The 81,056-nt window shown below is 47.3% G+C and carries 77 protein-coding genes; 21 read left to right on the forward strand and 56 right to left on the reverse strand.

All coding sequences use genetic code 11. The features are described 5' to 3' along the window. Window positions 1-249 precede the first annotated feature (249 nt). From dinB to bolA, 11 genes are all read right to left on the reverse strand, one after another. Window positions 250-1,326, reverse strand: a complete 1,077-nt coding sequence (gene dinB, locus C9I89_RS19055; RefSeq protein WP_281258268.1) for a DNA polymerase IV — start codon at window positions 1,324-1,326, stop codon at window positions 250-252. A 272-nt stretch (window positions 1,327-1,598) separates the two neighbouring features. Beyond that, window positions 1,599-1,820 (reverse strand): (Na+)-NQR maturation NqrM, encoded by a 222-nt coding sequence (nqrM, locus tag C9I89_RS19060; RefSeq protein WP_107284906.1) that lies wholly within the window; start codon window positions 1,818-1,820, stop codon window positions 1,599-1,601. A 9-nt stretch (window positions 1,821-1,829) separates the two neighbouring features. Continuing rightward, complete coding sequence (locus C9I89_RS19065; protein ID WP_107284907.1) at window positions 1,830-2,852, reverse strand: FAD:protein FMN transferase; 1,023 nt, start codon at window positions 2,850-2,852, stop codon at window positions 1,830-1,832. Between the two features lie 146 nt (window positions 2,853-2,998). Continuing rightward, on the reverse strand, window positions 2,999-4,222 hold the full coding sequence (gene nqrF, locus C9I89_RS19070) for an NADH:ubiquinone reductase (Na(+)-transporting) subunit F (RefSeq protein ID WP_107284908.1): 1,224 nt from the start codon (window positions 4,220-4,222) through the stop codon (window positions 2,999-3,001). Between the two features lie 22 nt (window positions 4,223-4,244). After that, window positions 4,245-4,841 (reverse strand): NADH:ubiquinone reductase (Na(+)-transporting) subunit E, encoded by a 597-nt coding sequence (gene nqrE, locus C9I89_RS19075; RefSeq protein ID WP_107284909.1) that lies wholly within the window; start codon window positions 4,839-4,841, stop codon window positions 4,245-4,247. A gap of 7 nt (window positions 4,842-4,848) precedes the next feature. Then, window positions 4,849-5,481, reverse strand: coding sequence for an NADH:ubiquinone reductase (Na(+)-transporting) subunit D (locus C9I89_RS19080; protein ID WP_107284910.1), 633 nt, complete (start codon window positions 5,479-5,481; stop codon window positions 4,849-4,851). Continuing rightward, entirely contained in the window at window positions 5,474-6,268 is a 795-nt protein-coding gene (locus C9I89_RS19085) for a Na(+)-translocating NADH-quinone reductase subunit C (RefSeq protein ID WP_107284911.1), read from the reverse strand. Before C9I89_RS19085 ends, C9I89_RS19080 begins: the two co-directional genes overlap by 8 nt. Beyond that, window positions 6,258-7,502: an NADH:ubiquinone reductase (Na(+)-transporting) subunit B gene (locus C9I89_RS22690; RefSeq protein WP_107284912.1), complete on the reverse strand. Its 1,245-nt coding sequence runs from the start codon at window positions 7,500-7,502 to the stop codon at window positions 6,258-6,260. The genes C9I89_RS19085 and C9I89_RS22690 overlap by 11 nt, the downstream gene beginning before the upstream one ends. A 3-nt stretch (window positions 7,503-7,505) precedes the next feature. After that, the gene (locus C9I89_RS22695; protein WP_107284976.1) at window positions 7,506-8,846 is read right to left on the reverse strand and encodes a Na(+)-translocating NADH-quinone reductase subunit A; all 1,341 of its coding nucleotides are present in this window, start codon (window positions 8,844-8,846) and stop codon (window positions 7,506-7,508) included. A gap of 410 nt (window positions 8,847-9,256) precedes the next feature. Next, complete coding sequence (locus tag C9I89_RS19100) at window positions 9,257-10,342, reverse strand: TRAP transporter substrate-binding protein (protein ID WP_107284913.1); 1,086 nt, start codon at window positions 10,340-10,342, stop codon at window positions 9,257-9,259. Between the two features lie 249 nt (window positions 10,343-10,591). Then, the gene (gene bolA / locus C9I89_RS19105) at window positions 10,592-10,906 is read right to left on the reverse strand and encodes a transcriptional regulator BolA (RefSeq protein ID WP_107284914.1); all 315 of its coding nucleotides are present in this window, start codon (window positions 10,904-10,906) and stop codon (window positions 10,592-10,594) included. A 180-nt stretch (window positions 10,907-11,086) separates the two neighbouring features. Here bolA and C9I89_RS19110 point away from each other — a divergent pair, with 180 nt between their 5' ends. From C9I89_RS19110 to yajL, 9 genes are all read left to right on the forward strand, one after another. Beyond that, on the forward strand, window positions 11,087-12,211 hold the full coding sequence (locus tag C9I89_RS19110) for a methyltransferase (protein WP_107284915.1): 1,125 nt from the start codon (window positions 11,087-11,089) through the stop codon (window positions 12,209-12,211). 26 nt (window positions 12,212-12,237) lie between these two features. Continuing rightward, a complete protein-coding gene (locus C9I89_RS19115; protein ID WP_107284916.1) occupies window positions 12,238-12,807 on the forward strand; it encodes a YajG family lipoprotein in 570 nt (189 codons plus the stop codon). After that, window positions 12,807-13,361 carry a peptidylprolyl isomerase gene (locus tag C9I89_RS19120; RefSeq protein WP_107284917.1) on the forward strand — a complete coding sequence of 185 codons (555 nt, stop codon included), beginning with the start codon at window positions 12,807-12,809 and terminating at the stop codon, window positions 13,359-13,361. The genes C9I89_RS19115 and C9I89_RS19120 overlap by 1 nt, the downstream gene beginning before the upstream one ends. Before the next feature lie 42 nt (window positions 13,362-13,403). Beyond that, on the forward strand, window positions 13,404-13,766 hold the full coding sequence (locus C9I89_RS19125) for a hypothetical protein (protein WP_107284918.1): 363 nt from the start codon (window positions 13,404-13,406) through the stop codon (window positions 13,764-13,766). 571 nt (window positions 13,767-14,337) lie between these two features. Then, window positions 14,338-15,726: an AmpG family muropeptide MFS transporter gene (locus C9I89_RS19130; RefSeq protein ID WP_107284919.1), complete on the forward strand. Its 1,389-nt coding sequence runs from the start codon at window positions 14,338-14,340 to the stop codon at window positions 15,724-15,726. 361 nt (window positions 15,727-16,087) lie between these two features. Then, entirely contained in the window at window positions 16,088-16,903 is an 816-nt protein-coding gene (locus tag C9I89_RS19135) for a nucleoside-specific channel-forming Tsx family protein (protein WP_107284920.1), read from the forward strand. Window positions 16,904-17,267: 364 nt separating this feature from the next. Beyond that, window positions 17,268-18,086 carry a nucleoside-specific channel-forming Tsx family protein gene (locus tag C9I89_RS19140; RefSeq protein WP_107284921.1) on the forward strand — a complete coding sequence of 273 codons (819 nt, stop codon included), beginning with the start codon at window positions 17,268-17,270 and terminating at the stop codon, window positions 18,084-18,086. Between the two features lie 119 nt (window positions 18,087-18,205). Then, on the forward strand, window positions 18,206-19,111 hold the full coding sequence (gene panE, locus C9I89_RS19145; RefSeq protein WP_107284922.1) for a 2-dehydropantoate 2-reductase: 906 nt from the start codon (window positions 18,206-18,208) through the stop codon (window positions 19,109-19,111). Continuing rightward, window positions 19,101-19,712: a protein deglycase YajL gene (gene yajL / locus C9I89_RS19150; protein WP_107284923.1), complete on the forward strand. Its 612-nt coding sequence runs from the start codon at window positions 19,101-19,103 to the stop codon at window positions 19,710-19,712. Before panE ends, yajL begins: the two co-directional genes overlap by 11 nt. 91 nt (window positions 19,713-19,803) lie before the next feature. Here yajL and thiI read toward each other — a convergent pair whose 3' ends face one another. The 3 genes from thiI to pomA all read right to left on the reverse strand — a co-directional run bounded on the left by thiI (window position 19,804) and on the right by pomA (window position 23,133). After that, on the reverse strand, window positions 19,804-21,252 hold the full coding sequence (gene thiI / locus C9I89_RS19155; RefSeq protein ID WP_107284924.1) for a tRNA uracil 4-sulfurtransferase ThiI: 1,449 nt from the start codon (window positions 21,250-21,252) through the stop codon (window positions 19,804-19,806). Window positions 21,253-21,419: 167 nt separating this feature from the next. Further along, window positions 21,420-22,358 (reverse strand): flagellar motor protein MotB, encoded by a 939-nt coding sequence (locus C9I89_RS19160; RefSeq protein WP_425440423.1) that lies wholly within the window; start codon window positions 22,356-22,358, stop codon window positions 21,420-21,422. 10 nt (window positions 22,359-22,368) lie between these two features. Beyond that, the gene (gene pomA / locus C9I89_RS19165; RefSeq protein WP_107284926.1) at window positions 22,369-23,133 is read right to left on the reverse strand and encodes a flagellar motor protein PomA; all 765 of its coding nucleotides are present in this window, start codon (window positions 23,131-23,133) and stop codon (window positions 22,369-22,371) included. A gap of 223 nt (window positions 23,134-23,356) precedes the next feature. Here pomA and xseB point away from each other — a divergent pair, with 223 nt between their 5' ends. Genes xseB through dxs form a run of 3 tightly spaced genes read left to right on the forward strand, consistent with a single transcriptional unit; the run spans window position 23,357 to window position 26,381 of the window. Then, on the forward strand, window positions 23,357-23,599 hold the full coding sequence (gene xseB / locus C9I89_RS19170; protein WP_107284927.1) for an exodeoxyribonuclease VII small subunit: 243 nt from the start codon (window positions 23,357-23,359) through the stop codon (window positions 23,597-23,599). Further along, complete coding sequence (gene ispA / locus C9I89_RS19175) at window positions 23,592-24,494, forward strand: (2E,6E)-farnesyl diphosphate synthase (protein WP_107284928.1); 903 nt, start codon at window positions 23,592-23,594, stop codon at window positions 24,492-24,494. Before xseB ends, ispA begins: the two co-directional genes overlap by 8 nt. Before the next feature lie 24 nt (window positions 24,495-24,518). Next, window positions 24,519-26,381, forward strand: a complete 1,863-nt coding sequence (gene dxs / locus C9I89_RS19180; RefSeq protein ID WP_107284929.1) for a 1-deoxy-D-xylulose-5-phosphate synthase — start codon at window positions 24,519-24,521, stop codon at window positions 26,379-26,381. 73 nt (window positions 26,382-26,454) lie between these two features. Here the strand turns inward: dxs and C9I89_RS19185 are convergent, their stop codons facing one another. From C9I89_RS19185 to glyA, 10 genes are all read right to left on the reverse strand, one after another. Further along, window positions 26,455-28,497, reverse strand: coding sequence for a hypothetical protein (locus C9I89_RS19185; RefSeq protein WP_107284930.1), 2,043 nt, complete (start codon window positions 28,495-28,497; stop codon window positions 26,455-26,457). 161 nt (window positions 28,498-28,658) lie between these two features. Continuing rightward, on the reverse strand, window positions 28,659-29,144 hold the full coding sequence (pgpA, locus tag C9I89_RS19190) for a phosphatidylglycerophosphatase A (RefSeq protein WP_107284931.1): 486 nt from the start codon (window positions 29,142-29,144) through the stop codon (window positions 28,659-28,661). Between the two features lie 3 nt (window positions 29,145-29,147). Next, complete coding sequence (thiL, locus tag C9I89_RS19195; RefSeq protein WP_107284977.1) at window positions 29,148-30,122, reverse strand: thiamine-phosphate kinase; 975 nt, start codon at window positions 30,120-30,122, stop codon at window positions 29,148-29,150. Window positions 30,123-30,205: 83 nt separating this feature from the next. Continuing rightward, window positions 30,206-30,676 carry a transcription antitermination factor NusB gene (gene nusB, locus C9I89_RS19200; protein ID WP_107284932.1) on the reverse strand — a complete coding sequence of 157 codons (471 nt, stop codon included), beginning with the start codon at window positions 30,674-30,676 and terminating at the stop codon, window positions 30,206-30,208. Next, window positions 30,676-31,146: a 6,7-dimethyl-8-ribityllumazine synthase gene (gene ribH / locus C9I89_RS19205; RefSeq protein ID WP_107284933.1), complete on the reverse strand. Its 471-nt coding sequence runs from the start codon at window positions 31,144-31,146 to the stop codon at window positions 30,676-30,678. The genes nusB and ribH overlap by 1 nt, the downstream gene beginning before the upstream one ends. A gap of 196 nt (window positions 31,147-31,342) precedes the next feature. Beyond that, the gene (ribBA, locus tag C9I89_RS19210) at window positions 31,343-32,446 is read right to left on the reverse strand and encodes a bifunctional 3,4-dihydroxy-2-butanone-4-phosphate synthase/GTP cyclohydrolase II (RefSeq protein WP_107284934.1); all 1,104 of its coding nucleotides are present in this window, start codon (window positions 32,444-32,446) and stop codon (window positions 31,343-31,345) included. A gap of 22 nt (window positions 32,447-32,468) precedes the next feature. After that, on the reverse strand, window positions 32,469-33,125 hold the full coding sequence (locus C9I89_RS19215; protein WP_107284935.1) for a riboflavin synthase: 657 nt from the start codon (window positions 33,123-33,125) through the stop codon (window positions 32,469-32,471). Between the two features lie 30 nt (window positions 33,126-33,155). Next, window positions 33,156-34,271: a bifunctional diaminohydroxyphosphoribosylaminopyrimidine deaminase/5-amino-6-(5-phosphoribosylamino)uracil reductase RibD gene (gene ribD, locus C9I89_RS19220; RefSeq protein ID WP_107284978.1), complete on the reverse strand. Its 1,116-nt coding sequence runs from the start codon at window positions 34,269-34,271 to the stop codon at window positions 33,156-33,158. Between the two features lie 81 nt (window positions 34,272-34,352). Then, complete coding sequence (gene nrdR, locus C9I89_RS19225; protein ID WP_107284936.1) at window positions 34,353-34,802, reverse strand: transcriptional regulator NrdR; 450 nt, start codon at window positions 34,800-34,802, stop codon at window positions 34,353-34,355. Window positions 34,803-35,035: 233 nt separating this feature from the next. Further along, entirely contained in the window at window positions 35,036-36,286 is a 1,251-nt protein-coding gene (gene glyA, locus C9I89_RS19230) for a serine hydroxymethyltransferase (protein ID WP_107284937.1), read from the reverse strand. A 388-nt stretch (window positions 36,287-36,674) separates the two neighbouring features. On the opposite strand from glyA, the gene C9I89_RS19235 reads away from it, so the two are divergent. Beyond that, window positions 36,675-37,289: a YitT family protein gene (locus C9I89_RS19235; protein WP_107284938.1), complete on the forward strand. Its 615-nt coding sequence runs from the start codon at window positions 36,675-36,677 to the stop codon at window positions 37,287-37,289. Window positions 37,290-37,376: 87 nt separating this feature from the next. Here C9I89_RS19235 and glnB read toward each other — a convergent pair whose 3' ends face one another. The 4 genes from glnB to purL all read right to left on the reverse strand — a co-directional run bounded on the left by glnB (window position 37,377) and on the right by purL (window position 43,228). After that, complete coding sequence (glnB, locus tag C9I89_RS19240) at window positions 37,377-37,715, reverse strand: nitrogen regulatory protein P-II (RefSeq protein ID WP_107284939.1); 339 nt, start codon at window positions 37,713-37,715, stop codon at window positions 37,377-37,379. A 119-nt stretch (window positions 37,716-37,834) separates the two neighbouring features. Then, window positions 37,835-38,293: a hypothetical protein gene (locus C9I89_RS19245; protein WP_107284940.1), complete on the reverse strand. Its 459-nt coding sequence runs from the start codon at window positions 38,291-38,293 to the stop codon at window positions 37,835-37,837. Window positions 38,294-38,437: 144 nt separating this feature from the next. Next, window positions 38,438-39,127, reverse strand: coding sequence for an HAD family hydrolase (locus C9I89_RS19250; RefSeq protein WP_107284941.1), 690 nt, complete (start codon window positions 39,125-39,127; stop codon window positions 38,438-38,440). 195 nt (window positions 39,128-39,322) lie between these two features. After that, window positions 39,323-43,228, reverse strand: a complete 3,906-nt coding sequence (gene purL, locus C9I89_RS19255; RefSeq protein WP_107284942.1) for a phosphoribosylformylglycinamidine synthase — start codon at window positions 43,226-43,228, stop codon at window positions 39,323-39,325. A gap of 356 nt (window positions 43,229-43,584) precedes the next feature. Here purL and mltF point away from each other — a divergent pair, with 356 nt between their 5' ends. Both mltF and C9I89_RS22590 read left to right on the forward strand, forming a co-directional pair. Then, window positions 43,585-45,099, forward strand: a complete 1,515-nt coding sequence (gene mltF, locus C9I89_RS19260; protein WP_107284943.1) for a membrane-bound lytic murein transglycosylase MltF — start codon at window positions 43,585-43,587, stop codon at window positions 45,097-45,099. A gap of 220 nt (window positions 45,100-45,319) precedes the next feature. Then, on the forward strand, window positions 45,320-45,472 hold the full coding sequence (locus tag C9I89_RS22590; RefSeq protein WP_170107741.1) for a hypothetical protein: 153 nt from the start codon (window positions 45,320-45,322) through the stop codon (window positions 45,470-45,472). A 100-nt stretch (window positions 45,473-45,572) separates the two neighbouring features. Here C9I89_RS22590 and tadA read toward each other — a convergent pair whose 3' ends face one another. Next, on the reverse strand, window positions 45,573-46,094 hold the full coding sequence (gene tadA / locus C9I89_RS19265) for a tRNA adenosine(34) deaminase TadA (RefSeq protein ID WP_107284944.1): 522 nt from the start codon (window positions 46,092-46,094) through the stop codon (window positions 45,573-45,575). A gap of 78 nt (window positions 46,095-46,172) precedes the next feature. Next, entirely contained in the window at window positions 46,173-47,075 is a 903-nt protein-coding gene (locus C9I89_RS19270; RefSeq protein WP_107284945.1) for a LysR family transcriptional regulator, read from the reverse strand. A 213-nt stretch (window positions 47,076-47,288) separates the two neighbouring features. Between C9I89_RS19270 and C9I89_RS19275 the strand changes: the two genes are divergently transcribed. Together C9I89_RS19275 and fghA are read left to right on the forward strand one after the other, a co-directional pair. Beyond that, complete coding sequence (locus tag C9I89_RS19275; RefSeq protein WP_107284946.1) at window positions 47,289-48,419, forward strand: S-(hydroxymethyl)glutathione dehydrogenase/class III alcohol dehydrogenase; 1,131 nt, start codon at window positions 47,289-47,291, stop codon at window positions 48,417-48,419. A gap of 86 nt (window positions 48,420-48,505) precedes the next feature. Then, window positions 48,506-49,351 (forward strand): S-formylglutathione hydrolase, encoded by an 846-nt coding sequence (gene fghA, locus C9I89_RS19280; protein WP_107284947.1) that lies wholly within the window; start codon window positions 48,506-48,508, stop codon window positions 49,349-49,351. Window positions 49,352-49,423: 72 nt separating this feature from the next. Here fghA and C9I89_RS19285 read toward each other — a convergent pair whose 3' ends face one another. The 3 genes from C9I89_RS19285 to guaB all read right to left on the reverse strand — a co-directional run bounded on the left by C9I89_RS19285 (window position 49,424) and on the right by guaB (window position 54,652). Next, entirely contained in the window at window positions 49,424-50,983 is a 1,560-nt protein-coding gene (locus C9I89_RS19285) for an AbgT family transporter (protein WP_107284948.1), read from the reverse strand. A 501-nt stretch (window positions 50,984-51,484) separates the two neighbouring features. Then, entirely contained in the window at window positions 51,485-53,068 is a 1,584-nt protein-coding gene (gene guaA, locus C9I89_RS19290; protein ID WP_107284949.1) for a glutamine-hydrolyzing GMP synthase, read from the reverse strand. Window positions 53,069-53,188: 120 nt separating this feature from the next. Then, window positions 53,189-54,652 carry an IMP dehydrogenase gene (guaB, locus tag C9I89_RS19295; protein WP_107284950.1) on the reverse strand — a complete coding sequence of 488 codons (1,464 nt, stop codon included), beginning with the start codon at window positions 54,650-54,652 and terminating at the stop codon, window positions 53,189-53,191. 265 nt (window positions 54,653-54,917) lie between these two features. Between guaB and xseA the strand changes: the two genes are divergently transcribed. Beyond that, a complete protein-coding gene (xseA, locus tag C9I89_RS19300) occupies window positions 54,918-56,261 on the forward strand; it encodes an exodeoxyribonuclease VII large subunit (protein ID WP_425440424.1) in 1,344 nt (447 codons plus the stop codon). A gap of 85 nt (window positions 56,262-56,346) precedes the next feature. Here the strand turns inward: xseA and C9I89_RS19305 are convergent, their stop codons facing one another. Then, entirely contained in the window at window positions 56,347-56,571 is a 225-nt protein-coding gene (locus tag C9I89_RS19305) for a zinc ribbon domain-containing protein (protein WP_107284952.1), read from the reverse strand. Window positions 56,572-56,707: 136 nt separating this feature from the next. Here C9I89_RS19305 and C9I89_RS19310 point away from each other — a divergent pair, with 136 nt between their 5' ends. Both C9I89_RS19310 and C9I89_RS19315 read left to right on the forward strand, forming a co-directional pair. Beyond that, window positions 56,708-58,225: a GH1 family beta-glucosidase gene (locus tag C9I89_RS19310; protein WP_245905529.1), complete on the forward strand. Its 1,518-nt coding sequence runs from the start codon at window positions 56,708-56,710 to the stop codon at window positions 58,223-58,225. A 79-nt stretch (window positions 58,226-58,304) separates the two neighbouring features. Then, window positions 58,305-59,297, forward strand: a complete 993-nt coding sequence (locus C9I89_RS19315) for a LacI family DNA-binding transcriptional regulator (RefSeq protein ID WP_107284953.1) — start codon at window positions 58,305-58,307, stop codon at window positions 59,295-59,297. Between the two features lie 173 nt (window positions 59,298-59,470). Here C9I89_RS19315 and C9I89_RS22995 read toward each other — a convergent pair whose 3' ends face one another. The 22 genes from C9I89_RS22995 to trmJ form a co-directional block, all read right to left on the reverse strand. After that, a complete protein-coding gene (locus C9I89_RS22995; RefSeq protein WP_281258269.1) occupies window positions 59,471-59,596 on the reverse strand; it encodes a hypothetical protein in 126 nt (41 codons plus the stop codon). Window positions 59,597-59,663: 67 nt separating this feature from the next. Further along, the gene (locus tag C9I89_RS19320) at window positions 59,664-60,539 is read right to left on the reverse strand and encodes an alanyl-tRNA editing protein (protein ID WP_107284954.1); all 876 of its coding nucleotides are present in this window, start codon (window positions 60,537-60,539) and stop codon (window positions 59,664-59,666) included. Between the two features lie 169 nt (window positions 60,540-60,708). Beyond that, a complete protein-coding gene (gene der / locus C9I89_RS19325; protein WP_107284955.1) occupies window positions 60,709-62,193 on the reverse strand; it encodes a ribosome biogenesis GTPase Der in 1,485 nt (494 codons plus the stop codon). A gap of 171 nt (window positions 62,194-62,364) precedes the next feature. Beyond that, window positions 62,365-63,522, reverse strand: a complete 1,158-nt coding sequence (gene bamB / locus C9I89_RS19330; RefSeq protein ID WP_107284956.1) for an outer membrane protein assembly factor BamB — start codon at window positions 63,520-63,522, stop codon at window positions 62,365-62,367. Between the two features lie 12 nt (window positions 63,523-63,534). Further along, window positions 63,535-64,146: a YfgM family protein gene (locus tag C9I89_RS19335; protein ID WP_107284957.1), complete on the reverse strand. Its 612-nt coding sequence runs from the start codon at window positions 64,144-64,146 to the stop codon at window positions 63,535-63,537. 13 nt (window positions 64,147-64,159) lie between these two features. Then, window positions 64,160-65,428, reverse strand: coding sequence for a histidine--tRNA ligase (hisS, locus tag C9I89_RS19340; RefSeq protein ID WP_107284958.1), 1,269 nt, complete (start codon window positions 65,426-65,428; stop codon window positions 64,160-64,162). Between the two features lie 103 nt (window positions 65,429-65,531). Beyond that, window positions 65,532-66,647 (reverse strand): flavodoxin-dependent (E)-4-hydroxy-3-methylbut-2-enyl-diphosphate synthase, encoded by a 1,116-nt coding sequence (gene ispG, locus C9I89_RS19345; protein ID WP_107284959.1) that lies wholly within the window; start codon window positions 66,645-66,647, stop codon window positions 65,532-65,534. Between the two features lie 12 nt (window positions 66,648-66,659). Further along, a complete protein-coding gene (gene rodZ / locus C9I89_RS19350) occupies window positions 66,660-67,640 on the reverse strand; it encodes a cytoskeleton protein RodZ (RefSeq protein ID WP_107284960.1) in 981 nt (326 codons plus the stop codon). Further along, window positions 67,630-68,385 (reverse strand): type IV pilus biogenesis/stability protein PilW, encoded by a 756-nt coding sequence (gene pilW / locus C9I89_RS19355; RefSeq protein ID WP_107284961.1) that lies wholly within the window; start codon window positions 68,383-68,385, stop codon window positions 67,630-67,632. Before pilW ends, rodZ begins: the two co-directional genes overlap by 11 nt. Before the next feature lie 62 nt (window positions 68,386-68,447). Further along, window positions 68,448-69,569: a dual-specificity RNA methyltransferase RlmN gene (rlmN, locus tag C9I89_RS19360; protein ID WP_107284962.1), complete on the reverse strand. Its 1,122-nt coding sequence runs from the start codon at window positions 69,567-69,569 to the stop codon at window positions 68,448-68,450. Between the two features lie 247 nt (window positions 69,570-69,816). Then, window positions 69,817-70,245 carry a nucleoside-diphosphate kinase gene (gene ndk / locus C9I89_RS19365; RefSeq protein WP_107284963.1) on the reverse strand — a complete coding sequence of 143 codons (429 nt, stop codon included), beginning with the start codon at window positions 70,243-70,245 and terminating at the stop codon, window positions 69,817-69,819. 77 nt (window positions 70,246-70,322) lie between these two features. After that, window positions 70,323-71,603: an aminopeptidase PepB gene (gene pepB, locus C9I89_RS19370; RefSeq protein WP_107284964.1), complete on the reverse strand. Its 1,281-nt coding sequence runs from the start codon at window positions 71,601-71,603 to the stop codon at window positions 70,323-70,325. Between the two features lie 13 nt (window positions 71,604-71,616). After that, the gene (gene pepB, locus C9I89_RS19375; protein WP_107284965.1) at window positions 71,617-72,906 is read right to left on the reverse strand and encodes an aminopeptidase PepB; all 1,290 of its coding nucleotides are present in this window, start codon (window positions 72,904-72,906) and stop codon (window positions 71,617-71,619) included. 389 nt (window positions 72,907-73,295) lie between these two features. After that, complete coding sequence (iscX, locus tag C9I89_RS19380) at window positions 73,296-73,496, reverse strand: Fe-S cluster assembly protein IscX (protein ID WP_107284966.1); 201 nt, start codon at window positions 73,494-73,496, stop codon at window positions 73,296-73,298. A 73-nt stretch (window positions 73,497-73,569) separates the two neighbouring features. After that, entirely contained in the window at window positions 73,570-73,908 is a 339-nt protein-coding gene (fdx, locus tag C9I89_RS19385; protein WP_107284967.1) for an ISC system 2Fe-2S type ferredoxin, read from the reverse strand. A gap of 2 nt (window positions 73,909-73,910) precedes the next feature. Continuing rightward, window positions 73,911-75,764 (reverse strand): Fe-S protein assembly chaperone HscA, encoded by a 1,854-nt coding sequence (gene hscA / locus C9I89_RS19390; protein WP_107284968.1) that lies wholly within the window; start codon window positions 75,762-75,764, stop codon window positions 73,911-73,913. Window positions 75,765-75,802: 38 nt separating this feature from the next. Next, entirely contained in the window at window positions 75,803-76,318 is a 516-nt protein-coding gene (gene hscB / locus C9I89_RS19395; RefSeq protein ID WP_107284969.1) for a co-chaperone HscB, read from the reverse strand. Window positions 76,319-76,400: 82 nt separating this feature from the next. After that, window positions 76,401-76,724 (reverse strand): iron-sulfur cluster assembly protein IscA, encoded by a 324-nt coding sequence (gene iscA / locus C9I89_RS19400; protein WP_107284970.1) that lies wholly within the window; start codon window positions 76,722-76,724, stop codon window positions 76,401-76,403. Between the two features lie 152 nt (window positions 76,725-76,876). After that, window positions 76,877-77,260 carry a Fe-S cluster assembly scaffold IscU gene (gene iscU, locus C9I89_RS19405; protein ID WP_107284971.1) on the reverse strand — a complete coding sequence of 128 codons (384 nt, stop codon included), beginning with the start codon at window positions 77,258-77,260 and terminating at the stop codon, window positions 76,877-76,879. 46 nt (window positions 77,261-77,306) lie between these two features. Next, window positions 77,307-78,521 carry an IscS subfamily cysteine desulfurase gene (locus tag C9I89_RS19410; protein WP_107284972.1) on the reverse strand — a complete coding sequence of 405 codons (1,215 nt, stop codon included), beginning with the start codon at window positions 78,519-78,521 and terminating at the stop codon, window positions 77,307-77,309. Window positions 78,522-78,552: 31 nt separating this feature from the next. Then, the gene (gene iscR / locus C9I89_RS19415) at window positions 78,553-79,059 is read right to left on the reverse strand and encodes a Fe-S cluster assembly transcriptional regulator IscR (protein WP_107284973.1); all 507 of its coding nucleotides are present in this window, start codon (window positions 79,057-79,059) and stop codon (window positions 78,553-78,555) included. Window positions 79,060-79,171: 112 nt separating this feature from the next. Continuing rightward, window positions 79,172-79,903 (reverse strand): tRNA (cytosine(32)/uridine(32)-2'-O)-methyltransferase TrmJ, encoded by a 732-nt coding sequence (trmJ, locus tag C9I89_RS19420; protein ID WP_107284974.1) that lies wholly within the window; start codon window positions 79,901-79,903, stop codon window positions 79,172-79,174. 210 nt (window positions 79,904-80,113) lie between these two features. On the opposite strand from trmJ, the gene suhB reads away from it, so the two are divergent. Then, window positions 80,114-80,914 (forward strand): inositol-1-monophosphatase, encoded by an 801-nt coding sequence (suhB, locus tag C9I89_RS19425; RefSeq protein ID WP_107284975.1) that lies wholly within the window; start codon window positions 80,114-80,116, stop codon window positions 80,912-80,914. Window positions 80,915-81,056 lie beyond the last annotated feature (142 nt).

The following is an 81,056-nucleotide window of genomic DNA, read 5'->3' on the forward strand; positions in this document are numbered from 1 at the left end:
TGGTTCTATGGTTCTATGGTTCTATGGTTCTATGGTTCTATGGTTCTATGGTTCTATGGTTCTATGGTTCTATGGTTCTATGGTTCTATGGTTCTATGGTTCTATGGTTCTATGGTTCTATGGTTCTGCAAGCAGACTCTCTGATCCTCAAAAGAAGTCAAGGTTTGGCTCTTTCTCGAAACTCGAACCTAGTTACTCAACACTGCTTCTCCATAGAGCCTCAGGGCCATAGGTCCGCTCTTCCCGCTTTTAAAACCCTTCAAACGACAGCTGTTGCGCTTTGATACCATAATCTAAGCCGACGCCAATACCTATCAATCTGATCTCTCGACCTTTTTGCCGAGTGAGCGCTTCTTTTAATAAACCAACAAACTGAGATTTATCTAATGATGGCAGACTATGCTCAACCGTTGTTTGCTGAAAGTCGGCGAACTTCACTTTGATACTTTGCTTGGCAATATTCATCATCGGACGTACTCGCTTTAGGCGATTTTCAAGTTCCGGGTATAACGCTTCCACGATTTGCCAGCATTGCTCGTAGTCGCTGATATTACGAGAAAAAGTACGCTCGACACCAACCGATTTACGTTGCCGCTCAACCACCACTTCGCGGTCATCAATCCCATGCGACCGCGACCATAGCGACTGACCGAATTTGCCAAACTGCTGCAGCAATAAATGACGATCATAAGCCTGTACATCCTGGCCGACATACAAGCCTTTTTCATGCAGCTTCTGAATCGTTACTTTGCCAACGCCAGGTATTTTTTCTAACTTCAGGTTAGCAACAAATGCCCCCACATCATCAGGCGTCACCACATATTGTCCGTTCGGCTTGTTGAGATCCGAAGCTATTTTGGCGATAAATTTAACCGGGGCGATACCAGCAGAAGCCGTTAGATGAAGCTCTTCTTCTATTGCTCGCCTAATGTCTTGTGCAATCAGAGTCGCCGAGCCATGAAATAATTCACACTCAGTGACATCAAGGTAGGCTTCGTCTAGCGACAGTGGTTCAATCTTATCGGTATAGCGCTGAAAAATGGCGCGGATCTGCTGTGATACTTCTTTATAAACCCCCATACGCCCGGGCACCAAGGTTAAATGCGGACACAATTTCATCGCCTGAGCCGTCGGCATAGCAGAGCGTACCCCATACTTACGGGCAAGATAATTACAAGTACTAATAACCCCTCGCTGCTCGGAGCGACCGCCTATTGCGATGGGGATATTTTGCAACTCCGGGTTGTCACGCATTTCGACCGCGGCGAAAAAACAGTCCATATCAACGTGTACTATTTTCCGTTGCACTGGGTAGGTATCTGGCACAATTCCTCTCAACAAACAGACCCTAACAACTGTCTTTATATACAGTAATCATTATATACCCAAACGACCTTAAGATGCGAGATCCGGAGGGAATGCTAATACCCAATCGATTAATTAACTGATCAATTCTAGCGAGAGTTAAAATGCTTTTAGACACGGAGAGAAGTTAAAGATATAAAAAAGCCTGAGTAAACTCAGGCTATTTGACCAATCGGGGCGATTATTTCGACACTATTAGCTGACGAAATGGCAATACATTAAACGGTCATCGACTAAACGATCTGGTTTTTCTTCCACTCGGCTTGCTTTGCAGCCCGTGCTTCACGCTTTTTACGTGCATCACAAGGTTCGGGACAATTACATTCCTTCGCAATACCGATGCCGTCCAATCCACCACAACTTCCGCTTACTGTTTTACGCTGAAAGATATAACCGACTGCCATCGCGATGATAACCAGCAGAAAGACCGCAAAGGTTGTTAGATATACTGTCATGATAACTCTCTATTTCTTTTGTAGATAAGGAGAAAATGCTTCTGATGCATATTCCTTATAGCCTTGTTCCGTTTTTACCACTAACAGAACAGGTAATTTTTCTGTTTTCGCTAACGCCAGTGCTTTTTCTTCTCCCATCACAGAGAAAGCTGTCGCCAACGCATCGGCCGTCATGCTGGATGGGTGCAGTACAGTCACCGACACGACATGATTGGCAATCGGCTTACACGTTTTTGGATCAATCAGGTGCGAATAGCGAACACCGTCTTCTTCGAAGTAGTTACGATAATCACCCGATGTTGCCACAGCCATGTCACCTGGTTCAATGATTTCCTGCACAGCACGGCTACCATCATCAGTTGGTTTCTCTACCGCAATACGCCACGGTACACCTTCGAGGTTCACGCCTTTCAGACGTAATTCACCACCAATTTCAACCAGGTAATCAACAACATTAAGCTCATTAAAATAGTCAGCAACAACATCAACACCAAAACCTTTCGCAATAGACGACAAGTCTACATAGAGCTCAGGGATATTCTTCGTCAATGTATTACCATCAACCGACAGGTGATCAATGCCGACAATTTTACGGCGAGCAGCTAACTCTTCATCTGTTGGGATCACTTCGGGACGCGCTTCCGGACCAAAGCTCCACAGATTCACCACCGGACCAACAGTGACATCTAAGGCGCCGCCAGTAAGTTTAGATAAACGAATCGCTTCTTTCACCACTTTCGCGGTATCTGCAGAGACAGCGAATGGTTCATTCGTGGTCTGCTGGTTAAATTGACTGAGCTCGGAATGCTTACGATAGGTCGACATCTGATCGTTAACTCGCTCTAAACGACGATCAATCTCGGCCTGAATATCTGTGGCACTCGGTAAACCTTCCTGCTTAATCAACTTCACTGAATAGTAGGTGCCCATTGTAGAGCCGCTTAAATGGATCAACTCACGTTGATCACCGCAGCCTGCCAGTGTTATCGCCATAACAAGCAGCATGGCTGCTCGGGTAAGGAACGTCTTCATTCAACCACTCCAGAGGGACTCTCTTTTACTGGTTAGCAAACAGCTGTCTGTCAATAACCACAATAGAAAGAATATTATTATGATGCCAGTACGAAAAATGGCTGACCCTATCGGATCAGCCATTTTAATTATGTGTGAAAAGCTAATTAGCCACCGAAGTCATCCAACAGGATGTTTTCGTCTTCAACACCAAGATCTTTCAGCATACCGATAACAGCGGCATTCATCATTGGTGGACCACACATGTAGTATTCACAATCTTCAGGTGCTTCGTGATCTTTTAAGTAGTTCTCATAAATCACGTTATGGATGAAGCCTGTATAACCATCCCAGTTATCTTCTGGAGATGGATCAGACAATGCTACATGCCATTCGAAGTTCTCGTTCTCAGCCGCTAGTTTATCGAAATCTTCTACGTAGAACATTTCACGCTTAGAACGGGCACCATACCAGTAAGTCATCTTACGGGTAGACTGCAGACGGTGAAGCTGATCGAAGATATGCGATCGCATTGGTGCCATACCTGCACCACCACCGATAAAGACCATTTCGTTGTCCGTCTCTTTAGCAAAGAACTCACCAAACGGACCAGAAATAGTACACTTATCACCCGGCTTAAGAGACCAGATATACGATGACATCACGCCAGGCGGTACGTCAGGGTTATTTGGCGGCGGTGTCGCAATACGAACATTCAGTTTGATCAGGCCTTTCTCTTCTGGGTATGAAGCCATAGAGTAAGCCCTGATTGAATGCTCTTTCACGATTGACTCGTAACGGAACAAGTTAAACTTATCCCAGTCTTCGCGGTACTCTTCCGGCACATCGAAATCAGCGTATTTAATATGATGAGGTTCAGCTTCAATCTGAATGTAACCACCTGCACGGAAAGGAACTTCCTCGCCTTCAGGGATTTTTAGCACCAACTCTTTAATGAAGGTTGCTTCGTTATCATTCGAAAGAACTTCACATTCCCACTTCTTCACGCCGAAGATTTCTTCCGGAAGTTCGATCTGCATGTCGGATTTAACGCTAACCTGACAAGCCAGACGTTCGCCTTCACGCGCTTCGCCTTTAGTAACGTGGTCAAGTTCGGTCGGCAGAATATCACCACCGCCAGACTTCACTTTTACACGGCACTGACCACAAGAACCACCGCCACCACAAGCCGATGATACGAAGATACCATTAGCAGAAAGGGCATTTAGCAGTTTGCCACCGGCAGCGGTTGTAATCGCTTTTTCCGGATCGTTGTTTACTGAGATAGTAATGTCGCCTGATGGTACCAGCTTAGATTTAGCGAATAGGATCACTAAAACCAAAGCCAGGATAATCAAGGTGAACATAACTACGCCAAGAATAATATCCATTGACTATTCCTTATTATCCTGATTACAGCTGTACACCGGAGAAGGACATGAAGCCCAACGCCATTAGACCAACAGTGATGAACGTAATACCCAGACCACGCAGACCCGGTGGTACATCAGAGTACTTCATCTTCTCGCGGATACCCGCAAGTGCCACGATTGCCAGCATCCAACCCACACCAGAACCGAAGCCATAGACAACAGATTCAGCAAAGTTGTAATCACGCTGTACCATGAAAGATACACCACCGAAGATGGCACAGTTTACTGTGATCAACGGAAGGAAAATACCTAACGCGTTGTATAGCGGCGGGAAGAATCGGTCCAAAACCATTTCCAGGATCTGTACCAGTGCCGCGATAACACCGATGAAAGTGATAAAGTTCAGGAAGCTCAGGTCAACGCCTTGAACGATAGCACCATCTTTCAGGAGCAGATTGTAAACAAGGTTGTTTACCGGAACCGCAATCGTCAGTACGACGATTACCGCAACACCCAGACCGAAAGAGGTTTTTACTTTCTTAGATACGGCAAGGAATGTACACATCCCCAAGAAAAACGAAAGTGCCATGTTCTCGATAAAAATCGAACGAACTAAAAGGCTTAGATAATGTTCCATGTTCCCCTTACTCCTTCGCTTCTACTTGTTCTGGACGGATAATCCGGATAGCCCAGATCATGAAACCAATCAGGAAGAAAGCAGATGGTGCTAATAGCATCAGACCATTCGGCTGATACCAGCCACCGTCAGAAACCAGAGGCAGAACCTCAACACCGAATAGCTTGCCTGAACCCAATAGTTCACGGAAGAAGCCAACAGTAATCAGTACGAAACCGTAACCAAGACCGTTACCAATACCATCGATAAATGACGGTAGTGGCGCCGACTTCATGGCATATGCTTCTGCACGCCCCATTACGATACAGTTAGTAATGATCAGGCCAACGAATACAGAAAGCTGCTTAGAAATATCATAAACATACGCTTTCAGTACCTGGTCTACCACAATTACCAATGATGCAATGATTGCCATCTGCACGATGATACGCACACTGTTAGGAATATGATGACGGATCAGTGATACAAAAAGGTTAGAAAATGCAGTAACAAACATTACTGCCAGCGTCATTACAAACGCCGTTTCTAATTTTGTTGTTACTGCCAATGCAGAACATACACCAAGAACCTGAAGCGCAATCGGGTTGTTATCGATAAACGGCGCAAACAGGATCTTTTTCATTTCTTTAGTATCAGCCATTATTCAGGCCTCCCTCACGAACCTTAGCCAGGAAAGGACCAAAGCCCATGTCACCTAACCAGAAGTCGAAGGTGTGTTGTACACCATTACCCGTTAAGGTTGCACCAGATAGACCATCTACACCGTATAGATCGCCAGCAGGAGCGCCACCTTTAACAATACGAATTGCTGGTTTGTTATTGTCGTCAAACAACTTCTTACCAACAAACTGAGCACGCCAGTTAGGGTTCTCGACTTCACCACCAAGCCCAGGCGTTTCACCCTGATCGTAGTAAGTGATGCCTGAAACCGTGTTACCGTCAGTTTCAACCGCAACGAATGCGTACATCATTGACCACAGACCATTACCATGAATCGGTAAGATTAGCTTCTCAACATTGTCATTCGCGTCTTTCACCAGGTAAACAGTCGCAACATTTGCGCGGCGAATGATTTTACCAAGATCTTTATCAGCCTCTAGCTTAATAGACTGGCTTGGATCTTTCGCTGCAGCACGCTGCTTGTATTGAGCGGCTGTTTGACCTGCTTCGGTCTGTGCAACGAATTCACCAGTGTTTAGATCAACCAGTTTAGGCTCGATGAACTGCTCGTAAGCTTCCGTTACGTTAGTGCCGTCTTGTAACAGACCGGAAACTGAAAGGATATTGCGCTGAACGTCAAGAACCGCATTGGCCTGCTGTAATGGACGCAGAACAACCGCAGCAGTTGATACCACGATAGAGCACACTAAGCTCAATGCGATAACAACAGTCAGCGTTTTCTTAATGCTATCGTTATTACTTGACATGACGTGCTAGTCTCCGCTTGATGTTGCCCTGAACCACTAGGTTGTCAAATAGAGGTGCGAATAGGTTAGCGAATAGAATCGCCAGCATCATACCTTCAGGGTACGCAGGGTTAACCACACGAACCATTACTGCCATTGCACCGATGAGTGCGCCGTACCACCATTTACCTTTGTTAGTAAATGCAGCAGACACCGGATCGGTCGCCATGAACATCATACCGAACGCAAAACCACCCAGAACCAGGTGCCAGTGCCAAGGCATGCTGAACATTGCATTGGTATCAGACCCCATAATGTTAAACAGGGTTGCCGTCACGATCATGCCAAGCATGGTACCCGCGATGATGCGCCATGAAGCAATGCCCATGTACACGATCATTGCACCACCAAGGATGATGAACAGCGTAGAAACTTCACCGATAGAACCAGGAATACGACCAATAAAGGCATCCATCCAGCTGATTGCTTCGCCAGTCACTACGTTGATTAAGTTCGCATCACCACCTTGTGCCCATTGGCTTAGCGCCGTCGCACCAGTAAAGCCGTCTGCTGCTGTCCATACTGCATCACCAGAGATTTGAGCTGGGTATGCGAAGAACAGGAATGCACGGCCTGCTAGTGCAGGGTTAAGGAAGTTACGACCGGTACCGCCGAAGATTTCTTTCGCGACAACAACACCAAAGGTAATACCCAGTGCTGCTTGCCAAAGTGGTAGTGTTGCCGGAACGATAAGCGCGAAAAGAATAGAAGTAACAAAGAAACCTTCGTTAACCTCATGCTTACGCACCATACAGAAAAGGACTTCCCAGAAACCACCAACTGCAAATACAACCGCATAGATAGGCAGGAAGTAAGTCGCACCCAGTAGCATTTTGCTACCCCAGCCGGCATCGGCTGATAAAGTGCCACCTAACATATCTGTTAGCCAGTAATGCCAGTCGCCACCGATAATAGCTGCCAACTGATCACCCACATACATGTGGTTAAGAGCAGAAACCGCCTGGTGACCCGTGTTATACATACCCCAGAACATTGCTGGGAATACTGCAAACCACACCATGATCATAAGGCGCTTTAAATCAACGCTATCACGAACGTGTGAGCCTGTGCGAGTCACTGTTCCGGGTGTATACATAAGAGTTGCAAACGCTTCATACAGCGCAAACCATCTCTCGTGCTTACCACCTGGCTCAAAGTGATGTTCAACCTGCTCGAGTAAATTCTTGAGACCCATGAATTACCCTTCCTTCTCAATTTTGTCCAGGCACTCACGTAGCAGTGGACCAAACTCATACTTACCTGGGCATACAAACGTACATAAAGCCAGATCTTCTTCATCAAGCTCTAACGCACCCAGCAACTGCGCACTATCACTATCACCCGCACACAGATCACGAAGAAGCAGTGTTGGCTCAATATCCAGTGGCATCACTTTTTCATAGCTACCAATTGGCACCATCGCACGCTCACTTCCGTTCATCGTTGTTGTCATGTTGAACAACTGACCTGAGAAGAGGTGACTAAGGAAAGAACGCGTCACTGAGAACTTGTTTTTACCCGGTACAATCCAGCCTAAGAATTCTTTTTCATAGCCTTCACGAAGCGCTGACACTTGCAAGTGGTAACGACCAAGATAAGCGTGCGGGCCGACCGCATGAACACCATTGAGAACAGAACCTGACAACACCCGAATCTCACCAGGCATCATTTCAGAATCGGTTAACTGCTCGATTGAAGCTCCGATCTGAGTGCGAACCAAACGGGGTTTATTCACAACAGGACCGGCAAGTGCTACAACGCGGTCTGTATATAGCTCACCTGTTAGGAAAAGCTGACCGAATGCAATCACATCTTGATAGTTGATGTGCCATGCAACGTTTGCAGCGTTTGCACCGAATAACATGTGAATGTGAGTACCAACGATACCTGCAGGGTGTGGACCGTTAAATACATGTTCTTCAACATTTGCTTCAGAACTACGAGGTAGACTCGCACCAGATTTACAAACCAAAACCTTTCCGCTAGTCAGACGCGATAGTAGCGTCAAACCGGCAACAAAAGCGTCGCTTTGCTCATTAATGATCATTTCTGGATTCGCTGCCAGCGGGTTGCTATCGATAGCTGTTACAAAGATTGCCTTTGTTTCAGAATCGACTGGGGCAACCTTGCTAAATGGACGCGTACGAAGCGCTGTCCACATACCAGATTCAACCAACTGCTCAACAATCGCAGAGCGATCTAGTTGTGCTAATTGATCCGCCTCATAGCGGTTGAACGTGACTTGCTCATTGCCTTCTACATCAATCACAACTGATTGCAGAACACGCTTAGCACCACGGTTGATTTCCGTTACCTTGCCACTGGCTGGAGCAGTAAACTTAACGCCAGGATTCTTCTTATCTTCAAAAAGAACCTGACCTTTTTTTACTACATCCCCAACACGGGTATGCATTGTAGGACGCATACCAACATATTCTTCGCCAAGCAAGGCGACTCGTGTGATGGAATTACCATCATTTATCGCCTGGGTAGGAGTCCCTGAAATTGGGATATCCAGCCCTTTTTTTATTGTAATCATACGCACTTGCACTACATTAACGGGAAAAAGAATTTTCTATTGCGCAATCAAGGCCCGACTTTCCGTTATCCGAAGCCAGCCCACTTTACGCCACCGAAACCGCAACACCCTATTAACTAACTCGCCACAATATTTGATAACGAGTAATTTTAAGGCAAATATTCTAGCATTAATGTACTCGTTGTTACTATGCCAAACCATGCTAATCGGGGCGAAAACCAGCGAACATCTTAAAGACAATAGATCGTTAGCTTAAAATTTTGACTTAACGCACAAATGTGGAAATATCATGAATTATCAAAATATTTTCACTCAAGAAACATTGCTAACAAAAAACAAATACAACCGAAACACCCAAAACAATGGGGCAACAAGCCCCCTATTCTATTTGTTTCAGATTTGTCTCGATGTTAATCGATATTTACATCGGCATTATCCGAAACTCGCCCATACCACCTAACATCGATTAAAAAACGACGGTAAGAGTCATACACTTTTTGTACTGACGGGTCGGCCTTACTCATCTCTTGCATCAAATCTGATGTCTGCTGCTTGAGCTGAGCTAATACGTCCTCAGGAAAAGCTCTGAGCACCACATTATGCTCGTTGACTAAGATATCCAGAGCCTGGACATTTTTCATCGTGTATTCATCAAGCATATCTTGATTTATAGCGCGGGCAGCAACTTCGACAATCTTTTTTAAATCATCAGGTAACGCATGAAATGCATTCTTATTGATCAAAAATTCCAGCGTCGTACTCGGCTCTTGCCACCCCGGATAATAGTAGTATCTGGCTGCATTATGTAAACCAAACGCCAGATCATTATAAGGCCCCACCCACTCTGTCGCGTCAATAGCACCGGTTTCTAATGCCGTAAATAACTCACCGCCAGGCAAGCTTACAGGGATCCCGCCCGCACGCTTCAGCACCTCTGCACCAATGCCTGGCAATCGCATTTTTAACCCTTTCAGGTCGGCAAGAGTTTTAATATCTTTATTAAACCATCCCCCCATCTGCGCGCCAGTATTCCCCCCGGCCATTGGTATAACACCATAAGGTGAATACAATTCCTGCCACAATTCAAGCCCGCCACCGTAATGCAGCCAGGCATTCATTTCCTGTGCTGTCATGCCAAAAGGAATGGAGGTAAAAAACGGGGCGGCCGGGATTTTTTTTTGCCAATAAAAGGCAGCCGAATGCCCCATCTGCGCAGTTCCTTTAGAAACGGCATTAAACACATCAAAGCTTGGTACCAGTTCGCCAGCACCATACACTTCAATTATTAACCGCCCCTGACTCAACAGTTTAATTTTTTCCGCGAAACGTTCAGGCGCAACCCCAAGTCCTGGAAACCCTTTCGGCCATGAAGTAACCAGCTTCCATTCAATCACAGCCGCTTGCTCAGCATTATTCTCTTCATCCTGCCCGCCACAGGCAACCATCAGCAGGGATACCAAAAGTAAAACAACCGCTCGAACACCTGTGTCTATCATTTACCACTCCTTTTACTCTCTGGCATCCTGTCATATCGTTCGGGATAATCATCGAGTCGATTTCAACACGCCAAGCTTTTCACAAGTATAGCCAGCCATTCTGATTCCTACTTGCTCCCCTATTCCCTGAGGAAAGCCGAGTCATAATACGACAACCAAAACATCAATGTTGCTTTGTAATTCAAATATTACGCCGAAAAAAACCGCAACAAGTGCGGTTTTTATAACGAAAGGTAACTGAGGGGGGGCTTAATCGCTTTTTGAACCACCTTGGCAGGGCGGTGATACGGGCGCTCCACCAAATAAATTTTGCCATTCACTTTGTGTGTAGGTATGTACCGCCAGAGCGTGAATGTCATTAGCAAGCTCTTGGGCCAACGCAGCATTCACCGCACGGTGGCGGCCAAGTAAGCGCAGGCCTTCAAACTGCTTACTAACCACAATGACTTTGAAATGGCTTTCAGAGCCTTCAGGCACGTTATGCATATAGCTTTCATTGATCACCTCTAAATGGGTTGGTGATAATGCTTCCTGTAATTTTTCTTTGATGCGTTCCTGAATCATAACTCTTACTCACGGGGCGGCTAAATACGTTCATCGGAATACTTAAGCTGATTATTGAAATCACCTCTGATTCAAATAACAGCAGATAAAAGCCGTAAATTCCGATATTGGGTTTGCAGTACACGGTGGTTCTGCGAAAATGGATCACTAATTTGCAAACATACCTGAAAGTTATCTGTAATGAAACCAGCGCTAACTCTGCACGAGCGTACCTTAAACCTGACACGTTTTCCGGTACGTAAAATTGAAACACTGCAAGCATGGGATGCTGCAGATGAGTATCTTATTAACCATACTCACGACATGGAACTCGATCCTCAGCGCCCTATCCTGATCTTCAACGACAGTTTTGGTGCACTAAGTTGCTGGTTTTCTACTCAAGGTAACGTGACTAGCATTACTGACTCATTTGTTGCAAAGCAGGGTTGTATTACAAACTTAAAAGCTAACCAGCTTCCACAGATCAATATTATCGATTGTCTGGCTGAATTGCCTGAAGACCCACAATTGGTTTTGATTAAACTACCAAAAAACCATCGCCTGCTTTCCTGGCAGTTACAGCAACTGTGTAACCACCTTCCAGAAGATTGCGTCGTGATTGGTGCTGCTAAAGTCAAAGAAATTCACACATCAACGCTGAAGTTATGTGAAAAATATTTGGGCGAAACCAGAACCTCTTTAGCGGTGAAGAAAGCACGTTTGGTATTCATCAAACCGAATCCGGCACTTGCGCAGCCAATGCCGGCACCGAAGAAATGGGATGTACCCGAGCACGGTATAACATTAACCAACCACGCTAATGTTTTTTCTGGCGAAAGCTTAGATATTGGCGCGCGCTTACTGCTTAAGCATATTCCTCAGAAATCAAAATACACTGATATTATCGATTTAGGCTGTGGTAATGGCGTGATCGGAATTAAAGCCGCACAACTTAACCCACAAGCCAACATCACCTGCGTCGACGAAAGCTTCATGGCTGTGGCATCATGTGAAGCTAATGCCAGATTGAACCTGAAAGTACCAGAACAAATTAAAACAGTTGTGACTAACTGTTTAGACAGCATTCAATATAGCAGTGCCGATCTGATCCTATGTAACCCGCCGTTCCACCAGCAAACCACCATTACCGATCATATTGCCTGGCAAATGTTCTGTGACGCAAAGCAAGTTCTGAGACCTAAAGGTCAGTTAATCGTGATTGGCAATCGTCAGCTGGGATACGATGAAAAACTCAAGCGATTATTTGGTAATGTCGATATCATAGCGCAAAATGACAAATTTATTGTTTATCAGTCAGGCAAGTAACGCCTCAGTTAAGGATAGAAATAACCATGAAGAAGTTTCTTTTAGCTGCATCAGTTTTGGCTCTCACCGCTTGTTCGGCACCATCTGATCCGCAGCTGTCTCTGGCCCCAACGCCGGTTATTGCGAGTCAGGCGACAGTCAATGGCCAGTCTATGAGTCTGGAAAGCCGTGACCTGCGTACTGCACAGTTTATCGCGGTAGTAGATAGCGGACGAAAAAATGTACAGCCATTACATGCAAACCAGAACCTACGTGTCACATTAGAAGATGCATTGTCTCGCCAGCTTCGTTCGCAGGGCTACCTCATCACAGAAGAGGCCGAAGGCAAAGTACGCCTGGATATTCTGGAAGCGATGGTCAATGTGAAGCACAGTGTAATGAGCCATGATCTAAGCAGTAAACTACAGCTTCAACTTGTGGTTGAGACACCAAATGGCAAGTTTGTAAAACGTTACTCCGGTAAATCCAACAAAACCGGCACAATGAGTGCGTCTGTTGAAGACATGGAGCTGGGCATAAATAACCTGATGACGGCGGTACTAAAAGATATTTATGCCGATACTGAATTAAACCGTTACTTGCAGGAGAACCTGTAATGCGCCGCTATTTTATCGCTATGTGCTTACTGTTTGCCCTGCCAGTCAGCGCTGCAACTCAGGTATTGGTGACGACCAACCTGGGTGAATTCACCATTCAACTGGATGAAGAAAATGCACCGATTTCCAGTGCCAACTTTCTTCGTTACGTCAACGATGGTAGCTATGTCGACACCATTTTCCACCGTGTGATCCCCGGGTTTATGGCCCAGGGAGGCGGATTTGATCAGGAACTGAAGCGCCGCCCGTCTTATGAGTCGATTAAAAATGAATCTGGCAACGGGCTGGAAAATATGCGCGCAACGGTCGCAATGGCCCGCACACAAGATCCTGATTCCGCAACACGTCAGTTCTACATCAACTATGAAAATAACAGCTTCCTGAATGCGCAAGGCAGTCGTCCGGGTTATGCCGTGTTCGGAAAAGTTGTGAACGGCTTTCCAATTATTGAAAAAATGTCCTCTATTCCGACAACAACTATACGGTCTATGGGTATGAAAGATGTCCCTCAGCAGCCTATAGTTATTAAGGCTATAAACATTATTAACAAGTAAGATAACGTCACCTGGCCGTTTTCTTACGACCAGGTGACTATTATGCTAACTTTAATCTCATCACAGCCAGATATTCCCCCTGAAGTAGTCAGCCAACATATTGCCGACCATGCACCAGCGCTCGCTTTAAGTGCATTAGGTGCAATGAGTGGCGATGTGAGTTGTTCATCTCTTAAACATACCTGTACCGAACACTTCCATGAATGGTGGAAGCTGTCTGTTACGGCAGGTACACCAAACGGTAAATATGAATCGGTATACTGGTATCTATTACAATTATTAGAAACTCTGGAAGACTATCAGCTGCTCGGCAACAGCTTTGTTCAGTTCAAAGTCACCAGCTGCGCGCAGTTTCTTCTTGGGGTTGGCCCTGCCCCGAAAAAAATGCAAGGCATCAGACCTTAAGGTATCTGTATCTAGGAGCGAGTGGCGAGCCCCTAGGATCCAGACTCATTAATTATGATAAGTTCAACAGATCGTTTTTACCGATAAAAGCCAAACAGTCGTCATCCTCGAAATCGCTTAATCTTGATCTTTTCATTATCGATTGAATTTACAGTAGCGATTATTGGGGATCCACAGTCCACTGAACCTTCCGTGCATGATGGATCCCTGATAACCGCCTGGTGAGTTTTGAGAATGCCTGCAGTTCAGTTTTTGGCGGTTTCTGGGATGACGGACTTCGACTGTTTTAATCTATTATCTTCATTGTGTATAGATACTAGTATCCCTTCACATATCATCCAGGAATAGAGCAACGAGATATCCGGGATCCAGTTCTAACCGCCTGCTCCTTAGCTTCCGTATAAGTTCGTTCCTCACTTTACGGAATGACGATGTTTGATGACTGAACTCGCCAAAACTGCCGTGATGTAGTACAAGTTCTAAATACCTGACAAGAAAACTACCTGACTCTGTTACCTACCTTTATAATCGATGGACACCGCGGCGACGCTATCAAGATTTAGAGGTAATAATGGAGCAATCGATAGAGGGTAATAACAAACAGGGGTGGCGGGTGTACTTAGAAAAAAAAGTACTGATCATGCTTGCCCTTGGGTTTTCTTCCGGATTACCTATCTTATTAGTCTTTGGTACCCTGTCATTCTGGCTTAGGGAAGCCGAAGTCAGTCGAACCGATATCGGATTTTTTAGTTGGGTTGCATTAGCTTATGGCTTTAAGTGGATATGGTCACCCCTGATTGATCGTTTTCCCATTCCTATCTTTTCGCATCTATTCGGACGCCGCCGTGGCTGGATGCTTTTCTCGCAAATTCTGATCATCCTCTCTTTATGTGGCATGGCAATCAGTAACCCGCAGGTTGATCTTGTTCAACTGGCTATTTTTGCCGTTATTGTCGCCTTTGCATCTGCGTCCCAGGACATTGTCATTGATGCTTATCGTATTGAACTCGCGACCGAACGCTTACAGGCTGCACTCGCTGCCGCTTACATGACAGGCTATCGCTTAGCGATGATCATGGCAGGCGCTGGCGCACTTGCCTTTGCCGCCTGGTTTGGCTCTGACACCGGTTATGATGTGACTGGCTGGAAAGCCGCTTACTTTATCATGGCGGGTTTTATGCTGGTTGGGATTGTGACTGCGCTCTGTATTAATGAACCCAATATAGATAGCAGTGCAATTGATAATACTGAGCGTGAATACCGCCAGCAACTGCGCAATAAAGGCATGGGTGCACGACAGGCAAGGCTGGCAGCTTGGTTCTATACCGCCGCTCTGATGCCTTTTAAGGATTTTTTCTCTCGTTACGGTCGCAATGCGTTACTCATTTTGGCGCTCATTGGTTGCTACCGCATTTCCGATGTCGTGATGGGCGTCATGGCCAATGCCTTTTATGTCGATATGGGCTTCAGTAAAACGGAAGTCGCCTCGGTCTCGAAGATATACGGTGTCATTATGACATTAGTTGGCGCCGGCTTGGGAGGGGTTCTGGTCAGTAAGTGGGGAACCCTGCGTATTCTGGCATTAGGTGCCATTCTGGCCGCCTGTACTAATTTACTCTTTATGCTGTTTACCTATATCGGCAATAGCCTGCCGATGCTGACTATCGTTATCTCTGCTGACAACTTAAGTGCCGGCATTGCCACCGCGGCATTTATTACCTATATGTCGAGTTTGACCAACGTCGCGTTCTCGGCAACTCAGTACGCCCTGTTCAGCTCGATCATGCTGCTGTTCCCGAAATTTATTGCCGGGTTCTCTGGCGTCTATGTTGATACCTTTGGGTATAATACGTTCTTCTTTACCACCGCGCTGATAGGTCTGCCTGTTCTGCTGCTCATTTACTTAGTCGCAATAAAGTCGGAAAATCGGGGTGACGTCAGCGAATCGCTATCTTCATAGCGATTTTTTGCTCGCTGTTATTTTCCTCCGGCTTAAATCTGAGGGGTATTCTGTTGATGCAGAATACCCCTCTTTTTTTACAACCAACTTTCATTGCTAAATCCCGCTCTAATTGAAGTCATGTAACGTTTCATTTCGCACTTAGTTCAGAAAAAGTTCAATAAAATCGCCAAAAAACCCGGCTCAGATCACGTAAACAAACACTCTGTAATCGATTACATACGATCGTGATCACAGCCTGCAAAGGATTGCGTAATCGTTACATTCACAACCGTGACATAAAGCAATAGAATACTCGCATAAATTCAGGCAGCCCAATAATAAGCCTGGTCTTATCTACACAATTAGCGAGTACTTAACCATGCGCAAAACATTAGTAGCACTAAGCGTTCTAGCAGCAACGGCTCTACCAGCAGTGGTAAATGCAGCCGATTATTCTGACGATATCCACAAGAATGATTACAAGTGGTCACAATTCAACCTGATGTATTCTTTTGATGAGCTACCAGGCGAATCAGATCACGACTACCTGGAAATGGAATTCGGCGGCCGCTCAGGCATCTTCGACCTATACGGCTACGTTGACGTTTTCAACCTGACCAGCGACAAAGACAGCGACAAAGCTGGCAAAGAAAAAATCTTCATGAAGTTTGCACCACGTGTCTCTCTTGATGCGCTAACCGGCAAAGACCTGTCTTTCGGTCCGGTTCAGGAGCTTTACCTTGCGACTCTTATGGAGTGGGGCGGCAACTCTGGTGTGAACAACCAGAAAATCGGTCTGGGTTCTGATGTAATGGTTCCATGGCTAGGCAAAATCGGTCTGAACCTAATGGCTTCATACCGCGGAAACGACCATGAGTGGAACGGTTACCACCTTGCTACCAACTGGTTCAAGCCATTCCACTTCTTCGACAACGGCAGCTTCCTGTCTTACCAGGGTTACATCGATTACGAATTTGGCGTAGATAAGTCATTTGTTCCTGAAGAATTTGGCGGCGCTCAGATAAACACAACAAGTGGCGGCGCGATGTTCAACGGCCTGTACTGGCACTCAGATCGCTACGCAGTGGGTTACGGTCTAAAACTATACAACGAAGTATATGCACTTAAAGATGACGGTGCTGCTGGCAAAACATCTGGTGTTAGCCATTACGTAAGCGTTACTTACAAGTTCTAAGCAATTCCCATTGCTGAACGAATGTTAAAAAGGCGCCTCTGGCGCCTTTTTTATTGCTGAAAATCAGACCGAACGGGCCGCTTCTCAGATATAAGACAGTTATTACTTCCAATACACAGCACCTTTGTGTTTCATTTCCTTAGCGGAATTTTCATCGCAGCCCCTCTCTTTACGGAGAATTACGCCTTATCAGTAAGACAGAAAAACAAAGTTAAGAAATAAAACTAACCTTTGCAGTAGGAGCTCAACATTCATTTCCATCGCGCTCCGACCTAACGCTCTTTAGCCTTCATGCTCACAGACAGAGTGTGATATCACGAAGGGCATATCAATACAGCAATGGTAACGGTTAGCGAGATCCCCCATGAACAAAACACTCACAGCTCTCAGTGTCAGCTCGGCTCTGGCCCTTTCGGGCGCAGTATATGCTGTCGATTATTCCGATGACATCCACAAAAATGACTATAAGTGGATGCAATTCAACCTGATGTACGCATTTGAAGAACTTCCACGCAGCCCAGATGCACATACAGGCCATGACTATCTGGAGATGGAATTCGGTGGCCGTTCCGGTATCTTTGATCTCTATGGCTACGTTGATGTCTTCGACCTGACTGAGCACGATGCGAGTGATAAAAACGGCAGACCAAAAATATTCATGAAATTTGCCCCGCGCGTATCATTAGATGCCGTGACCGGCAAAGATCTGTCATTTGGCCCGGTTCAGGAACTTTACTTCGCCACCCTGTTTAATTGGGGAGGCGGAACGGAAGCCGATTTCGAACCCAATAATTCTTACTGGGGTCTTGGTTCTGATATCAACGTGCCGTGGTTCGGTAAAGTCGGGCTAAATTTCTATGGTTATTATAATATTACAGCCAAAGACTGGAACGGCTACCAGATTTCAACAAACTGGTTTAAGCCTTTTTATACCTTAGAAAACGGCAGCTTTGTGGCCTATCAGGGGTATATTGATTATCAGTTTGGCGCAGACGATACCTTCAAAGGAAGTACTCAGGCTCAACACGGCGGTGTGATGTTTAACGGTCTCTATTGGCACTCTGACCGCTATTCCGTCGGCTATGGCTTTAAACTGTATAATGATGTGTATCTGATAGAGGATACCGATACATTCGAATCTACGGGCATTAGCCACTACGTCGCCATAACCTATAAATTCTAAGCTAAACGCGTCGCTTTTAGATCAACATTATATTCAGAGTACCTTGCAGTGCTCTGAATGTTTCTGTGTACCGCTGACAGTGTTATGCTTTTCCAGAGAGAATGAATTGGAATTTGCACGTGAAAATAACACTTTTGGGCGCAGGGGCTATTGGCGGTCTGTGGAGTTGCCAGCTAGCAAAACAGGGACATCATCTTCACTTATGGACTCGCGATAACGCTAAGAAAATCAACCTGACGTTTAAAGGATTAAACCAAGCAGAAACGGAACGGTTTACCTTTCATTGTAATGATAAAGCCGCTGTCACCGAGAGTGACTGCATATTTATCACAGTTAAAGCATTCCAGGTTGAGCAGGCACTGCGTGATTTACACCCTTATATTGGTTCAACCACCCCCGTTATCATTATGCATAATGGAATGGGAACCCAGCAGATGGTACACCAGCTGCTACCCAACAATCCGATTATTTACGCCACCACCTCACAGGCGGCCTTCAAATCCGGCCCACGGCAAGTGAATCATACCGGTATCGGGCAAACCTGGATGGGCGCTGAAAATAACGCTGGCAATAATTTCGCCTTCCTGGTCGAGGTATTCAACCAGGCTTTAGCGCCTTGTCAGTGGCATCAGGATATTTCGCAGCCCTTATGGCAGAAACTGGCTATCAACTGCGCCATTAATCCGTTAACCGCTAGCCATCAATGCCAGAATGGCAAACTGGCCCGGCCCGAGTTTAACGACTTGCTCACTCAAATCTGTCAAGAAGTGGCCACGGTAATGAGCGCGGAAGGCTATCGGGTGAAAGCCAGTGAATTAAGACAGCAAGTTGATGGGGTGATAAAAGCGACGGCGACCAACTTTTCTTCTATGAATCAGGATATTTGCCAGCAAAGGCCAACCGAGATCGATTATATTACGGGCTACCTGATAGCTCGGGCGAAGGTTCACGATATTCCGGTCCCCGTTAATACCCAGCTATGGCAGCAGATTAAACAACTGGAGCAAGAGTACAATGACGAATGACACTCAAACCAAAGTGGCCGTTTGTATCGCCCCCGGCACTGAAGAAATGGAAGCCATCAATACCATTGATATTTTAATTCGGGCTGGTTTTGATGTTACCACTGCCAGCGTCGCATCTGATGGTGCCTTGATTGTTGAAGGCTCTCGCGGTATTAAGCTGGTTGCAGATGTTGCATTGGTTGAAGTGGCAGACGAACCCTTTGATTGCGTGGTACTTCCTGGTGGTTTAGGGGGGGCAGAGTGTTTCCGTGACAGTCCGCTATTGGTTGAATTTGTTGCCCAGCACAAATATGACGGCAAGCTGATTGCGGCGATCTGCGCCGCCCCCGCGGTGGTTCTGGAACACCACAAGATGTTTCCGACCGCGCTGATGACTTCGCATCCCGCCTTCCAGCACCAAATACCCGACGCTCGTCTCCGCGTAAAACGTGTTGTTTTTGATACTAACAACAACTTGCTAACCAGCCAGGGGCCCGGCACGTCACAAGAGTTCGCTTTAGAAATCATTGTGCATTTAGCAGGCAAAGAAAAAGCCGCGGAAGTGGCTGCGCCGATGGTGGTATGGCCGAATATGCATTACGACGTGTTGCCAAGGCAATAGGGTCGAGGGTCGAGGGTCGAGCAAAAAAACATAAAAAAGCGAGAGCCAAGGCTCTCGCTTTTTACTAGAAACTCGTTTCTCGCCCCAGCGATTAAGGACGGTACACTTTTACGTTACTAAAGCCATTTTCTTTCAGGTATAACGCCTGCAAACGGCTCATTACGCCGCGATCACAGTACAGCAGGTACTCTTTACTCTGATCGAGATCGCCAAACTGAGTGGCCAGCTTATAAAACGGTAAATGCTTAACATCCACACCGTCGATGATAAGCGGGCTTTCATCTTCTTCATCCGGGCTACGGATATCCAGCACGATGGCATTGCTATCAATTTGATCAACCAGCTCAATTTCAGGTGCTTGTTCCTGGCTTTGCTTCTCGATATCACGAATATCCATCACTCGTGCTTCTTCAATCACACGATCAAGGATAGCAAAATCAAACTTGGCTTCTTCTGTCTCAAGTTTCTCTTTCACCGCTTTCACTGTTGGGTTCTTTGAAATCACGCCACAGAATTCAGGCATGGTTTTCGCGAATTCTTCGGTACCAATCTCACGTGCAACGTTGATAATATCTTCTTTGTCCCAATTGATTAAGGGACGAAGAATCAAGCTGTCAGTCACGTTATCGATCATACGTAAATTCGTCAGTGTCTGGCTCGACACCTGACCTAACGCTTCACCTGTCACCAAAGCTTGGATACCAAAACGTTCGGCAATCTGGCCTGCAGCACGCATGAACATGCGTTTAAGCACTACACCCATCTGGCCGTTGTCTACTTTTTCTAAAATTTCGGCAACTACGGGCTCGAAATCAATCGAAATGAATTTCACTTTTGCCGACGAACCGTACTTCTTCCATAAGAAGTGCGAGACTTGCTTCACACCAATCTCATGAGCAGGGCCACCTAAATTAAAGAAGCAGTAATGGACTTTACTGCCGCGCTTAATGTGCAGGTAGCTCGAAACACCTGAATCAAAACCGCCTGAAATCAAGCTAAGTACATCTTCCTGAGTTCCCAGAGGGAAACCGCCCAGGCCCTTATGACGCGCAAGCACTTGGTTAAGAATATTGTTCTCGACTTCAATATTAACCGTAACATCCGGTTTTTTCAGCTTAACCTTGGCTGATTCGACAGCTTGGTTCAAACCACCACCAACATAGCGTTCAAGTTCAATCGAAGTAAAATCATGCTTGCCAACACGCTTCGCACGTACGCAGAATGTTTTACCCTCGATGTCCTTACGCACCAGCTTCAGTGTTTTCTCATAAATATCGTGCATGTCAGTGAAGTAGGTTTGATTAACTTCAAGCACATGATGGATACCCGATGTTTGTGTTAATGCAGCCAGTACCTGGTCGCGAATCGTCTCATCTTTCACCGTTACTTCAATATAAGTACGACGGTTGACGACCGACACAGAATCAGACAAACGCTGAAGAATAATGCGAATATTGCTGTCTAGGATTTTGGTAAAGCGCTTACGAATAGATTCGCTCTTTACAAAAATCTCTGGATGGGGTTTTACGATAAATTTCATAACACGCTTCGCTACACAGGGCCAAACTAAAGGCGCGGATTATACAGCAAGCTTGCTGTTGCTGAAACAAAGATATATGCCCGAAACCATCTCAAGAGACGAACTCTTCATCTTGAGATGGTTTCGGCCGACAAGGCAATGTTAGCGCCTTGTACCACTAATAATAGCTATCCGGGATTATTCTGCGTGTCAGAACTGATGACTTCATCTGAATAATGCGGTTTGCCTTGCATGATAGAAATCTCAACCCGGCGATTTTCGGTACGTTGTTGTTCGGTTTTATTGCCATTTAACGGTGCGGTACCAGCCAGGCCAACAACGCGCAGGCGCTTATTGTCAAAACCCTTAACCTGCTCCATTTCCTGAGCAACCGAAACGGCGCGCTGGGCCGAAAGATCCCAGTTGGAACGGTATAATTCAGAATCAAGTTTTTGATTATCGGTATGGCCGGTAATTCTGATCACTCCCGGAACCTCTTTCACTAAATCGGCTATCTGGCGAACTAAAGGTCGGAATTTGGGCTGTAAAAAAGCAGATCCCGCAGGAAATGCCCCTTTTTCTTTTATCCGAATCACGACCTGCTGCCCGAAGTTTTCGACTTCGAGTGCACCATCTTTAATTTCTCGATCCAATGCTTTTTGCAACATTTCAAGCAATTGCGCTTGTGACTCAGACATTTCAGATTCATTGTTCTGATTGCTTTCGGTGGATACATCCGCGCTTTTCCCCCCGGTCAGTTTGCCAGCTTCACGCTTGGTACCGCCAGCCCGATCTGATTCCCCATCATGGAACTCTAACGTTCGCTGGGTCATATCAATAGTCTGCTGCATGATCACTTCAATCGGCGTCGGTTCAGGCCGTCCCGGGCGAAACTCCTGGGCGATAACACTTGTACCTTTCGGAATATCTTTAACATCCAGCATATTCTGAACGCCAAAAGCAAATTTCATTGAACCCGCAATCTGCTTGAACTTCATCACATCCATTTCAGAAAATGACAGCAACAGAACGAAAAAACACATCAGTAATGACATCAAATCTGCAAAGGTACCCAGCCAGGCTGGTAGCCCCGGCGGTGGACACTTGCAGCGTTCCCCTTCCATCATTCGGCTCCCATTAATTTGAATCTACATCGAAAATTCGTTTCTTCTCATTGAGGTAGTTCCTCAGGTAGCTATCAATCACACGCGGATTCTGACCATCTTGAATGGCCAGTACCCCATCCATGATCAAACGACGGTTAAGCTTCTCTTGTTCGCGACGCAGAGATAGCTTGTCAGCTATGGGGAAAAACACCATGTTCGACAATACTGCGCCGTACAGTGTAGTCAGAAGTGCCACCGCCATAGACGGGCCGATTGACTTCGGGTCATCCATATTTGAAAGCATCGCAACCAAGCCAACCAAAGTACCGATCATACCCATCGCGGGGGCGACGTCACCAAAAGCCCGGAACACCCCAGTTCCCTGCTCATGACGCTCATCGGTCAATGCAATGTCTTTATTCAGTGTCTCCCTTACCACATCCGCATCATGGCCGTCGACCAATAAGTCGATGCCTTTCTGCATAAAAGTATTGGTGATATCCATTTCTTCAAGTGCAAGAAATCCGCCTTTACGTGAAGCATCGGCCATTTCGACTACTTTAGCGATCAAGTCAGCGGGTTCATCACATTTAAAAATGAAAGCCTTACCAGCAACTTTACTGGCACCAAAAAATTGCCCCATGGTGAATTTCATCAATACAACAAAGACTGAACCACCGACTACAATCAGGATGGAAACCATATCAAAGAACATACTAATGCTGCCACCAAGCACCATTGCCATGATCACGAAGGCAAAACCACCAATTAAACCTATTAACGTAGCCAAATCCACGAAGAGTTCCCCTTTTGCGACTCGCAAGATACCGGATAGTACCTATTTTATACGGCTCTATTTTACAGAACTCGAAGTATATCGGCACCTTTCGTTTTTGATTTAGCTTTCTTGCTTCATAAAGACGAAATTTACTGTCTGCAGCACAGAATATTGTGACATAATTTGACCCAGAATAATCTCTACGTTATTTTTCCTGCACATTCAAAATAGTGAGCACTTTATGGCAGCTAAAAAACCAGAAAAGATGGCGTTTGAAGCCGCACTTGATGAGCTCGACACGATCGTCAGTGAGCTTGAATCGGGTGACATTGCGCTGGAAGACGCGCTGAAAAAGTTCGAGCGTGGTATTGCACTGGCACGTAGCAGCCAACAAAAACTCACCCAAGCCGAGCAACGCGTAGAAATTCTGCTACAAGCAGATGATGTAACACCTCTGACTGAATTTGATGCTAATAATGAATAACCCCCCATCTTTATCACAGTCTCTAAAATACTACCAAGAGCGAAGTAACCAGCAGTTAGCACATTGGATTGCGGCTCAACCTTTTGCCGGCCATACGCTGATAGAAGCGATGAAACATGGTACTTTGCTTGGCGGTAAACGCGTTCGCCCATTTCTGACCTATGTCACCGGGCAAATGCTAGGGGCTGAGTGTGCCGATCTGGATACCCCGGCGGCGGCCGTCGAATGCATTCATGCTTATTCGTTAATTCACGATGATCTGCCAGCGATGGATAACGACGAACTTCGTCGCGGTCAGCCAACCTGCCATATTGCCTTTGACGAGGCCACAGCCATTTTAGCCGGCGATGCGCTGCAAACCCTGGCATTTGAAATTCTTGCTGATGGCCCCCTGAGCCCTGAAGGAAATACCAGACGAGTGGCGATGATAAAAGAACTCGCTCAGGCATCCGGCGCGGCAGGTATGTGCATGGGGCAAGTGCTAGATTTAGAAGCAGAAGGTAAACATGTAGATTTACTAAAACTTAAATCGATTCACAAACACAAAACCGGTGCCCTGATCCGCTGCGCTGTTCGTTTAGGTGCATTGGCAGCAGGCCCCAAAAGTGTAGATGTATTACCCCAGCTTGATCAGTATGCTGAAGCAATTGGCCTGGCCTTTCAGGTTCAGGATGATATTCTCGATCTAACCGGTGATACCAAAACACTGGGTAAACCTCAGGGTTCAGATCTAGCTCTGGAAAAAAGCACCTATCCGGCTTTACTCGGATTAGAGGGAGCAAAAGAGAAAGCTCAGCAACTTTATCAAGAAGCGCTACAAGCATTGGATGCAATACCTTACAATACACACCAATTAGAAGTTTTCGCCCGATACATCATCGAGCGCAATAACTAAAATCAGTAAAAGCGCCGAAATGTTATGACTCTGGATATCTCAAAATACCCCCATCTGGCTCTGGTAAACACCCCAGATGAGTTACGATTACTGCCGCTTGAAAGTCTGTCAATGGTATGTGATGAGCTACGTACGTACTTACTCAATTCCGTCAGTCAGTCAAGCGGGCACTTTGCCTCCGGCCTCGGTGCTGTTGAGCTGACTGTTGCCCTGCATTATGTATACAACACCCCATTTGATCATTTGATCTGGGATGTTGGCCACCAGGCATACCCACATAAAATTCTCACCGGTCGCCGGGATCAAATGCCGACCATACGCCAGAAAAACGGTCTTCATCCGTTCCCATGGCGTGAAGAGAGCGAATACGACGTACTTTCTGTTGGTCACTCTTCAACCTCGATCAGCGCAGGTCTGGGCATGGCGATTGCGTCAGAAAAAGAGGGGCTGGGCCGTAAAGTCGTCAGTGTCATCGGCGATGGAGCCATTACGGCGGGCATGGCTTTTGAAGCCATGAACCATGCCGGTGATGTTCACTCCGACATGTTAGTGATTTTAAATGACAATGAGATGTCTATCTCTGAAAATGTCGGAGCCTTGAATAATCACTTGGCGCGTCTGCTATCCGGCAGCCTTTATACCACCATTCGCGAAGGTGGAAAAAAAGTGTTGTCTGGTGCGCCCCCCATCAAAGAGCTGGTTAAACGGGCTGAAGAACATATAAAGGGCATGGTAGTACCTGGCACCATGTTTGAAGAGCTAGGCTTTAACTACATCGGTCCTGTTGATGGCCACGATGTCGCAGAGCTGGTCAAAACACTGAAGAATATGCGCAACTTGAAAGGGCCGCAATTTCTTCATATTATGACCAAAAAAGGAAAAGGTTATGCACCGGCAGAAGCCGATCCGATTAACTACCATGCGGTACCAAAATTCGATCTGAGCCAGAACCCGCTACCGAAAGCGAAAGATGCCAAGCCTACTTTCTCTAAGATCTTCGGTGACTGGCTGTGCGATATGGCCGTTGAAGATGAAAAGCTGATGGCAATCACGCCGGCGATGCGCGAAGGCTCTGGCATGGTACGCTTCTCGAAAGAGCACCCGAGCCAGTACTTTGATGTTGCCATCGCAGAGCAGCATGCCGTCACTCTGGCCTGCGGCATGGCTATTGGTGGTTACCATCCGGTTGTTGCGATCTACTCGACCTTCCTGCAGCGTGGCTACGATCAGTTAATCCATGATATCGCTATTATGGATCTGCCCGTGATGTTTGCTATTGACCGTGGCGGCCTAGTCGGCGCGGATGGTCAAACGCATCAGGGATCATTTGACTTGAGTTTCATGCGCTGTATTCCCAATATGGTGATCATGGCACCCAGTGACGAGAATGAATGTCGTCAGATGCTCTATACCGGCCATAAGCACCAGGGACCAAGTGCGGTTCGTTATCCTCGTGGCTGCGGTATGGGTACTGAAATCCAATACCAAATGACCGAGTTGGAAATCGGCAAAGGCATCGTTCGTCGTCAGGGCGAAAAAGTCGCAATACTAAGCTTTGGAACGATGTTGTCCTACGCACTGGAAGCCGCAGAAAACCTCAATGCAACGGTGGCTGATATGCGGTTTGTTAAACCGCTTGATGAAGCCCTCATCCTGGAATTAGCGGCAGATCATGATGTACTGGTAACGGTAGAAGAAAATGCCATTGCCGGTGGTGCTGGCAGCGGTGTCATTGAGTTTATGATGAAGGCAAAATGCTTGAAACCCGTACTGAATATCGGCCTGCCCGACCGTTTTATTGAACCGGGCACACAAGCAGAATTGCACACATCACTGGGAATTGATGGCCCAGGTATCGAGAAACAAATTCGCGAGTATGTGAAGTAAAGTTTAAGTAACGAGAGGCGAGTTACGAGGACCGAGTTACTCGCCACTCGTCACTCGCTACTGTCCTACCCCCTTATCTGACTTTTTTCAGTACCGCTCCCTCATATCCGCCAATCTCGATATAACGTATCGGCGCACTTAACGTTCCGTCAATATTAACCCGCTGATATACCCCCGGTAAGGAAATCCGCATCGATTTCGCCTGAAAATAGTCTTTTTCGTCAGGTCTTTTGACTGCCCGATAAATAACCAAGCCACCGCTGTACTGCCTTGCCATCACCCCTTCGCTTGGGAAGTTCCCCAACCAGCCAGACCGATACAGCCAGAACCAGTTTGCTGCACGTAATTCGATAGCGGACAACTCGGTTGCGGTGCTTTTCGCTATATTATCCAGACTCTGCCAATACACCGCTTTATAGCCCTTGGGGGCTTTTACCGGACGACCTATATCCACCTCTAGCATTTTGGTCGGCTGATATACCCAGTTCTTCGGCACGCCCTGACGATACCAGTTTGCGGTGGTGGTATTACCGCTGCCGTACACAAAAGTCTGGTTCCAGCTGTGATAATAGGTCATTCCGGGGATATTAAAGAAATAATACAACGCTAATCCGGTTTCGATATCTTTATGCCAGGCAGTCATCGAAGCCGGTTGTAGTTCACTGCGTCCACCACGCGTTGTCGACATAATCAGGCTTTTATCGCCTAGATGAGCTAAGGCAAAACTGTCCCATGAACGCTGCATTTTCTTCAGGCCCATTGCCGGACTTAAGTAATGCTCTCGTAACCAAACATCCACAGCTTCACGTAATTGTTGGGGCCAGGCCGGATACTCCCACAAATTAAGATCTGAAATATTCGCTGCCAACCAATCAGTCTGGGTGCTATTTTTCACCTGCCGTAAAAACTGCGCCATCTGCCCGGCATAGACGCTCTCCGCACCGGCAGTGCCAGCGGTCTGCAAGATTTCCGCTATCCCCCCTCCTGAAAGCACCTTAAATTGGTTTTCTCCCAGCAACTTGGCCATGTCATCATTGTAAGCACCACTGAGCCCTTGCCGCTGCCAGTCATAGTAATACCAGCGGGCATGAAGCTCATTAACCGTCTGATCACTGAAATTAGTTCGATACCAGCAACTGCCGGCCCTCATTTTCCCGGCAGGGATCAGACGCGACTGATGACGGAAACGAGCACTTGCTGTGGTAGACGTTCGTGAACGGTATTCCAAATCACTGATATATCCATCGCCATTTTTATCATTACGCACATCCCAGCCAGGTATGATCAGCTCTTCATTGCGGAACGCCAGCCAAGACTTAAGATTAACAGCCGTTAATTTGCCAGCTATCGGCCAGCTTAGTTTTAAAGCCCATATTTTCAACCCGCTTGCCAGTGCCTTATTGCCTGGAGCTAGTTCGTGCTGCTGATAAGCAGGGAAAGCTGAAACCCAAGGGAATTTGATATCTAAATCGCCTTGCCACTGATCCTTAATCTTTAACCATTCACTATCTGTTGGCTGCCATTGAGCGATATCACCCTGTTCACTCGCAAGGCTACGTGCTACTTTTGGTGCAATATCTGAAGTCACGTTTAGCTGAGTAAATGGGTAGGAAGAGAGAAGGAGCAGCTCATCTGATGGCATTAACGATAGCGGCAACCGCACGGTAGAAAAGTTACCATCCCGAATCAGCAGTAGATGTAACGGCTGCCCTTGCAGCAAATAATCCATAGCCCGGCTAACAGAGGGCACTGACAGGCGGGTATCTTCGGTAAAATGCAGGTAGATATCTTCAATATCAATCTCTTGTTGATGCGCTTGCTTGCTCAACCAGGCCGTCTGTTCTCCGGGCTTACAGTCAAGCTTATGTGCATACATATAGCCCATTGCAATCGTCTGCTGATTAAGTTCTGCATTCTGCAAGCTACCAAACACCACATCGGCATGTCGCATCTCCCACTCTTCAACGTCTAGGGCTGAATCAAAGTTCGATGTGGCTAACGGCTCTTCCCACCCGCCTGGTAATACCCAGCCTGTCGCCGTCGACGGATAGATCTGAGCCATGGCGTGGGTTGTGAGGAATATACCGATAATCCCTGTCAGGCGTAACCAACACATATGTCACCACTGTTATTATTTATCAATCTGGTCTTAGTAAAGACTAGACGAACAAGTCATATAGTGTTGATTCAGAAGCAGGAAATTTTTAGGGATAGGTAAAAAAGCCGCGCAGTTGCACGGCTCGTTAAAACTTCTTTACTCTGCTCAATCCGGAGCGGTTACCAGCCCTGCCAGTACCCTACGCCCCACAGGGTGATCATCGCCATAAAACCAGCGAGAATATCGTCAATCATGATACCAAAGCCTCCATGGACATGCTTATCCAGCCAACTAATTGGCCATGGTTTAACCATGTCAAAGAAACGGAACAAAATAAAACCAGCAAGCACCCATTGCCAGCTCAGTACCGGGGCTATTGCCATGGTGACCCAGAAACCGACAAACTCATCCCACACGATACTGCCGTGATCATGCACCCCCATATCATCAGACGTTTTCTGACAAATCGTGATACCAATAATCGCAGCGATAATCGTGATCAGGAGATAGGCGGCAAAAGGCAGCTGGACCATCAGCAAATAAAATGGGATCGAGGCAACGGTACCCATGGTTCCCGGTACGATTGGCGATAAGCCACTGCCAAATCCTGTTGCTAACAGGTGCCAGGGATTTTTTAGGTTGATTAAATCTTTGGGATTACTCACACATTACTCCGCAAAATGGTCATAACCATGTAATTGCCATTCCAGCAACTCATCACGTCGCATCAGCTTAATACCCGTTCCGGTCCTTAGCTGACCAATACAGGTCGCTTTCACTCCGGTATGAGCCAAAGCGGTATCAAGCGTACCACGGTTCTGTTCGGGAACAGTAAAGCATAACTCGTACTCTTCGCCACTGGCCAGCGCCAATTGCTGGGCTTTTTCCAATTCAGGTTCAAAGGCTAACAGCTCTGCTGACAAGGGTAATTTATCAACATCGACGGTTGCAGCAAGCTGTGAGCGTTTCAGAATATGGCCGAGATCAGAAATCAAACCATCGGAAATATCTAAAGCGGATGATGCGATACCACACAGGGCCTGACCCGCAAGAATACGCGGTTGGGCTTTATAATGGCGTTCTAGCAAGGTCGCTTTCAGGGCTTCATCGGCCACGGTTACTTCGCCCAACAGCACAGCTAAGCCTGCGGCACTATCACCTAACTGACCGGTGACATAAATCCAGTCACCGGAGTTGGCACCACTGCGGGTGAGTGCCTGCCCTTCAGGAACAAACCCATGCACCGTTAAGGTAATGCTGAGTGGTCCTTTTGTGGTATCGCCACCAATCAACTGGACATTGAAATAATCCGCTAATGCAAAGAAACCGTCACAAAAACGGCGGAGCCAAACTTCGTCAGGAGTCGGCATGGTGAGGGCCAGAGATACCCAGGCAGGCGTCGCTCCCATTGCCGCAAGATCACTCAGGTTAGACGCTAACGCTTTGTGCGCGACCAGCGCAGGATCGGCATCGGCAAGAAAATGGGTTCCGGCAACCAGAGAATCGGTACTAACCGCCAGATGGCTGCCAGCAGGGACATTGAGCAACGCACAATCGTCACCAATAGCCAAGGCAACATCACGACGATTGACATTTTGATGCTCAAAATAGCGAGCGATGAGGTCAAATTCGTTACTAGCCATAATTCTTATTTTATTAGGTATTTCTTTGTTTATTGGACACAGAAAAAAGGCCAGCAAAGCTGGCCCCATAACATCGTTTCCGATTATTTCTTCTTGCGAAGTGTTGGTGCGGCTTTATCCAGCACACCATTCACAAATTTGTGGCTATCTTCTGCACCGAATATTTTTGCTAGTTCGATTGCTTCATTGATAACTACTTTATAAGGAACGTCTTCGCGCTTAATCATTTCGTACATCGCTAAGCGAAGTAACGCAAGTTCCATCTGGTCCAAATCTTGTAGCGGACGAGACAGGTATGGACGCATTTTGCTATCCAATTCCTGATGGTTAAGTACGACACCCGTTAACAGATCGCTAAAATAGCTTACATCTGTATGTGGTGCAGCAAGAACAGGAGCATCTGCTTGATGCTCTTCTTCTTCAAATTTATGATCAGTTAAGAAATGTTGTTCAATATCAGCAACATTGCCTTTCGTGATCTGCCAAGAATAAATAGCTTGTACAGCAAACTGACGTGCATTACGACGCGCGGCTGGTTTCACATTAACCCCCATTAGGATTCAATTTGGGACAGAACATTAACCATTTCAAGCGCGCTTAGTGCTGCTTCTGCGCCTTTATTACCAGCCTTGGTACCGGCACGCTCAATGGCTTGTTCGATAGAATCGACAGTCAGAACACCGAACGCGACTGGAGTATTAAACTCGAGTGCGACCTGAGCCAGACCTTTATTACACTCACCGGCAACATAATCGAAGTGTGGGGTTCCACCACGAATCACAGAACCCAGAGCAACGATAGCATCATAGCGATCGCTTTTAGCAATCTGCTGTGCAACTAACGGCAGCTCGTAAGCGCCAGGACAACGAACAACAGTGATATTGTCATCGCTTACCTGACCTTGACGTTTCAGCGCATCTAGTGCACCTGAAAGTAAGCTTTCATTGATAAAGCTGTTGAAGCGTGCGATTACGATAGCAACTTTTGCGTTTGGTGCCGCGATGGCGCCTTCAATTACCTTCATGGGCCTTCCTGTGACTATGTCTTTCCGGTTTGAGAAACCGCGGGAGTCTATCACACTTTATACAAGTGTCGCTACGGACAACCGGCGGTTTCACCCGATTAGTTAAATTTATATCCCTCTGCCGCGATCAACCTGCACAGGGATGGATTGAATTAGCGAAGCCTGCTTCAACAGGCCTTTTGCCCGTTGAAAAGGATTATTCACAAACGTACTCAACAATGTTCAGGCCAAAACCTGACAGTGAGTGGTAACGTTGAGTGCTGGATGATAGCAAGCGCATATCAGACACCCCTAAATCAGCCAGAATTTGCGAGCCGACACCGACCTGACGCGATTGATCCTTCGGATTCAATTTCACTTTCGGTTGACCGTCAGCCTGAGCCGACAAATTTTTCACCTTAGTGATAATTGTGTCATGGCTTTCCTGCTTGCTCAGCACCACCAGCACGCCACCGTCTTCGGCAATGCGCTTCATCGCGGCAGGTAACGTCCATTGAGATGCACCCGAATGCAGAATATCTTTAAACGTATCTTGCAGGTGAACACGCACTAGCGTCGCTTGCCCATCTTTTACTTCACCATTACGCAATGCATAGTGGATCTCGTTATCAATGGTATCACGGTAGGTGATCATATCGAACTCACCATATTCGGTTGGCAAACGACATTCAGCAATGCGTTCAATGGTGGTTTCGTTGTTATTGCGGTACTCGATAAGATCGGCAATCGTACCCAGTTTCAGGTCGTGCTTTTCAGCAAACACTTCCAGCTGCGGACGACGAGCCATGGTGCCATCTTCGTTAAGGATCTCAACGATCACACTGGACGGTTCCAAACCGGCTAAACGTGCAATATCACAGCCCGCCTCGGTGTGGCCTGCGCGGGTTAATACCCCGCCTTCCTGTGCCATCAGCGGAAAAATATGGCCCGGCATCACAATATCTGCAAAGCTTGCATCCGGTGCCACTGCCGCCTGCACGGTACATGCGCGATCGGCTGCAGAAATACCGGTGGTAACACCCTCTGCCGCTTCAATTGATATAGTAAAGTTAGTGCTGAACTGCTCGGTATTATCTTGTACCATCAATGGCAGATTCAGCTGCTTACAACGAGCATGGGTTAGTGTCAGACAAATCAGCCCACGGCCATGCATCGCCATAAAGTTAATAGCTTCAGGGCTGATTTTTTCGGCAGCAATGATCAGATCGCCTTCATTTTCACGATCTTCATCATCCATTAAGATAACCATCTTACCCTGACGAATATCATCGATAATTTCTTTTGCACTGCTTAAAGCCATAACAATACCCTTATTCTAACTTTTATCCTAAAAACCCAGTTTTAGCTAATAAGTCCATGGTCACTTCTGATTTTTTATCAGCTGCTTTTTCACCTAACATCAAACGCTCTAAATAGCGGGCAATAACATCCACCTCTAAATTTACTTTACGGCCCGCCTGGAATGACTCCATTGTCGTCTCTGCTGCAGTATGAGGCACGATAGTCAGTTTAAACTCACTGCCACGAATTGCATTGACCGTCAGGCTGATACCATCAATAGATACCGAACCTTTTTCAGAAATGTACTTAGCCAGATGGTCTGGGGCTTTTACCCAAAACTCAATCGCACGACCGGTATGGTTACGTTCAATAATTTCCCCAACCTCATCAACATGGCCAGAAACCATGTGACCGCCAAAGCGGGTCGTTGGCAGCATGGCTTTTTCCAGATTCACTTTCTGGCCTGATTTATAATCAGTAAACGCTGTACGCTTTAATGTCTCTAGGGATAGGTCAGCCACATACCCTTTCCCGGTTAGTTCAACTACCGTAAGGCAAACGCCATTGGTTGCGATACTGTCACCCAGTTTGACATCTGATAAATCAAGCTTACCTGAATCAACAGTAACAGAAATGTCTGCACCTTTTGGCGTCAACGCAGTAATGGTGCCTACAGCTTCAATAATGCCGGTAAACATATCTAAAAATTCCTTGATTCGCTCTATGCGTTAAACGCGAGCAATAATACGTAAATCAGGGCCCACCATGCGAACGTCGGTTATCTCAAGTTGAGGAACCTGAGACATCGCAGTCAGCCCTTGTAAATCAATTAACCCGCGGCTATCGCTACCCATCAGTTTAGGTGCCTGGTAAATGATCAGCTCATCAACCAATCCAGCAGACAGCAACGCCCCAGCCAATCCGGCCCCCGCTTCTACCCAGATATGGTTAATCTCTTGCTTTGCCAACTCAGCCATCAACAGTGACAAATCCAGCAGGTCAGAGTCTGGCTGACAGGGAATGAGCAGTTGAGTTACTGAATCAGACCAAACTTCCACCCCAGCTTCTGCCCGCGCCAGATAAGACTGCCCCGGCAAACTGAATAACTGATGATCAGGGGTCACACGATTCTGACTATCGATAATCACCCTCGATGGCTGGCGTAACGCCTCTTGTGGGTATTCGGTCTGGATCTGCTCACCCAGCTCATCCCACCGCACATTCAAAGACGGATCATCAGCCAATACCGTCGCACTGGTCGATAAAATCGCCCCGGCACAAGCGCGAAAGCGTTGTACATCAGCGCGAGCCTGCGGACTGGTAATCCACTGGCTTTCGCCATTAGCCAATGCCGTACGGCCATCAAGACTTGATGCTAATTTTAGCTGTACATAAGGCAACCCGGTTTTCATTCGCTTAATAAAACCGGCATTCAGCCCTTGTGCATCGGCTTCCAGCAACCCCGTCTGAACCTCAACGCCTGCGACTTGCAACATTTCAATCCCCCGTCCGCCAACTTGAGGATTGGGATCAACCATCGCGCAAACAACACGAGAAACTTTGGCGTTAATTAGCGCTTGGGCGCAAGGAGGAGTACGACCAAAATGAGAACAAGGCTCTAACGTCACATAAGCGGTAGCACCTTCGGCATGATCGCCAGCAGCACGCAGAGCAAACACTTCTGCATGGGGTTGCCCCGCCTGATAATGGTAACCTTCACCAACAATGGTTGTACCTTGAGCGATGACACAGCCGACATTTGGGTTAGGGGCTGTAGTGAAACGGCCACGTTTTGCCAGTTTTATGGCACGCAGCATCATGGCATGATCAATAGGAGAGAACATCTGACTTTGCATTTATTCAGCTTAGAGGTAGTGGAATAGCTCACCGTGACTAAAAACACACAATGAGCTAAACAATCACTTTTATTTTTCTAATTTGGCAATTTCTTCACCAAATTCACGAATATCTTCAAAACTACGATAGACCGAAGCAAAACGGATATAAGCAACTTTATCCAGCTCTTTTAACGCTTCCATCACTAAGTTACCGATCATATCAGACGGTACTTCGCGTTCACCCGTGGCGCGTAACCGGGATTTAATGGTGTTAATAGCACGTTCAATATCATCTGCGCTCACCGGACGTTTTTCTAACGCGTGTTGAATACCACCACGAAGTTTATCTTCGTTAAACGGTTCACGATTACCATTGGTTTTTATCACCCTTGGCATCACCAGCTCAGCTGTTTCAAACGTTGTATAACGCTCATTACAAGCTAAACATTGACGACGACGGCGGACTTGATGGCCATCGGCAACCAGACGGGAATCGATTACTTTGGTGTCATTTGCACCACAAAAAGGACAATGCATCATGCCTCCTAATTTTCGTCGACTCAGTGTAACCCATTTCAACCACGGATAAAGAATTTAACCTCAGTTTTCTTTGTAATCAGATAACAAAACAAAACACTTAGCATTTAGACTCTGCCAAAAAAACAAAACGGCACTATAAAAGTGCCGTTTTTCCAGATTCAACCTTACGCGATACTAGGTTCTAGATACTCGATACTCGATTCTAGGAGCAAAGCGTCCTCGCCACCCGATTAAGAGTAGACAGGTAGACGCTTACAGATTTCTAGTACTTTCGCTTTCGTCGCTTCAATTACTTCAGGCTTGTCAATGTTATCCAGTACATCACAGATCCAGCCAGCAAGCTGCTTGGTGTCTTCTGCGGTAAAACCACGACGCGTGATTGATGGCGTACCAATACGGATCCCAGAAGTAACAAACGGGCTGCGAGGATCATTCGGTACACTGTTTTTGTTCACTGTGATATTCGCCGCACCTAATGCTGCATCCGCCTCTTTACCTGTTATGCCTTTGTCGATGAGATCAACAAGGAACAGGTGGTTTTCAGTGCCGCCAGAAACGATGTTATAGCCACGCTCAAGGAACTCACCAACCATGACTTTGGCATTCTCAACAACGTGCTGCTGATAAACTTTAAATTCAGGCTCCATTGCTTCTTTGAACGCGACGGCTTTTGCTGCGATAACGTGCATCAGAGGCCCCCCCTGACCACCAGGGAATACTGCTGAGTTCAGCTTCTTATAAAGATCTTCACCTGCATTAGAAAGGATCAGACCGCCACGCGGACCTGCCAGCGTTTTATGCGTCGTCGTTGTTACCACATGCGCATGTGGCACCGGGTTAGGATAAACACCGGCAGCAATAAGACCTGCAACGTGAGCCATATCTACGAAGAAGTACGCGCCAACTTTGTCTGCGATTTCACGCATGCGCTTCCAGTCAACAACTTGAGAATACGCAGAAAAACCGCCAATGATCATCTTCGGTTTGTGCTCAACCGCCAGCGCTTCCATTTCTTCGTAATCAATCTGACCATTCTCATCAATTCCGTAAGGTATGATGTTGTAAAGCTTTCCTGAGAAGTTTACCGGAGAACCGTGAGTTAAGTGACCACCGTGTGCCAGACTCATACCTAGAACAGTATCGCCGGGATTCAGTAATGCCATGTAAACGGCATTGTTCGCCTGAGAGCCAGAGTGAGGCTGAACGTTAGCATACTCAGCACCAAACAGCTGGCAGGCGCGGTCAATGGCCAGTTGCTCGGCTTTATCGACATATTCACAACCGCCGTAGTAGCGCTTGCCTGGGTAGCCTTCAGCATATTTGTTAGTCAACTGAGAGCCTTGTGCTTCCATTACACGCGGGCTCGTGTAGTTTTCAGAAGCAATCAACTCGATGTGCTCTTCCTGACGTGCAGTTTCTTCCTGAATTGCTGCAAAAAGTTCCGCGTCATAGTCGGCAATATTCATATCGCGCTTTAGCATCTGTCTCTCCTGACTAAAATAACCACAAGTTGTTGGTAAAAACGAAATTCGCAAAGCTAGGCCCCATGGGGGCGCAAACGTTTTCGTTCCACCCATAATTAACGCTGTATTTTACAGAAATTGATCTAAATCAGATACCCCTAAAATAACTTTTTATTACAATTTCTTCATGTTTATTTTCGACGCATATATGAATAATTTTCATCTTTATTCAATAGCGGCTTACCTTGAACACTCTATCAGAGCAATATCAAGGAAAATTCAAAAAAACCATTTTACAAACCCGTAAAATTAAATTTACACCTGAATTTTATACCTTTCTCGCCCGATCTTCTTTATCAGCCTGAACGCTATTATCATTGCGTTCATAAATATAAGGAGTTTTCTTTTGAGCGGTAACAAGCATTCTTTGAATGAAAATATCATTGCCATCCTGACCGGCACCTTTATCGTTGCGCAGGGCGTTTTCTTTCTCCAGCAAGCTGACTTGCTGACTGGCGGAACAACGGGACTAGCACTATTACTCAGCCAGGTTGTTGATGTGTCTTTCGGTAAACTGTACTTCCTGATGAATACCCCGTTTTACCTGATGGCCTGGTTCCGCATGGGCCGGCAGTTTGCTATCACCAGCATCATTTCCGGAGGGTTGGTCTCGATCATCACCGACAACCTCCACCATGTACTGGAAATTAGCCGACTTGATCCGATTTACTGTGCAGTCATCGGTGGATTACTGATGGGCCTTGGCATGTTGATCCTCTTTCGTCACCGCACCAGCCTCGGTGGATTCAATGTACTGGTTCTCTACTGCCAGGAGAAATTTGGCATCGCGGCGGGCAAAATGCAGATGTGCATCGACATTTGTATTCTGGTTTGTTCTTTTTTCTTCGTGACACCGGTAATTTTGATCTTATCTGTACTGGGTGCCATCGTACTGAACCTGGTTCTGGCTATGAACCATAAACCAGGCCGCTATAATAATTTAGCCACACAACAGCCATAATACAGAGTAAAGGCTTTAGGAAAAGCGAGATGTCTGACATTTCGCTTCTCCCTAGAACCCTCTTTTCCTAGGGACTAGAGCCAGCTCTTAAATCGCGTCTTCGTCTTCTTCCCCTGTTCGTATGCGAACGACGCGTTCAACATCAAACATGAAGATTTTACCGTCACCAATCTTACCTGTTTGGGCGGTTTCGATAATCGTATCGATACATTGTTCGGCAACTTCATCTGCCACTACAATTTCAATTTTTACTTTCGGCAGAAAGTCGACCATGTATTCGGCTCCACGGTACAATTCAGTGTGGCCTTTTTGGCGACCAAATCCTTTCACTTCAGATACCGTCATACCCGTGATACCGACTTCAGCCAAAGCTTCGCGAACATCATCAAGCTTAAATGGCTTTATAATGGCTTCAATTTTTTTCATTTTTCATCGTCCTTTGCTGAGCAGAGGTTTACCAGTTAGTATCTCGATACTATTCTAGCCACCTGATTTATACCAATTTCATTAATTATCACCGATCTGACCGATTAAATTAAGCGCTATTAAGACTTTTCAATTTTTATGACTGTTGAGTAGCGGTTCAAAGAGAGTTGATCTGCCGAGTATAGAATCACATTAGAGTCCATCATTTTCAGCAATAAAAATACGGCATACAGCAACACCGTACTATTAATGGCTATAACAACTAGACTACGAAATGCAGGTAGGATCAGATCGGGTAAAAACGGGAGCAGGCTCATATCAAAAAACAGGGTTGCTGCCGGAATGAAAAAATAGAGAGGGATAAACCCCCACTTGTAGCCTTGAAGTAACCCGGCAAAGGCGCCAAGCCCAGAAAACAACACCAGCGCGGCAATAAAACCGGGGACGATACTTACCGGATTATCGTCAAATATGACGGTAAAAGTATCGATATATCTGATCAAACAACTCACAGCGAGAACGGCTAATACTTTTGCAGCACAGTCCGTCCCCTTCATTTTGGGAATATTCATTTCCATATTTCATCCTTGATATGGCACTTTGAAAATCGTCGGATCATGCCTTTAATCCGTGATTGTGTCCTTATCTGCTTTCAGTAAGCGTTGGCATCTCTCAAATCAAAATAATACCAATCGGGACAATTATCCCGATTGGTATAACCATTATATTAATGAATTCGCGGTCAACTGGACCAGATCTACGAATCCTTCTAATGAACGAACAACCCGGGTGTTCGGACTAGCCTGTAACGCGTTGCGGTTTAACCATACCGATTTCATGCCTGCTAACTGGCCGGCCTGAGCATCGCGCAGGGGGTGGTTACCGATATACCAGCATTGCTCCGGACTGACCTTACCTCTTTGACATGCCGCCTTAAAAATCCCCAAATCAGGCTTTGCTACGCCCGCCTGCTCCGATGTCATCACAAAACGAAAATAGTGACGAATACCGGTTTGCTCCAATTTGGCTTCTTGCTGATAGGTAAAACCGTTACTAAGCACAGCAAGAGGTGCGGTATCTTTTAACCGTTTCAATGCCGGTTCAACATCCGGAAACAAACGCCAGTGTTGTTGATAGATATTAAAATACTCGGTGAAGAGTTGATCGGCTTGTTTACTGGTTAACGGGCGCTTAAATAATTCACTAATACGAGCCCGGCGCTGCTGTTCAAAATTCAGCTCGCCAGCTCGCCAGCGGGCACGGTGTTTATCTGTGATCTGTCGCCATATCACCTCAGGCGTGTCTGTCAGTGCAATGACATTGTCATGATATCGTGAGACGAAGGTACGGATTGCATCCTGCTCCGCACCATCATGATCGAGTAACGTATTATCAAGATCGAAGAAAATCATACAGCCTCCTCACCATCACCAACCATTCTCCCAAATTAATAACAAATTATCTACAAGGCGAGAAAAATCGAACATCGGTGCTGATAAAGACTAATTCAGCCTATTTTTTGGCCGCTTTCTCTCTGTATTGCGACAAAAAAAGCCGCGACCTAATCTGGTCGCGGCTTTTTGTGTACTTGAACGTTTGGGTCTACATCAACCGATATTAACGCGCGCGTTACGGAACATACGCATCCACGGGCTGTTTTCGCTCCAGTCATCCGGGTGCCATGAGTTGGCCACGGTGCGGAATACACGCTCTGGGTGAGGCATCATAATAGTCACACGACCATCCGTTGTTGTCAGGCCCGTAATTCCGTTTGGCGAACCGTTCGGGTTAGCCGGGTAATTCTGGGTAACATTACCGAAGTTATCTAGGTAACGCAGTGCCACCGTGCCGGATTGTTCAATCGCATTGAGGTGCTCACCGTTACGCACTTCCACACGACCTTCACCGTGGGAAACCGCGATAGGCATACGAGAACCCGCCATCTCATTAAAGAACAAAGAGTCACTCTTCTGTACTTCAACCAGGCTAAAACGCGCTTCAAAACGTTCTGATTCGTTACGAACGAAACGTGGCCACAAATCAGCACCCGGGATCAAATCATGCAAGTTGGACATCATCTGACAACCGTTACAGACACCAAGTGCCAGTGTATCGTTGCGGTGGAAGAAGGCTTCGAATTGATCACGTGCCATGTTGTTGAACAACACTGACTTCGCCCAGCCTTCACCGGCGCCTAATACGTCGCCGTAAGAGAAACCGCCACAAGCGACAAGGCCATTGAAACCATCCAGCTTCACGTTGCCAGAAAGAATATCACTCATATGAACATCTCTCGCATCAAACCCTGCACGATCAAAGGCTGCTGCCATTTCTACGTGGGAGTTAACGCCCTGCTCACGCAGGATCGCCATTTGCGGTTTCGCGCCAGTCGAAATAAAGGGTGCAGCAATATCTTTATTAAGATCAAAGCTCAGTTTGGTATTCAAACCAGGATCGCTGTTGTCTTTCTTGGCTTCAAACTCTTGCAATGCACCTGTCGGGTTATCACGCATCGCCTGCATCTGGTACGTTGTTTCAGCCCAGATAGTGCGAAGCTCTGTACGGCTCTGATCTAAAACGCGGTCGTTGCCATTCCAGATACGAACCACATCTTCATCAACCACAGTACCGATAACATGGCTACAGGCTTCCAGGCCGTTTGTTGCCAGTACCGATTGAACCGTATCGAGATCTTCCGTTCGAACTTGCAATACCGCACCTAGCTCTTCGTTGAATAACGTTGCCAGTACATCTTCACACTCATCAAATTCAGAGGTGTTAATATCCACTTCAACACCGGTATGACCGGCAAATGCCATTTCAGCCAGCGTGACATACAGACCACCATCACCACGGTCATGGTAAGCCAGTACTTTTTCATCACGGACCAGAGCTTGAACTGCGTAGAAGAAGCCTTTTAGTAGCTCAGGGCTATCAACATCAGCAGGCTTATCACCCAGTTGCTTATAAACCTGTGCCAGTGCTGTTGCACCGAGGCGGTTTTGACCACAGCCGAGATCAATCAATACCAGGCTTGATTCGCCTTTATCGGTACGTAGCTGAGGCGTTACTGTTTTACGGACGTCTTCAACACGGCCAAATGCGGTAATAACCAATGATAGCGGAGAGGTAACTTCTTTCTGTTCACCGTCTTGTTCCCACAGGGTCTTCATCGACATCGAGTCTTTACCAACGGGAATGGTCAGGCCAAGCGCCGGACACAGCTCTTCACCAACCGCTTTAACTGCTTCGTACAGACCCGCATCTTCGCCTGGGTGGCCCGCAGAAGACATCCAGTTCGCAGACAGATTGATACGCTTCATGTCGCCAATATCAGCACTTGCGATATTGGTAATGGCTTCACCGACGGCTAAGCGTGCAGACGCACCGAAATCAAGCAATGCAACAGGCGTACGCTCACCCATCGACATTGCTTCACCATGATACGTGTCATAGCTCGCTGCTGTTACGGCGCAGTTAGCAACCGGAACCTGCCACGGACCAACCATCTGATCACGTGCAACCAGACCTGTTACCGTACGGTCACCAATGGTGATCAGGAAGGTTTTCTCTGCTACAGCTGGCAGACGAAGTACACGGTGTGTTGCTTCTTCTAACTTGATAGCGCTGCGATCAATAGCCTGACCTTGCGCTTTTTTCGTCTTAACGTCGCGATGCATCTTCGGCGCTTTACCCAACAAGATGTCCATCGGCATATCAATTGGCGTATTGTCAAAGTGGCTGTCTTCCAGCGTCAGGTGACGCTCTTCGGTTGCTTCACCCACGACGGCGTATGGCGCACGCTCACGTTTACAAATTGCCTCAAATGCCGCCATATTTTCTGGCGCAACCGCCATAACATAACGTTCTTGCGATTCGTTACACCAGATCTCTAACGGGCTCATACCAGGTTCATCGTTAGGTACATCACGCAGCTGGAATTTACCGCCACGCTCGCCGTCATCAACAAGCTCAGGCAGCGCATTAGAAATACCGCCCGCACCCACATCGTGGATAAAGGCGATTGGGTTGCTTTCACCCATCTGCCAGCAACGGTCGATCACTTCCTGGCAACGACGTTCCATCTCTGGGTTTTCACGCTGTACCGACGCAAAATCTAAATCCTCTGCAGACTGACCCGATGCCATGGATGAAGCAGCGCCGCCGCCCAAACCAATGTTCATTGCAGGGCCGCCAAGTACGATAAGTTTGGCACCGACTGGGATTTCTTTTTTCTGTACGTGTTCTGCACGAATATTACCCATACCACCAGCAATCATGATTGGCTTGTGGTAACCGCGGATTTCTTCGCCGTTGTGCGAGGTCACTTTTTCTTCGTAGGTACGGAAGTAACCTAACAGGTTAGGACGTCCGAATTCGTTGTTAAATGCAGCGCCACCTAGCGGGCCTTCGAGCATGATATCTAAGGCGTTAACAATACGACCCGGCTTACCGAAGTCGGTTTCCCATGGCTGTTCAAAACCAGGAACGCGCAGGTTAGACACAGTGAAGCCCACCAGACCAGCCTTGGGCTTTCCGCCGATACCGGTCGCGCCTTCATCACGAATTTCACCACCAGAGCCGGTAGCAGCACCAGGCCAGGGAGAAATGGCGGTTGGGTGGTTATGGGTTTCTACCTTCATCAGGATATGTGCCGCTTCCTGATGGTAGTTATATTGACGAGACTCTGGGTTGGGGAAGAACCGGCCGACTTCAGAACCTTCCATGACTGCGGCATTATCTTTGTACGCCGACAGAACGTGCTCATGGTTCTTTTCGTAGGTGTTCTTGATCATTTTGAACAATGACTTTTCCTGATCGACACCGTCGATAGTCCAGTCAGCGTTAAAGATCTTATGACGACAGTGCTCTGAGTTTGCCTGCGCAAACATCATCAGTTCGATGTCGTTAGGGTTGCGCCCTAACTTAGTAAAGTTGTCGACTAAGTAGTCGATTTCATCTTCAGCCAGTGCCAGACCCAGCCTCAGGTTCGCCTCTTCCAGCGCTTTTCGGCCGCCAGCTAAAATATCAACGCTCTGAACTGGTGCCGGGTCAGCTTGGGTAAAGAGTGCAGTCACCGCATCTAAATCAGTGAAAACAATTTCCATCATGCGGTCGTGGATCAGACCTTTGAGCTCAGTCAGTTGTACATCCGTAAGTTCAGCCGTTGTGTCTACATAGTAAGCCGTACCACGCTCTAGGCGCTTAACGTTATTTAACGCACAGTTATGGGCGATGTCAGTCGATTTAGAAGACCATGGAGAGATAGTTCCCGGACGAGGGGTAACCAGCAGCATCGTGCCTGTAGGCTCATGCTCAGCAATCGTAGGACCGTAGGTTAGCAGGCTTGCCAGCTTGCTTTGCTCATCAGCATTCAGGGGAGCCGATACATCAGCAAAATGCATAAACTCAGCGTAAATGCCTGACACAGGCAGATCTAACTCGCGGCAACGCTCTAGTAGCTTATTAACGCGAAACTCAGACAGTGCGGGTGAACCACGCAAAATTTCCATGTGCGTACGTCTCTCGATTAGCAGTTGAATGAAGGTGATATTGGCCTAACACCCAGTTCAGTCACTGGGCTAATTACGTCAATGCCACCTTTTTCAGCACTTACATACTGTTTGACAGTTACAACAGCGTCATATCAAGATGGGGCGTAGTATAAAGGAATTTTTTTTGTGACGTAACTCTTGACGCAACCGTTTGCGTGTTTTTTTTCGATCCCGCCAAAATATGAGGAAAAAGACGCCATTTAACCGTTGTAGATATCTAAAAGAGTAATTCTTCCCGAGATCAAGGCAGAGTCACTTTGCTGAGTTGTCTACCTTTGGTATAAAGAACCCCAAATTATAACGATGAGCATTTTTTGTTGAGCAATGATCTGTTAATCACGAAGGTTCGATACCTCTTCATTATCTTCCTGACATTTGTGCTACTTAGCGGGTGTAAGTGGCAGGAGAGCCCGCAAAGCGATCTTAAACAGATCCGCGAAAGTGGCGTTCTTCGGATTGGAACGCTAAACAACCAGCTGTCATATTACATTGGCACCGATGGCCCGACGGGGCTCGATTATGAACTCGCCCAGCGCTTTGCCAGTAAATTAGGTGTCAAACTGGAAATGCAGCCAATGTTTACCCTGTCCGGCCTGTTTCCCGCTTTACAACGTGGCGATGTAGATATCATTGCCGCAGGGTTGACGATCATCCCTGATCGTTTAGTCTCGTTCCATGCGGCACCGGCTTATTATTATGCCAGCCAGCTAGTGGTGTATAAAAAAGGACAATGGCGTCCGCGTACTCCGGCCGATCTTGCCAAAAATAAAGGTAGCTTAACCGTCGTCAAAGGCTCCAGCCACGAAAAACGCTTGCTAGAGCTGAAAGCTATGTATCCGAAACTGACCTGGGAATCGATCGAAGATATAGACAGCGAAGAACTGCTGCGCATGGTTGCCGCGGGTAAGCTGGATTTTACCGTTGCTGATTCAGTCGATGTCGCCCTGACCCAGCGTATTCACCCTGATATTGCACTGGCGATGGAGCTGACCGAAGATGAAGCGATCAGCTGGTTTGTCAATAGCACAACCGATGACAGCCTTTATGCGCTGTTAATTGAATTCTTCGGCGAATTGCAGCAGAGCGGTGAATTAGCCCAGCTGGAAGAAAAGTACTTTGGTCATGTCGACAAGTTTGATTATGTTGATACCCGTGCATTCTTACGAGCGATAGAGCGCAAGTTACCTCGCTGGGAGCCTCTGTTTAAGAAGTATTCCAGTGAACTTGACTGGCGTCTGATCGCCGCATTGTCATATCAGGAATCACACTGGAACCCTCGCGCGGTTTCACCCACCGGTGTAAGAGGCATGATGATGCTGACGTTACCAACCGCAAAATCGGTTGGGGTCAAAAACCGGCTCGATCCAGAGCAAAGTATCCGCGGCGGTACCGATTACCTGCGCAAGATGATCAGTCGTATTCCTGACAGTATCGAAGATCACGAAAAAGTCTGGTTCGCCCTGGCATCGTATAACGTTGGCTTCGGCCATCTGATGGACGCTCGCCGTTTAACCAAACAACAAGGCGGAAACCCTGATGCCTGGAGTGATGTTAAACAGCGCCTGCCATTGTTACGCCAGCAGAAGTACTACAAACAGACTCGCTACGGTTATGCCCGCGGGGATGAAGCGCTCAACTATGTTGAAAATATCCGCCGCTACTACCAGAGCATTATCGGTTACCAGCAAGCGCATAACCGTGAGCCGCAGAGCGAAGAAATTCAGGTGATTGATGGCTTGCAAACTATCACCCCGATCTTACCGGCCAAACAGTCCAGTGATCAGAATGTGCTCAGTAAGACTGAAACGATGAGCGAAGTCAGCCAGTAGCCTTATCTCAATAGGTTCAAATCATCCCCAACAGCTCTATTTTATGTAGGGCTGTTGGTTTTTCGAGCAAAGCTTTATACCAATCGGGATAAGTATCAAGGTGAGATCTGGATCATTCTCAATTTCATATAATTAAGTCACAATCCAAGCTATATAAAGCATCATCCGATGCTTGCTGTGAGCAGTGTTTGGCTGTCACATCTTTTCGGAAGAGAAAACAATGAGATTCTCGAAACAACATTCGGCAATGAAGCGTTTAAGGCAACGCCTCACATCGGCAGCAACCCGCCGTAAACGCTTAAGTATCAATACTCATCGTAAGACACTCTGGCGCCAGCGTACTTACATTGTTGCCGCTAACATTGCCAGCTAAGACCGCTGACTGATTGAACTGATTTTACATGCTAAAGAATAAAGCTCGGTCATTTCCTGTTTGCGGGTATTACCGAGCTTTTTATTGCAGCCTTACTATCTTAACGTTTAGCTTGCACTGCCTGTCTGGCTTTTTTCTCTGCTTTTTTTTCAGCCCGGCGACGCTTAAAAAAGGCCTGCAGTTGCACGCGGCATTCCTCGGCCAGTACGCCCGACTGGCAACCGACATGGTGATTCACCTGATCGTAACTCAACAAGTTCATCAGACTGCCTGCGGCACCGGTTTTCAGGTCATGGGCACCAAATACCACTTTGCCGATCCGGCTGTGCACCATCGCCCCCGCACACATCGGACACGGCTCTAACGTCACGTACAGTGTGGCATCAATCAAACGGTAGTTCTGCACCACTTTCCCTGCCTGACGCAATGCCATGATTTCTGCATGCGCTGTCGCATCATGCTGACCTATTGAACGGTTCCAGCCTTCACCCACAACCTGACCGTTATACACAACCACTGCGCCGACTGGCACTTCCCCTTCCGCTTCCGCCAGAGACGCCAGCTCAATCGCACGGCGCATATACAGTTCATCTTGGTTTACGTCAGTGTTCTGATCTGTCACAAGCTTTCTCAAATACGGTCATTTACCTGGGCGGCCGATTATATACCCAAGCCACCTCAAGATGCGAGATCCTGCACCTTAACGTGGTTGGGGGATAAGCCTCGTTAACGCCTGTGGCAATTGTTCCGCCAGATAATCCACCAGCATCCGCACTTTAGGAGACAAATGGCGGTTGTGGGGGTAAAGGGCCCATATCCCTTCTTTCGGCTCCTGATAATTATCCAGCACCGATATCAGGTTGCCGGCTTTAAGTTCCTCGTCAACATAGTAATCAGGTAGCTGCACCAGCCCGATCCCTTTTAACGTCGCATCGAGTAAGCCATAGCCGCTATTACAAACCAACGTTCCACAAACCCGCACACTCTTTTCTTTACCCGCTTCCTGAAAACGCCAGTAATCGTGATTGCCTACTAAACAGTTATGGTGGCGAAGCTCAGATAAAGAGTGAGGAACGCCATATTTTTCCAGATATTCAGGCGCGGCACAGACAAACTGGGTCCGGTTGGTGAGACGTTTCGCCATCATGGTAGAGCTGGATAACTTGCCTAACCGGATCGCAAGATCATAGCCCCCTTCAATCAAATCAACTTGCCGATTGGTGAGATCGACAACCACCTCGACCTCAGGATAACTCAGCATAAAATTACTTATTAGCGGCATAATGTATTTTTCGCCATACGTCACGGGGGCCGTCAGCTTCACGATACCTTGCGGGGTATCACGCAGATTACTGATAGCCCTCTCCGCCTCTTCGAGTCCATCCATGATCTGACGGCAATGGCGGTAATACACCGTTCCCTCTTCGGTCAATGACACCTTACGGGTCGTGCGGTAAAACAGCTTAGTACTGAGCCTGTTCTCCAGTGCACTGATTTGCCGGCTTACTTGTGCGGTGGAAATACCAAGCCGCTTCGATGCCGCCGTAAAGCTATCAGTCTCCGCCACGGCCACAAACTCGGTTACCCCTTCCCATAGAAACATTGCACGACCTGCCTGCTGACTTATTCAGCCCTGATTATTACACACTGGTAAAAGTAAATTGCGTTTTAACCTAATTATCATCCAGCAGGAAACAAATACAATAGCCCCCATCGAAACAAACAACGCAGCACCGCAAAGTTATTCATTGTTACCAGAATTCTCTCCTACTGTGTATGGGTAGGAATAGCATGAACCTAAACAGAGAGAACGAAAATGTCTGACCAGTTTATTAAATCCAAAGCCGCTATCGCCTGGGCTCCGAATCAACCACTCTCGGTTGAAGAAGTCGATGTGATGCTACCTAAAGCGGGTGAAGTCTTAGTGCGTATCGTCGCGACGGGTGTTTGCCATACTGATGCCTTTACACTTTCCGGCGACGATCCTGAAGGGATCTTCCCGGCAATCTTAGGTCACGAAGGTGGCGGTATTGTTGAGCAAGTCGGCGAAGGCGTAACAAGCGTACAAGTTGGCGACCACGTTATTCCTCTTTATACGCCAGAATGTGGTGAGTGCAAATTCTGTAAATCAGGCAAAACCAACCTGTGTCAGAAAATTCGTGAGACTCAGGGTAAAGGCCTGATGCCCGACGGCACGACCCGCTTCTATAAAGATGGCCAGCCTATCTTCCATTACATGGGTTGTTCGACATTCTCTGAGTACACGGTACTGCCTGAAATTTCACTGGCGAAAGTCAGCAAAGAAGCCCCACTGGAAGAAGTCTGCCTGCTAGGCTGCGGGGTCACCACGGGCATGGGTGCCGTTCTGAAAACCGCCAAAGTTCAAAAAGGCGATACCGTTGCTATCTTTGGTTTAGGCGGTATCGGCCTGTCTGCCATCATTGGTGCAACCATGGCCGGTGCCAGCCGGATCATCGGCGTTGATATTAATGAGAGCAAATATGATCTGGCGAAAAAACTGGGCGCTACGGATTGTATCAACCCGAGAGACTTTGATAAGCCCATTCAGGAAGTTATTGTTGAGATGACTGACGGCGGCGTTGACTTCTCGTTCGAGTGTATCGGTAATGTTGATGTTATGCGCTCGGCACTTGAGTGTTGCCATAAAGGCTGGGGCGAATCGGTCATCATTGGTGTTGCTGGCGCTGGTCAGGAAATTTCAACCCGCCCGTTCCAGTTAGTTACGGGGCGCGTCTGGCGTGGTTCTGCTTTCGGTGGGATAAAAGGCCGCTCTGAACTGCCGGAAATCGTTGAGCGCTACATGGCGGGTGAGTTTAAGCTGGATGATTTCATCACTCATACCATGGGCCTTGAGGCGATTAATGATGCGTTTGATCTGATGCATGAAGGTAAGAGCATCCGTTCAGTGATTCACTACGACAAATAATTGTAACCACAACCATTTAGCGCTGCATATGCAGCGCTAGTTGTTTGTATCGTCGTTTACCTTTGATAGCCATTAAGAGCCCCCTCATGACCCTAGACAATATCAGTGCCAACAAATGTTTTGGTGGCTGGAACAAGCAATACACCCATCGTTCGGCGGTATTAAATTGTGAAATGCGCTTTGCCATTTTCCTGCCGCCACAGATCAGCAAAGGGCAAAAAGTACCCGTGCTTTACTGGTTGTCGGGGCTGACCTGCACCGATGAAAACTTTATGCACAAAGCCGGCGCACAGCGCATTGCCGCAGATCTTGGGATTGCCATCGTCGCACCAGATACCAGTCCGCGCGGTGAAGGGGTTGCAGATGATCCCGATGCCGGTTATGACTTCGGTTTGGGGGCCGGCTTCTACGTCAATGCAACTCAGGCGCCATGGAATCGCCACTACCAGATGTATGATTACGTGGTCAACGAGCTGCCTGAACTGATTGAAGCACACTTTCCGGTCTCGCAGCAACGGGCGATCAGCGGTCACTCGATGGGCGGCCACGGAGCACTGACTATCGCCCTGCGCAATCCGCAGCGTTACAGCTCTGTATCCGCATTCAGCCCTATCTCGAATCCGATTAACTGCCCCTGGGGACAGAAAGCGTTTACCGGTTACTTAGGCAAAGACTGTGAAAGCTGGAAGCAATATGACGCATCAGAATTAATGAAGCAGGCTGAAACCAAGCTACCGGCCTTGGTTGATCAGGGTGATCAGGACGGCTTCCTCGCAGAGCAGTTAAAACCTGAAGCGTTAATCGCAGCAGCGCAAGCCAGCCAATATCCGTTAGAGCTGCGCATGCAGGAAGGTTATGATCACAGCTATTTTTTCATGGCGAGTTTTATCGAAGATCACCTGCGTTTTCATGCCAGCCACTTCGGGGCATAATACAACGTCCACTAAAAAGCCCGGCAAGATGCCGGGCTTTAAAATTATCCACTGAAAATATCTCAGTAAAGATTACATACTATAGGTGTACGGAGCCTGAATACCCAGCGGAATACCGAGTGCCCAGTAGGCCAGCAGGAAGAGAGTCCAACCAACCAGCATCGCGATAGAGTAAGGCATCATCATCGATGCAAGAGAACCAATACCGGAGCTCTTCACATAGCGCTGCATGTAAACAACAACCAACGGGAAGAAGACCATCATCGGCGAGATGATGTTCGATACCGAGTCACCGACGCGGTAAGCAGCCTGTGTCAGTTCAGGAGAAATACCCACCGCCATTAGCATCGGTACCAGGATTGGACCAATCAGTGCCCACTTCGCCGATGCAGAACCGACCAACAGGTTTACCAACGCGGTAAGCAGAATCATACCCACAATTGTCACCTGACCAGGCAGGTTCATGGCATGAAGCATTTCTGCACCAGAAAGCGCGAGTAGCGTCCCCAGGTTAGACTGGGTAAAGGCAACCAGGAACTGGGCAATGAAGAATGCCATAACCATGAAACTGCCCATGCTGCTCATGGTCGCTGACATTGACTTAATGACATCGTCGCTCGACTTGAACGTACCAGCCACTTTGCCGTAAACCACCCCGGGGATCACAAACAGAATGAAGATCAACGGCACGATAGACTGCATCAGTGGTGCTTTAAAGGCGGTAATTTCACCTGCCGGCGAGCGCAGTGGCGAGGTTTCCGGGTAAACAGACGCCACCAGTACCACAATACCTGCAACCATTGCCCAGCCAGCACGCGAGAAGGCTTTGCTTTCGATTTCGGTGAAAGAGCCCATATCCGGCGCTTCTTCCGCATCGTCATCAATCGCGGTATTCGCTAGACGTGGTTCAATGATTTTCTCTGTCACATACCAGCCAATACCAATAACTAAAACTGAAGATAAACCAGTAAATAGCAAATTAGATAACGGGTTAACAATGTATGCCGGATCGAGGATTTGCGCCGCAGACTGGGTAAAACCAGCAAGAAGAGGATCGATACCTGAAGGAATAAAGTTCGCAGAGAAACCACCGGATACACCCGCGAATGCCGCAGCAATACCCGCAAGAGGGTGACGGCCTGCCGCATGGAAAATGATACCACCTAGCGGGATAACCAAGACGTAACCCGCATCCGCCGCAGTGTGCGATACAATGGCCACCAGGATCAGCATCGGTGTTAACAGTTTCGCCGGGGTGAAGTTAAGCATTTTCTTCAGGCCGGTATTGATAAAGCCAGACGCTTCTGCCACGCCGACACCCAGCATCGCGACCAATACAATCCCCAGAGGGGCAAAACCGGTGAAGTTCTTCACCATATTCGCCAAGAAACTGGCAAATGATTCACCCGTTAGCAGGTTTTTCACTTCAACAGCCTGTCCGGTTACAGGGTGAACAAAACCAAAGTCAAATTGAGACAATATTGCGGACAGCACCCAGACAATGATTAGTCCCCAGAAGAACAGCAACGCAGGATCCGGAATTCTGTTTCCTGTTCGCTCAATTACGTTTAAAAATTTATCCATTGCACTGGAGGGCATATCCGGTGCTTTTTGTACGGCTTCGTTACTCATGGGAGCTCCATGCTCTTGATGATGTTGTTAATTTGCGGCGGTGTATTTACCAATCGGGTTCGACAGATATTTTGATCTTATCGCCAGTCAATCTGATGCTTTCTTGGTACAAGAAAACCCCCACAGATTGTAATAAAAACGACAACAAAAAAAGCACGTTAAGCTAACCAATCACCAATACTAGACAGGTTATATTGTAAATAAATATTAATACCCTACATAACCCCAACAATTATAAAACAACAGCACCTCACAGAGACAACAATAGTCGTTACAATAAAATCGCTAAAGGGCTAGATCACTAATAGCATTAGTATGATTTGCTTAAACAGAATTCCCGGAGCACGCTCTGAATCATGCACTTATCGTGTGACAGAAACCAAAAAAGACACCCTAAGGTGTCTTTTGAATTCATGCTTGCCGAATTGGCTCGACAAGCACGATGTGTTTTACTTTCGTCGCAAGTTCATGCCAAACGTGACATGAACCCGCAAAGAAAAATTATTCCCACTCGATAGTTGCAGGCGGTTTACCCGATATATCGTAAACCACACGCGAGATCCCATCGACTTCATTGATGATACGGTTCGAAACCTTACCTAAGAAGTCATATGGCAGGTGTGCCCAATGCGCAGTCATAAAGTCGATTGTCTCAACCGCACGCAGAGAGACAACCCAGTCGTATTTACGACCGTCACCCATCACACCAACAGAGCGAACAGGCAGGAATACGGTGAATGCCTGAGACACCTTGTTATAAAGATCGGCGTTGTGCAGCTCTTCAATGAAGATAGCATCCGCACGACGCAGCAAGTCACAATACTCTTTCTTCACCTCGCCCAGAACACGCACGCCCAGACCAGGCCCCGGGAATGGGTGACGATAAAGCATGTTGTAAGGCAGGCCTAGTTCTAAACCAATCTTACGCACTTCATCTTTGAACAGCTCTTTAAGCGGTTCAACCAGACCCATCTCCATATCATCAGGCAGACCGCCCACATTGTGGTGCGATTTGATAACGTGCGCTTTGCCTGTTTTTGAAGCCGCTGATTCAATCACATCCGGGTAAATGGTTCCCTGAGCCAACCATTTAGCATTCTTCAGTTTCTTTGATTCTTCATCGAATACATCGATAAACACATGACCAATGATCTTACGTTTTGCTTCAGGATCGTTCTCGCCAGCCAATGCATCTAAGAAACGGTCTTCTGCTTTAACATGTATAATATTCAGGCCGAAGTGGTCACCAAACATGTCCATGACCTGCTCACCTTCGTTTAAGCGAAGCAAGCCGTTATCAACAAATACACAGGTCAGCTTGTCACCAATGGCACGGTGAATAAGCATGGCGACGACGGATGAATCAACACCACCAGACAGACCGAGAATAACTTCATCATCGCCTACCTGCTCTTTGATATCGGCAATAGCATTTTCGATGATGTTGGCCGATGTCCAAAGCTTCTCACAGCCGCAGATATTAAGAACGAAGTTCTCGATAATACGCATGCCCTGACGGGTATGGGTAACTTCCGGGTGGAACTGCACACCGTAGAAATGCTTCTCTTCGTTGGCAATTGCCGCAAACGGGCAAGTATCAGTTTGCGCAACCTTAACAAAATCAGACGGGATTTCGACCACTTTATCACCGTGGCTCATCCATACATCCAGCAACCCATTGCCATCTTCGGCTACTGCATCTTCGATATTTTTCAGGAATGATGTTGGTTCAATTATTTCGACTTGCGCGTAACCAAATTCACGCATTGAAGAGCCCGCAACTTTACCGCCAAGCTGCTCGGCCATGGTTTGCATGCCATAACACACACCAAATACAGGTACACCCGCTTCAAACACATATTGTGGTGCGCGAGGTGATTCATCTCCGGTTACGCTCTCCGGCCCACCAGAAAGGATGATACCGTTCGGGTTGAAATCACGAATATCGGCTTCATCAACGTCCCAGCTCCAAAGCTCACAATAAACACCGATTTCACGGATACGGCGGGCGATCAACTGAGTATATTGAGAACCAAAATCCAGAATAAGGATACGTTGGTCATGAATATTTGTAGATGTAGTCATTATCGAGAAGTCTCAAAAATAAATAAAAATAGTGAGGGGGCAATAAAACGCCCCCCGATCTTATACAAGTTTCCCGCTCAGGCAAACGTTTTCGTCGCGTTCGAATGATCTGTAAACAAATTAACGCATACGGTAGTTAGGTGCCTCTTTCGTAATGGTCACATCGTGGACATGTGACTCTTTGATACCAGCACCAGAAATGCGAACAAACTCAGCTTTAGTGCGCATTTCTTCAATCGTCGCAGAGCCGGTCAGGCCCATGCTTGAACGAAGGCCGCCCATTTGCTGGTGAACGATTTCTTTGACATGGCCTTTGTAATCAACGCGACCTTCGATACCTTCAGGTACCAGCTTGTCTGCGGCGTTATCAGACTGGAAGTAACGATCAGAAGAACCTTGAGACATCGCACCGAGTGAGCCCATACCACGGTAAGATTTATAAGCACGGCCTTGATACAGTTCAACTTCGCCCGGTGCTTCTTCAGTGCCCGCGAACATTGAACCGACCATTACGCATGATGCGCCAGCAGCAATCGCTTTACACATGTCACCAGAGTAGCGGATACCACCATCGGCGATAACAGGAATACCAAAGTCTGATGCTGCATCGACAGCTTCAGAAATAGCCGTTAGCTGAGGAACACCCACACCGGTAACGATACGTGTGGTACAGATAGAACCAGGGCCAATACCAACCTTAACCGCATCAACACCTGCATCGATAAGTCCGCGCGCACCTGAAGCCGTCGCGACATTACCACCGATGATTTGTAGTTCAGGGAAGGCTGCACGGGTTTCACGAATGCGTTGCAGAACGCCCTCCGAGTGACCGTGAGAAGAGTCGATAAGCAGCACATCAACACCTGCTTCAACCAATGCCTTAACGCGTTCTTCGTTCCCCGCGCCGGCACCAACAGCAGCGCCAACACGCAGGCGGCCTAGCTCATCTTTACATGCGTTAGGCTTACGTTCCGCTTTCTGGAAGTCTTTCGCGGTGATCATGCCTTTAAGCTGGAAGTTATCATTCACCAATAGCACTTTCTCTACACGGTGCTCTTGCATGATGGCTTCAACTTCTTCACGCGAAGCACCTTCTTTCGCTGCCGCCAACTTATCTTTTGGCGTCATCACTTGTTCAACCAGCATCGAAAGGTCGGTAACAAAACGTACATCACGGCCAGTAATGATACCAACAAGCTCGTTGTTATCTGATACAACCGGATAACCAGCAAAGCCATTTATTGCAGTCAGTTCTTTCACGTCAGCAATCGTAGCCGTTGGTTTTACCGTCACAGGTTCAGACACCACGCCAGCCTCGAACTTTTTAACCATGCGAACCTGATCCGCTTGCTGTTCGATAGACATGTTTTTGTGGATGAAACCGATACCACCTTCCTGAGCTAACGCAATTGCGAAACGCCCCTCGGTTACTGTGTCCATTGCAGCAGAAACCATAGGAATGTTTAGCGTAATTTTCTTCGTTAGTTGGGTGCGCAGATCGGCAGTGTTAGGGAGAACCGTAGAGTGTGCTGGAACCAGCAGAACATCATCAAAAGTTAGAGCTTCTTGTTTGATACGTAACATTGCAATATCTCACACCGAGTTAGGGTTTATAGAAGGATAAAATATTGCGAACGAATTATACGTAGGGTGCAATCGTTTGGCTACAAAAAAATTATATTTTTTTATTGACACTTTTCACTTGATACGTAATATATGTCGGTTAAGTTTCCGGTGCTGCGGTCAGACGTGTACGCCCATGATCTGTCTATAGATCTGCCTGTACACTTTTCATTCTCTTCCAGCACTTCACTTTGCCTTTCGACAACAGGTGTCTCACCTCGTGACTATGTTCGCTCAACAGACCCAATCTAACGATCGTATCTATACCGTTTCCAGCCTGAATGCCGAAGTCCGATTATTACTCGAAAATGAAATGGGTATCGTCTGGCTGGTTGGTGAACTGTCAAACCTGTCGATGCCCGTTTCCGGCCACTGGTACTTCACCCTGAAAGATTCCCGCGCTCAGGTAAAATGTGCCATGTTCAAGGGTAACAACCGCAGGGTAACCTTCAAGCCAGCCAATGGCACCCAGGTACTGGTTAAAGCGCGTTTGTCACTGTATGAACCGCGTGGTGATTACCAGCTGATTATCGAAAGCATGCAGCCGGAAGGGGATGGTCGCTTACAGCAACAATTTGAGCAGCTAAAGATGGCTCTTGCCGCTGAAGGGTTATTTGCCCAATCACTGAAGAAATCACTGCCGGAGCAGCCTCAGCGAGTGGGGATTGTGACCTCGAAAACGGGTGCGGCACTGCACGATATTCTGAACGTTTTACAACGCCGCGATCCAAACCTGCCCATTGTTATTTACCCGACGATGGTACAGGGAGAAGGCGCTGCTATCTCGATCGCACAAGCCATCGGGCGTGCCAATACCCGTCAGGAATGTGATGTATTGATTGTTGGGCGAGGCGGTGGCTCGCTGGAAGATTTGTGGGCCTTCAACGAAGAAATTGTGGCTCGTACTATCGCCGCCAGCCAGATCCCAGTCGTCAGTGCGGTCGGCCACGAAGTCGATGTGACGATTGCTGATTTTGTTGCCGATGTTCGCGCGCCGACACCGTCTGCAGCCGCAGAACTGGTCAGTCGCGACATGACTCATCAGACTCAGAAAATTGACCAGAAAAGACAACAGTTACAACATGCCTTCCGTCACTATATGACGGAACACTCTGCCCGTCTGGTACAGTTGCATCACCGCTTAGAGCGCCAGCATCCGCAATTGCGATTAAATCAGCAACAGCAGCATCTTGACGATATTTCTAGCCGCTTAGAACGCGCAATCAATAAGCTAACAACTGGGCATCATCAGCATTTAGAGCGGATCGAATACAAGCTGGCTTTACATTCTCCGGCGCAAACAATTAAACACAATTCGACCCGACTGAAGCAGGCAGAACGCCGCCTGCTCGATGCCATGGATCGCCGCCTGCTCAATGCCAGCCACAAACTGGCAATGGCCGCTGAAAAGCTGGAAACCGTAAGCCCGCTGGCAACCCTTGGACGCGGTTATTCCATTACCCGGGACACCAAGGGGAATGTGATCCGTCGTGCTGACCAAGTTAAGGCCGGGGATGAATTACACACTAAAGTGGCGGAAGGCGAAATCCGCTCTGTCGTCACGGAATAACCCGCAAAATATCCCATCCCCATTACAACAAACGTCGCTTTAAGCGACGTTTGTTATTTCAGAAGGCGAGATAAGCGCAGATGAACTACGCTTTTTCGAAACGGATTTTAACCCGGGACTTAGATTTTAACTCGTTGCAACTATTGCAAAAATAACTCGCTGATCCACATGCCTGAAGCTTTTCCATTTCATCGTTACAGTCGGGGCAAAATGCCCTTTTCTTCACGGCATGCTGACACGAATCGCAATAATAACCATCGTTCTTCCAGCTCAGTTCACTTTGACAGCTGGGGCATAGATTACTGCTCATAACATCCTCTTCCTTTTAAATCATCTTTCCACATGATGAGATCATATTACAAACATAATACGGATTACACTTTCGATCCCTTGTTCCTACACAGATACATTTATTCTAATGATCCTGATCGCGTAAACAGACAAAAATGAAACCGGTTTATGTAACCGGTTTCATTTTCACGGTACTGTCCGTATATTCCTTTCAACCACCTAAAGGTAATCGTGCCATGGCGACCAGTAAAATCACATCTCTGTTTCCAGACAACTTCTTGTGGGGAGCGGCTTCTGCTGCCTATCAAGTCGAAGGGGCTTACAATATTGACGGTAAAGGCCCGTCAATCTGGGATATTTTCTCGCACCAGCCAGGTACCACACATGAAGGTACTAATGGCGATGTTGCCGCCGATCACTACCACCGCTTCAAAGAAGATGTGGCTTTGATGGCTGAGCTGGGGATGCAGAGCTATCGCTTTTCTATTAGCTGGCCACGTTTATTTCCTGAAGGTCGCGGCAAGGTTAACGCGGCAGGTGTGAAGTTTTACAGCGATTTGATTGATGAGTTGCTCAGGCACGGCATCAAACCAATGATTACGTTATATCATTGGGATTTGCCGCAAGCCTTACAGGATATCGGCGGCTGGGAATCTCGTGAAACTGTCGATGCCTTTGAGCAATACGCCCGCCTGTGCTATCAGGAATTTGGTAACCGTGTCGAATTATGGTCAACCTTCAATGAAACATTAATCTTTATCGGTATGGGTTACTTCACCGGCGCCCACCCTCCGGGTTTACATGATCCGAAGCGTGGCATCCAAGCGTGTCACCATGTATTCATTGCGCATGCCAGAGCCGTGAAGACATTCCGCGAATACAAAAACACAGGTCAAATACCGGCAAATGGGCAGATCGGTTTTGTCAACGTCATGCAACCCCACGACTCGATTACGAATAGCTCTGAAGATGTTGCGGCTTGCCAAATGGCAGACGATCTTCTCACCCATTGGTTATATGATCCGGTATTAAAAGGCGAATACCCCGCCCATATTCTCAACCTCGCGCAACTCACCTGGGACGTGCCGGAGTTTGCACCAGAAGATGAAGCGTTACTCAAAGACAACATCTGTGACTTTATCGGCGTGAACTACTACAAACGCGAATGGGTTGCGGCGAATCCTGATGTTGATAACACTAAAATCAATACCACAGGCAATAAAGGTTCCGGGCAAGAGTTTGGTATTAAAGGCCTGTTCAAATTTGTTCATAATCCCCAGTCAACTTATACCGATTGGGATTGGGAAATCTACCCTGAAGGGCTGTGCGTTGGCATGATGCGCTTGAAAGAGCGTTATGGTGATATTCCGTTCTACATTACGGAAAACGGCCTTGGGGCTAAAGATCCGATCATTGACGGTGAGGTTATTGACCAGCCGCGCATTGATTATCTTGCCAGCCATATTGATGCCGCAGAATTGGCCATCAAACAGGGTATCGATGTACGCGGTTACTACCCGTGGTCGTTTATTGATTTACTCAGCTGGTTAAATGGCTACCAGAAACAATACGGATTTGTGTATGTCGACCGCGAGAATGATTTGCAGCGCAAGCGTAAGAAGTCCTTCTTCTGGTACAAAGACGTCATTGCCTCCAATGGCAGCAAACGTTAATTCACTTTGTTGATTTATATCATTGCCCGACGACGTTCGGGCTTTTTATTCGTCTCCACAACACGCGGAATGAAAATTGATGGCAACCATCAAAGATGTATGTAAGTTAGCAGGGGTCTCGAAAGCCACTGTCTCACGGGTATTAAACAATACCGGCCAAGTGAAGAAAGCCACTACCGAGGCAGTCTATCAGGCGATGGAAGCACTGGACTATAAACCCAATAGCCTTGCCCGTGCTTTAGCAACCAACACTACCAACACCCTTGGCTTGGTGGTTTCTGCCTTTGAGGGTGCACACTTCAGCAGCCTGATGAGACGAGCATCAGAGACAGCAGCCGCGGCAGGAAGGCAGCTGCTGATTATGAATGGGGGCCACAGCCGCGAAACCGAACAACAAGCCATTGATAGCCTGGTTGAGCGTAAGGTCGATGGCATTATTCTTTACACCCGCAAGATGCCCGAAGATGCGCTAAAACAGTTGCTGAGAAACTTACCGATCCCTTTGATTGTTATTAATCAACAGGTTGAAGGTTTTGAAGAGCGTTGTATCAGCTTTAATCAATACCAGGCCGCGCAGCAAGCCACAGAATTTCTGCTCAGCAAAGGCCATAAAGACATAGCCTGCATTACAGGGCCGGATTCGTCAGCAAATTCTGGCCTTCGCCTGCAGGGCTTCAAAGACACATTAGCCGCACACCGACTTCAGTCCTGCGGTATCTATCGCGGTGATTACTTTAGCCAGAGTGGTTACCGCGCTTGTAATGATCTGTTAGCAAGTAAACTGTCTTTTAGCGCCATTTTTACCGCAAACGACAATATGGCTATGGGGGCGATTCGCGCACTGCACGAAGCGGGGTTGCGAGTGCCACACGATATTTCAGTGTTCGGTTTTGATAATGACCCGGCAGGCGAATTCACTATACCTAGCTTAACTACCGTCATGGTTCCGATAGAGGAAATGGCACGCTCTGCTATCGAACAAGCCTTACGACTTATCGACGGGCAAGAGATCAGCACTATTGCGCTTTTTTCGGGCAACTTGATCATTCGTGAATCCGTTGATCATTTGTAAAAACTATCGTGATCAGCGATCTGGTCTCAAAAGAACATTTATCAATACGCATCCCGAAAGCATAAGTTACATGTGCTGTATTTGGATTTATAGCGATATATACAACTACAGATTTGTATTTTAAGCTGTAGATCCAGCAGTAACCAAATATCACAAAATCCGAAGGTACCCTCTTACAATCCCAGTAATAACAAGCTTCTTACCAGCACTGGCATGATCAGTGTAAGCACTGGCAACATAGCAGCAATAGCGGTTTCACGCTTTTCCAGAGACTCAAGGATGACCTCGGATCCCTGCATTTGATCAAAAAAATCTCCAGGAAGGCGATCTTACTGTTTAGTATAAGATGTGGTGTAATAGAAAAAATCATGCTTTTATATGGGTTATCATGACAAGCTCTTGTTCACTGGTCAGTTGGAACTCAACAAATAGCGCACGGTACTCGGCAAGAGACTGTATATGGGTACCACCACACGGGATCTCGATAACCTCCCCCTCTTTCAAATCACACTGCCAGTAACGGGAATCGGTTAACGCCGGACCCTCGCGGCGCATAATCACGGCCGCACCATCCTGACGCCAGGCTTCTAGCTGCTGGTTGACTCGCTCTTTGACACTGTTCAGGTTTTCCAGCATATCGGCCGTATTCAAACCACGTTTACGTAATGTTTTGCCCAAGCGGTAGGTATCGGTACTGCAATCTTCACTCACGACGCTTTGCTGCTGAGCATAACCATGGAAGTCATAATGCCCGAGTTCATCTTTGCGCGGTGCATCTTTACGCCAATAATCACTATGCAGTACTTTATTTAATGCCAGAGAAGAGAGATGACCCGCACTGTGACCACGGCTTAATGCTTGCTGATGAATTTTATCAACACTCAATACCACACGCTCACCCGCCTTACACTCAACATTCTCGGCAATATGATGAACGACGACAAATGCCCAGCCTGCTTCATCACGTTTTACCGGGATATCGCTGCCGACATAAAGCGTATTGGTTGCTAAATCGACGGCACCGGTAAAGCAGCCAGCAACAGCAAAACTTACATCACCAACAGCAATCGTCCCCTTGTCTGCAGGGTGATCGGGCCATATATGGCTCACCGGGTGAAAAGGTGTCTGGTTGGTTACAACCCAGGTTCCTCCTTGATTTGCCGATTCACATAACTGAACCTCCGCTTCTGATTGCCACAGCGGAACGGTAAACAACACATGAGTAGGGGTAACAACAGACATCATCTTTCCTTCACTTCAAGTCACAAACGACTTTTTAATACCAGTCAGGATAATACCAAACTGATCTACGGCAAATCAGAATACAAACCAAGAATATCTGACTAACCCACAGATAAAAAAATACCCAGCACACAGGCCGGGTACTTCCATTGAGTCTTAGTAGGCAATATTACTTGCGACGATCTTTGATCGCACCAGTGAGTCGCTTACGTTTACGCTCTTGAGAAACTGTTAACTTCTGCTTAGTGGTTTCAAACGGGTTATCACTGCTCTGGAACTGAATACGGATCGGTGTCCCCATCATTTCCAGTGAGCGGCGGTAGTAGTTCATCAAGTAACGCTTGTATGAACCCGGCAACTCGTTCACCTGATTACCGTGAATAACGATAATTGGCGGGTTATAACCACCTGCGTGGGCATATTTCAGTTTCACACGGCGACCGCGAACCAATGGCGGCTGGTGATCATCTTGTGCCATCTGCATGATACGTGTCAGCAATGAAGTACTGATCCGTTTCGTCGCCGATTGGTATGCTTCCTGTACTGATTCGTACAAGTGACCGACACCCGTACCGTGCAACGCAGAAATAAAGTGAATACGGGCAAAATCGACAAAGCCAAGACGACGGTCAAGTTCAGACTTAACACGCTCTTTTACTTCATTATCAAGACCATCCCACTTATTCACCGCAAGCACCAGAGAGCGACCCGCATTAAGAACAAAGCCCAGCAAGCTTAGATCCTGATCGGAGATGTTTTCACGTGCATCAATGACCAGCAGTACCACGTTGGCATCTTCTACGGCTTTTAGCGTCTGAATAACAGAGAACTTCTCAACAGCCTGATTCATATTTTTACGACGACGGACACCTGCGGTATCAATCAGGACATATTCCTGATCATCACGCTCCATCGGGATATAGATAGAATCACGAGTCGTACCCGGCATGTCATACACAACAACACGCTCTTCGCCCAGAATACGGTTCGTTAGTGTCGACTTACCGACATTTGGACGACCAATAATCGCCAGCTTAATCGGCTGTTCCTGCAGGCGTTTGTATGCCGCTTCTGCATCTTCCTCAGTCAGATTCGCATTTTCAATGTCTTCAACCGAAGTCAGATCAACCAGACCTTCTTCTGCTTCGTCTTCCTGCATTTTTTCAGCGAACGGTGCCAGTGCACGTTCCATCAGAGCCGTTACACCACGGTTCTGAGCCGCTGCGATTTGATACATCGCATCGACACCTAACTTCCAGAAATCAGCACAAGCGCTGTCAGCGTCAATGCCGTCGATCTTGTTCACTACAAGGAACGTCGGCTTTTCACGACTGCGAAGGTGTTTGGCGATAGCTTCATCCGATACCGTTAGGCCAGCACGACCATCAACCAAAAATAACACCACGTCGGCTTCTTCAATCGCCATTAGCGATTGCTCAGCCATTTTGGTTTCTACACCTTCTTCCGTACCGTCAATACCGCCGGTATCGATAACAATAAATTCATGCTCTTCGAGCTCAGCTTTACCGTATTTACGATCCCTTGTTAGGCCAGGAAAGTCAGCTACCAGCGCATCCCTTGTGCGGGTAAGACGGTTGAACAACGTCGATTTACCCACATTCGGGCGCCCGACAAGGGCAACAACAGGAATCATAACTACCTCTTACTTATAATATTTTTACTGATACTAATTCCGTTCATTGTTGTCTTCAGCAGAATCACTATTCTGCCATCAACCGACAATAATTTAGGGAACGGATATAACAATAACGGCCCCTGACTGTATAAACAGCAGGAGCCGAGATTCAATCTTAACACGTAAAGACTATGGCGTTTGCATTTTATTTATGCTGCCATCACGCGTCACGACCAGGTAACCATCACTCAGTTTCACTGGCGGAATGGCAATGCCGCTGCCATCCGTTTTCTGCTGAGCAACAAACTCACCGCTGTAAGGATCTAACCAGTGCAGATAACCTTCACTGTCGCCCAGCACGACATAGCCAGAAATCGAAGCCGGTGCACTCAGTAAACGGTATTCCAGATCTTTGTTCTGCCACAGTTCGGTACCACTACGAATATCAACCGCAACAATATGATCTTTATCTGTCACTAAGTATAACTGGTTACCATCAATCACAAAATCTTTTGCCGACGAGTAGCTACGCTTCCAGGCAACCTTACCAGTTCTTAACTCAATCGACACCAGCGCACCGTTATAACCCACCGCATACAGACGTTCGCCCGCAATCACTGGGGTGGCATCGACGTCAATCAGACGATCGATTTCAGTCGCACCTTTCGGTGAACCAATCGGTTGCTGCCATAACAATTGACCGGTATTGATAAGGGCACCAGCCAGACGGCCATTCGCTTGTCCCCAGAAAATACCGCCAGAGATAGCAACCGGTGAACTGTCACCGCGTAATGTCAGGGTTGGAACTTCATTACTGAGCTGCCATTTCTGTTCGCCAGTATCCGCATCCAGGGCCTGAAGTACGCCGCGGCTGGTATTGACAACAACCATACCCTCGTCAACAAGAGGTGCAGCAAGCACTTCGCCTTCGACTTTGGTACGCCAGATTTCTTCGCCAGTCTCTTCATCTAAGGCAATAACATCAGCGTTTTCGGTGCCAATGAACAATTTGCCATACGACAACACAATACCACCCGACAGTTTTGCGGTGACATCGGTTTCCAGATCCTGTTGCCAAAGCACCTTACCGGTTTCCGGGTCCAGTGCTTTTACGATACCGTTACGGTCGGCAGCAAAAATTTTGCCATAGCCTTCTGCCGGAGACAGATTAGAAAAATAACCTGATACCCCGTCACCGACGGTTTGGCTCCAGATTTTAGTCGGCGAGAAAGCACTCTCGACGACCGGTAATGGAGCCATTTGAATCGAATCTTCCTCGCCGGCACAACCGACAAGAACACCAAGAGTCAGCGCAACGGATAATGCTTGCTTGAACACCTTTTGCATATTTATCCGCCTTTACTGCGCTAGATCATCAAGCTTCATTTGCAATACTGGCGAGGCACCTAACTGCTGTGCACTCACGTAAGCTTCACGAGCAGCAATGGCATCACCTTTTTGCAGAAAAATATCACCACGCAGCTCAGAGACTTTCGCCTGCCAGCTTTCAATCGTGACTTTGTCTAGTTCAGCCAAAGCCTCATCGAATTTCTGCTGCTCAGCAAAAATACGTGCTAAACGTGTTTTTGCTAAAGGTAAGATTGCTTCATCCTTGGTCTGGCCAACAACCCAAGTAAGTTGCTCTATCGCACCATCCAGTTCGCCGAGCTTCACTTGCGCTTTAGCCAGCTGAAGTGCGGCAAGTACTGAATACTGACTACTCTCATTGGCAGCAATAAATGCTTTTACTTCAGAGATAGCATTTTCACTGCCACTGTCTAACGTATTCATTGCTTGCGTATAGGTTTCAGAAGCCTGCTCTTTCGCTGACTGAATCTCACCTTGATAGTAACGCCAGCCGTACAGACCACCCAAACCAATCACAGCACCCAGAACAACGGCTTTGCCGTTCTCTTTCCACCACGACTTAATCGCTTCAACCTGCTGTTCTTCGGTCTCGTAGACTTCCACTTCCTGTCCTCTCTTAAATCAATTCTGTGAGCTGCACTGCGACTTCATCCTGAGCCATGGTTTTTTGCTCACCACCACGCAGATCTTTTACTACCACAGTGTTATTGGCTATTTCATTTTCACCAAGTACTAAGGCAATAGCCGCACCAACGTTATCAGCGCGTTTAAACTGTTTCTTGAAGTTACCACCACCGAAGTGGTTCATTACTCGCAGGCCCGGTACGGCTTCGCGTAGTTTCTCAGCCAGCTTCATACCTGCCATCATGGTGCCTTCGCCAGCGGTAACAATGTATACATCTACTGCACGACGTACATCTGTCAGCTCAAGGGTTTCCATTAGCAGAACCAGACGTTCCAGCCCCATTGCAAAACCAACGGCTGGCGTTGATTTTCCACCGAGCTGCTCAACCAGACCATCATAACGGCCACCCGCACAGACGGTGCCCTGGGCACCCAGACTGTCGGTGATCCACTCAAAAACGGTACGGTTATAATAATCCAAACCACGCACAAGACGTTCATTTACTTGATATTCGATACCAGCAGCGTCTAATAGTTCACAGAAACCAGCAAAATGTTCTTTAGATTCGTCATCTAAGTACTCAGAAAGCTTAGGTGCATCGACCAGAATTTCCTGTACGGCTGGGTTTTTAGTATCCAGAACACGCAGTGGGTTGGTATGCATGCGGCGCTTACAGTCGTCATCAAGCACATCAAGATGCTGTTCAAGAAAAGCGACCAATGCATCACGGTAGTTTGCACGCGCTTCCAGTGAACCAATAGAGTTCAGCTCCAGGCGAACATGCTGGTCAATACCCAGCTCGCGCCACAGACGTGCAGTCATCATGATAAGTTCAGCATCAATGTCAGGCCCGTTCAGACCAAAAACTTCAACACCAACCTGGTGGAATTGACGGTAGCGTCCTTTCTGCGGACGCTCGTGGCGGAACATCGGACCGATGTACCACAGACGCTGCTCTTGGTTATAAAGCAGACCATTTTCGATGCCCGCTCGGACGCACCCGGCAGTCCCTTCAGGACGCAGAGTCAGGCTGTCACCATTGCGATCATCAAAGGTGTACATTTCCTTTTCGACGACATCCGTCACTTCACCAATCGCACGCTTAAACAGATGGGTAGATTCCACGATAGGCATACGAATTTCGCTACAGCCATATGCGCTAACTACTTGCTTAATAGTACCTTCTACTTTTTGCCAAAGAGGAGATTGCGTTGGTAGGCAGTCGTTCATGCCTCGAATTGCTTGAATTTGTTTCGCCACGTTTGTTCTCGTTAACCAATGGGGAATTAAGTCGAATATATAGGTTCTAGCAGAAATAGTGAACCACGCCCTGAGATTCAAGACGTGATTTAAGGTTATTTCGCTATTTTTCCGTTACATCAATGCGATTACTGACATCCAGCATTGCTGCTTTTGCTCGAATTTTGGTTTCCAGCTGGTCGATGACGTTATCGTTGTCAAAGCGCTCTTTCTGGCGGATACCGTCTTCATAGAAAGCACTCTTGCGATTACCACCTGCAATACCAAGGTGTGAAATCTCAGCTTCGCCCGGGCCATTAACCACGCAGCCGATCACCGACACGTCCATAGGCACCGTAATGTCTTCGAGTCGCTGTTCCAGCTCGTTGACGGTGCCGATAACATCAAACTCCTGCCGCGAACACGTCGGGCAAGCGATGAAGTTAATTCCACGAGAGCGGATACGCAGAGATTTCAGGATATCAAAACCGACTTTGATTTCTTCTACGGGATCTGCAGCCAGTGAAACACGTAATGTATCACCAATGCCCTCCGCTAAAAGCATACCCAAACCAACCGCAGATTTGACGGCCCCGGCACGCGCACCACCCGCTTCGGTGATGCCCAGGTGCAACGGTTGCTTAATCTGGGCTGCCAGCTTACGGTACGATTCTACGGCCAGGAAGACGTCAGAGGCTTTCACGCTGACTTTGAACTGGTCAAAATTGAGGCGGTCAAGAATGTCAACATGGCGCATGGCTGATTCAACGAGCGCATCCGGTGTTGGCTCACCGTATTTTTGCTGGATATCTTTTTCCAGTGAACCGCCGTTTATCCCGATACGGATCGGAATATTCTTATCTCTGGCACAATCAACCACTGCACGAATACGGTCTTCATTACCGATATTGCCCGGATTAATACGCAGGCAGTCAACACCATACTCAGCGACTTTCAGCGCAATACGGTAATCGAAATGAATATCCGCTACTAAGGGGATATTCACCTGTTGTTTGATTAGCTTGAATGCTTCGGCAGCATCCATAGTCGGCACAGATACGCGAACAATATCAGCCCCGACTTTTTCCAACGCCAGGATCTGTGCCACCGTTGCTTCAACATCAGTGGTTCGCGTATTGGTCATTGACTGTACGGCAATAGGCGCACCATCACCAATAGGCACATCACCGACATAGATGCGGGTTGATTGACGACGTATAATTGGAGATTCGTTATGCATTAGATTTACTCTTTACAGCGGCAGCTTGAGTTTTGCTACTTTCCCAGCAGGATACTTACTCAGATCGACCGGTTCACCTTTGTAGTTTATTTTAACAACACCCGGTGCTCCAAGCACGACTTTAAATGGTGCTGTTCCATTTAGATTCAAAACATCACCCGATTTTTTGATCCCGGTATCCAGACGCTTGCCATCCGCATCGCGTATATCAACCCAGCAGTCTCCTGCAAAGGTGATTTTCAGATCCGCGGTAATCTCCGCCACATTGGCTTTAGTGACCTCTGCGATTGAACCGGGTTCAAGCTGAGCATTATAACTTTCGCCATCCCCCATATCTTCAAGCAAAACAGGTTGTTCAGCTTCATCATCAGTAGCCGGGAGCAAACCGGTAATCGACTCAACAGGCTCAATGGTTTCATTCGCTATCTCTGCAACAACAGTACCTTCTGCTGCTGCGTTGACATCAGATGCTGATACGTCATTGCCTATGGCATCAGATAAATCAGAATTGGCGAGAGATTCTTCCAGAGGCTGAGATAGTTCAGTGGTCACTGCCGGGATTTCATCGGTTGGCTCCATTTGTAAACTTTGCCACCACCATACCGCCGTTAAACCAACAACAATGGCCGCCAGAGCCCATGTCAGGCTCATAATGCGGCTATCATGTGCTTCACGCTTGGTACGGCGCGAAAAGCTCTGCATTTCCTGTTCTTGCGGTTGAGCATGACCAAGCTTATCGAGCTGTTCCAGCACATCCTTGCCGTCTAATCCAACAAATTTGGCATAAGAGCTCACATAGCCACGGGTAAATGTGGCCAATTGTGATTTTTCAAAATTGTTGTCTTCAATGTCATTGATAACTGAAATTCGTAAACGCAGGCGGCTGGCAATATCCTTTTGTGAATAGCCGAGCTGCTCACGTGCCTGACGCAGCATATCCCCGGGACGAATGACTTCTTCTGTTGCTCGTTCTTCGTTCTGTTCAGTATTCATTGGCTAGATATTTCTGATATTGCTGAGAGTCTGGGAATTGCTCTTTGAGCAAATCGGCGTATTTATCTGCCTGAGTTAGTCGTCCAGCCTGATTTTCTAACTGAATAAGTAACCACAAGCTATCCGCCTTGTACCCATATCTCTTATTAAATTTAAACAGCATAGCGCGCGCGTCTTTGTAATTCTGAAATTCAATTTTCATCTGCGCCAGCTGCAACATTGACTTCGGCCGGTATGGATCATGAGACAGTGCTTTCTCAAAATACCGTAGCGCTAGCTGTTTATCGCCGTTATTCAGGCTGCATAGCGCTGCATTCTCATAACTGGCTGAAGTCAAATAGTAATCTGGTTGTTCTATCGCCTTCAAAAAGGCGGTAATGGCTTCGTCGTAACGCTGTTCACCACACAAGAATACACCATAGTTATTCAAAGTATCGCCATTTTTGGGTGAATCTTGTAAGGCTTTCTTATACATATCTTCAGCGGCTTCTTTTTCATCTACCTTCTGAAAATAATAAGCCATGGCATTTTGTGCCCGGTAGTACTTAGGCGCATATTTTAATGCCTGCTCAAGATTTTCGCGAGCACGTTGCCATTGGCCTGTTTCTAAATATCGAAGACCAAGAGCGATCCTGGCCTCTGATGCTTCGATACTATTAAACTCTTTGTTATTGCTTGTTTCTTTAACGGTGACACAACCAACCAATAAACTACACAATAAAGGGTACATCGTCCATCGTACCATATTTTCCCCAACCCAACGTCCATGTCTAATCTATGCCTCTGTTTTTAGGCTGATTTTAACTTTTAGACTGCTTTTACCGGGATTTGTTCAGCATTGTTCGATTTTGCTTGTGTCCGTTTTGTGCGGTCAATCACATCACCGACCAATTGGCCACAGGCTGCATCAATATCGTCACCGCGTGTCTTACGTACTGTAACGGTAAAATCGTATTCCATTAAGGTTTTCATGAAACGGTCAATCCGGGAATTACTCGGTTTGCGATAAGGAGAACCCGGATAAGGGTTAAATGGGATCAAGTTGATCTTCGCTGGCGTATCTTTCAGCAGTACCGCCAGCTGACGCGCATGCTCCATGTCGTCATTAACATGATCTAACAAAACATATTCGACGGTAACACGTCCGCGGTTCGCATTTGACTGTGAAACGTAGTTACGAACCGATTCTAAAAATGTCGCGATATTGAATCGGTCATTGATTGGCATGATTTCAGAACGCAGCTCATCGGTTGGTGCATGCAGCGAAATCGCCAGTGCAACATCGATGGTTCCTGTCATCTGGTCAAGACCAGAAACAACACCCGAAGTGGATACGGTGACACGGCGCTTAGACAGACCAAAACCAATATCATCCAGCATAATTTCCAATGCCGGGATCAGGTTTTTCATGTTAAGCAATGGTTCACCCATTCCCATCATCACAACATTCGTGATTGGGCGACGACCCGTCTCTTTTTCAATACCAATTTCTTTTGCGGCGCGCCATACCTGACCAATGATCTCAGACACACGTAAATTACGGTTGAAACCTTGCTGTGCTGTTGAACAGAAAGTACAAGCCAGTGCGCAACCAACCTGAGAGGAGACACATAACGTCGCACGGTCACCATCAGGAATATACACCGTTTCGACATCTTGATCGCCAACGCGCATCGCCCATTTAATGGTGCCATCAGAAGAGTGCTGCGCTTCAGAAACATACGGTGCGCGGATTTCAGCAACCTGCTTCAGCTTCTCGCGTAATTTCTTGTTGATGTTCGTCATTTGATCGAAATCATCACAACCGAATTGGTAGATCCACTTCATGATCTGATCGGCACGAAAGGCTTTTTCACCCAGCTCGTCAGCAAAGTATTTACGCAGCCCTTTGCGATCGAAATCCAGCAGATTGATTTTGACTGTTGTCATCGGTTGTTGCCTCATTGTAAACGACTGATTCTATGCCTTGGCAACCCACTGGCTGCATGTCACAGGACAATTCAAGGCGCGAAATTGTACAGCCTTTGCCCTTTCGTTTCCACAGGTATCACCCCTATGGTTATTTTAGCAATGGACCATCATCCTTCAGAAAAACCGCTTTAAAACGCTCAGAAACAACAACGGGAAGCCGAAGCTTCCCGTTAACAATTTATTTTGTATGAAATTTAACCGCACTTTAGTCGCGAGGACAAATTTCATCATCAGCAAAGAAATAAGCAATTTCTCGTTTAGCCGATTCAGGGCTATCAGAGCCGTGTACTGAGTTATAACGCAAGCTTAACGCGAAATCTGCACGGATTGTTCCGCACGCGGCTTCTTCCGGATTGGTTTTTCCCATCAGTTCACGATAGCGATAAATCGCACCTTCACCTTCCAGCACCTGTACCATTACCGGGCCCGATGTCATGAACTCAACAAGTTCGTTAAAAAACGGTTTGCCTTCATGTTCAGCGTAAAAGCCCTGTGCTTTTGCCGCATCCAAGCGAACCATTTTCGCCGCAACAATATTCAATCCCGCATTTTCAAAACGCTGATAGATTGCACCGATTAAGTTACGCTTTACCGCATCGGGCTTCACGATCGAAAAAGTTCTTTCAATTGTCATTATTATTCTTCCTTTTAAGTCTGTTCGTTATTGGCAAAACAAGTTGAAGCAAGCTGAGCCAGCCTGCTTCACTACGGTTATGACAACAACAATGCTGCAATATTGGCTACGCCTAACCCTGTTGCTCCGGCAGCCCAGCGACTATCTGCGCTGTCTCGGAAACAAGAGGCTAAATCAAAATGCACCCAGCTACTGGTTTCGTTGTCAACAAAGCGGGACAGGAACGCCGCGGCATTTGATGCACCGCCCATGCCGCCACCTTTCTGCGAGCGGCTGTTGGCTGTATCAGCATAGAAAGACGGGCAATTGGCCTGGTGCCATTTCTCTAACGGCAGTGGCCATGCCGGCTCATTCACCAAATCCGATAGCTGCTGGACCTTCAGCAATAGCTGCTTATCAAAACCAAAAATCGCATTGTAATCCGTTCCCAATGCCATCATTGCTGCGCCCGTTAAGGTGGCCGCATCAATGATCAATGGTGTATTGGTTTCACTTGCTGCAATCAGGCCATCGGCAAGTACCAAACGCCCCTCTGCATCGGTGTTAACGACTTCGACGGTCAAGCCGTTTTTATACGTTAACACATCACCTAGCTTGTAAGCGTTACCTGCGACCATGTTTTCTGCGCAACATAAGATCAGCTTCACACGCTGATTCAAACCTTGTTCAATGGCATAACCGAGAGCCGCCGTCACTGTTGCCGCCCCCCCCATGTCACACTTCATGGTCACCATGCCGGCACTTGACTTCAGGCTGTAGCCGCCAGAATCAAAGGTGATGCCTTTCCCTACCAGACAAGCAGCAACCGGCGCATCGGCATCACCTGTCGGGTTGTAGTCCAGTGTCAGCATCACGGGTGGACGGCTGCTCGCACGGCCCACACTGTGAGTACCGACCCAGCCATGGTCAAGTAACTGATCACCAATTAACATTGTGTGGCTGATTTTGTCACCCGCGATAGCAGACAAGAAAGCAACCGCATCATTCGCCAGCTTTTCCGGATACATATCTTCCGGTGTCGCGTTGACCACCTGGCGTACCCAGTCTGCACTGCTACGACGGGCATTTAACAGTTCCAGCTCATCTTCATCGATTGACGCCCATTTGATTTCTACGGAAGTCATGGTTGCAGCAAAGCCACAATAGAACGCCCACTGGCGCTCATAGCTCCACCCTTCGCCCTCAAGGCTCGCTTTTACGGCACCTTGTGATTGCAATTGGCGTGCAGCCTGTTGAATACGGCGCAACGGAAAATCACCACTGAAATGAATTTCTGCACCATCTTCCTTGTAGCTCAGCAGTGCCTTTTCTCCCCAGACACCAGAGCTGGCTTCAGCTGATAATGTGATCCGTAACATGACCGCTCCTGTATTACGCTTCTGAAGACAGAATATTGGCTAGTGTACGCACACCCATACCCGTCGCGCCCGCAGCCCATTTGTCGCTTGCGCTCTTACGGTAGGCACCGCTGCAATCGATGTGCATCCAACCTTTTTTATAGTCTTCAACGAAGTAAGATAAGAAAGCAGCCGCAGTACTGGCACCCGGCATAAAATCACCGCTTGAAATATTGGCCAGATCAGCAAAGTTGGACGGCATCATGCTACGGTGGTGATCCGCTAGCGGTAGCGGCCATAGCCCTTCTTGCTCTTCGCTTGCCGCCAGCAATGCTTGTTGTGCCAGCTCATGATCAAAACTGAATAAGGCGTGATAGTCATTACCCAGTGCATTTTTCGCTGCGCCAGTCAGGGTGGCACAGTCGATGATCACTTCCGGGTTTTGTGAACTCGCATAGATCAGGCCGTCAGCCAAGACCAGGCGACCTTCAGCATCGGTATTGAGTATTTCAACTGTCTTGCCGTTTTTATAAGTAATGATATCGCCCAGCTTAACTGCACGACCTGAAATCATATTCTCTGCACAGCACAGGATCAACTTAATGCGCTTATTCGTACCACGCGAAATGGCCAGAGCCAGGCCACCGGTTGCCATTGCCGCACCACCCATATCGGCTTTCATTGCAGCCATGCCAGCAGAGGGCTTCAAGCTGTAGCCACCTGAATCAAAAGTGATACCTTTACCTACCAGGCAAGTATGCACCGGTGCATCGGCATCACCTGTTGGGTTGTAGTCAAGACGAAGCATCGCTGCTGAGCGTTCTGAACCTCGGCCTACGGTATGCGTGCCCATCCAACCTTCGTCCAGCAGATCGTTACCTTTAATAATTTTATACGTCACATGCTCAGGGGCCAGTGACTTGATAAACTCACCCGCACGAGACGCTAACTGAGATGGACGAACCACATCTGCTGACTGGTTAATCACTTCACGTACCCAGTGAGTGGCGGTAATACGTGCTTTCAGTTCCGCTTCTTCATCATCATCTAACGCTTTCCAGGAAACTTGATTACCCGGTTTAGCATTGTGGTGACCTTGAAGAAATGCCCAAATCGCGTCCAAATCCCACTCATCACCAACCAGTGATACGTGCTTGATCCCTTGCGCGTCTAACTTACGACCAGCACGCTGTAGCGCGCTATGCTGGTGTTCATCCGTCAGATGAATAGTGACGCCATCGGCAACAAAAGAGATAAGGGCATTTTGACCCCATTGCTCGGCTGCTGCTTCATGAGATAAGAATACTGACATACAGGCAGACATGAAAAACTCCTTGGGTTCTGATGCCAAACTGATTCGTTTGATGATCTCAGTTTGGTATGAATTTAGATTTCAGCGTAGTTAATTCCAATCGGGATAAGACAGACATGGGATAGCGATCCCTCACCAAACCATTCTCTCCTTCACTCGCGAACTGAGTACACGTTCGCTCGACATCGCTTACTCGGTAACATATGAGGAACATTCGTTGCTTCGCTGTTACTCGTCCTACAACAAGTTATGGGGGTAACGGCTTGGTATTACAAGATAATAACTGGCTGAAATACAACAAAGCGGACCATTAGGTCCGCTTTTATATATATTTCGTTCACTTTGCCCTTTTGCTCATCTATAAACAAGTTGTTTACATCAAGACTAAGAGCAAGATCATACTAGTCAGCTTCTTCCATCCAGCACAACTGCACCGCTTCTAATACGCGCTCGCCACTGTGGTTTGGATCATCGTCGAAATCATCTAAATCCATGATCCATTGACGAAGATCGGTAAAGAGAACCGTTTGCGGGTCAATGTCAGGAAAACGTTCAGACAGTTCAATCGCTATTTCTCTAGAATCCGTCCATTTTAAGCCCATGATACTGCCTTCTTGTTTAATATAACCGTCTTACGAGAAGTCTAGCCTTTCTGTTAGGAAATGCTCAATCACATTAGTGTTTTTCTGATGCCAGGTTAATAGTGTAACGTGGAATTTCAACCACCAGATCATTGTCTGCCACTTTAGCCTGACACCCCAGGCGTGATTCTGGCTCCAGACCCCATGCTTTATCGAGCATGTCATCTTCAAGTTCATCACTTTCTTCGAGAGAATCGAATCCTTCGCGAATAACAACGTGGCAGGTCGTACACGCACATGATTTTTCACAGGCGTGCTCAATGCCGATACCATTACGTAGTGCGACATCAAGTACCGTTTCACCAGTTTCAGCGTCTAAAACTGCACCCTCAGGGCAAAGTTCTTCATGGGGTAATACAACAATTTTAGGCATGCCTAAACCTCATCAATCGATTGACCAGCCAGTGCCTGACGAATAGATTGATCCATTCGACGTGACGCAAATTCCTGGCTCGCTTTATCTGTTTTCTTTATACCTGCTTCAATCGCATGGGGATCAGTTCCCTGACGCAATTGCACAAGTTCCATCATTACCCTTTCCAGTGCTTCACGCTCTTCTTTCGATAGCAAGGTCTCACCATCGGTAGCCAGAGCGGTGATCAACCCTTCAAGGACGCGATCAGCTTCCACTTGCTGCTCGGCAAGTGTACGTGCATTTTTATCTTCCTGGGCATGAGTCATCGACTCACGGAGCATTGTTGCAATTTCATCATCGGTTAAGCCATAAGAGGGTTTCACCTGGATCGATGACTGCACACCGCAGCTCTTCTCCATCGCCGTTACCGACAACAGGCCATCCGCATCCACCTGGTAGGTCACACGGATATGTGCCGCACCTGCCGCCATAGCGGGAATACCCTGCAAGGCAAAACGAGCCAATGAACGGCAATCACTCACCATTTCACGCTCGCCTTGCACAACGTGGACAGACATCGCTGTCTGACCGTCTTTGAAGGTGGTGAACTCTTGTGCGCGAGCAACAGGGATCGTGGTATTACGAGGAATAATTTTCTCGATCATTCCGCCCATAGTTTCAATGCCCAGAGACAGCGGGATCACATCAAGCAATAACATATCTGAGTCAGGTTTGTTGCCTGCTAAGATATCAGCCTGAATAGCGGCACCAATCGCAACGACTTTATCCGGATCAATCGATGTTAGAGGTTCTTTACCAAAGTAGTTAGCGACCATGTCACGTACCAGTGGGACACGGGTAGAGCCCCCCACCATAACGGCTTCGATCACTTCGTCGATCTCAATGCCGGAATCTTTAATGGCACGACGACATGCCATCAGGGTTTTCTTCACTAACGGCTGGATCAGCGCATTAAACTGTTCTCGGCTCACGGAACCCTGCCAGCCAAGCACATCGATCGGTGCTTCTTCGCCATCCGTCAGTGCCACTTTTGCATCAGTGGCGGCATCTTGCAAAATACGCAACTGTTGCGCGGTTAAATCACCCGATAAACCCGCTTGTTGTTTGATCCAATCCGCAAGTAAGTGATCAAAGTCATCACCACCCAGTGCTGAATCACCACCGGTAGCCAAGACTTCAAACACCCCTTTAGACAAGCGCAGAATAGAAATATCGAACGTGCCGCCGCCTAAATCATAAACCGCAATCACCCCTTCCTGACCTGAATCCAAGCCATAGGCAATTGCTGCTGCCGTAGGCTCGTTCAAAAGACGAAGCACATTCAAGTTTGCCAGCTTAGCCGCATCTTTTGTGCCGGCACGCTGGGCATCATCAAAATATGCAGGAACCGTGATCACCACACCTTCCAGATCACCACCTAAGGTCGCTTTCGCGCGCTCACTCAGTGACTTCAGGATCTCGGCGGAGACTTGGATCGGGTTGACTTTTCCGCCACGAGTCACAAGCTGCGGTAAACCATTTTCTGATGCTTCAAACTGATACGGAATATGAGGATAACGCTGCTGGATATCCGCCAGCGATCGGCCAATCATACGTTTTACTGAAAAGATAGTATTAACCGGATCTTGCTGAGCAAGCTCACGTGCATCATGACCAACAAGCAGGGCTTGTTCACCGAAGTGAACAACTGAAGGCAGAATCGAACGGCCATGCTCATCATTTAACGTTTCTGGAACGCCGCTGCGCACAGCAGCAACGAGAGAATTTGTGGTCCCCAAATCAATACCCACCGCCAATCGATGTTGATGCGGTGCTGCACTCTGACCGGGTTCAGCAATCTGTAACAGTGCCATTATCGTTCCTGTGGAGTTAGTGCGCGAGTGAGAAAAGATTAATCGAGTAACGTCTCTTCAAGACGTTCAATTTCATAACGCAGCTTATCAATAAACTTCAGCTTACGCACGGCATCTGCCGCCTGTTGCCAATCTTCTTGATTTAACAATTGTTCAAGATCTGCAAGCCGTGATTTATACAGTGCTGAAATTTGCTTTTCAAAATTGAATAGCGCATCTTCAGGATCACTGGCATACGGAATATCTTCGAGTGCTTCTCGCAATTCCATCTGCTGCATTAAGAACTCAGGATCGTATAACGTCTTTTGCTCGCCGCGAATATCTATGTCTTTCTCAGACAACATATACTCTGCGCGTGAGATCGGATTCTTTAGCGTTTGAAATGCATCGTTAATTTGCGCCGCTTTCTGAACCGACATAAGGCGATCGCGTTCTGACGCCGTGGCGAAATTGTCAGGATGGAAACGACGTTGCAGTTCCCGGAACTGAGTTGAAAGAAGGCTACCATCCAGTTCAAATTGGAAAGGTAGCCTAAATAATTCGAAATGATTCATATCGCATCTGGTATCTGTAGGTTCTAACCCTGACCGCTGCTTATCGCTTAGCAGCCAGGTTCAGTTGAAACAACTTTAGCGACTATACGTTGAAGCTTTCACCACAACCACACTCGCTTGATACGTTCGGGTTGTTGAATTGAAACCCTTCATTTAGCCCTTCTTTGGCAAAATCCAGTTCGGTACCGTCAAGATAAACAAGGCTTTTCGCATCAATCACGATTTTTACGCCCCGCTCTTCAAATACCTGGTCGTCTTCATTCACTTCATCGACAAATTCGAGCACATAAGCCATTCCTGAACATCCTGAGGTACGGACGCCTAAGCGCAGGCCAAAGCCTTTGCCGCGGTTCTCAAGGAAAGTAGCTACGCGACGTGCTGCCGCTTCAGTAATAGTAATGGCCATACAACAACCTCGGAAATTAATATATTCAGCAGACTTTCGCTGCTATTCCGCTCACTGCTATTTCAGTCAAGAGCAAAGAAAAGGGCGCACTTTATCAGAATAAAGTGGCAATTTCGATCCCGCTATTGAGCGAAATAGCAATGCGGTGAAAGTTACTCTTGGTGTTTCTTTTTGTAATCACTGACTGCGGCTTTAATTGCGTCTTCCGCAAGAATTGAGCAGTGAATTTTTACCGGTGGCAGCTCAAGCTCTTCAGCGATAGCAGAGTTTTTAATTGCTGCCGCTTCATCAAGGCTCTTACCCTTCACCCACTCAGTGATTAATGAACTTGACGCGATAGCTGAACCACAGCCGTACGTTTTAAACTTCGCATCTTCAATGATGCCGTCATCAGACACCTTGATTTGAAGTTTCATCACGTCACCACAAGCAGGAGCACCTACCATGCCGCTACCGATGCTCTTGTCGTTTTTATCGAATGAGCCCACATTACGCGGGTTCTCATAATGCTCGATGACTTTTTCACTATATGCCATGATTATTTCCTCGACATGTCTATGTCACAAGTTTATGACCGCAAGATTAGTGGTGTGCCCACTCAACGGTGTTCAAATCAATGCCTTCTTTGTACATATCCCACAATGGAGACATTTCACGTAGTTTCTCTACCGCAGTACGGATTTGGCCGATTGCGTAGTCGACTTCTTCTTCTGTCGTGAAGCGACCGAAAGAGAAGCGAATCGAACTGTGTGCCAGTTCGTCATCAAGACCAAGTGCACGAAGTACGTAAGAAGGCTCCAGGCTTGCAGATGTACATGCAGAACCCGATGAAACGGCGAGGTCTTTCAGTGCCATCAATAACGATTCACCCTCGACGAAGGCAAAACTGATATTCAGGTTACCGGCTACACGCTGTTCTAAGTCACCGTTGATATGAACGGCTTCCATGTCTTTAAGGCCATCAAGCAGACGAGTACGTAAGGCTAAAGTATGCTGGCGATCTTGTTCCATCTCTTCTTTAGCAATACGGAATGCTTCACCCATACCGACGATCTGGTGAGTTGCAAGGGTGCCAGAACGCATACCACGCTCATGACCACCGCCGTGCATTTGCGCTTCCAGGCGAATACGTGGCTTACGACGTACGTATAGCGCACCAATACCTTTAGGACCGTAAATTTTGTGCGCAGATAGAGAGATAAGATCAACTTTCATCTCTTGCACGTCGATCGGTAATTTACCTGCAGACTGAGCAGCATCAACGTGGAATATAATTTTGTTTTCGCGACAGATTTCACCAATCGCACTGATGTCCTGAATGACACCGATTTCGTTATTCACGTGCATGATTGACATCAAAATTGTATCTTCACGAATTGCATCACGCAGCTTTGCAAGATCAATCAAGCCGTTTGATTCAGGCTCCAGGTAAGTCACTTCAAAACCTTCACGCTCTAGCTGACGACATGGGTCGAGAACAGCTTTGTGTTCAGTTTTACAAGTAATAATGTGCTTACCCTTCTTGCCGTAGAAGTGGGCTACACCCTTAATTGCCAGGTTATCGGATTCAGTTGCGCCTGATGTGAAAACAATCTCACGTGGGTCTGCATTGAGCAAATCAGCAATATTTTCTCGGGCTGTATCAACAGCTTCTTCTGCCTGCCAACCGTAGCGGTGAGAACGAGAAGCCGGGTTGCCGAAGTTACCATCCATAGTCAAACATTGCATCATTTTCTCTGCAACGCGTGGATCTACCGGGCAAGTAGCGGAATAATCAAAATATATAGGCAGTTTCATTATCATCTCCGAAAACACGGACGTCTGGTCTCTAGGAGCGGACATCGACACCTATTGTGGCGCTGTCGTGTGTTTTTTTATGTCCAAATGACGTTTTTTGTAGAATCTGATCCTGACGACCAGAAATTTCTTGTACATCATTATCTTTCATCAGCTCACCAAGAGTGATGTTGTTCAAAAAGCCACTGATGCGAGAGCTAAGGTCATGCCACAGAGTATGTGTCAGGCAGCGCGTACCGCCCTGACAGCCACCTTTACCATGACATTTAGTAGCATCAACCGATTCATCAACAGCTGCGATAACCATACCTACTGCGATCTCATTCGCATCTTCACCTAAGCGGTAACCACCACCCGGGCCTCGAACACTAGCCACCAGGCCGGCTTTGCGTAGGCGTGAAAAAAGTTGTTCTAAGTAAGACAGTGAAATACCTTGGCGCTCAGAAATATCAGCCAAAGGTACTGGACCACCTTGAGAATGCAGGGCGACATCTAGCATCGCTGTAACCGCATATCTTCCTTTTGAAGTCAATCTCATAACACACCGCTACCCACTTATGTATATGGGGGCAGTGTTACATACCCGACTAAAATGGTCAAGTATTTGCCTGACTATTTTAGTCAGGCTTTTAACCTTGTCACTAATGAGGCTATTTTTCGTCTTTTGGTAAGATTCTTTCGACGGAGGTAAGAATGCCTCGCAAAATATTTAGCTCCTGCTGCTCGGGACGAGCGCGAGTAAATAAACGGCGAAGTTTGGCCATGACCATGCCCGGGTGTTTCTTATTAATGAAATTGGTTCCTGAAATGACTTTTTCAAGGTGTTCGTAGAACAATTCCAGTTCTTTTGCACGGGGATACTCTTCAACCGTCATTTCATCAGCGAACTTTTGCTGCTCAAGGTAAGCCATTCGGATTTCATAGCTGACCGTTTGGACAGCCATCGCCAGGTTTAAAGAGCTATATTCAGGGTTAGCCGGAATATAAACATGGCAGTGACATTTTTGTAATTCATCATTTGTCAGGCCAGTTCGCTCGCGACCAAACAGGATCGCAACCGGATGAGAAGCCGCTTCATTGATTGATCTGATACCACATTCACGTGGATCAAGCTGTGGCCATTCCAGAGTACGAGAACGGGCGCTTGAACCAATCACTAAACCACAATCAGCAACCGCTTCATCTAACGTCTTAACAATCTTCGCATTGGCAACAACATCTGCAGCACCCGCCGCCAAAGCGATGGATTTTTCATCAATCTCACAAGCAGGGTCAACCAGAACAAGATTCGTTAAGCCCATCACCTTCATGGCCCGTGCAGCCGAACCAATATTACCCGGATGGGAGGTACCAATTAAAACAACGCTGATTTTATCTAACATGGCGTAGCATTTTTCCGACTATTTTTAAAAGCGTGGAGATTTTAGCACAGCCTCTAAAAAAGTGGGGAAAACATGCAAAACTAACCCGTGTTTTTGTAAAACTTTTGACGCAAGGTGAGCTCGACCAAAAAATAACCACTTCCTTTTTACGTAAGCTCTGTTATACTCGCCGCCGCTTTTTAGTTCTTTAACATCCGTTGGGAAGATCCTATGCATCCGATGCTTAATATCGCCATTCGCGCTGCGCGAAAGGCTGGTGACCATGTCATTAAATCGTTAGAAAAACCTCAAGGCATTGAAGTTGCCAATAAAGGTAATGATGTTGTTACCAACATCGATCATGAAGCTGAAGCTATCATCATCGCTTCAATTCTTAAGTCTTACCCTGACCACTGCATCATCGCAGCTGAGTCTGGTTCTAAAGAAGGCCGTGACAAAGAGTGTCAATGGATCATCGACCCAGTGGATGGCACCAAAAACTTCGTTCGCGGTTATCCTCATTACGCGATTTCAATTGCGCTACGCATGCGTGGCCGTACTGAAATTTCTGTAGTTTACGATCCGTCTCGTAACGAACTATTCACGGCAACTCGTGGTTCAGGCGCTCAGCTTAACAGCCAACGCATCCGAGTTTCTCAGCCACGCGATCTAACAGGTACTGTTATAGCAACAAGCCTGCCTTTCGCCGCTAAGCAATTCTCTGAAAGCTACTTCAAGACTCAAAATGCAATGTTCGTTGATTGTGACGACATGCGTCAATCTGGTTGTACAGCACTTGATCTTTGCTACCTGGCAGCTGGCCGCGTTGACGGCGTATTCAAACTAGGCCAGAAGGCTTGGGAATTAGCTGCCGGTGAGCTTATTGCACGTGAAGCGGGTGCTATCTGTACTGACTTTACTGGTAACACTAACTACCTGACATCTGGCAACATCGTTGCTGGTAATGCTCGCGTCGTTAAGCCAATGCTGGCTAAAATCCGTGAACACGGTGGCGAAGCATTAGCTAAGTAATCGTTCATAACGATTCAAAAATTCGAAAGCCCCGGCAGCAATGCCGGGGCTTTTTGTTTTTAAGGGCATAAGTGGCGAGTGTCTAGGGACGAGTGGCGAGAAAAGGATGTTGGGGTTCTGGGGTTCTGGGGTTCTGGGGTTC

This window comes from Photobacterium lipolyticum, assembly GCF_003026475.1.
Classification (GTDB): Bacteria; Pseudomonadota; Gammaproteobacteria; order Enterobacterales; family Vibrionaceae; genus Photobacterium; species Photobacterium lipolyticum.

What these genes read in the sequence shown, in the direction of transcription:
- nqrM (WP_107284906.1), bottom strand. Translation starts at nt 1,820, where the DNA reads ATGACAGTATATCTAACAACCTTTGCGGTCTTTCTGCTGGTTATCATC.
- C9I89_RS19065 (WP_107284907.1), bottom strand. Translation starts at nt 2,852, where the DNA reads ATGAAGACGTTCCTTACCCGAGCAGCCATGCTGCTTGTTATGGCGATA.
- nqrF (WP_107284908.1), bottom strand. Translation starts at nt 4,222, where the DNA reads ATGGATATTATTCTTGGCGTAGTTATGTTCACCTTGATTATCCTGGCT.
- nqrE (WP_107284909.1), bottom strand. Translation starts at nt 4,841, where the DNA reads ATGGAACATTATCTAAGCCTTTTAGTTCGTTCGATTTTTATCGAGAAC.
- C9I89_RS19080 (WP_107284910.1), bottom strand. Translation starts at nt 5,481, where the DNA reads ATGGCTGATACTAAAGAAATGAAAAAGATCCTGTTTGCGCCGTTTATC.
- C9I89_RS19085 (WP_107284911.1), bottom strand. Translation starts at nt 6,268, where the DNA reads ATGTCAAGTAATAACGATAGCATTAAGAAAACGCTGACTGTTGTTATC.
- C9I89_RS22690 (WP_107284912.1), bottom strand. Translation starts at nt 7,502, where the DNA reads ATGGGTCTCAAGAATTTACTCGAGCAGGTTGAACATCACTTTGAGCCA.
- C9I89_RS22695 (WP_107284976.1), bottom strand. Translation starts at nt 8,846, where the DNA reads ATGATTACAATAAAAAAAGGGCTGGATATCCCAATTTCAGGGACTCCT.
- C9I89_RS19100 (WP_107284913.1), bottom strand. Translation starts at nt 10,342, where the DNA reads ATGATAGACACAGGTGTTCGAGCGGTTGTTTTACTTTTGGTATCCCTG.
- bolA (WP_107284914.1), bottom strand. Translation starts at nt 10,906, where the DNA reads ATGATTCAGGAACGCATCAAAGAAAAATTACAGGAAGCATTATCACCA.
- C9I89_RS19110 (WP_107284915.1), top strand. Translation starts at nt 11,087, where the DNA reads ATGAAACCAGCGCTAACTCTGCACGAGCGTACCTTAAACCTGACACGT.
- C9I89_RS19115 (WP_107284916.1), top strand. Translation starts at nt 12,238, where the DNA reads ATGAAGAAGTTTCTTTTAGCTGCATCAGTTTTGGCTCTCACCGCTTGT.
- C9I89_RS19120 (WP_107284917.1), top strand. Translation starts at nt 12,807, where the DNA reads ATGCGCCGCTATTTTATCGCTATGTGCTTACTGTTTGCCCTGCCAGTC.
- C9I89_RS19125 (WP_107284918.1), top strand. Translation starts at nt 13,404, where the DNA reads ATGCTAACTTTAATCTCATCACAGCCAGATATTCCCCCTGAAGTAGTC.
- C9I89_RS19130 (WP_107284919.1), top strand. Translation starts at nt 14,338, where the DNA reads ATGGAGCAATCGATAGAGGGTAATAACAAACAGGGGTGGCGGGTGTAC.
- C9I89_RS19135 (WP_107284920.1), top strand. Translation starts at nt 16,088, where the DNA reads ATGCGCAAAACATTAGTAGCACTAAGCGTTCTAGCAGCAACGGCTCTA.
- C9I89_RS19140 (WP_107284921.1), top strand. Translation starts at nt 17,268, where the DNA reads ATGAACAAAACACTCACAGCTCTCAGTGTCAGCTCGGCTCTGGCCCTT.
- yajL (WP_107284923.1), top strand. Translation starts at nt 19,101, where the DNA reads ATGACGAATGACACTCAAACCAAAGTGGCCGTTTGTATCGCCCCCGGC.
- thiI (WP_107284924.1), bottom strand. Translation starts at nt 21,252, where the DNA reads ATGAAATTTATCGTAAAACCCCATCCAGAGATTTTTGTAAAGAGCGAA.
- C9I89_RS19160 (WP_425440423.1), bottom strand. Translation starts at nt 22,358, where the DNA reads ATGATGGAAGGGGAACGCTGCAAGTGTCCACCGCCGGGGCTACCAGCC.
- xseB (WP_107284927.1), top strand. Translation starts at nt 23,357, where the DNA reads ATGGCAGCTAAAAAACCAGAAAAGATGGCGTTTGAAGCCGCACTTGAT.
- ispA (WP_107284928.1), top strand. Translation starts at nt 23,592, where the DNA reads ATGAATAACCCCCCATCTTTATCACAGTCTCTAAAATACTACCAAGAG.
- dxs (WP_107284929.1), top strand. Translation starts at nt 24,519, where the DNA reads ATGACTCTGGATATCTCAAAATACCCCCATCTGGCTCTGGTAAACACC.
- C9I89_RS19185 (WP_107284930.1), bottom strand. Translation starts at nt 28,497, where the DNA reads ATGTGTTGGTTACGCCTGACAGGGATTATCGGTATATTCCTCACAACC.
- thiL (WP_107284977.1), bottom strand. Translation starts at nt 30,122, where the DNA reads ATGGCTAGTAACGAATTTGACCTCATCGCTCGCTATTTTGAGCATCAA.
- nusB (WP_107284932.1), bottom strand. Translation starts at nt 30,676, where the DNA reads ATGGGGGTTAATGTGAAACCAGCCGCGCGTCGTAATGCACGTCAGTTT.
- ribH (WP_107284933.1), bottom strand. Translation starts at nt 31,146, where the DNA reads ATGAAGGTAATTGAAGGCGCCATCGCGGCACCAAACGCAAAAGTTGCT.
- ribBA (WP_107284934.1), bottom strand. Translation starts at nt 32,446, where the DNA reads ATGGCTTTAAGCAGTGCAAAAGAAATTATCGATGATATTCGTCAGGGT.
- C9I89_RS19215 (WP_107284935.1), bottom strand. Translation starts at nt 33,125, where the DNA reads ATGTTTACCGGCATTATTGAAGCTGTAGGCACCATTACTGCGTTGACG.
- ribD (WP_107284978.1), bottom strand. Translation starts at nt 34,271, where the DNA reads ATGTTCTCTCCTATTGATCATGCCATGATGCTGCGTGCCATAAAACTG.
- nrdR (WP_107284936.1), bottom strand. Translation starts at nt 34,802, where the DNA reads ATGCATTGTCCTTTTTGTGGTGCAAATGACACCAAAGTAATCGATTCC.
- glyA (WP_107284937.1), bottom strand. Translation starts at nt 36,286, where the DNA reads ATGCTAAAGCGCGATATGAATATTGCCGACTATGACGCGGAACTTTTT.
- glnB (WP_107284939.1), bottom strand. Translation starts at nt 37,715, where the DNA reads ATGAAAAAAATTGAAGCCATTATAAAGCCATTTAAGCTTGATGATGTT.
- C9I89_RS19245 (WP_107284940.1), bottom strand. Translation starts at nt 38,293, where the DNA reads ATGGAAATGAATATTCCCAAAATGAAGGGGACGGACTGTGCTGCAAAA.
- C9I89_RS19250 (WP_107284941.1), bottom strand. Translation starts at nt 39,127, where the DNA reads ATGATTTTCTTCGATCTTGATAATACGTTACTCGATCATGATGGTGCG.
- purL (WP_107284942.1), bottom strand. Translation starts at nt 43,228, where the DNA reads ATGGAAATTTTGCGTGGTTCACCCGCACTGTCTGAGTTTCGCGTTAAT.
- C9I89_RS22590 (WP_170107741.1), top strand. Translation starts at nt 45,320, where the DNA reads ATGAGATTCTCGAAACAACATTCGGCAATGAAGCGTTTAAGGCAACGC.
- C9I89_RS19270 (WP_107284945.1), bottom strand. Translation starts at nt 47,075, where the DNA reads ATGTTTCTATGGGAAGGGGTAACCGAGTTTGTGGCCGTGGCGGAGACT.
- C9I89_RS19275 (WP_107284946.1), top strand. Translation starts at nt 47,289, where the DNA reads ATGTCTGACCAGTTTATTAAATCCAAAGCCGCTATCGCCTGGGCTCCG.
- fghA (WP_107284947.1), top strand. Translation starts at nt 48,506, where the DNA reads ATGACCCTAGACAATATCAGTGCCAACAAATGTTTTGGTGGCTGGAAC.
- C9I89_RS19285 (WP_107284948.1), bottom strand. Translation starts at nt 50,983, where the DNA reads ATGAGTAACGAAGCCGTACAAAAAGCACCGGATATGCCCTCCAGTGCA.
- guaA (WP_107284949.1), bottom strand. Translation starts at nt 53,068, where the DNA reads ATGACTACATCTACAAATATTCATGACCAACGTATCCTTATTCTGGAT.
- guaB (WP_107284950.1), bottom strand. Translation starts at nt 54,652, where the DNA reads ATGTTACGTATCAAACAAGAAGCTCTAACTTTTGATGATGTTCTGCTG.
- xseA (WP_425440424.1), top strand. Translation starts at nt 54,918, where the DNA reads ATGTTCGCTCAACAGACCCAATCTAACGATCGTATCTATACCGTTTCC.
- C9I89_RS19305 (WP_107284952.1), bottom strand. Translation starts at nt 56,571, where the DNA reads ATGAGCAGTAATCTATGCCCCAGCTGTCAAAGTGAACTGAGCTGGAAG.
- C9I89_RS19310 (WP_245905529.1), top strand. Translation starts at nt 56,708, where the DNA reads ATGAAACCGGTTTATGTAACCGGTTTCATTTTCACGGTACTGTCCGTA.
- C9I89_RS19315 (WP_107284953.1), top strand. Translation starts at nt 58,305, where the DNA reads ATGGCAACCATCAAAGATGTATGTAAGTTAGCAGGGGTCTCGAAAGCC.
- C9I89_RS22995 (WP_281258269.1), bottom strand. Translation starts at nt 59,596, where the DNA reads ATGCAGGGATCCGAGGTCATCCTTGAGTCTCTGGAAAAGCGTGAAACC.
- C9I89_RS19320 (WP_107284954.1), bottom strand. Translation starts at nt 60,539, where the DNA reads ATGTCTGTTGTTACCCCTACTCATGTGTTGTTTACCGTTCCGCTGTGG.
- der (WP_107284955.1), bottom strand. Translation starts at nt 62,193, where the DNA reads ATGATTCCTGTTGTTGCCCTTGTCGGGCGCCCGAATGTGGGTAAATCG.
- bamB (WP_107284956.1), bottom strand. Translation starts at nt 63,522, where the DNA reads ATGCAAAAGGTGTTCAAGCAAGCATTATCCGTTGCGCTGACTCTTGGT.
- ispG (WP_107284959.1), bottom strand. Translation starts at nt 66,647, where the DNA reads ATGCATAACGAATCTCCAATTATACGTCGTCAATCAACCCGCATCTAT.
- rodZ (WP_107284960.1), bottom strand. Translation starts at nt 67,640, where the DNA reads ATGAATACTGAACAGAACGAAGAACGAGCAACAGAAGAAGTCATTCGT.
- pilW (WP_107284961.1), bottom strand. Translation starts at nt 68,385, where the DNA reads ATGGTACGATGGACGATGTACCCTTTATTGTGTAGTTTATTGGTTGGT.
- rlmN (WP_107284962.1), bottom strand. Translation starts at nt 69,569, where the DNA reads ATGACAACAGTCAAAATCAATCTGCTGGATTTCGATCGCAAAGGGCTG.
- ndk (WP_107284963.1), bottom strand. Translation starts at nt 70,245, where the DNA reads ATGACAATTGAAAGAACTTTTTCGATCGTGAAGCCCGATGCGGTAAAG.
- pepB (WP_107284964.1), bottom strand. Translation starts at nt 71,603, where the DNA reads ATGTTACGGATCACATTATCAGCTGAAGCCAGCTCTGGTGTCTGGGGA.
- pepB (WP_107284965.1), bottom strand. Translation starts at nt 72,906, where the DNA reads ATGTCTGCCTGTATGTCAGTATTCTTATCTCATGAAGCAGCAGCCGAG.
- iscX (WP_107284966.1), bottom strand. Translation starts at nt 73,496, where the DNA reads ATGGGCTTAAAATGGACGGATTCTAGAGAAATAGCGATTGAACTGTCT.
- fdx (WP_107284967.1), bottom strand. Translation starts at nt 73,908, where the DNA reads ATGCCTAAAATTGTTGTATTACCCCATGAAGAACTTTGCCCTGAGGGT.
- hscA (WP_107284968.1), bottom strand. Translation starts at nt 75,764, where the DNA reads ATGGCACTGTTACAGATTGCTGAACCCGGTCAGAGTGCAGCACCGCAT.
- hscB (WP_107284969.1), bottom strand. Translation starts at nt 76,318, where the DNA reads ATGAATCATTTCGAATTATTTAGGCTACCTTTCCAATTTGAACTGGAT.
- iscA (WP_107284970.1), bottom strand. Translation starts at nt 76,724, where the DNA reads ATGGCCATTACTATTACTGAAGCGGCAGCACGTCGCGTAGCTACTTTC.
- iscU (WP_107284971.1), bottom strand. Translation starts at nt 77,260, where the DNA reads ATGGCATATAGTGAAAAAGTCATCGAGCATTATGAGAACCCGCGTAAT.
- C9I89_RS19410 (WP_107284972.1), bottom strand. Translation starts at nt 78,521, where the DNA reads ATGAAACTGCCTATATATTTTGATTATTCCGCTACTTGCCCGGTAGAT.
- iscR (WP_107284973.1), bottom strand. Translation starts at nt 79,059, where the DNA reads ATGAGATTGACTTCAAAAGGAAGATATGCGGTTACAGCGATGCTAGAT.
- trmJ (WP_107284974.1), bottom strand. Translation starts at nt 79,903, where the DNA reads ATGTTAGATAAAATCAGCGTTGTTTTAATTGGTACCTCCCATCCGGGT.
- suhB (WP_107284975.1), top strand. Translation starts at nt 80,114, where the DNA reads ATGCATCCGATGCTTAATATCGCCATTCGCGCTGCGCGAAAGGCTGGT.